The sequence below is a fragment of the uncultured Nocardioides sp. genome (genome assembly GCF_947488025.1).
Classification (GTDB): domain Bacteria; phylum Actinomycetota; class Actinomycetes; order Propionibacteriales; family Nocardioidaceae; genus Nocardioides.
This window is the reverse complement of record NZ_CANKYS010000013.1, coordinates 1-112,665: the sequence shown is the minus strand read 5'-3', so window position 1 is coordinate 112,665 and position 112,665 is coordinate 1. Positions and strand designations below refer to the sequence as shown.

At 72.8% G+C, this 112,665-nt stretch carries 102 protein-coding genes and 4 pseudogenes; 56 read left to right on the top strand and 50 right to left on the bottom strand.

Features of this window, described 5'->3' with window-relative positions; all coding sequences use genetic code 11:
- The 3 genes and pseudogenes from Q1B24_RS18715 to Q1B24_RS18705 all read left to right on the top strand — a co-directional run.
- Positions 1-414 (top strand): MarR family winged helix-turn-helix transcriptional regulator (locus Q1B24_RS18715; RefSeq protein ID WP_366916550.1); only part of this gene is annotated, 414 nt, incomplete at its 5' end.
- Positions 415-434: 20 nt separating this feature from the next.
- A complete protein-coding gene (locus Q1B24_RS18710) occupies positions 435-1,553 on the top strand; it encodes a LuxR C-terminal-related transcriptional regulator (protein WP_366916549.1) in 1,119 nt (372 codons plus the stop codon).
- A gap of 46 nt (positions 1,554-1,599) precedes the next feature.
- A pseudogene (locus Q1B24_RS18705) lies at positions 1,600-2,503 on the top strand (IS5 family transposase).
- Positions 2,504-2,629: 126 nt separating this feature from the next.
- On the opposite strand, the gene Q1B24_RS18700 reads toward Q1B24_RS18705, so the two are convergent.
- Positions 2,630-4,372 (bottom strand): glycosyltransferase family 2 protein, encoded by a 1,743-nt coding sequence (locus Q1B24_RS18700; protein ID WP_299931529.1) that lies wholly within the window; start codon positions 4,370-4,372, stop codon positions 2,630-2,632.
- A gap of 164 nt (positions 4,373-4,536) precedes the next feature.
- On the opposite strand from Q1B24_RS18700, the gene Q1B24_RS18695 reads away from it, so the two are divergent.
- The 3 genes from Q1B24_RS18695 to Q1B24_RS18685 all read left to right on the top strand — a co-directional run bounded on the left by Q1B24_RS18695 (position 4,537) and on the right by Q1B24_RS18685 (position 7,045).
- On the top strand, positions 4,537-5,904 hold the full coding sequence (locus tag Q1B24_RS18695; RefSeq protein ID WP_299931528.1) for a potassium transporter TrkG: 1,368 nt from the start codon (positions 4,537-4,539) through the stop codon (positions 5,902-5,904).
- Positions 5,905-5,920: 16 nt separating this feature from the next.
- Complete coding sequence (locus Q1B24_RS18690) at positions 5,921-6,607, top strand: TrkA family potassium uptake protein (RefSeq protein ID WP_299931527.1); 687 nt, start codon at positions 5,921-5,923, stop codon at positions 6,605-6,607.
- A gap of 180 nt (positions 6,608-6,787) precedes the next feature.
- Complete coding sequence (locus Q1B24_RS18685; protein WP_299931526.1) at positions 6,788-7,045, top strand: GlsB/YeaQ/YmgE family stress response membrane protein; 258 nt, start codon at positions 6,788-6,790, stop codon at positions 7,043-7,045.
- A gap of 5 nt (positions 7,046-7,050) precedes the next feature.
- Here the strand turns inward: Q1B24_RS18685 and Q1B24_RS18680 are convergent, their stop codons facing one another.
- A complete protein-coding gene (locus Q1B24_RS18680; RefSeq protein ID WP_299931525.1) occupies positions 7,051-7,593 on the bottom strand; it encodes a hypothetical protein in 543 nt (180 codons plus the stop codon).
- 248 nt (positions 7,594-7,841) lie between these two features.
- On the opposite strand from Q1B24_RS18680, the gene Q1B24_RS18675 reads away from it, so the two are divergent.
- On the top strand, positions 7,842-8,732 hold the full coding sequence (locus tag Q1B24_RS18675) for a PAS domain-containing protein (RefSeq protein ID WP_299931524.1): 891 nt from the start codon (positions 7,842-7,844) through the stop codon (positions 8,730-8,732).
- On the opposite strand, the gene Q1B24_RS18670 is transcribed toward Q1B24_RS18675, so the two are convergent.
- Entirely contained in the window at positions 8,722-10,002 is a 1,281-nt protein-coding gene (locus tag Q1B24_RS18670) for a wax ester/triacylglycerol synthase domain-containing protein (RefSeq protein WP_299931523.1), read from the bottom strand. The two genes, Q1B24_RS18675 and Q1B24_RS18670, sit on opposite strands and share 11 nt — an antisense overlap.
- Before the next feature lie 123 nt (positions 10,003-10,125).
- On the opposite strand from Q1B24_RS18670, the gene Q1B24_RS18665 reads away from it, so the two are divergent.
- Positions 10,126-11,424: a wax ester/triacylglycerol synthase family O-acyltransferase gene (locus Q1B24_RS18665; protein ID WP_299931522.1), complete on the top strand. Its 1,299-nt coding sequence runs from the start codon at positions 10,126-10,128 to the stop codon at positions 11,422-11,424.
- A 277-nt stretch (positions 11,425-11,701) separates the two neighbouring features.
- On the opposite strand, the gene Q1B24_RS18660 is transcribed toward Q1B24_RS18665, so the two are convergent.
- From Q1B24_RS18660 to Q1B24_RS18650, 3 genes are all read right to left on the bottom strand, one after another.
- Positions 11,702-13,552: a histidine kinase N-terminal 7TM domain-containing protein gene (locus tag Q1B24_RS18660; protein WP_299931521.1), complete on the bottom strand. Its 1,851-nt coding sequence runs from the start codon at positions 13,550-13,552 to the stop codon at positions 11,702-11,704.
- A 118-nt stretch (positions 13,553-13,670) separates the two neighbouring features.
- The gene (locus Q1B24_RS18655) at positions 13,671-14,171 is read right to left on the bottom strand and encodes a hypothetical protein (protein WP_299931520.1); all 501 of its coding nucleotides are present in this window, start codon (positions 14,169-14,171) and stop codon (positions 13,671-13,673) included.
- Between the two features lie 103 nt (positions 14,172-14,274).
- On the bottom strand, positions 14,275-16,314 hold the full coding sequence (locus Q1B24_RS18650) for an MFS transporter (protein WP_299931519.1): 2,040 nt from the start codon (positions 16,312-16,314) through the stop codon (positions 14,275-14,277).
- On the opposite strand from Q1B24_RS18650, the gene Q1B24_RS18645 reads away from it, so the two are divergent.
- On the top strand, positions 16,315-18,993 hold the full coding sequence (locus Q1B24_RS18645; RefSeq protein WP_299931518.1) for a GNAT family N-acetyltransferase: 2,679 nt from the start codon (positions 16,315-16,317) through the stop codon (positions 18,991-18,993).
- Between the two features lie 99 nt (positions 18,994-19,092).
- Positions 19,093-19,701, top strand: a complete 609-nt coding sequence (locus Q1B24_RS18640; RefSeq protein ID WP_299931517.1) for a hypothetical protein — start codon at positions 19,093-19,095, stop codon at positions 19,699-19,701.
- Here Q1B24_RS18640 and Q1B24_RS18635 read toward each other — a convergent pair.
- The gene (locus Q1B24_RS18635) at positions 19,691-20,674 is read right to left on the bottom strand and encodes a YihY/virulence factor BrkB family protein (protein WP_299931516.1); all 984 of its coding nucleotides are present in this window, start codon (positions 20,672-20,674) and stop codon (positions 19,691-19,693) included. The genes Q1B24_RS18640 and Q1B24_RS18635 overlap by 11 nt on opposite strands.
- A gap of 227 nt (positions 20,675-20,901) precedes the next feature.
- On the opposite strand from Q1B24_RS18635, the gene Q1B24_RS18630 reads away from it, so the two are divergent.
- Entirely contained in the window at positions 20,902-21,297 is a 396-nt protein-coding gene (locus Q1B24_RS18630; RefSeq protein ID WP_299931515.1) for an SHOCT domain-containing protein, read from the top strand.
- 137 nt (positions 21,298-21,434) lie between these two features.
- On the top strand, positions 21,435-21,710 hold the full coding sequence (locus Q1B24_RS18625) for an HU family DNA-binding protein (RefSeq protein ID WP_299931514.1): 276 nt from the start codon (positions 21,435-21,437) through the stop codon (positions 21,708-21,710).
- Positions 21,711-21,828: 118 nt separating this feature from the next.
- On the opposite strand, the gene Q1B24_RS18620 is transcribed toward Q1B24_RS18625, so the two are convergent.
- On the bottom strand, positions 21,829-23,028 hold the full coding sequence (locus Q1B24_RS18620; RefSeq protein WP_299931513.1) for an acetate kinase: 1,200 nt from the start codon (positions 23,026-23,028) through the stop codon (positions 21,829-21,831).
- On the bottom strand, positions 23,025-25,100 hold the full coding sequence (pta, locus tag Q1B24_RS18615; protein WP_299931512.1) for a phosphate acetyltransferase: 2,076 nt from the start codon (positions 25,098-25,100) through the stop codon (positions 23,025-23,027). Before pta ends, Q1B24_RS18620 begins: the two co-directional genes overlap by 4 nt.
- A gap of 175 nt (positions 25,101-25,275) precedes the next feature.
- Here pta and Q1B24_RS18610 point away from each other — a divergent pair, with 175 nt between their 5' ends.
- Positions 25,276-26,109 carry a SigB/SigF/SigG family RNA polymerase sigma factor gene (locus Q1B24_RS18610; protein WP_299931511.1) on the top strand — a complete coding sequence of 278 codons (834 nt, stop codon included), beginning with the start codon at positions 25,276-25,278 and terminating at the stop codon, positions 26,107-26,109.
- A gap of 34 nt (positions 26,110-26,143) precedes the next feature.
- Here Q1B24_RS18610 and Q1B24_RS18605 read toward each other — a convergent pair whose 3' ends face one another.
- From Q1B24_RS18605 to Q1B24_RS18580, 6 genes are all read right to left on the bottom strand, one after another.
- Positions 26,144-28,270, bottom strand: coding sequence for a glycosyl hydrolase (locus tag Q1B24_RS18605; protein ID WP_299931510.1), 2,127 nt, complete (start codon positions 28,268-28,270; stop codon positions 26,144-26,146).
- Positions 28,267-28,992 carry an HlyD family efflux transporter periplasmic adaptor subunit gene (locus Q1B24_RS18600; protein ID WP_299931509.1) on the bottom strand — a complete coding sequence of 242 codons (726 nt, stop codon included), beginning with the start codon at positions 28,990-28,992 and terminating at the stop codon, positions 28,267-28,269. Before Q1B24_RS18600 ends, Q1B24_RS18605 begins: the two co-directional genes overlap by 4 nt.
- Positions 28,989-30,638 carry a glycosyltransferase gene (locus tag Q1B24_RS18595; RefSeq protein WP_299931508.1) on the bottom strand — a complete coding sequence of 550 codons (1,650 nt, stop codon included), beginning with the start codon at positions 30,636-30,638 and terminating at the stop codon, positions 28,989-28,991. Before Q1B24_RS18595 ends, Q1B24_RS18600 begins: the two co-directional genes overlap by 4 nt.
- Positions 30,639-31,053: 415 nt before the next feature.
- A complete protein-coding gene (locus tag Q1B24_RS18590) occupies positions 31,054-34,530 on the bottom strand; it encodes an ATP-binding protein (protein WP_299931507.1) in 3,477 nt (1,158 codons plus the stop codon).
- Positions 34,531-34,532: 2 nt separating this feature from the next.
- Positions 34,533-35,315, bottom strand: a complete 783-nt coding sequence (locus Q1B24_RS18585) for a DUF4194 domain-containing protein (RefSeq protein ID WP_299931506.1) — start codon at positions 35,313-35,315, stop codon at positions 34,533-34,535.
- Complete coding sequence (locus tag Q1B24_RS18580; protein ID WP_299931505.1) at positions 35,312-36,811, bottom strand: DUF3375 domain-containing protein; 1,500 nt, start codon at positions 36,809-36,811, stop codon at positions 35,312-35,314. The genes Q1B24_RS18585 and Q1B24_RS18580 overlap by 4 nt, the downstream gene beginning before the upstream one ends.
- Positions 36,812-36,936: 125 nt before the next feature.
- On the opposite strand from Q1B24_RS18580, the gene Q1B24_RS18575 reads away from it, so the two are divergent.
- Positions 36,937-37,707 (top strand): class I SAM-dependent methyltransferase, encoded by a 771-nt coding sequence (locus Q1B24_RS18575; protein ID WP_299931504.1) that lies wholly within the window; start codon positions 36,937-36,939, stop codon positions 37,705-37,707.
- Positions 37,708-37,709: 2 nt separating this feature from the next.
- On the opposite strand, the gene Q1B24_RS18570 is transcribed toward Q1B24_RS18575, so the two are convergent.
- From Q1B24_RS18570 to Q1B24_RS18540, 7 genes are all read right to left on the bottom strand, one after another.
- Positions 37,710-39,797, bottom strand: a complete 2,088-nt coding sequence (locus Q1B24_RS18570; protein ID WP_299931503.1) for an elongation factor G-like protein EF-G2 — start codon at positions 39,795-39,797, stop codon at positions 37,710-37,712.
- A 97-nt stretch (positions 39,798-39,894) separates the two neighbouring features.
- Positions 39,895-41,427, bottom strand: a complete 1,533-nt coding sequence (locus Q1B24_RS18565) for a CocE/NonD family hydrolase (RefSeq protein WP_299931502.1) — start codon at positions 41,425-41,427, stop codon at positions 39,895-39,897.
- A 140-nt stretch (positions 41,428-41,567) separates the two neighbouring features.
- Positions 41,568-42,383: a DNA/RNA non-specific endonuclease gene (locus tag Q1B24_RS18560; protein ID WP_299931501.1), complete on the bottom strand. Its 816-nt coding sequence runs from the start codon at positions 42,381-42,383 to the stop codon at positions 41,568-41,570.
- A 44-nt stretch (positions 42,384-42,427) separates the two neighbouring features.
- Positions 42,428-43,030 carry a helix-turn-helix domain-containing protein gene (locus Q1B24_RS18555; protein ID WP_299931500.1) on the bottom strand — a complete coding sequence of 201 codons (603 nt, stop codon included), beginning with the start codon at positions 43,028-43,030 and terminating at the stop codon, positions 42,428-42,430.
- The gene (locus Q1B24_RS18550) at positions 43,017-43,214 is read right to left on the bottom strand and encodes a hypothetical protein (RefSeq protein ID WP_299931499.1); all 198 of its coding nucleotides are present in this window, start codon (positions 43,212-43,214) and stop codon (positions 43,017-43,019) included. The genes Q1B24_RS18555 and Q1B24_RS18550 overlap by 14 nt, the downstream gene beginning before the upstream one ends.
- A 104-nt stretch (positions 43,215-43,318) precedes the next feature.
- Positions 43,319-44,203 (bottom strand): LysR substrate-binding domain-containing protein, encoded by an 885-nt coding sequence (locus Q1B24_RS18545; RefSeq protein ID WP_299931498.1) that lies wholly within the window; start codon positions 44,201-44,203, stop codon positions 43,319-43,321.
- A gap of 70 nt (positions 44,204-44,273) precedes the next feature.
- Positions 44,274-44,801 (bottom strand): hypothetical protein, encoded by a 528-nt coding sequence (locus Q1B24_RS18540; RefSeq protein ID WP_299931497.1) that lies wholly within the window; start codon positions 44,799-44,801, stop codon positions 44,274-44,276.
- A 160-nt stretch (positions 44,802-44,961) separates the two neighbouring features.
- On the opposite strand from Q1B24_RS18540, the gene Q1B24_RS18535 reads away from it, so the two are divergent.
- The 12 genes and pseudogenes from Q1B24_RS18535 (at position 44,962) to Q1B24_RS18485 (ending at position 54,130) form a co-directional block, all read left to right on the top strand.
- Positions 44,962-46,179 (top strand): acetyl-CoA C-acetyltransferase, encoded by a 1,218-nt coding sequence (locus Q1B24_RS18535; protein WP_299931496.1) that lies wholly within the window; start codon positions 44,962-44,964, stop codon positions 46,177-46,179.
- Entirely contained in the window at positions 46,176-46,952 is a 777-nt protein-coding gene (gene pcaD / locus Q1B24_RS18530; RefSeq protein ID WP_299931495.1) for a 3-oxoadipate enol-lactonase, read from the top strand. Before Q1B24_RS18535 ends, pcaD begins: the two co-directional genes overlap by 4 nt.
- The gene (locus tag Q1B24_RS18525) at positions 46,949-47,731 is read left to right on the top strand and encodes a CoA transferase subunit A (protein WP_366916544.1); all 783 of its coding nucleotides are present in this window, start codon (positions 46,949-46,951) and stop codon (positions 47,729-47,731) included. Before pcaD ends, Q1B24_RS18525 begins: the two co-directional genes overlap by 4 nt.
- A 76-nt stretch (positions 47,732-47,807) precedes the next feature.
- Positions 47,808-48,449, top strand: a complete 642-nt coding sequence (locus Q1B24_RS18520) for a 3-oxoacid CoA-transferase subunit B (RefSeq protein ID WP_299931494.1) — start codon at positions 47,808-47,810, stop codon at positions 48,447-48,449.
- 136 nt (positions 48,450-48,585) lie between these two features.
- The gene (locus Q1B24_RS18515) at positions 48,586-49,761 is read left to right on the top strand and encodes an endonuclease/exonuclease/phosphatase family protein (RefSeq protein WP_299931493.1); all 1,176 of its coding nucleotides are present in this window, start codon (positions 48,586-48,588) and stop codon (positions 49,759-49,761) included.
- 194 nt (positions 49,762-49,955) lie between these two features.
- A complete protein-coding gene (locus Q1B24_RS18510; RefSeq protein WP_299931492.1) occupies positions 49,956-50,885 on the top strand; it encodes a LysR substrate-binding domain-containing protein in 930 nt (309 codons plus the stop codon).
- Positions 50,882-51,982 carry an enolase C-terminal domain-like protein gene (locus Q1B24_RS18505; protein ID WP_299931491.1) on the top strand — a complete coding sequence of 367 codons (1,101 nt, stop codon included), beginning with the start codon at positions 50,882-50,884 and terminating at the stop codon, positions 51,980-51,982. The genes Q1B24_RS18510 and Q1B24_RS18505 overlap by 4 nt, the downstream gene beginning before the upstream one ends.
- Before the next feature lie 53 nt (positions 51,983-52,035).
- Positions 52,036-52,935 carry a catechol 1,2-dioxygenase gene (catA, locus tag Q1B24_RS18500; protein ID WP_299931490.1) on the top strand — a complete coding sequence of 300 codons (900 nt, stop codon included), beginning with the start codon at positions 52,036-52,038 and terminating at the stop codon, positions 52,933-52,935.
- A gap of 6 nt (positions 52,936-52,941) precedes the next feature.
- Complete coding sequence (catC, locus tag Q1B24_RS18495; protein WP_299931489.1) at positions 52,942-53,220, top strand: muconolactone Delta-isomerase; 279 nt, start codon at positions 52,942-52,944, stop codon at positions 53,218-53,220.
- A gap of 75 nt (positions 53,221-53,295) precedes the next feature.
- A pseudogene (locus tag Q1B24_RS21885) lies at positions 53,296-53,397 on the top strand (YceI family protein); the annotation flags it as partial.
- Positions 53,398-53,480: 83 nt separating this feature from the next.
- A complete protein-coding gene (locus Q1B24_RS21880; RefSeq protein WP_366916543.1) occupies positions 53,481-53,618 on the top strand; it encodes a YceI family protein in 138 nt (45 codons plus the stop codon).
- A 221-nt stretch (positions 53,619-53,839) separates the two neighbouring features.
- Positions 53,840-54,130 carry a sigma factor-like helix-turn-helix DNA-binding protein gene (locus Q1B24_RS18485; protein WP_299931488.1) on the top strand — a complete coding sequence of 97 codons (291 nt, stop codon included), beginning with the start codon at positions 53,840-53,842 and terminating at the stop codon, positions 54,128-54,130.
- A 35-nt stretch (positions 54,131-54,165) separates the two neighbouring features.
- On the opposite strand, the gene Q1B24_RS18480 is transcribed toward Q1B24_RS18485, so the two are convergent.
- Positions 54,166-55,608: a phospholipase D-like domain-containing protein gene (locus tag Q1B24_RS18480; RefSeq protein WP_299931487.1), complete on the bottom strand. Its 1,443-nt coding sequence runs from the start codon at positions 55,606-55,608 to the stop codon at positions 54,166-54,168.
- Positions 55,609-55,786: 178 nt separating this feature from the next.
- On the opposite strand from Q1B24_RS18480, the gene Q1B24_RS18475 reads away from it, so the two are divergent.
- The 7 genes from Q1B24_RS18475 to Q1B24_RS18445 all read left to right on the top strand — a co-directional run bounded on the left by Q1B24_RS18475 (position 55,787) and on the right by Q1B24_RS18445 (position 65,186).
- Entirely contained in the window at positions 55,787-56,464 is a 678-nt protein-coding gene (locus tag Q1B24_RS18475) for a hypothetical protein (protein WP_299931486.1), read from the top strand.
- A complete protein-coding gene (locus tag Q1B24_RS18470; RefSeq protein ID WP_299931485.1) occupies positions 56,461-58,050 on the top strand; it encodes a DNA polymerase Y family protein in 1,590 nt (529 codons plus the stop codon). The genes Q1B24_RS18475 and Q1B24_RS18470 overlap by 4 nt, the downstream gene beginning before the upstream one ends.
- 18 nt (positions 58,051-58,068) lie before the next feature.
- Positions 58,069-61,464, top strand: a complete 3,396-nt coding sequence (locus Q1B24_RS18465) for an error-prone DNA polymerase (protein ID WP_299931484.1) — start codon at positions 58,069-58,071, stop codon at positions 61,462-61,464.
- Between the two features lie 44 nt (positions 61,465-61,508).
- On the top strand, positions 61,509-62,459 hold the full coding sequence (locus tag Q1B24_RS18460; protein WP_299931483.1) for a glycosyltransferase family 2 protein: 951 nt from the start codon (positions 61,509-61,511) through the stop codon (positions 62,457-62,459).
- On the top strand, positions 62,456-63,205 hold the full coding sequence (locus Q1B24_RS18455; protein ID WP_299931482.1) for a sulfotransferase: 750 nt from the start codon (positions 62,456-62,458) through the stop codon (positions 63,203-63,205). The genes Q1B24_RS18460 and Q1B24_RS18455 overlap by 4 nt, the downstream gene beginning before the upstream one ends.
- A gap of 65 nt (positions 63,206-63,270) precedes the next feature.
- On the top strand, positions 63,271-64,467 hold the full coding sequence (gene rffA / locus Q1B24_RS18450; RefSeq protein WP_299931481.1) for a dTDP-4-amino-4,6-dideoxygalactose transaminase: 1,197 nt from the start codon (positions 63,271-63,273) through the stop codon (positions 64,465-64,467).
- Positions 64,464-65,186 (top strand): bifunctional 2-polyprenyl-6-hydroxyphenol methylase/3-demethylubiquinol 3-O-methyltransferase UbiG, encoded by a 723-nt coding sequence (locus Q1B24_RS18445; protein WP_299931480.1) that lies wholly within the window; start codon positions 64,464-64,466, stop codon positions 65,184-65,186. Before rffA ends, Q1B24_RS18445 begins: the two co-directional genes overlap by 4 nt.
- Here the strand turns inward: Q1B24_RS18445 and Q1B24_RS18440 are convergent.
- Together Q1B24_RS18440 and Q1B24_RS18435 are read right to left on the bottom strand one after the other, a co-directional pair.
- Positions 65,161-66,381: a hypothetical protein gene (locus Q1B24_RS18440; protein WP_299931479.1), complete on the bottom strand. Its 1,221-nt coding sequence runs from the start codon at positions 66,379-66,381 to the stop codon at positions 65,161-65,163. The two genes, Q1B24_RS18445 and Q1B24_RS18440, sit on opposite strands and share 26 nt — an antisense overlap.
- Positions 66,378-67,943, bottom strand: coding sequence for a hypothetical protein (locus Q1B24_RS18435; RefSeq protein WP_299931478.1), 1,566 nt, complete (start codon positions 67,941-67,943; stop codon positions 66,378-66,380). Before Q1B24_RS18435 ends, Q1B24_RS18440 begins: the two co-directional genes overlap by 4 nt.
- Before the next feature lie 182 nt (positions 67,944-68,125).
- On the opposite strand from Q1B24_RS18435, the gene Q1B24_RS18430 reads away from it, so the two are divergent.
- The 3 genes from Q1B24_RS18430 to Q1B24_RS18420 are packed head-to-tail and all read left to right on the top strand — an operon-like array spanning position 68,126 to position 72,048.
- Entirely contained in the window at positions 68,126-68,416 is a 291-nt protein-coding gene (locus Q1B24_RS18430; protein WP_299931477.1) for a DUF1876 domain-containing protein, read from the top strand.
- A gap of 5 nt (positions 68,417-68,421) precedes the next feature.
- The gene (locus Q1B24_RS18425; protein WP_299931476.1) at positions 68,422-69,306 is read left to right on the top strand and encodes a universal stress protein; all 885 of its coding nucleotides are present in this window, start codon (positions 68,422-68,424) and stop codon (positions 69,304-69,306) included.
- A 45-nt stretch (positions 69,307-69,351) separates the two neighbouring features.
- Positions 69,352-72,048 carry a cation-transporting P-type ATPase gene (locus Q1B24_RS18420; protein WP_299931475.1) on the top strand — a complete coding sequence of 899 codons (2,697 nt, stop codon included), beginning with the start codon at positions 69,352-69,354 and terminating at the stop codon, positions 72,046-72,048.
- Between the two features lie 6 nt (positions 72,049-72,054).
- On the opposite strand, the gene Q1B24_RS18415 is transcribed toward Q1B24_RS18420, so the two are convergent.
- The 4 genes and pseudogenes from Q1B24_RS18415 to Q1B24_RS18400 all read right to left on the bottom strand — a co-directional run bounded on the left by Q1B24_RS18415 (position 72,055) and on the right by Q1B24_RS18400 (position 74,685).
- The gene (locus Q1B24_RS18415) at positions 72,055-72,987 is read right to left on the bottom strand and encodes a universal stress protein (protein ID WP_299931474.1); all 933 of its coding nucleotides are present in this window, start codon (positions 72,985-72,987) and stop codon (positions 72,055-72,057) included.
- A gap of 111 nt (positions 72,988-73,098) precedes the next feature.
- Positions 73,099-73,584 (bottom strand): zinc-binding dehydrogenase, encoded by a 486-nt coding sequence (locus Q1B24_RS18410; RefSeq protein WP_299931473.1) that lies wholly within the window; start codon positions 73,582-73,584, stop codon positions 73,099-73,101.
- 170 nt (positions 73,585-73,754) lie between these two features.
- A pseudogene (locus Q1B24_RS18405) lies at positions 73,755-73,982 on the bottom strand (alcohol dehydrogenase catalytic domain-containing protein); the annotation flags it as partial.
- Positions 73,983-74,106: 124 nt separating this feature from the next.
- The gene (locus Q1B24_RS18400; RefSeq protein WP_299931472.1) at positions 74,107-74,685 is read right to left on the bottom strand and encodes a hypothetical protein; all 579 of its coding nucleotides are present in this window, start codon (positions 74,683-74,685) and stop codon (positions 74,107-74,109) included.
- A 200-nt stretch (positions 74,686-74,885) separates the two neighbouring features.
- Here Q1B24_RS18400 and ppsA point away from each other — a divergent pair, with 200 nt between their 5' ends.
- Together ppsA and Q1B24_RS18390 are read left to right on the top strand one after the other, a co-directional pair.
- Positions 74,886-77,288, top strand: coding sequence for a phosphoenolpyruvate synthase (gene ppsA / locus Q1B24_RS18395; RefSeq protein ID WP_299931471.1), 2,403 nt, complete (start codon positions 74,886-74,888; stop codon positions 77,286-77,288).
- A 28-nt stretch (positions 77,289-77,316) separates the two neighbouring features.
- Positions 77,317-78,333: a class I fructose-bisphosphate aldolase gene (locus Q1B24_RS18390; RefSeq protein ID WP_299931470.1), complete on the top strand. Its 1,017-nt coding sequence runs from the start codon at positions 77,317-77,319 to the stop codon at positions 78,331-78,333.
- Positions 78,334-78,341: 8 nt separating this feature from the next.
- On the opposite strand, the gene Q1B24_RS18385 is transcribed toward Q1B24_RS18390, so the two are convergent.
- Positions 78,342-79,061: a response regulator transcription factor gene (locus Q1B24_RS18385; RefSeq protein ID WP_299931469.1), complete on the bottom strand. Its 720-nt coding sequence runs from the start codon at positions 79,059-79,061 to the stop codon at positions 78,342-78,344.
- A gap of 127 nt (positions 79,062-79,188) precedes the next feature.
- On the opposite strand from Q1B24_RS18385, the gene Q1B24_RS18380 reads away from it, so the two are divergent.
- A complete protein-coding gene (locus Q1B24_RS18380; RefSeq protein ID WP_299931468.1) occupies positions 79,189-79,443 on the top strand; it encodes a DUF1918 domain-containing protein in 255 nt (84 codons plus the stop codon).
- A 30-nt stretch (positions 79,444-79,473) separates the two neighbouring features.
- Here the strand turns inward: Q1B24_RS18380 and Q1B24_RS18375 are convergent, their stop codons facing one another.
- The 5 genes from Q1B24_RS18375 to Q1B24_RS18355 all read right to left on the bottom strand — a co-directional run bounded on the left by Q1B24_RS18375 (position 79,474) and on the right by Q1B24_RS18355 (position 85,146).
- Positions 79,474-81,951 carry a cation-transporting P-type ATPase gene (locus Q1B24_RS18375; RefSeq protein ID WP_299931467.1) on the bottom strand — a complete coding sequence of 826 codons (2,478 nt, stop codon included), beginning with the start codon at positions 81,949-81,951 and terminating at the stop codon, positions 79,474-79,476.
- A 16-nt stretch (positions 81,952-81,967) separates the two neighbouring features.
- Positions 81,968-82,282 carry a hypothetical protein gene (locus Q1B24_RS18370; RefSeq protein ID WP_299931466.1) on the bottom strand — a complete coding sequence of 105 codons (315 nt, stop codon included), beginning with the start codon at positions 82,280-82,282 and terminating at the stop codon, positions 81,968-81,970.
- A 2-nt stretch (positions 82,283-82,284) separates the two neighbouring features.
- Complete coding sequence (locus Q1B24_RS18365) at positions 82,285-82,419, bottom strand: hypothetical protein (RefSeq protein WP_299931465.1); 135 nt, start codon at positions 82,417-82,419, stop codon at positions 82,285-82,287.
- A 244-nt stretch (positions 82,420-82,663) separates the two neighbouring features.
- Entirely contained in the window at positions 82,664-83,338 is a 675-nt protein-coding gene (locus tag Q1B24_RS18360; protein ID WP_299931464.1) for a response regulator transcription factor, read from the bottom strand.
- An 80-nt stretch (positions 83,339-83,418) separates the two neighbouring features.
- A complete protein-coding gene (locus tag Q1B24_RS18355) occupies positions 83,419-85,146 on the bottom strand; it encodes a GAF domain-containing protein (protein ID WP_299931463.1) in 1,728 nt (575 codons plus the stop codon).
- Positions 85,147-85,322: 176 nt separating this feature from the next.
- On the opposite strand from Q1B24_RS18355, the gene Q1B24_RS18350 reads away from it, so the two are divergent.
- The gene (locus tag Q1B24_RS18350) at positions 85,323-86,603 is read left to right on the top strand and encodes an MFS transporter (protein WP_299931462.1); all 1,281 of its coding nucleotides are present in this window, start codon (positions 85,323-85,325) and stop codon (positions 86,601-86,603) included.
- Between the two features lie 64 nt (positions 86,604-86,667).
- Positions 86,668-86,925 (top strand): hypothetical protein, encoded by a 258-nt coding sequence (locus Q1B24_RS18345; protein WP_299931461.1) that lies wholly within the window; start codon positions 86,668-86,670, stop codon positions 86,923-86,925.
- On the opposite strand, the gene Q1B24_RS18340 is transcribed toward Q1B24_RS18345, so the two are convergent.
- The 6 genes from Q1B24_RS18340 to zwf form a co-directional block, all read right to left on the bottom strand.
- Entirely contained in the window at positions 86,926-88,212 is a 1,287-nt protein-coding gene (locus tag Q1B24_RS18340; RefSeq protein WP_299931460.1) for a glycoside hydrolase family 16 protein, read from the bottom strand. It abuts the gene before it with no gap.
- Between the two features lie 112 nt (positions 88,213-88,324).
- Positions 88,325-88,939 carry a VC0807 family protein gene (locus Q1B24_RS18335; RefSeq protein ID WP_299931459.1) on the bottom strand — a complete coding sequence of 205 codons (615 nt, stop codon included), beginning with the start codon at positions 88,937-88,939 and terminating at the stop codon, positions 88,325-88,327.
- The gene (locus tag Q1B24_RS18330) at positions 88,939-89,538 is read right to left on the bottom strand and encodes a TetR/AcrR family transcriptional regulator (RefSeq protein ID WP_299931458.1); all 600 of its coding nucleotides are present in this window, start codon (positions 89,536-89,538) and stop codon (positions 88,939-88,941) included. The genes Q1B24_RS18335 and Q1B24_RS18330 overlap by 1 nt, the downstream gene beginning before the upstream one ends.
- A gap of 44 nt (positions 89,539-89,582) precedes the next feature.
- A complete protein-coding gene (eda, locus tag Q1B24_RS18325; RefSeq protein WP_299931457.1) occupies positions 89,583-90,251 on the bottom strand; it encodes a bifunctional 4-hydroxy-2-oxoglutarate aldolase/2-dehydro-3-deoxy-phosphogluconate aldolase in 669 nt (222 codons plus the stop codon).
- A complete protein-coding gene (gene edd / locus Q1B24_RS18320) occupies positions 90,235-92,121 on the bottom strand; it encodes a phosphogluconate dehydratase (protein WP_299931456.1) in 1,887 nt (628 codons plus the stop codon). Before edd ends, eda begins: the two co-directional genes overlap by 17 nt.
- Entirely contained in the window at positions 92,118-93,596 is a 1,479-nt protein-coding gene (gene zwf / locus Q1B24_RS18315; RefSeq protein ID WP_299931455.1) for a glucose-6-phosphate dehydrogenase, read from the bottom strand. The genes edd and zwf overlap by 4 nt, the downstream gene beginning before the upstream one ends.
- Before the next feature lie 89 nt (positions 93,597-93,685).
- Between zwf and Q1B24_RS18310 the strand changes: the two genes are divergently transcribed.
- The 4 genes from Q1B24_RS18310 (at position 93,686) to Q1B24_RS18295 (ending at position 98,799) form a co-directional block, all read left to right on the top strand.
- Positions 93,686-94,924, top strand: a complete 1,239-nt coding sequence (locus tag Q1B24_RS18310; RefSeq protein ID WP_299931454.1) for an ROK family transcriptional regulator — start codon at positions 93,686-93,688, stop codon at positions 94,922-94,924.
- A gap of 34 nt (positions 94,925-94,958) precedes the next feature.
- Entirely contained in the window at positions 94,959-95,666 is a 708-nt protein-coding gene (locus tag Q1B24_RS18305; RefSeq protein ID WP_299931453.1) for an ANTAR domain-containing protein, read from the top strand.
- A gap of 68 nt (positions 95,667-95,734) precedes the next feature.
- Positions 95,735-97,300: a peptide chain release factor 3 gene (locus Q1B24_RS18300; protein WP_299931452.1), complete on the top strand. Its 1,566-nt coding sequence runs from the start codon at positions 95,735-95,737 to the stop codon at positions 97,298-97,300.
- A gap of 38 nt (positions 97,301-97,338) precedes the next feature.
- Positions 97,339-98,799: a protein adenylyltransferase SelO gene (locus Q1B24_RS18295; RefSeq protein ID WP_299931451.1), complete on the top strand. Its 1,461-nt coding sequence runs from the start codon at positions 97,339-97,341 to the stop codon at positions 98,797-98,799.
- A gap of 169 nt (positions 98,800-98,968) precedes the next feature.
- Here Q1B24_RS18295 and Q1B24_RS18290 read toward each other — a convergent pair whose 3' ends face one another.
- Both Q1B24_RS18290 and Q1B24_RS18285 read right to left on the bottom strand, forming a co-directional pair.
- Positions 98,969-100,564 carry a GAF domain-containing protein gene (locus tag Q1B24_RS18290; RefSeq protein WP_299931450.1) on the bottom strand — a complete coding sequence of 532 codons (1,596 nt, stop codon included), beginning with the start codon at positions 100,562-100,564 and terminating at the stop codon, positions 98,969-98,971.
- A gap of 16 nt (positions 100,565-100,580) precedes the next feature.
- The gene (locus Q1B24_RS18285) at positions 100,581-101,048 is read right to left on the bottom strand and encodes a response regulator (RefSeq protein ID WP_299931449.1); all 468 of its coding nucleotides are present in this window, start codon (positions 101,046-101,048) and stop codon (positions 100,581-100,583) included.
- A gap of 86 nt (positions 101,049-101,134) precedes the next feature.
- On the opposite strand from Q1B24_RS18285, the gene Q1B24_RS18280 reads away from it, so the two are divergent.
- The 3 genes from Q1B24_RS18280 to Q1B24_RS18270 all read left to right on the top strand — a co-directional run bounded on the left by Q1B24_RS18280 (position 101,135) and on the right by Q1B24_RS18270 (position 102,526).
- Positions 101,135-101,509, top strand: a complete 375-nt coding sequence (locus tag Q1B24_RS18280) for a hypothetical protein (protein ID WP_299931448.1) — start codon at positions 101,135-101,137, stop codon at positions 101,507-101,509.
- Positions 101,506-102,150 carry a response regulator transcription factor gene (locus tag Q1B24_RS18275; RefSeq protein WP_299931447.1) on the top strand — a complete coding sequence of 215 codons (645 nt, stop codon included), beginning with the start codon at positions 101,506-101,508 and terminating at the stop codon, positions 102,148-102,150. Before Q1B24_RS18280 ends, Q1B24_RS18275 begins: the two co-directional genes overlap by 4 nt.
- A 73-nt stretch (positions 102,151-102,223) precedes the next feature.
- Entirely contained in the window at positions 102,224-102,526 is a 303-nt protein-coding gene (locus tag Q1B24_RS18270) for a helix-turn-helix transcriptional regulator (RefSeq protein ID WP_299931446.1), read from the top strand.
- 10 nt (positions 102,527-102,536) lie between these two features.
- Here the strand turns inward: Q1B24_RS18270 and Q1B24_RS18265 are convergent, their stop codons facing one another.
- Both Q1B24_RS18265 and Q1B24_RS18260 read right to left on the bottom strand, forming a co-directional pair.
- Complete coding sequence (locus Q1B24_RS18265; RefSeq protein WP_366916540.1) at positions 102,537-103,154, bottom strand: ATP-dependent Clp protease proteolytic subunit; 618 nt, start codon at positions 103,152-103,154, stop codon at positions 102,537-102,539.
- Positions 103,151-103,765, bottom strand: a complete 615-nt coding sequence (locus tag Q1B24_RS18260) for an ATP-dependent Clp protease proteolytic subunit (RefSeq protein ID WP_299931445.1) — start codon at positions 103,763-103,765, stop codon at positions 103,151-103,153. The genes Q1B24_RS18265 and Q1B24_RS18260 overlap by 4 nt, the downstream gene beginning before the upstream one ends.
- A 139-nt stretch (positions 103,766-103,904) precedes the next feature.
- Here Q1B24_RS18260 and Q1B24_RS18255 point away from each other — a divergent pair, with 139 nt between their 5' ends.
- Together Q1B24_RS18255 and Q1B24_RS18250 are read left to right on the top strand one after the other, a co-directional pair.
- Positions 103,905-104,198, top strand: a complete 294-nt coding sequence (locus tag Q1B24_RS18255; protein WP_299931444.1) for a hypothetical protein — start codon at positions 103,905-103,907, stop codon at positions 104,196-104,198.
- 30 nt (positions 104,199-104,228) lie between these two features.
- On the top strand, positions 104,229-104,885 hold the full coding sequence (locus tag Q1B24_RS18250; protein ID WP_299931443.1) for a hypothetical protein: 657 nt from the start codon (positions 104,229-104,231) through the stop codon (positions 104,883-104,885).
- A 15-nt stretch (positions 104,886-104,900) separates the two neighbouring features.
- On the opposite strand, the gene Q1B24_RS18245 is transcribed toward Q1B24_RS18250, so the two are convergent.
- Positions 104,901-105,269, bottom strand: coding sequence for a DUF2256 and DUF3253 domain-containing protein (locus tag Q1B24_RS18245; RefSeq protein ID WP_299931442.1), 369 nt, complete (start codon positions 105,267-105,269; stop codon positions 104,901-104,903).
- 163 nt (positions 105,270-105,432) lie between these two features.
- Here Q1B24_RS18245 and Q1B24_RS18240 point away from each other — a divergent pair, with 163 nt between their 5' ends.
- The 6 genes from Q1B24_RS18240 to Q1B24_RS18215 all read left to right on the top strand — a co-directional run bounded on the left by Q1B24_RS18240 (position 105,433) and on the right by Q1B24_RS18215 (position 109,009).
- Positions 105,433-106,410 (top strand): zinc-binding dehydrogenase, encoded by a 978-nt coding sequence (locus Q1B24_RS18240; RefSeq protein ID WP_299931441.1) that lies wholly within the window; start codon positions 105,433-105,435, stop codon positions 106,408-106,410.
- A gap of 84 nt (positions 106,411-106,494) precedes the next feature.
- On the top strand, positions 106,495-107,148 hold the full coding sequence (locus Q1B24_RS18235) for a hypothetical protein (RefSeq protein ID WP_299931440.1): 654 nt from the start codon (positions 106,495-106,497) through the stop codon (positions 107,146-107,148).
- On the top strand, positions 107,135-107,791 hold the full coding sequence (locus Q1B24_RS18230) for a hypothetical protein (RefSeq protein WP_299931439.1): 657 nt from the start codon (positions 107,135-107,137) through the stop codon (positions 107,789-107,791). Before Q1B24_RS18235 ends, Q1B24_RS18230 begins: the two co-directional genes overlap by 14 nt.
- A gap of 81 nt (positions 107,792-107,872) precedes the next feature.
- A complete protein-coding gene (locus tag Q1B24_RS18225; RefSeq protein ID WP_299931438.1) occupies positions 107,873-108,118 on the top strand; it encodes a hypothetical protein in 246 nt (81 codons plus the stop codon).
- A gap of 90 nt (positions 108,119-108,208) precedes the next feature.
- Complete coding sequence (locus tag Q1B24_RS18220; protein ID WP_299931437.1) at positions 108,209-108,532, top strand: hypothetical protein; 324 nt, start codon at positions 108,209-108,211, stop codon at positions 108,530-108,532.
- Between the two features lie 78 nt (positions 108,533-108,610).
- Positions 108,611-109,009, top strand: a complete 399-nt coding sequence (locus Q1B24_RS18215) for a VOC family protein (RefSeq protein ID WP_299931436.1) — start codon at positions 108,611-108,613, stop codon at positions 109,007-109,009.
- A 233-nt stretch (positions 109,010-109,242) separates the two neighbouring features.
- Here the strand turns inward: Q1B24_RS18215 and Q1B24_RS18210 are convergent, their stop codons facing one another.
- The 4 genes and pseudogenes from Q1B24_RS18210 to Q1B24_RS18195 all read right to left on the bottom strand — a co-directional run.
- Positions 109,243-110,013 (bottom strand): hypothetical protein, encoded by a 771-nt coding sequence (locus Q1B24_RS18210; RefSeq protein WP_299931435.1) that lies wholly within the window; start codon positions 110,011-110,013, stop codon positions 109,243-109,245.
- 79 nt (positions 110,014-110,092) lie between these two features.
- Positions 110,093-111,265: a hypothetical protein gene (locus tag Q1B24_RS18205; protein WP_299931434.1), complete on the bottom strand. Its 1,173-nt coding sequence runs from the start codon at positions 111,263-111,265 to the stop codon at positions 110,093-110,095.
- The gene (locus Q1B24_RS18200; protein ID WP_299931433.1) at positions 111,255-111,542 is read right to left on the bottom strand and encodes a hypothetical protein; all 288 of its coding nucleotides are present in this window, start codon (positions 111,540-111,542) and stop codon (positions 111,255-111,257) included. Before Q1B24_RS18200 ends, Q1B24_RS18205 begins: the two co-directional genes overlap by 11 nt.
- A 32-nt stretch (positions 111,543-111,574) precedes the next feature.
- Positions 111,575-112,579, bottom strand: a pseudogene (locus tag Q1B24_RS18195) (IS3 family transposase); the annotation flags it as partial.
- Positions 112,580-112,665 lie beyond the last annotated feature (86 nt).

Sequence of the window (112,665 nt, the reverse complement as noted above, 5' to 3'; positions counted from 1 at the left end):
CTGAACACCGTCTCGATGCTGGGCCAGGCCTACAGCCTGTTGGGCTTCCAGATCGTCGACGGCGTCGTCGGGGCCGGTTATCCGCAGAAGCCCAAGCACTCCGCCGTCTTCGCCCAGATCTCTCCCGACGGGTCCCGGCTCACCGAGCTCGCACGTAAGGCCAACATGACCCCGCAGTCCATGGCCGAACTCGTCGACGAGCTCATCGACATGGGGTACCTCGTGCGTCGTCCCGACCCCAACGACGGCAGGGCCAAGCTCATCGTGCTCACCAAACGCGGCCGAGGCGCTGTAGCCGCCGGTCGCCAGACGATCGAAGGCCTCGAAGAACAGGTGACCGAAGTCCTCGGCGAGCGCGGACACCGCGAACTCCGACGACTCCTATCGAAGCTGCTCGACGCCACGACTGCCTGAAGCGGAGTCAACCTCCGAGAATGCGAGCTCATCGCCCGCTACGACACCACTTGACGATGTCCCGGTGCGCCGGTCGTGGCGAGGGGTGGGGCTGTGGCGGAAGCGGTGACGCATCCAGTTGTCAGTTCGGCGCTCGTGCGTCGGCTGCCGTGGCTGCGGCTGTCCTCGCGAACGCGGGCTTCGGTGTCCGTGGACGCGCTCGCCCTGGAGCACAGAACACGCCGGTATGCCGCCGCGGGTGGCGAGCGAGCTGCTGGACGGCACCGTCCGGGCGTTCCGTGGCTACGCCCTGGGACTCACCCAGCTCCTGGTTCGGTTTCGGCGGCCCGTCGGACATGCTGGCGGCGGCACGTGCCGCTACCGGTTTGGAGACCGACGGCCGGTCGGCCCAGTTCGCGATTGCGCAGGCGGCTCTGGGGCGCGCCCACTACGTCCAGGGAAAGCTGGAGCAGGCGGTCCCGCCGCTGCGGGCAGCCTCGCGGGCTGAGGGGGCGCCCGGGATGATCCGCATCGTGGCGTTGTCGTTGGAGTGCTTCGCCGAGAGCGAGCGAGGCAACACCATGCACGCACGTGAGTGCGCAGACCGGGCGATCGAGGTGCTGGACAGCCGGGGGTTGGGGGCTTCGCCGCAGGTGTCGTGGGCGTACGTCGCGTTGGCGTTGGCGCAGGCCGATGCGGGGAAGTCCGACGACGCGATGCGCACCTTGGAGCTCGGCCTGTCGACCCGCGAGCAGGGCAGCACGCAAGCGGTGTGGGGCCCCATCCATCACCTCCTGGTGAGCGCACGCATCGCTGCCCGGCTCGGTCACACCGCGCTCGCGCGGGAGCTGTTGGCGGACGTGACCGAACGGATGAGTCGCTTCTTCGACGGGATGTCGACGATGCTGGCGCGGGTCGATGAGGTCCGCAGGCTGATCAAGGACCACGACGCGGTCGACGTCGTCGGGGAACCGTTGACCGAGCGGGAGCTGGACGTGCTGCGGCTGATGCAGAGCTCACTGAGCTTGCAGGAGATCGCGGTGGAGCTGTACTTGTCCGCAAACACGGTGAAGACCCACGCGCGGGCGGTCTACCGCAAGCTCGGCGCCCACTCGAGAACCGACGCCGTGGCACTGGCCCGCCGGCGCTCACTCATCTAGGGCGTGTCTCCTAAAGGACGCGGGGTCGAGCCGTGATTGTTGACTCATGTCGCGTTCGGCAGTGCTGACTGACGCCCAGTGGGCTCGGATCGAGCCCTTGATGCCATCGTCCGAAGGGCAGCGCGGACGGCCGTTTCGCGACCACCGGCAGGTGATCGAGGGCATCGTCTACCGGCTGCGGACCGGGCTGGCGTGGCGAGATCTGCCCGAGTCGTTCGGCCCGTGGCAGACGATCTGGAAGCGCCACAAGCGGTTCAGCGCCGACGGCACCTGGGACAAAATCCACGCCCGCCTGGTCGCCGAAGCCGATGCTGCAGGCGCCGTCGACTGGAACGTCTCAGTCGACTCCACCATCAACCGCGCCCATCAGCACGCCACCACCTTGAGCCGGATCGAGGGCCCAGCCGGGCGCCGCACGGGGGGCTGAGCCGAACTACAAGGACCTGCGCACCGAGCCGCCCGATCACGCGCTCGGTCGCTCGCGTGGCGGCATGTCGACCAAGATCCACCAGCTCGTCGACGGACAGGGCCGCCCGCTGGTCATCGTGCTCACTCCCGGCCAGGCCGGCGACTCTCCGATGCTCAAGCCACTCATGTCGCACCTGGCGGTCAAGCGCCTCGGGCCAGGGCGCCCGCGCACTCGTCCGGACGCGGTGCTCGCCGACAAGGCCTACTCCTCCCGTGCGATCCGGACCGAACTGCGCTCACGAGGAATCCGAGCGGTCATCCCACAACCCTCGGACCAGATCGCCCACCGCAAGCGCCGCGGATCTGCCGGCGGACGCCCGCCCGCCTTCGACGCCACGACCTACAAGGGACGCAACGTCATCGAGCGATCCTTCAACGACCACAAGCAGTGGCGGGGCCTGGCAACCCGCTACGACAAGCTCGCCACGGTCTACAGAGGAGGCGTCGTCCTACGCGCCATCACCATCTGGCTGCGCGAATAAGGAGACACGCCCTAGCTGTGCTCCGGGTCGGGCGAGTGCACCAGAGTCCACGTGCCCGGCCGCGGCGTACGGCGTCCACTCGGCGGTTGACACCGAACCTGCCGAAGATGCCCTTGTGGTGGGTCTTCACGGTGCCTGGTGGGTATTGCCGCCACGGGCACGGGCATGCCGGGCGTCGCGGCGCAGAGGAGGAAGCAGCTGCAGGAGGCTGAGGACGACGAACACCAAGGTGTTGAACGCCACCCAGATGCTCAGGGCCCGGTACCAGTCCGTCAGGAGCAGCGAGCTCGGGAGCACGATGCCGAACGCGACGACGTACGCAGCGAGCACGGGAAGCATCGCCGCCTGCATGGCGGCGCGAGGGACGTAGTTCCACCCGGCTTTGCGGCCGGTGGCGATCTGGACGATTGAGGTGACGAAGCAGGCCTGGAGGAAGAAGGCGTAGACGAGCTCGACGACCACAGGCGCGGCCAGTGCGCGGGCCCGCCACCCGACTGCCCACACGGTGACCAGTCGTTCGAGGAGGAACACCAGGCCGATCGTCACCCAGAAGGGCGACCATCGGATGCTGTCGGCGGCCAGCAGCGTGATGACCAGGAGGAGCGCATAGGACCACAGGGCGACCACGCCGTAGCCCAGCGCGAGCTGTTGGGTCCAGTACATCGCGGTCGCGCGCGTGAACCCGTAGGCGCCGATGTTCTCCAGCGCTCCTCGGTGCCAGCGCAGACGCTGCCGCCACAGGTCACGCCAGCGGGTCATGACCTCGGTGGTGACGCGGCAGTGACGCGGGGAGGTCATCCGTGCGCCCAGGGTCTTCAGGGCGAGCGTGAGCTCATTGTCCTCGGTCAGCGCGAGCGTGTCGTACACCTTGCCCGGTGGGCCGGGGATCAGGGAGCCCCGGGCCTGGGCCACGGCGCTGAGGGCGAATCCGCGAATCACCGAGGCGGTACCTGTCAGCACGAAGACCCGGTCGAGGCGGCGGGCGACGATTCGCTGGTAGCGGCCGAACTCGTTGCGCTGGAGCTGTCCCACCAGTCCTCCGCCCTCCTCGCCGAAGAACAGCCCACCGACCGCCATCAGGTCTGCGTCGTCCTCGAGCAGGCCGAGCGCGGTCTCCAGGAAGTCCGCGGAGAGCGTCGAGTCAGCATCCATGACCATGACGACGTCCTCGGCGTCGAGCGAGGGCAGGAGCAGCGCGAGCTGCTGGTTGAGCGCGCCGGCCTTCTTCTCGGTGTTGCCGACCGTCTCCACCACCTCGGCTCCGCATGCGCGCGCCACCTCTCCCGTTGCGTCGGTGCAGTTGTCAGCGATCACGATGATCCGGTCAGCGCGCCGGGTCTGGTCGGCCAGCGAGCGCAGTGTGGCGCCGACGACAGCCTCCTCGTCGTGGGCGGGCACCAGGACGGTGCAACGCAGACGGGTACCCGGTGGCAGGTACTGACTCGGAACGGCGAAGGCCGGCCACTCCGGTGGGTGGTCCATGGCCAGGCTGCGGACGGCAACCGGTCCCAAGGTCCATCTGCGGGCCTGCTGCAGGTGCGCCGGCAGGGGCGCAGGGATGCGGCGGTCGCGGTTGAGGACCTGCATCGCCGTGGCCGTCTCGAGAGCGGTGAGGGCGGTGAAGGTCGCCGCGACCAGCGCAACGGCAGCCAGGAGCACCGCCAGCCCAGGTGATCTGAACTCCACGCTCAGGGGGAGGACAGCGGTGTCCGGGACCGTCGTCCGGCCGTCCGTCGTGGTGAGCTGCCAGGCCGCGACCGCGAGCAGCACCAGGCTGAGCATCACGAGCCCGCCCGTGACCCACCCCAGCAGCGCGGCGCGCCCCCGCAGGCTCGCACTCCGAGTCGTTCGGGCGGCCGGATCGTCCATCGCCACCCATCCTCAGCGTGGTGCACGCCTGACCGGTTGACCCGCAGCGGGTGAGTCCTGTGACGGGCGCCAGCGTCGTCGCCGAGTGGTCCGGCATCGCCCCAGAGTGGTCCGGCGCGGCGCGCAGTCGCGGCGGACCGATGCGTGTGCCCTAACCTCGTGGGGTGACGGCATCGCTCACGCGGATCCTGCGGAGGGATGACCGCCCCTGGCTGAGGCACCCTGCCCAGGTCGTCGTCGTCGCCTTCGCACTGGCAGTCCTGGTCGGCACGGCCCTGTTGATGCTCCCCCTGGCTCGCGTGGGAGAAGACGGCGCCCCGTTCATCGTCGCCCTCTTCACCTCCACGAGCGCCGTGTGTGTCACCGGGCTCGTCGTGGTGGACACCCCGTCGTACTGGTCGACCTTCGGGGAGGTGGTGATCCTCGCCCTGATCCAGGTCGGCGGGTTCGGGATCATGACGCTGGCATCCCTGCTGGGGCTGCTGGTCTTCCGCCGCCTGGGGCTGAGGTCGCGCCTGACCGCTGCTGCTGAGACCAAGGCAACGGGACTGGGCGACGTCCGGACCGTGGTGAAGGGCGTCGTCGCCATCAGCCTGCTCTTCGAGACCGTCACCGCGGTGCTCCTCACGCTGCGGTTCGCGTGGGGATACGAGGAGGAGTGGGGACGCGCGACCTACCTGGGCGTGTTCCACGCAGTCTCGGCGTTCAACAACGCCGGGTTCGCGCTGTACAGCGACAGCCTGATGGGGTTCGTGTCCGACCCGTGGATCTGCCTGCCGATCGCGTTCGCGGTGATCGCGGGCGGACTGGGATTCCCGGTGTGGCTCGAGCTCTACCGCCGCTTCCATCCCACGTGGGCATGGAGCATGCATACCAAGATGACACTCGCCGTGACAGCCGGCCTCCTGGTACTGGGCACCGTCTTCGTGACGGCCAGCGAGTGGAACAACCGCGCAACCCTCGGCGCGCTGAGCACCCCCGACCGTCTCCTCGCGGGCTTCTTCCAGGCTGTCATGCCGCGCACCGCCGGCTTCAACAGCCTCGACTACGGCCAGATGGCCGACGGCACACTGCTGGGCACCGAGATCCTCATGTTCATCGGTGGCGGGTCGGCGGGCACTGCGGGCGGCATCAAGGTGACCACGTTCGTCCTGCTGTTCTTCGTGATCTTCGCCGAGGTGCGAGGGGAGGCTGACGTCACGGCCTTCGGCCGGAGGATCGACCCGCGCGCCATCCGCCAGGCGCTCACCGTGGCGCTGCTGGCACTGGGTGCCGTGGTGGTGTCGACGCTGGTCATCCTGCAGCTGGGCGACGTGGCCACCGAGGACGCCCTCTTCGAAGTGGTGTCCGCCTTCGCCACCGTCGGACTCTCGACAGGCATCACCGCCGACCTCCCCGCAGCAGCCCACCTGGTCCTGGCGCTGCTGATGTTCGTCGGACGCCTCGGCCCCATCACTCTTGTGTCCGCGCTCGCACTGCGGGACCACTCCCGCCTGCACCGTCTCCCGGAAGGAAGGCCACTCATTGGCTAGGAACAACTCCCAAGGCGTGGTCGTCGTCGGGTTGGGCCGGTTCGGCCGCTCCCTGGCTCTCGAGCTCACCAAGGAAGGCGTCGAGGTCCTCGGAGTCGATTCCGATCCCAAGGTCGTGCGCACCCTCGCAGGGCGTCTGACCCACGTGGTCGAGGCCGACTCCACCGACCTGGACGCCATGCGCGAGCTCGGAGTCGCCGAGTTCGACCGCGCCGTCATCGGCGTCGGCACCAACCTCGAGGCGAGCATCCTCTCGGCGTCAGTGGTCCTCGAGCTCGACGTCCGCAACGTCTGGGCCAAGGCGATCAGCAAGTCACACGCCCGGATCCTCAACCAGATCGGCGTCCACCACGTCGTCCGACCCGAGCACGACATGGGCAAACGGGTGGCCCACCTCGTCACCGGCAGGATGATCGAGTACATCGAGTTCGACGACGGCTATGCCTTCGCCAAGACCAGGCCGCCCCGCGCCCTGATGGGTCGCAGCCTGGCCGGCTACGGCGTCAGGCAGGAGTACGGCATCACCATCGTCGGGGTGAAGCCCTACGGCGAGGACTTCACCTACGCCACCCCGAGCACCGTGCTCCGCGAGGGCGCCGAGATCGTCATCTCCGGCCCCAAGGACAAGGTCGAACGGTTCAGCGCACTCGGCGACGACAACGGACCCCGAACCGAGCGCCGGAAACCCGGCGCGGCCTGGTGAGCTCCCTCGAGGAACTCGCCCGAGAAGGGTGACCCCTCCGGCGACGGTCGGTCCTACGTTCGCGGGGACACGGACCGAGGAGGACACTGTGGCCGACCGACCCGACAGCCTGACCACGTGGTGCGACGACATGGAAGTCGTCGACCCCGACCGCTGCTCCAGGACCACTGGGGTCGCGCCATGTTGATCCTCGCCATCATCCTGTTCGGCATGGTGGCCGGCGCCCTGGCACAGATGGTGCTCGGCCAGTCGATGCGCGACGTGAACTGGACGATCGCGATCGTGACCGGTCTGCTCGGCTCCTTCGTCGGCGGCCTCCTCGCGAGCCTGCTCGCCGGCGACGGTCTCGAGCTGCGCCCCAGCGGCATCATCGGCTCGTTCGTCGGGGCCCTGCTGCTCACCCTCGCCTGGGGCTGGTACGACAAGCGCCGGGCCTGAAACCGCTACTGCCGGTCGGGCGGCGGCGGCTCGAGGCCGACCGCCGTGCGGAGGAGCTCCGGCCCGTCGTCGGGCAGGTCCGCCCGCAACAGGGTGACCTCCCCGCTGACGATCCGCTGCCGCACCGACGGGACGACGACCGAGAGGTCCTCGACACCGGAGAGCACCAGCAGGGCCGAGGTGCGAGGGACGAGTCGTGCGGTGACCGCGTCGAGCAACGTGGGCTCCACACCGGCTGCGGCGATCCGGTCGACCACGTCCGCAGGAAGCGGATCACCGTTGTGCGAGGCGAGGAGCGCGGTGCGGAGCAGCGCGACCAGGACCGACGGCACCCGCGCGCCCACGTCGGCCGGAGGCCACAGGCGCGTGACGCGGGGGCGGTGCGCGCCGGGTGCCCAGGACACGACGATGGCGTCGATGACCTCGAGCGCACGCGCCTCCTCCAGCCGCCGGAGCCGCACCGACCCGGCAGTGGCACCGAGCGGAGTGCCGTAGCACCACACCGTCAGGGTCGGCACGACGACCGGACCCGACGACGTGGCAGGCACCCGCAGCACTCAGTCGTCCGCGAGGGCCTCACGGATCACGCGCTCCTGCTCGTCGCTGGAGCTGGTGCAGATGCGTTCGCACAGATGGTCCCTTCGGTGGCCCGAGACGACGATCGTCATCCGACGGACGGGGCGGCGGCTCCCCCGGCACAGGTGATTCCTACCCGTGCCGCGAGCCCACCCCGGCCCTTCCGGCCGGGGACTTTCGCCCCGTGACCACCCGGGGCGACCGGGTGCACGCTGGATCGATGAAGACCGAGGCACTCACCGTGCGTCCGTCCGCCGACGAGCAGCTGAGCGCGCTCGGTCACGCCGTGATCGCCACGGACGTAGCCGGGACGGTCGTGGCGTGGAACGCGGCAGCGGAGCAGCTCTACGGCTGGCCCGCCGCGGAGGCCGTGGGGCGCAACATCACGGAGGTGACCGTGCCGGGGGTGTCGCAACAGGCGGCGGCCGAGATCATGAACGCTCTGCGCGAGGGCCGCTCGTGGTCCGGCGGGTTCACGGTCCAGCGGCGCGGGGGCCAGGTGCTGCACGCGCTGGTCACCGACAGCGGCGTGCACCGCGACGGCCAGCTGATCGGCATCGTCGGCGCCTCGCTCAACCTCGGTGACGCCGTCCGGCACCTGATGGAGCGTTCCAGCGATGCCGCCGTCCTGATCGACGAGCACCAGGTCGTCAGCTATGCCAGCCCGGCGGTCGCGAACCTCTTCGGCTGGCCGGTCGACGAGGTCGTGGGTGCACCCCTGACCGATCGCATCCACCCCGAGGACCACCAGGAGTTCGCGGAGCTGCTGGCCGCCGACCCGACCCGCGCCGAGCGGGTCGGCGAGCTGCGCATCCGGACGGACGCCTCGTGGACCTGGGTGGAGGTGGCGGTGACCGATCTCTACACCCAACCCGGGTCGCAGAGCGTGGTCTGCAACATCCGGCGCAGCGAGCGCCTGGCCCGCATCGAGGAGCGCGAACGCCTCATCGACGCGGTGCACTCCGAGGTGCTCCAGGACCTGTTCGCGGCCGAGCTCGAGCTCGACCGCGCACTGACGCGCGCGGCACCCCCGATCGCGGCGCGGATCGACGCCGCTCGCGACGCCGTCGGGCGAGCCATGGCAACCCTCCGCGAGGTCGTCAAACCGTAGCGAGGACCGACCGCCACGCCTCGGCGACCTTCGCGGCGAGGACCTCGACGTCGGGCGTGCTGGTCCCGTCCGCCGTGATGCCGAAGACCAGGTGGTCGCAATAGCTGAGCACCGCGAACCCCAGTCGTACCCGGTCGGCGATCGGCACGACCGGGAGCAGCTGCCGGACCGGTCGGCCGAGGCAGGTCAACGGGGTGCGGGGGCCGGGCACGTTGGTCGTCACGGTCGAGACCTGCTGCTGGGGCACGCGCAGCCCCCAGCGCAGGCCGAGGTCGAGGACCGGGAACGGCAGCAGGCCCGCCAGCGCCTGCAGCACCACTCCCGCCTCGGGCTCGTGCGCCCGGCGCAGGCCGGCCACGCGCTCGTGGACCTGCAGCACGCGCTCGACGGGGTCGTCGATCTCGACCGGCAGCATCGACAGCATGAGGGTCACCTGGTTGCCGGGGACGCCGGCCGTGCCGGGTGCTCGTGACGACACCGGCAGCAGGGTGCGCAGGGCGTGCGCGTCCGGCTGCCGTCCGCGCTCGAGCAGCAGCTCGCGCAGGCCACCGCTGATCGCCCCGAGCACGAGGTCGTTCACCGTCACGCCGAGCTCGCGTCGTACGACGGCGGTCTCGGCGATGTCGACCTCGGTCCACGCGTAGCGCCGGGTGCCGTCGAGCGGGCCGAGCAGGCCCTCGCGCGTCACCGGCAGCATCGCCGCACCGAGCTCGACGACCCCCCGCGCCGCAGCCACCAGGCTCCGCCCGGTGACGCCGGGCGCGGTCCCGGGCGGTGTCGGCGGCGGTTCGTCCGCGGGAGCCTCAGAGTCGAACACCACGCGGTAGAGGCCCGTGCCGGACACCCCGTCGGCCAGGGTGTGGTGCACGCGGGAGAGCAGCCCCCAGCGGCCGTCGGCGAGCCCCTCGCACAGGGTGACGTCCCAGAGTGGTCGATCGCGCTCCATCCGCTCCGCCATGGAGTCCGCGACCAGCCCGGCGACCTCCGCGCGGCCTCCCGGCGCCGGGACCCGTCGTACGACGACGTGCCGGCGCAGGTCGAGCCCGGCGGCGGCCTGCCACGAGGGAGCACGGAGCCTGAACCGGCCGGGCACCACCCGCTGCTGGTAGCGCGGCACCGTCGGCAGCCGCGAGGCGACCAGCGCGCGGAGGTCGTCGACGTGCGGCGCCGGTCCGTCGAGGACGGCCAGCGAGCCGATGACGAGGCACGCGGTCGGGTCGACGTCCTCGGCCGCGAGGAAGGCGTAGGACAACGGACTCAGGCGTTCCATCGGGACCTCCTCCTGCGGTCCAGTCTGGTGGATCCGCGCGGATGGAACCGCGGTCAAGGGTCCCGGATCGGGCGTGACCTACGGCCCTTCGTCCCCCTGCGCCGGCGCCGGGAGGATGACGCCATGACCGGTGCCCGGCACGCTGTGCGGCCCGTCGACGACGTCTGGCTGGCGATGGACCAGCCGGACAACCTCATGGTGGTCGAGGGGTTGATGGTCGTCGACGGCGAGCTCGACCGCGACACCTACGTCCGGCTGCTGCGCGAGCGCGTGCTCGACCGGTTCCCGCGGTTCCGCCAACGCGCGCGGCACGCCTGGCTGCCGTGGCCGGGGCAGTGGTGGGAGGACGACCCGTCATTCGACCTCGACCGCCACGTCCGGGAGGTGCGGCTGCCCGCACCCGGCAACGACGCCGCGCTGGAGGACCACGTGTCGTCCTGCCTCTCGCGCGCCCTCGACCGGCAGCACCCGCCGTGGGAGGTGCACCTGGTCCAGGGGTACTCCGGCGGCACCGCGATCTACACGCGGCTCCACCACGCACTGGCCGACGGCACCGCCCTGCTCCGGGTCATCCTCTCGCTGGCGGACGAGGAGCTCGCGACGGAGGCGGACGACGACCGTCCCGGGCTCCTGGAGGTCGGACGGTCGGCGCTCCGCGCCCTCCCTGGGACCGCCCGGCTGCTGCGGACCCCGATGGTCGCCCAGCACCTCCTGCTCGCACACCGTCCGGCGTCACCGCTCTCGGTGCCGCCGCGCAAGCGTGCGGTGTGGACCCCGTCGATCGACGTGGCGGACCTGCGCGAGCTGCGCCGCGCCACCGGTACGACGGTCACCGACGTCGTGATGGCCGCGCTGGCAGGTGCGCTGCGCCGGTGGCTGCTCGCCCACGGCGCCGATCCCATGGTCGACGCCCTGCCCACGATGGTGCCGGTCGACCTGCGCGGCTCGGCCGCGCTGCGCGCCGAGGACCTGGGCAACCAGTTCGCACTGGTGCTGCTCGACCTGCCGGTCGGGCTCGACAGCGCGCTCGCCCGGCTGGAGGAGACCGCGGCGCGGATGCGTGCGATCAAGGACTCACCGGAGGCGTGGTTGACCTACAGCCTGCTGGAGGGGATGGGCCTGATGCACCCGTTCCTCCGGGTCCACGCCACCAACTTCTTCGCGAGGAAGGCCACGGGCGTCACCACGAGCGTCCGGGGCCCGGACCAGCCGCTGCACCTCGCCGGACTGCCCATCACGCGCCTCTGGGCGTGGGCACCGATGTCGGCCGACCAGAGCCTGTCGACCTCGATCGTGGGCTACGCCGGCAGCATCCACGTCGGCTTCAAGGTCGACACCGTCGCCGTGCCGGACCCGGAGACCCTGGTGAGCGGCCTCCGGGAGGAGCTCGAGGAGCTCACCGCGCTCGCGCGGCAACCCTAGGGGCGTCCGGTCGGGTGTCCGGACGCTTCCGGTGCGGTCCCCCCGCGCGTCGGAGGACCCGGGGAGACAGAGGCCGCGATCACGTGCGCGACGCGGAGGGTGGTGCGCCGATGCCACCGCCGGACGCTGCTGGTGCGGGTCGGTGTCGGTGCTGGTGCGGCGGGACGAGACACGTGCGCTCCTCGGGGAGGACTCGAGCGGGAAGAACGGGTCGACCCGACGCTAGGCGGCACCGTCGGCCCACGGCAGGGCCCAACGTCCCGGCTCGGCTCGGGACCTACGGCGGGGGTCGGTGGTCGGACGCGGCGGCCTGCTCCGGGCCGGCGTACCTGACCACCAGCATCGCCAGGTCGTCGACCAGCTCCTCGCCGTGGAAGGCGCGGACCGCGTCGAGCACCGCTCCCGCCAGCCCGTCCGCGGAGAGCTCGCGGTGGGCGTGGAGCAGCTCGGCGACCCGCTCGGAGCCGAACTGGTCCCGGCCGCGCCGCGCCTCGACCAGACCGTCGGTGAAGACGCACAGCACCTCGCCGGGCGCGAGCTCGACGTCGGCGTCGTGCAGCTCGGGGTCGTCGAACAACGCGAGCGCGGTGCCGAGCGTGCCGACCTCCTCGACTCCCCCGTCCTCCCGCAGGACGAGCGGACTGTGGTGGCCGGCGAGGGAGAGCGTGATGCGCAGGGGCGCGTCGAGGACGTCGTCGGAGCGGGGCGGTCGCAGGTGCCCGTGCACGAGCGTGCAGTGGCGCTCGGACTCCGTCTGCGCCAGCAGCACGGCGTTGACCTCGCGCAGCGTCGCCGCGGGAGTGACCCCGGGCACGGCCAGGGCACGCAGCGTGTAGCGCGTCGCCGCGCTGACGGCGGCAGCCTCCGCGCCCTTGCCGCTGACGTCGCCGAGCACGAAGGCCCATGTCTCCTCGTCCAGCGGGAACACGTCGAGGAAGTCACCGCCGATCTCACCCCCGTCGCCGGCCGGGACGTAGCGGCTGGCGAGCTCGACCCCCGGGACGGCCGGCAGCACCGCAGGCACCATGCTCGCCTGCAGGGTGGCGGCGACGCGGGAGCGGTCCTCCAGCACCTGCTGGAGGCGCTGCTGGTCGCGCACCCGCTGGGTCACCTCGCGCAGCACGACGAGCTCCCCGGCGGTGCGGCCGGAGATGTCCGTGAGGGGCTGCTGGCTGACGTCGAAGGTGCGTCGCTCGCCGCTGACGGGGTCCGCGAGCACGAGCCCACCGGGACCGACCTCAGCGACCTCCGAGGTGTCCATCAGGTCGCGCACCAGCCTGCCGACCAGCTCGCCGCGGGGCCGGTTCGAGAGGGCGACGGCAGCCGGGTTGACGTCGACGACCCGCTCGAACGCGTCGAGGACGAACACGGCGTCGGCCATGCTCTCGACCACCGCGCTGCGAGCCAGCGGGGCCAGGTCGACGAGGCGCTCCTCGAACAGCCCCCACACCAGCAGCCCGCCGGTGAGGATGAACGCGAACGGCGTCAGGTCGATCCGGGTGAACCAGCCGACCTCCAGGTTGTGCAGGACGTTGGCCGCCCACGGCAGCAGCGCCGAGGCCAGCAGCACGACGGCCATCCGGCTGTAGGTCCGCGCCAGCCTCACCATGCTCGCGACGAACAGCACGGTCGCCCCGACGAGCAGCACGTTGTTGTAGGCGAAGATCGCCCAGAACGCCGGCCCCGTCTCGACGATCGGCAGCCTCTCGGTGTGGGCCGTCGGCGGGTAGGACCGCACCAGGTCGTGCGTGGCCGGGACCGCCAGCAGGGTCAGCGCGACGATCGGCGGGACGGCCAGCAGTCCCACCAGGCGACGCGTGACCCGGTCGCCCCGGCCGGTGTACTGCAGCACGAAGACCAGCCAGGCGGGCGCGAGCGCGACGATGCCGACGTACTTGAGGTCGCCCCACGTGCTCTTGAGCGCGACCTCGCCGACCGAGAGCTCCACGGCGTACGCCGTCCCCCACCACGCGACCGCGACGAGGAGAAGCGCCAGGCTCCAGCCCATCCGCGTGCCCCGGCGCCAGGCGACGTACGCCGCCAGCGCGGCGAGCACCAGCCCGGCGCCGGCCATCAGGGTCGCGAGCAGCGTCAGCACCCGGGTCCCTCCGCGTTCGTGCTCCTCCACGCGAGGTCGCGTGATGGGACCTCCACGCTAACCGGCGGGCTCATGTCTCGTCCGGCATTCCGCTCGCGCGTGCCTGCTTTGGGTGAGCCGCTCGAGGGGGCGGCGAGCAACCCCGAGGTCAGCGGGCGTCGCGGGCGGCCTGGCGGCGCGCGCCCATCGAGCGGGAGGACGCGTCCTTCTTGACTCCCCCGCTCGTGCGCACCCGGCGCACCTTGGTGCTGGGCACCTCGGCGGGACCGGAGCCCGCAGGGTCGACGGCGGGACCGGCGGACCGGTCGGCGCGGGCGTCGGCGAGCCGTTCGCGCCGCAGCTCGTCCGACGAGCGCCTCGCCGCGACAGCGACCTGCCTGCTGACCCGGGCCAGCAGCGACTCGAAGACCTCTGCCTTGTCCCGCGCCTTCTGGTTGCGGGCGTACGCGCTCCCCCGGCCGCCGGTCTGCCCGACCGTGAGCGCCGCGCCCCTGCGGTAGACCTTCAGGTGCTTGGAGCGTGCTCGTCGTACGCGCGTGTGCAGGTCCAGCAGCTCGTCCTCGGTGAGGTCGCGCAACGCTGCCGGTTCGGACTCTCGCACGAGCGACAGCTCCGGCTCGGACAGGGTGCGGAGCACGGCTTGGTTCACGACGACCTCCCGGTGGACTGTGGCTGGACCCGACCGTACGGGGCCGGCGGCCCGGCCCACATCACCCGTTGCTCGTGAGGCGCGCTCTGCTGGCTGGGCGACGTCAAGGACCGACCTCGGCGTCGGCTGGCTCGCCCGGCAGGCGACGTGGCAGGTCCTTGGTGAAGGCCAGTGAGAGCAGGGCCAGGAATCCTGCCACCAGCAGCCCGGTCTTGAGGGCCTGCAGCTGCGCGGACTCGTAGTCGTCGACGAGCGCCTCGGAGGTCGACTCGTCGAGGCCCGCCTCGAGGGCGGCGGCTCGGATCTGGTCCGAGGACACGAAGTCGATCCCTCCCCCTACCCCGACGCCGACCTGCTCGGACACCGCGCTGCTGATCTGGTCGTCCTCGGAGACGTTGTCCAGGAAGTTGGCAGTCAGGCCGGACAGGACGATCGCACCGAGGAGCGCGACGCCCAGGGAGGAGCCGAGCTGCTGACCGGTGAACTGCAGTCCGCCGGCCTCTCCCCGTCCGGAGGCATCGACCGAGGACTGGACCACGTTGCCCAGCTGCGAGGCGATGAGCCCCATCCCGACACCGAGGACCGCCATCGACAGGAGGAAGCTCGGGTTGTCCAGCTCGGGCTCGATCGTCGCCATGAGCAGGGCAGCTGCCAGCGCCGCAGTCGCCAGACCGACCCGCACGATGGAACGGATCGAGAAGCGGGCCGACAGTCGCGAGCCCACTGCGGAGGCGATGAACATCGTGATGGACACCGGCAGCATCTGGATGCCCGTCTCCAGGGCGTCGAGGCCGACCACCAGCTGCAGGTAGAGCGGGATCGTGAAGAAGATGCCCATCAGGATCAGGTTCTGGCTGAACAGACCGATCAGTCCGGCACGCAGGGGTGCGATCTTCAGCAGTGCCAGGTGCACCAGCGGGTCCCGACCGGTGCGCTCCCGCCTGTCCAGCCACTGGGTGAACCCCCAGAGCAGCAGCAGGCCGGCGCCGATGACGAACACCGTCAGCGAGAAGCCGAACGGCGCCGCCGGCGAGTCCTCCTTCGGCTTGATCCACCCCCAGACGCTGGACTGCAGCACCCCGAGGACGACCAGTCCGAGACCCGTCGCGGACAGGACCGTGCCGACGGTGTCGAGCTTCGGTGCCGGGCCGGTCCGTGCAGCGTCGGCGACCTTCGGGGTCATCACCAGGATCAGTGCCACGAGCACCACCTCGCCCGCGAAGATGATCCGCCACGAGTACTCCGTCGTGGCCCACCCGCCGAGGATGGGGCCCACCGCGATCCCTGCTCCGGCGACCCCGCCGATCACGGCGTACGCCACCTTGCGCGACGGCCCCTCGAAGTTGCCGGCGATCAGGGCCACCATCGCCGGAAGCACCAGTGCCGCGCCGATCCCTTCGAGGATCGACCATCCCAGCGTCAGCACGAGGACCGTCGGCGCCAGTGCCGTCATCGCCGACCCGCAGGCATAGATGACCAGTCCGACGACGAACGCGCGCCGCCTGCCGATGATGTCGCCGATCTTGCCGCCGGTGAGCATGAACATCGCCATCACCAGGCAGTACAGCGTGATGACGGCCTGGATCGTGGTCACGGTCGTGTCGAAGTCGTCCACGAGGGTGCTGATCGACACGTTCATCGCCGACTGGTCCAGCACCATCACGAACTGCGCCAGCGCCAGGGCGACCAGCGGCAGCCAGCTCGTCCTGGCCGCGACGTCGGTCTGTGTCGACATGACCCTCCACTCCCACCCTCGGTGCGGCGAGGGTCCCGCGCCGCCGTCGCTCTGCGCATCACCCGCCGCGGGTGTCCGTCCGGAACGCACGACGCCGGCCTCCGGGGTGGGGACGAGACGTACGACGTGGCGGCCGGGCGACCGGGCGCGCTTCGGGGTCCACGTCATCCGGCCCTTGCGGGCGTCGTAGCGCACGCCCCGGACCCGCTCGCCACCGACGAAGAGCTTCAGGTCGCGCGCGCGGACCTCGGAGTGCCGGTCGACGACCTTCGCGGAGAGCTTCGGCGTGCGGTCACGCGTCGTGATCGAGCCGTGCCGGAAGCCGGTGGTCTTGCTGAGGACGAGGACGTCGTACGTCGGCTCGGCGAGACGCTGGCACCCGGACGCCCGCTCTGGCACCTTGGGCACGTGACCGACCAGCCTCCGGAACTCGCTCCGCGGGACTGGAACGCCGAGCCCGCTGACGTGCTGCTCGCCGACGGCACGGTCGCGGTGATCCGGTCGCTGCGCGAGGACGACCGCGACGCGGTGCTCGCCCTGCACGAGTCGGTGTCGGTGGACACGCTCCGGCTGCGCTTCTTCTCCCCCAGCCGCGAGGCGGGCCGTCTCTACGTCGACCACCTCTTCGCCCGGGACAACACGTCCTCGGCGGCGCTGGTGGCGCTGGTGCGCGGTCGGGTCGCCGGGCTCGCGACCGCCGAGCTGCTCTCCCCCGACAGCGCCGAGGTGGCGTTCCTGGTCGCGGACGAGGACCGCGGCCGGGGGCTGGGCAGCCTGCTGCTCGAGCACCTCGCCGCACTGGGTCGCCGGCACGGGGTCAGCCGGTTCGTGGCCGAGGTGCTCGGCGACAACTACGGCATGCTCGGCGTCTTCCGGGCGGCCGGCTTCGCCGCCACGCGGCGCGCGGTGGCGGGCGAGGTCGACGTCGAGCTGCACACCGACGCCTCCCGCGAGGCCGTGGAGGCGGCGGACCGACGCGAGTGGCGCGCGGCCGCCCGGTCCCTCCGCCCGCTGCTCCACCCCGCGAGCGTCGCGGTCGTCGGCGTACGACGCTCGGCGGGCGGCTTCGGGCACGGCGTGCTGGAGGCGATCCGCAGCTCGCCCTACGCCGGCGCCCTGCACGTCGTGCACCCGGAGGCGGACGCCATCGACGGACTGCCGACCGTCCGCAGCCTGGCCGACCTCGACGACCCGGTCGACCTCGTCGTGGTCGCTGTCCCGGCCGACGGCGTGGCCGACGTGCTGCGCGACGCGGCCGCCAACGGGGCGGGATCCGCGCTCGTGATCTCCTCGGGCTTCTCCGGGACCGGGCGCGACGAGCGGCGCCGCGAGCTGCTCGGCCTCGCCCGGGCCCACAGCCTGCGCCTGGTGGGTCCGAACTCCCAGGGCGTCCTGGCCAACGGCGACGGGCTCGACGCGACGCTGCTCCACGACGTGCCGGAGGTGGGTGGCCTCGCGGTCGCCTCCCAGTCGGGGGGCATGGGGTTCGCCCTGCTCGACCTGGCCCGCGACGTCGGGCTGGGCGTGCAGGCCTTCGTCTCCCTCGGCGACAAGGTCGACGTGTCGAGCAACGACCTCCTCGCCGCGTGGATGGACGACGAGTCGGTCGCCGCCTGCGCGCTCTACCTCGAGTCGTTCGGCAACGCGCTGAAGTTCGCCCGGACCGCCCGCCGCTTCGCCGAGCAGAAGCCCCTGCTCGCGGTGGTGGGCGGCCGGTCGCGGGCGCGCCAGGACCCCTCGGTCTCGACCGTGGGCGTCGGCGTCGACGCCCTGCTGGACCAGTCCGGGGTGATCGCCTGCCCCACCGGAGCGGAGCTGACCGAGACCGCGCTGCTGCTCGTGGAGCAGCCGCTACCGGCCGGGCTCCGGGTGTGCATCGTCTCCAACACCGGCGGCGTGGGCGCCCTGACGACCGACCGGGCCGACGGCCAGGGGATGGTCGTCGAGCCGACGTCGTACGACCTCGGCGCCGCCCTGCGTGCGGCGGTCCCGGGCGCGGTCGACGTACGCAACCCAGTGGACCTCGGCGCCGACGTCACCCCCGACGAGCTCACGGCCGCGCTCCGCGCCGTGCTCGACGCCGGTGAGACCGACGCCGTCCTGGTGCTGCTCGTGGCCAACCGGCTCACCGACCGCGACGCGCTCTTCGCCGCGGTCGCCCGGGCGCGGCCCTCGGGCGCCGACGTGCCCCTGCTCCTGGTCACGCCGGGTGCGGCGTTCGAGGCGGCGCGCGGGCTGCCGGGCGTCACGGTCTACCGCTCGACCGACGCCGCGATCGGGGCGCTCGGCCGGGCCATGCGCTACGCCGCCTGGCGCCGCGTGCCTGCCGACCAGCCGGAGGTCGAGCTCGGCACCCGCGGCGTCCACGCCCGCACCTGGGCCCGCTCCCGGCTGACCGACCGCCACGGCGAGCCCGAGTGGCTGGCGCCCTCCGCGCACGGGGAGCTGCTCGCGCCCTACGGCATCCACCTCGTCGGCCGGCTCGCCCACGGACCCGACGAGGCGGAGACGGTCGCGGCGGAGATCGGCTACCCCGTGGCCGTGAAGGTCGCCGACCCGACGGTGCTGCACAAGTCCGACCGAGGCCTGGTCCGGATCGACCTGCGCACCGGCCGGGACGTCGCGGACGCCGTACGCCGCTTCACCGACGAGCTCGGCCGGGACCACGTCGACGTGCTCGTCCAGCCGCTCGTGCTCGGGCACCTCGCCTCGGTCGGCCTCGTGCGCGACCCGCAGCTCGGTCCGCTCGTCCGGGTCGCGAGCGGCGCGGGACCCGTCGGCAGCTGGGCCGAGGAGGTGCTGCTGCTGCCGCCCGTCGGGGCCGCCGACGCGGCGCGGGCGGTGCGTGCCCTCCGGCTGTGGCCCCAGCTGGTCGGCGACCACGGTCTCGAGGAGGTGGACCTCGCCCCGCTCGAGGCGCTGGTGATGTCGGTGGGCCGGCTGGCCGTCGACGTGCCCCACGTCGCCGACCTCACCCTCGAGCCGGTGGTCGTCAACGCGCACGGGCTCTTCTGCGTCGACGTGAAGCTCCGCCTCGCCGAGCCGCCCGAGCTCGACACCGGCATCCCGCGCAGGCTCCGGTCCTAGCCGGCTCCCGCCGAACCACCCGTCGCGGGTGGGGTCCGGCCCGGCCGCCCGGATGACGATCGAACCAGCACCCGTCGCCCGGACCGAGGAGGAGCCGACGTGCACCCTGCCGCCGGAGAAGTCGACCACACCCCGCACGCCCCACGGAGGTCAGCGCGACACCGCCTGGTCCTCACCGGGCTCCTCGCCACACTGGCGCTGGTCGTCTCGGCGTGCAGCGACGCCGACGACGGATCCGCGGACGAGCCGACCGCGGCCGAGACGTGGGCCTCCGACGTCTGCTCGACGGTCGGTGCGTGGACCACCACGGTCGAGGACGCCCGCACCACGCTCAGCACACCGCGCGACCTCAGCGTCGACGAGCTCGAGGCGACGGTCACCGAGGTCAGCGACGCCACCTCCACGCTGGTGGACGACCTGGGCGGTCTGGGCACCCCGGACACGGAGTCCGGCGACGAGGCCGAGCAGCGGATCGCGTCGCTGTCGGAGCAGCTCCAGGAGCAGGCTGCCGTCGTGGAGGACGGCTCCGGTGGCGAGCCGCAGGGGATGGAGGAGCTCCTCACCCGCGTCTCGACCGTCACCGGCGCCGTGGCCCAGATGATCTCGGACACGCAGGCAGCCGTCGCCGACCTCCGCACGCTGGACGGGGCCCAGGAGCTGGAGGACGCCTTCTCCAGCGCGGCATCCTGCGAGGACCTCAGGTCCTGACGTCCGGTCCGCTGACCTGGATCCGGGACTCGGTGGACTGGTCGCGCTCGCGCCGCAGCCAGCTGCCGAGCCATCCTCGGTCGACCGCGATCGCCCGTCCGAGGACCGCCGTGAGGAGGACGCAGAAGGACACGACGTAGAGCCAGGCCAGGTAGGTGAAGGCGACCCCGATGGTGCCGTACCTGCTGGCGCTGGCGTCGAGCGCGTGCGGCAGCCACACCGCCGAGGCCGGCCGGACGACCAACATCAGGCCGGCGAAGAGGACGGCCGCCGGCAGGAGACAACGGGGCCTGACGGCGCCCGACAGCAGGAGCCACGGGACGAACGTCACGATGACCAGGTCGCACGCGAACGCCACGATCCGTTCCCACACGTCCCCCGGCGGGACCGCGGAGGCGAACTGGCTCAGGGCTCGCACCACGAACAGCGAGAGTGCCAGCGCGACGACCACCGCCAGCCACCTCCACGCCGAGCGCAGCGTGCTGCGGGGACGCGGCAGCTCCCAGATGGCGGCGTAGGCGCGCGTCAGCGCACGGAACAGGCTGGTCGCCGATGCCAGGACGATGAGCACACCCACGACGCCGAACCCGGCGCTGGCGGACGCCTCGACAGCCTGGTCCAGCACCGACCGTGACTCCTCGGGCATGTCCACGGCGTCAGCGATCGTGTCCGCGTGCCGGCTGCCCACCCAGCTGGCCAAGAGGATCAGGATGGGGAACACCGAGGTGAAGAACTGGGCTGCGATGGTCATCGAGCGGTCGAAGATCTCGATGCGGACACAGCCCTCGGCGCTGTTGAGCGCGATCCGACCCGGCCATCTCGCGACCAGCCGCCTGACCGGCCCACGCGATCGCGCAGGCAGGCGGTCGATCGCCCGGTGCGCGAGCTCCTCCGGTGACCACGCCGCGGGGAGATCGCCCTCGGGCGACACGTCCCCGTCGGGGGCTGGACCGCGACCACCGACCTGGCTCATGGCTCGATGCCTACAGCAGGAAGGACGCCGCAACCTCACCTCACCCGGATGAGTCGCTCACGACGCGACGGCTCGTCGCGGGCTCGACAGCACTCTGGGGCCGACCCACCGGGCCGGGCGGTCCGATCCTCACTCGTTACGGGTGAGGAAGTGCCCCGAGACCTCCGCCACGCTCGCCACACCCCCGATCAATCCGCCTCGGGGGTCAGGACCGAAAGGACGAGATCATGGACTCCATCACCACGGACTTCTGGGACGTGCTCCTGTGGAGCTTCTGGTTCTTCATCTGGATCGCAGCGCTGATGGTGTGGTTCCGCTGCCTGGTCGACCTCTTCGGCGACGACTCGCTCAGCGGATGGGGAAAGGCCGGGTGGGCGATCCTCCTCATCCTCGTGCCGTGGCTCGGAGCACTGATCTACGTGATCGCCCGCGGCCGGAGCATGACCCAGCGACAGATCGCATCGGCGGAGAAGGTGAGGGCCGACCAGGAGCAGTACATCAAGCAGGTGGCGGGCTCCGGCCCGAGCCCGGCCGACCAGATCGCCCAGGGAAGGGCGCTGCTCGACGCAGGCACGATCACCCAGCCGGAGTTCGACGCCCTGAAGGCGAAGGCACTGGCCTGAGCAGCAGGCGTCCGCGGGGCGCAGTCAGCGTGACGCACGACCGCCTTCCCACCCCTTCGGGTCGGGCGGCGACGCACCGTCGTGAGCGTCGTTGTTGAATGGCCGCCGTAAGAGAATCCCGACGATCAGGAGATCACGTGAACAAGACCGAGCTGCGCGACGCCATCGCCTCGCACGCCGAGCTGAGCAACGCCCAGGCTGACAAGGCCCTCGAGGCCGTCATCGCCTCCATCACCACCGCTGTCGCAGGTGGCGACAAGGTCACCGTCCCGGGCTTCGGGACGTTCGAGTCCCGCGAGCGCTCCGCCCGCACCGGCCGCAACCCGCAGACCGGTGAGACGATGGAGATCGCTGCGAGCAAGGCTCCCGCCTTCAAGCCGGCTGCTGCGTTCAAGAACGCCGTCAACGGCTGACGCACAGCCCCACCGTCGACCGAGTGGGGAAGATCGTCCGCGACATGTCAGGACGATCTTCCCCACTGTCGGCTGCCCCACTGTTGACTGCCCCACTGTCGACTGGCGCGCGGATCGATCAGGTGGAGCCGTGCACGACCTCGAGCGCCTGGCGGGCGATCTCCCACTCCTCGTCGGTGGGGACGACGAGGACGGCGACGCCGGAGTCGTCGCTCGAGACCGCGCGGGCGCCGTTGTCGGGCGCGGCGTTGCGGGCGGGGTCGAGGACGATCCCGAGCCGGTCGAGGCCGGTGAGGGCCGCGGCCCTCAGGTCGGGGCTGTGCTGGCCGACGCCGCCCGTGAAGACCACGGCGTGCAGCTCGCCGAGCGCGGCGTAGTAGGCGCCGACGTACTTGCGCACGCGGTAGGCGTAGACGTCGAAGGCGAGCCTCGCCGCCTCGTCACCGGCCTCCATCCGCCGGGTGAGCTCGCGGAAGTCGTTGACCCCGGAGAGGCCCCGCAGGCCGGACTCGCGGTAGAGCGCGCGGTCGATCTCGTCCAGCGACCAGCCGAGTTCGCGGTGCAGGTGGCCGTGGATGGCCGGGTCGAGGTCGCCGGAGCGCGTGCCCATCACCAGCCCCTCGAGCGGGGTGAGGCCCATCGACGTGTCCACGGACCTGCCGCCCCGGACGGCGGCGGCCGATGCGCCGTTGCCGAGGTGCAGGACCACGAGGTTGGTCTCCTCCACCGGGCGGTCGAGGAGCTCGGCGGCACGGCGGGACACGAAGGCGTACGACGTCCCGTGGAAGCCGTAGCGCCGGATCCGGTGCTCCTCGCGCCAGGCCAGCGGGACGGCGTAGGTGTAGGCGTGCTCGGGCATCGTCTGGTGGAACGCGGTGTCGAAGACCGCGACCTGCGGCACCTCGGGGAAGAGGCGCCGCGCGACCCGCAGCCCCTCGAGGTTGGCGGGGTTGTGCAGTGGCGCGAGCGGGACGAGGTCCTCGACGGTGGCGAGGAGGCGGTCGTCCACGACCACCGGCTCCGCGAAGAGGTCACCGCCGTGCACGACCCGGTGGCCCACCGCCGCCAGGTCGTCCCGGTCGATCGCCGGTCCGTGCCGGTCGAAGGCGTCGAGGGCCGAGCGCAGCGCGTCCTCGAAGTCGGCGACGTGACGCTCCTCGGTGTGGTCCTCGCCGTCGACCGAGTGGGTCAGCGTGCCCGTGTCCTCGCCGATCCGCTCCACCGTGCCGGACGCCTCGGCGATGCCGGTGCCACCGTCGAGGAGGCGGTACTTCAGCGACGACGACCCCGTGTTGAGGACCAGCACCCGCTGCGTCACGACCGCTCCTGCGCCTGGATCGCGGTGATCGCCACCGTGTTGACGATGTCACGCACCAGCGCGCCTCGCGACAGGTCGTTGACCGGCTTGCGCAGGCCCTGCAGCACCGGTCCCACCGCCAGCGCGCCGGCCGAGCGCTGCACGGCCTTGTAGGTGTTGTTGCCCGTGTTGAGGTCGGGGAAGACGAAGACCGTCGCCCGCCCGGCCACGGCGGAGTCGGGCAGCTTGGTGCGCGCGACCGCGGCGTCGATCGCGGCGTCGTACTGGATCGGACCCTCCACGAGCAGGTCGGGCGCCCGCTCGCGGACCATCGCCGTCGCCTGGGTGACCTTCTCGACGTCGGTGCCGCTGCCGGAGGTGCCCGTGGAGTACGACAGCATCGCGACGCGCGGCTCGACGCCGAAGGCCGCGGCGGTGCGGGCCGACGCGACCGCGATGTCGGCGAGCTGGGTGGCCGTGGGGTCGGGGTTGACCGCGCAGTCGCCGTAGACGAGCACCTGGTCCCTCAGGCACATGAAGAACACCGAGGACACCACCGACACCTCGGGCACCGTGCGGATGACCTCCAGCGCGGGGCGGATGGTGTGGGCGGTCGTGTGCACCGCGCCCGACACCATCCCGTCGGCGAGGCCGAGCTCGACCATCATCGTGCCGAAGTAGGACACGTCGACCACGACGTCGCGGGCCGCCTCGAGGTCGATCCCCTTGTGCGCGCGGCGCTGGTGGTACTCCTGCGCGAACCGCTCACGCAGCTCCTCGTCGTAGGGGCTGAGCACGCGTGCGGCGGACACGTCGATGCCGAGGTGGGCGGCCCTGGCGCGCACGATCATCGGGTCGCCGAGCAGGGTCAGGTCGGCGACGTTGCGCCGGAGCAGGATGTCGGCAGCGCGCAGGATCCGCTCCTCCTCGCCCTCCGGCAGGACGATGTGACGGCGGTCGTCGATCGCGTCGTCGAGGACCCGGTGCTCGAACATCAGCGGCGTGACGACCGAGGTGCGGGCCACCTCGAGACCGCTCATCAGCTCGTCGCCGTCGACGTGCTCGGCGAACATCGTCAGGGCCGTCGCGATCTTGCGCGGGGAGTCCTTGTCGAGACGACCGCGGCGGTTGGTCAGCGCGGTCGAGGTGGCATGGGTGCCGAGGTCGGTGGCGACGATCGGCAGCGCCACCTCCAGGCCGTCGAGGAGCCGGTCGACCTGTTCGGGCAGGTCGAGCCCGCCGTTGAGGACGATGCCGGAGAGCTGCGGGAAGCTGGCCGACTGGTGGGCGGTGAGGACGCCGAGGACCACCTCGGGCCGGTCGCCGGGCGTGACGACGAGCGCGCCGTCGAAGAGTCGGTCGAGCACGTTGGGCAGCGTCATCGCCGCGACCACCAGGCCCGGCACCTCGCGCGCCAGCTGGCTCTCGTCGCCCCGCACGAGGTGGCCGTCGCAGGCCGCCATCAGGTCGCCCACCGACGGCGCGCTGAGGAGGGGCTGCTCGGGCAGCGCGAACGCGGGCACGCCGTCGCGGCGCAGCGCGGTCGCCGTCCGGTCGGTGGCCTCGGGGTCGACGCGGTTGGCGATGACGGCGAACAGCGCCGCGTGGTTGGCGGCCAGCTCGGCCTCCGCCATCGCCGCCGCGGTGCACAGCTGGTCGACGCCCCTCCCCTGCCCGTTGAGGACGAGCAGGACCGGCACGCCGAGGTTGGCCGCCACCCGGGCGTTGAACGCGAACTCGGCCGGGGCGCCGACGTCGGTGTAGTCGCTGCCGACGATGACCACGGCGTCGCTCTGCTCGGCGACCTGGTGGTAGCGCGCGACGATGCGGTCCATCGCGCCGTCCGGATCGGCGTGCACGTCGTCGTAGCTGACGCCCGCGCACTCGTCGTACGTCAGGGAGACGGCGTCGTGCGAGACGAGGAGGTCGAGGACGTAGTCGTGGACGTCGCCCGTCGATGCCTCGGCACGGACCACCGGCCGGAAGACCGCCACCCGTGCCACCCGGCGCGACAGCTGCTCGAGGACCCCGAGCGCGACGGCGGACTTGCCGGTGAACCCCTCGACGCCGGCCACGTAGACACTGCGAGCCATGGCCCGACCCTAGCGGCCGGGCCGACGCCAGACGCGGCACCGGGGCGCTCTGTCCATGGTCTGTCCAATGTTTCGCATTTCGGCTGTCGACGTCCTGTGCGCCCGGGCGAGGATTCTTCCGGGCCCGGATCCGGGCCGCCACCCCGATCGACCCATGGCCGGAAGGAGAAGGCCCGTGACCACCGTCGCGATGCCCCCGCACCCCTCGCACCCCCACCACGACGCGTCCCCCGTGCAGGCCGAGCGCGACGAGCGCGCGCGGCGTACCTCCTCGATCGTCGCGGAGCTGCGCCGGGTGGGACCGGGGCCGGCACGTCAGGGACTGGTGGACGAGCTGATCGCGACCAACGCCGGCGTCGCGCGCTCCATGGCAGCCCGCTACCGCAACCGGGGCATCGACCTCGACGACCTCGAGCAGGTCGCCCTCGTCGGCCTCGTCAAGGCGGCTCGTCGCTTCGACCCGTTCGCCGGGCACGACTTCATGTCCTACGCAGTGCCGACCGTGCGGGGCGAGCTGCGCCGCCACTTCCGCGACTCGGGCTGGATGATCCGTGTCCCGCGCCGCGTGCAGCAGCTGCAGGCCCGGATCCGGGCCACCCAGCACGAGCTGGAGGCCCTCCTGGGACGCTCGCCCCGCCCGTCGGAGATCGCCCTCCACCTCGGCGTCGACCGGGACGACGTCGTCGAGGCGATCGCGGCCGACGGCTGCTTCCGGCCGGCGTCGATCGACACCAGCGCCGACGACGAGCGCGGCGGGACGATCGCCGACCTGCTGGGCCTCGAGGAGCGCGGGTTCGAGTCCCTCGAGGCCAGGCTGGTGCTCGACTCGGCCGTCGGCCGCCTGACCGAGCGGGAGCGCCTGATCCTCCGGTGGCGGTTCGTCGACGAGCGCACCCAGCGCGAGATCGCCGACCTCATCGGGCTCACGCAGGCGCAGGTCTCCCGCATCCTCACCCGCGTGCTCGCCCGTCTTCGCTCCGACCTGGTCGAGCCGCTGACCGCCGCCTGACGCCCGACCCCGACCCGCCGCGAGGGCCGGCCGGTCAGCGAGCTCCGCGCAGCTGACCGGCCCGCGCGGCGAGCAGCCACGCGAGCAGCTGGCTGCGGGTGTTGCCGTCGTCGATGGCCGTGTCGGGCAGGCGCCTGCCGACCTCCAGGGCGCGTCGCGGCTCGGCGAGGGCCAGGTACATCGTCAGGTAGTCGCCGAACATCGTGTCGAAGCCGCGCGCGGACGCCTCGGCGACGCTGGCACGGACACGCTCCTCGTCGACCTTCCCCTGCGCCATCACGGCGGGCATGGGGAGCAGCTGGATGCCCAGCATCGCGGAGGGCTCGTCGCTGAACCAGGTGGCCCACTCGCGCTTGCCGCCCCAGTTGAGGGAGACGATCGAGTGGTCGTACGCCGCCGGGAGGTCTCGCGGCTCGAGCCAGTAGGCGCGGGCCGAGGCGGCCTCGAGGCTCAGCTGCCAGGTGGCCTGCCGGGCGAGCGCCTGGTTGCCGTCAGCCGCCGCCCACAGCGCCATGCCGTTCCAGGCGCTGATCGCCTCCGAGCTCGACTCCTGGTTGTTGCCGTCGGCGAAGACGGAGGCCCCCGACGCCCATGAGTGGGCGGTGTAGGGGTCGAAGCTGCGCAGGGCTGGGAGCGTGCCGTTCGTCGCCGGGGACGCGATGTCCTCCGCGAGCGCGGTCAGCGTCGGACGCCACCGGTCGAGGAGCTCGGGCTGCCCCTCGCCGAGGAGTGCCGCCGTAGCGAGGAAGTAGCCGTAGTGGAAGTGGTGGTCGTTGAACTCATCGGACCCGAACGACGCGGCGCGGCCCACGACTCCCTTCCATGCGGTGTCGTAGGCGAAGCAGCGGGTGGCGTCGACCCCGCACTCGGAGGTGCCGCCCAGCCAGGCGTCCAGCTCGGTGACCGCGCGCTCACGGATCGCGGCGGCGGCGTCGTCGGCGCCGACGTCCTCGGCGAGGCGGGTGAGCTGCGCCATCCGGTGGACGTCCTTACCGCCGAAGTAGGTGTCCTGCCGCGGCGCGCCGGCGGAGGTCTCCTTGGCCACGTCCGCGACCACCTGGTCGCGCAGCTCGGCGCGCGCGGTGCGGCCGAGCCCGTCGACGTCGGGCGTCGCGTCCGGCCGCAGTGCCGGGACGCTGGACACCAGCGACCGGGCGCGGACCAGTCGAAGGGGCCCGTAGAGCGAGTCGACACGGCCACGGGTCGTCGCACGGTCGAGACGCTGGTGCGGCATCGCCGCCAGCACGGTGCTGCGACCGCGCGGGGTCCGGTAGTCGATCCTGGTGCGGGCCTGTCCCCCGACGAGGTCGAAGCCGGTCGACGTGCCGCGGACGGGCACGGCGCCACGGGAGAGCTCGGCGAGCGTCGCGTCGTCACGAGCCGCGAAGGCCAGCAGGGTCTCCCCGCGCTCCAGAGGGACGACGTCGCCGGAGGGGTCGACCGTCCGGCGGCTGCCGTCGGAACCGGAGACCGCGAGCCCGTACGTCGTGTCGCCGGCGACCATTGCCAGCCACCGGCCACCGTCGCGACGCTCGAGCCCGGCAGGCACGGTGACGTCCTGGGCCTGCAACGCCGTGTAGCCGACGTAGGGCCAGCCCTCGGCCAGGTCGAGCTCGCCGACCGCGGTGCCGGCCAAGGTGTAGGTCGAGGTCACCGAGACCGGATCGGCGCGGGTGGCGGTGAACGCGTCAGCCGCCAGGCCGAGGCGCAGCTCCGGGACGAACGGCGCCGTGATGGTCCGCTCCGAGGCGGACACCCGGGGCAACCCGACGGCGACGCCGGTGTCGTCGGCCTGGGCAGCCAGGGGCATCGCGAAGACAGGCTGCGGCTCGGAGCCGAAGAACATCCCCGAGTACCACCGGTTGGTGGGGGGCGCGAGGCCTGCGTCGACCCGGGCCGGACCGGTCGAGCCCTCCACCCGGGGTAGCCGCGCCGCCGCGGGTGTCCAGGACGCCGGCGCCTGACGCGTCACCGGCGTCCACCCCGACGACCCCGACGACCCCGACGACCCCGCGGGCTGGAACGGGTCGAAGGTGTCCTGCCCGCTCGACGAGTCGCGGTCGCGGTCGAGCAGCGACCCCATCCCCACGGCGACGCCGGCGAGCACGGCGAGCACCGCGACAGCCGTCACCGAGGCGGTGAGCCAGCTGCGGCCCCTCATCCCGCACCCCCGGGCGTGAGCAGGCCAGTGAGGAGGGAGCGGACCGACTCGGCCAGCCCGTCCCTGCGCAGCGCCACGTCCACGTCGACCGGAGTGCCGGACGCGAACAGGCCGCGGTTGTTGAGTGCCGGCGAGACGACACGCAGCCGGGTCGCTGCGCTCGCACCGTCGGTGCGGACCCCGATGCGGTCGATCTCGGCCGGCACGGACTGCTCGTCCGGCAGCCGCACCGTGACGTCGTCCGCGCCGCGCATCAGCGCGTACTGCTTCGGCGTGAGCCGGAAGTCGGCCTGCACGTAGCTGGTGCCCTGCTCCTGCACCTGCGCCAGCGTCGAGTTGGCGGCAACGTAGGCGCCCTCGATGGGCTGGACCTCCGAGACCTTCCCGGCCGACGTCGCACGGATCACGACCTTGGTGTCGTCGCGGATGTCGTAGGGCGAGCTCTCGGGCTCGATCGCGTCCTTGGCGATCTCCCGGGCCAGCTCGGTGCTGCGGACGACGAACAGCGGGTCGCCCTTGCCGACCTGGTCGCCCACGTCGACCTTGCGGGCGACGACCGTGCCGGCGTAGGGCGTGCCGACGGTGTAGTCGTCGGTGCGCACCGTGGCGCTGACGTCGTGGACGGTGCTGATGCGCTGGTTCATGCTCAGTGCCAGCGCGGCGACGGCGCCGACGACGAGCAGCATGCCCACGAGGTACTTCAGACGGGTGAGGACGTTCATCGGGGGCCTCCAACGAGGGTCGTGGTCGGGGTGGGCGAGGAGTCGACGGGCCCGGCTGCCGTGGCGGCGTGGCGTCGGCGCCGCGCCTGGCGGGACTGCCGGCGGGCGTCGCGACGTGTCGTACGTCGCACGGCCCGGGCGGTTCGTGCCTCGCGGTAGGTGACGGTCAGGAAGATGCCGAGGACGAGGGTGTTGAGCGCGTTCCAGGCCAGGGCCACGTTGAAGGAGCCGGTGACCTCGGCCTTCCAGGCGCCGACGACCGTGGTGAGGAGAAGGAACACGAAGACCAGCACCTGCGGGAACGTGTAGGTGAACGGCGAGCGGGCGCCGCCGGCACTGCCGGTCACGTGCCACTGGCGCTCACGCCTGGTGACGGCGTTCCACATCGCCTGGATGTAGATGGGGAACGACGAGGACGCGAGCATCAGCGTCTCCCAGCGGAACGAGCCCATCGTGTAGAGCGCGACGACCACCTGCATGAAGTAGAAGCCGGCGTAGTACATCAACCAGGTGCTCGTCGGCACGCCGAGCGCCACCGGGGTGAGGTCGAAGTAGATCTGCAACGGCGGCACCGCGAGCAGCAGCGCCGGGGCGATGCCGTTGAGGTAGAACGTCGCGGTCGTGAGGTACTGGATCCGCTGGTCGGTGGTGAGGTTGCGCTTGCGGCTCAGCGGGTTGTGCCGCAGCAGGATCTCGAAGGCTCCGGTGGCCCAGCGCAGCTGCTGCTTGCTGTAGGCCTCGACCGACTCCGGGGTGTCTCCGACCGCGAGCACCGCGCCGGTGTAGATCGAGCGCCAGCCGCGCTCGTGCAGGTGGATCGAGGTCCAGATGTCCTCGGACTTCGACTCCTGGTAGATGCCGCCGATGTCGGCCACCGCGTTGCGCCGGAAGACGACGTTGGTCCCGACGCAGAACGCCGCGTTGAAGCGGTTCTTGCCGGACTGGATCAGGGAGTAGAACACCGACTGCATGTAGCCCGAGCCCCTGGACAGGACGGTGTGCAGGTTGCCGTAGGTCTGCGGGGTCTGCACGAAGGCGACCTTGTCGGTGGCGAAGTAGGGCAGCGTCTCGTGGAGGAACTGCGGCTCCGGAGCGAAGTCGGCGTCGAACACGGCGAAGAACTCACCGTCGGTGATCGAGAGGGCATGGTTGATGTTGCCGGCCTTGGCACCGTGGTTGTCGGGCCGACGGACGTACTCCGCGCCCAGCTCGTGAGCGAGGTCACGGACGTCGTCGGAGCGGCCGTCGTCGAGGACCAGCGTCCGGTGCTGCCCGCGGATCGCGAGCGCTGCGGCGACCGTGCGACGGATCACGGCGAGGTCCTCGCCGTACGTCGTGACGAAGACGTCGACGGTGGTCTGCTCCTCGTGGATCCGCATCGGCCACCGGCTCGGGGTCGCCTGGAGCCCCTGCGCGACGATCTGGCCGGGTTCGAAGAGCGCCCGCTTGGCCTGGTGGTAGGAGAAGTCACGGGGGTCGTAGCCGCTGGAGAGGATGGTCCACAGGGCCAGCAGCGCCTGCGCGATCAGCCAGGTCTCGGCGGTGACGACGAGTGCGAACGGCAGGAGGTCGCCGTGGTGCGAGGGTCGGAAGATGAAGGTGGCGTACGCGAGCACGCCGATGGTCGCCAGCAGGACCAGCATCATCAGCGAAGGCGAGCTGGACCTGGTGGCGTCACGGGTGTGGTCGGAGCTGAGCCCCTCGGTGCCCGGGTTCGGGCGGAGGAGTCGTTCGAAGTCTGCGGTCGTGATGGGTCTTTCTCCTTCGGGGGGACACTGCCCGAGCGCAGCGAAGGGTCGGCCGGGAAGCCGGGATGTCAGAGGTGTGCCGTGACGGCACGCAGGCGTCCGGCTGCGTGAGCAGACGCGTGCACGGGGGTCGCTCGACGATCACGAACGATCGTCGGCAGGGCGGTTGGAACGATCCAACACATGTTCAAAAAAGAAGCGCGAAGCATCTCTGGCCCCGCGGTACGGCGAACGGACCACTATGCGCGCCGGGCGACACCGACACAAATCGGCCGGTCCGGAGGGGTGGGCCGGACCGGCGCGGGTGACGACGTCAGACCGCGCCGGGGGCTCCGTCCAGCCGCCCGGCGTCGGTGATGGGCGTGATCCAGGACTCATGGGTGGTGCTGTTCTTGGTGATGGCGAGCAGCTCGTCCATGTGGGGCTCGAGACCGGTGACCTTGTCGAGCGGGACACCGACGATCAGCTGGAAGCCGAGCCCCCGCCACGCCTGGACCGCGCGACCGGCGAACTCGGAGTCCGCCTTCACGAACCCCTCGTCGAGGAACACCGGGGCGAACCGCGGTCGCGAGCGCATCTCGTCGCCCAGCCGGAAGCGGAGCGCCGAGCCGACGATGAAGGCGACCAGCTCCTGGCTCTCGCCGCCACTCTTCTCCCCCAGCGTCCGGTAGGTCGCGCGCAGCTCGCCGGTGGTGTGGTCGTAGCGCTCAGCGCTGATCTCCACGTGGCGGCGTACGTCGAGCAGGCGGTCGCGGTCGGTCAGCGACGTCGCCGCGTCGCCGAGCTGGCTCGGCCTCCGCAGCTGCTGCATGAACCGGCTGAGCTCGGTGAAGCGCTTCTCGAGGGCCTCCTCGTCGAGCTCGGTCGTGGAGCCGGACGACAGGGTGCGCAGGTCCTTCATGAAGATCTGCACGTGGGCAGGCGACAGCCGACGCAGGCGGATCCGGAGCCGGTCGCCCGACGCGCCGAACTCCAGGCGCCGCAGGATCGCGTTGATCGGCTCGAGCCGGTCCTCGATCTCCTCCACGGACGCGGCCATCGCTCCGACGAGCGGCACGAGGTCCTGGCCGCTCCACTCGGTGAGCCGGCGTCGCCACTCGGACCGCCGCGCAGCGAGACCCTCGCCGCGGATCTCGTCGAGGATGCGGGCGTAGTCGGGGTAGGAGTCTGCGGTGGCGCCGAGGTTGGGCGAGTCCCACTGGAGCTTGTAGAGCCGGAACACCTGCGCGAGGTCGTCGTCGACCCGTCGGACCTCTGCCTCGGCGTCGCCGACCGCGGTGCGGAGCCGCTCGGCGAGCCGCTGGGACGACTCGGCGAACCGCTCGAGGTCGTCGGGGTCGGCGGGCGACGCGGCGGCCGCGAAGTCGACCGCCAGGGCGGTCTCCTGCTCCGGGCTGAGCACGACCTTGCCGGCGTCCTCCATCGCCTGGAGCCGGTCCTTGACGACGTCCTCGGCGTCGACGAGGTCGCCGTGGGCGGCGTTGAGCTCACGCTGCCGCTGCTCCGCGGCGTAGCGGGCCCGTCGCGTCTCCTCGAGCCGCGCGGTGAGGTCGGCGATCTGCGCCTCCAGCACCTGGAGCCCGTCGTCGGACTCGAGGATCTCGGCCCGTCGGCGCTCGAGGTCGGCGATGCGGCGGTCGCTGCCGTCGACGTCGAAGTCGTCGAAGCGCGCCGCGGCCACGACGTCGTACGACGTGCGCTGCTGCTCCAGCACGCGCGACCTCCGGTCCAGCCCTGCCACCTCGGCCCCGACGCCGTCGAGCCGCTCCTCGAGGTCGGCGAGCTCCGCGTCGACCTCGGCGATCGCGTCGGCGTTGGAGAACCCGATGATGTTGCGGGTGTCGTTGCGTCCGTGGGCACCGCGACGGCCGTTGCGGGTCTGGCCGGCGAGGGTGACCCGGAAGCCCGGGCCCGCGAGCCCGTCGGCGGACTCGACGCACAGCGCGTTGCGCGACGGCTCGCCCACGTGGGCCTGCACCCACCCCGAGAAGGGCGAGTCCTGGAAGACCAGCTTGCCGGCGACCCGCTCCGGGTCTGCCGGACCGAGGTCCGGCAGGTCGAGGTCCACGCCCTCGAAGGTGAGCCGGCCGCGCAGCCGCAGGCCGTCGATCGCGGAGGCGAAGCCGTCCAGCCGGTCGAGCGGCACGAGCATCGTCCGGGCGCTCGCCCCGAGGACGGTCTCGACGGCCGTGCGCCAGCGTGCCTCGTCGGGCGCGACGTCGATGAGCTCGGCCACGAACGGCAGCTCGTCGACGCCCAGCCCGCTCGCACGCGCGACCTCGGCGCGCAGCTCGTCCATCCGGGCCGGCACCCGGCCGGCGCGGCTCTCCAGCGACGCCCGCTCACGCCGCAGCTCGGCCTGGCGCTGGCTGAGCGGGAACTGGTCGCGGAGCACGGCGTCGCGCTCGCGCCGGATCCGCTCCTGCTCGCGCTGGAAGCCGGACAACCACTGCTGGGCGTGCATCTGGAGCACGGCGAAGGACTCGCTCGAGAGCAGGGCTGCCTCGACGTCGGGCGCCTGGGCGTCGGTGGCGTCGATCAGCGGGAGGAGCCGCTCCTGCAGGACCGTGCGGCGCGCCAGCCGGTCCTCGCGGACGACCTGCTCCTGCTCCAGCGACAGCGCGAGCGACTGGAGCGTCGAACCGCCGGCCGCGCGGTGCGACTCCTTGGCTGCCTCCAGGTCGGCGAGGTAGGTGCGCTCCGCGGACGTCGCCGTGCCGAGCTCGTCGGCGGCCGATGCGCGGGCGGCGCGGTTGTCGACCACGGCGGCCTCGACGAGGCGGAGGTGGGTGCGCAGCAACCACATCCGCAGCGGGGTGTCGCCGTCCAGCGTCACGCCGTAGGAGTCGAGCTCGGCGAGCCGGCGCGTGGCCGCCACCTTGCGGTCGTGCAGGTCGACGATCGGCGCCAGGAGCTCGAGCTTCTGCTCTTCTGTGCGCATGGCCGAGTGGGCGGTGTCGAGGTCGTCGAAGTGCTCGATCGCGCGGTCCGCGGCGGCGAACGTCGAGGGCCGCTCGAGCACCATGTCCTTGTAGAGCTCGTCGACGCTGCGCACCTGGTTGCCGGCCTGGATGCGGGCGAGCAGCCGCAGCGCCTTCGCCCCGTCGCCGTTGGCGCCGATGCCGAGCCGTGCGTGCAGGACCGCCGCGAACTCGGCGTAGGTGCGGTGCACCCGGATGCTCGGGTAGAGCTTCTTCAGCGTGTTCGCGTGGAACCGCTCGGGCACGGCGACCTCGAGCGTGTCGAGCGGCAGCGCCCCGTCCTGGGTGGCCAGCTGCATCTGGACGTCGCTCGACCGGGTGGCACGCCGGGGCACGTAGTAGGTGCGGAGCACGGTGAAGCGGCCGCCCTGGTCGTTGACGTAGGTCATCGCGATCGCGCCCCAGGTGTCGGAGCCCTTGCCGCGGAGCAGCTTCTCGACCGGACGACCGGTGCGGGGGTCGTCGACCACGTCGACCGCGCCGCGCAGGTAGGACAGCAGGTTGCGCTGGCCCGCGCCGCGGGCGCGGCCGGCGACGGCGTCGTTGGAGGCACCGTTGAACTTGGTGTCCGACGGCATCATCAGCGCCGTGTAGGCGTCGAGGATGGTGCTCTTGCCGACGCCCGAGGCGCCGGAGATCATCGTCGCGTCACCGCGCAGGGGTACGACGGTGAGGCCGCCGAAGCCGCCCCAGTTGACCAGCTGCAGCAGCGCCGCGCGCCACTGCATGGTGTCGTCGGCCGGAGTGGCGACCTCGCGCCTCGCGAACAGCCCGTCGACCGCCGCCTGCTCGATCTCGTCGATCGACATGCTCATTGCTCCTCTGCGGGGTCGACGGCGCCAACCCGGTCGGCGTCCGCCTGGTCGGCATCGGCGTCGTCGCCGAACAGTCCGTCCGGCTCGTCGGGCTCGGACGGGGCCTCGCCGCTGTTGGCGGCCACCAACGCGTCCAGCAGCTCCTGGAGGAGCTCCAGCGGGATCAGGGGCTCCACGGCCTCGCTGATCTCGAAGCGCTCCTCGGACGCGGTGCCGATGAGCAGGCCCGCCTTGATGATGCTCGTGATCGCGTTGCGCGCACGCTTGTCGTCGCCCGCGACGTCGGTGGCGTGCGCCGGCCGGAAGCTCGCGACGTGGCCGACGATGTCCTCCCGGTCGACGAAGACGCGTGCATCGCCGCTCGCGACACCGGCGCGCAGCCGGTCGCGCAGGTGGACCAGCACGATCGTCTCCTCGCGCGACCACGCGGCGTCGTAGAGCAACGTCGGGAACCGGCTCCCGGTCTCGGAGGTGGCCTGCCGCTTCCACGCGACCTCGCGGGCACGGTCGACCTGCAGGTCGAGGAAGAGGTCGTTGAGCCGCGACCGGATCAGCCGCTCGTGCTCGACGAGCACGACCCAGTCGCGCGGGTGGGTGCGGGCGCTGATGAACCGCTGCTTGACCAGCGTCACCAGGGCGCGGCGCTGGGCGTGGTCCAGTCCGCCCTCGTCGCCCTCGAACAGCGAGAACGAACCCTCCTCGACGACCTCGTCAACGCCCTCGTCGAAGGCCTCGCCGTAGGCCTCGTCGACGATCTCGGGGTGGGTCTCGACGCTCATGCGCGGGTCTCCGTCTGGTGGGTGTCGGGGAGATCGGGGTCGGGGAGGGGGGTGCGGGGCACGGCGAAGGTCCGCCGGCTGCCGTCGGGCCGCACGGTCTCGAACGGCTCGGCCGACTCCTCGGCCCGCCAGTCCCGGTCGGCGGCGAGGTGCAGCAGCCCGAAGATCTCGACCGGCCGGCGCAGTGACGTCTCGAGGCCGTCGAAGAGGGCCCCGAGGGACGCGACCGGGAGCAGCGAGGACAGCGCCGCGTCGAGGCGCTCGCGCAGGGTCGACAGCCGCGGTCCGCCCTGCGCCATGAGCTCGGCGAGCGAGACCGGGGGTGCCAGGTCGGGGTCGGGCGTGCTGATGCGGTCGGGCAGCACGTCGTCGGCGGGGTCGTGGAAGCGCTCGCGCAGGTGGTCGATGCTCGTCCGCGCGGGCAGGAGCGCGACGTCGTGGACGGCGCGCGGACCGGTGGTGGCCATCCACGTCGTCATCTCGGCCTCCACCTGGCGCAGCGTCTGCTCGAGCTCGCGGTCACGCGCGACGTCGTGGGAGACGATGTACTCCTTCAGCGTCGCCGTCACGCGCGAGCGTTGGGCGAGCACCCGGTCGAGGCCGTCGCGCACCAGCCGCACGGTCCCGCGCAGCTCGGCGCGGTCGGCGTCGCTGAGGATCCGGTCGGACAGCGGGTGCTCCAGCAGGTCGGTCAGGTCCTCGCGCAGCTGCGTCACCAGGGCGTCGTCGCGCAGCAGCGCGAACGCCCCCTCGAACGCACGCCCCTCGTGCGTGGCCGTCATCAGCGCATCGGCGCGGGCGAGGTAGTCGTCGATCACCTCACCGGCCGGACGGTCCTCCGCGCGGAACGCCGCGAGGATCTCCGTCCGGATCGTGGCGAACCGCTCCTCGACCCGGGCGAAGTCGCTCGGCAGCGCGGAGATCAGCGACAGCAGCTCGGTGAACCCCTCGAGCATGTAGTCCTCGGTCGCGCCCTCCAGCTCGCCGCCGTCGACCAGCCGGTCGCGCTCGCCCCGGAGCCGGGCGATCTCCTCGTTGAGGATCGTGACGCGGGCGGTGCGGTCGGGGTTGGCCTCGGAGTTGAAGCGGCGGACGGTGCCGAGGATGGTCGCGACCCGGTGCTCGCTGAGCGTGGCCCGGTCGCGGGCGAGGTTCTTCACCAGCTCCAGCGCCTGCTGCGCATGGGACGTCAGCGCGTACACCTCGTGGCCGGCCTCGTCGAGCGAGCGCACCAGCCACTGGCCGCGCATCCAGCGCTGGCAGATCTCGCGACCCGTGCCGGTGGGTACGTCCTGCTCCCCCGCCAGCCGCATCTGGGCGACGTGCTCCTCGACCTGGGTGTGCAGCCGGGCCGTGGGGATCGGGTGGTTGGTGCGGCCGAACGCCGTGCGGAAGATCGTGATCACCACGGGCGCCTGCCGCTGGTGGAGCAGGGTCAGCGTGGGTTGGGCGAACGCCCCCTTCACGCGCGCAAGCTCGCCTGCTGTCTCGCTCACGTACCCGCTCTCCCGCTTCGTCCACCACCTGTGCCGGTGCGCAAGCATCGCAAAGGGCACCGACGGCGCTGGGGCCGCCCCTAGGATCCGCTGCGTACCAGCAGCGAGGACGAGGGAGCGACCCGATGGACGTACGCGCGCACAACCGCGACGTGTGGGACTCGTTGGGATCCAGCGGATCCCCATGGACCCGACCGGTCAGCTCCGCGGAGGTCGAGGCCTCCCGACGCGGCGAGTGGTCGATCGTCGTCACCCCGAGCGTCCCGGTGCCTCGCGACTGGTTCCCCTCACTGGAGGGCTGCCGGACCCTGTGCCTGGCGGGCGGGGGCGGCCAGCAGGGACCGATCCTCGCCGCCGCTGGCGCGGAGGTCACCGTGCTGGACTTCTCCGAGGCCCAGCTCGCCCGGGACGAGGAGGTCGCGCGCCGTGACGGACTCGAGCTCACGCTGGTCCACGCGGACATGACCGACCTGTCGCGCTTCGAGGACAACTCGTTCGACCTGGTCGTGCACCCCGTGGCCAACGTGTACATCCCCGATGTCGCTCCCGTATGGCAGGAGGTGGCGCGCGTGCTCCGTCCCGGAGGCGCCCTGATCGCCGGCTTCTTCAACCCGGTGGTCTACGTGTTCGACCAGGACCTGCTCGGCGACGGTGAGCTCGTCGTCGCGAACGCGCTGCCCTACTCCGAGCTCACCAGCATCGACGCGTCCACCCGGCAGCGGCTCCTCGACGACGGCGACCCGCTCCAGTTCAGCCACACGCTCGCCGACCAGATCGGCGGGCAGGGCCGGGCGGGCCTGCATGTCACCGACCTGCTCGAGGACCGCCGTCCGGGCCACCCGCTGGCGCCCTACCTACCGACCCACCTGGCCACCCGCGCGGTGCGGCAGGGCTGACGTCAGGGGACCGGGAGCTTGGCGGAGACCTGCTCGGGAACCCGCTCGTAGCCGACGAACGCCCGGGTGAAGGAGGCCGAGCCGTGGGCGAGGGAGCGCAGCTCGGCGGCGTAGCGGCGGAGCTCCAGCTGGGGCACGTGCGCCCGGATGACGACCATGCCGGGTTCGCCGGCCGGTTCGCTGCCCAGGACCTTGCCCCGACGTGCGGACAGGTCCCCCATGATGGTGCCGACCAGGGCGTCACTGACGCGCACCTCCACCTCGTCGACGGGCTCAAGCAGGCACGTACCGGCACGCGTCGCTGCGTCGCGCAGCGCCAGCCCGCCCGCGGTCTGGAACGCCATGTCGGAGGAGTCGACGCTGTGGGCCTTGCCGTCGGTGAGGGTCACCCGGAGGTCCACCGTCGGGTAGCCGTCGGCGACCCCCTGCGCCATCTGCGCACGGACTCCCTTCTCGACCGAGGGGATGAACTGCCGGGGTACTGCGCCTCCCACGACGCGGTCGACGAACTCGAACCCACCGCCCTGCGGTAGCGGTTCGACCTCGATGCTGCACACGGCGTACTGCCCGTGCCCTCCGCTCTGCTTCACGTGCCGGCCGTGGCCGGTGGCCGGTCGCGCGAACGTTGCCCGCAGCGGCACCCGGAGCTCGACCTCGTCGACGTCGACGCCGTAGCGGCCGGCGAGCCGGTCGAGCAGCACGTCCGCGTGGGCCTCCCCCATCGTCCACAGCACGACCTGGTGGGTCTCCTCGTGGTGCTCGACTCGAAGGGTGGGGTCCTCGGCGGCGAGCCTCTGGAGCCCCGAGCCGAGCTTGTCCTCGTCGCTCGTGGTCCGGACCTGGATGGCCACCGGCAGCTGGGGATCGGGCACCTGCCAAGGCTCCAGCACCAGCGGCGTGTCGACGGCGGACAGGGTGTCTGTGGTCTCGGCGCGGCTGAGCCGGCCGATGGCGCACAGGTCCCCCGCGACCACGGCCGCGGCGGTGCGCTGGGTCCTGCCCAGCGGCACGGAGAGCGACCCGATCCGCTCGTCCTCGTCGTGGTCCGGGTGGCTCGCGGCCGGGTCCTCTCCGCCCGCCCATCCCGACCGGTGCCCGGACACGTGGACCGTGGCGTCCGGCAGCACGGTCCCGGAGAAGACGCGGACCAGGCTGACCCGCCCGAGGTAGGGATCGGAGGTCGTCTTGACCACCTCCGCGACCAACGGGCCGGCCGGGTCGCACGCGATAGCGGGGCCAGGTCCACCCGCCGGTGTCCAGACCTTCGGCAGCGGGTGCTCGAGCGGCGAGGGGAACGCGGACACCATGAGGTCGAGGAGTTCTCGGGCCCCCGCGCCGCTGGGGGAGTCGACCGGGGCGACGGGGTGCAGCGAGCCCCGCGCGACGGCCAGCTCGAGGTCGTGGAGCAGCAGTCCGGTGTCGATCTCCTCGCCACCGACGTAGCGCTCCATCAACGTCTCGTCCTCGGACTCCTCGATGATGCCCTCGACGAGCGCCGCTCGCTGCGCCTCGTGCCCGTGGTCGCCCGTCAGCAGGTCGACGAGGCGTCCGCCCTCCCGGAGGTGGACGGGCAGGACCCGCTCGCCGAAGGCGGCGCGCGCCTGGTCCACCACGCCGTCGACGTCGGCGCGGGCGTGGTCGACCTTGGTGATGACGACCACCCGGGGCATGGCCACGTCGGCGCACTCGCGCCACAGCGCCCGTGTCGGCTCGTCGACGCCCTCGTTGGCGGCGACGACGAAGAGCGCGCAGTCCGCGGCGCGGAGACCTGCTCGCACCTCACCCACGAAGTCGACGTAGCCGGGGGTGTCCAGCAGGTTGATCTTGACGCCGTCGTGCGCGAGCGGAGCGAGCGCCAGCCCGACCGATCGCCGGTGCCGGTGCTCGACCTCCTCGAAGTCGCACACGGTCGTGCCGTCCTCCGTGCTGCCAGCCCGGTTGAGCACGCCGGCCACGACCAGCAGCCGCTCGACCAGCGTGGTCTTGCCCGCACCGGCCGCACCCACGACGACGACGTTGCGGATCGCCTCCGGCCGGGACGCGACCGGGACGCCGGCTTGGCTGGCGACAGCGCCGGATTCTCTGCTCACCGTGACGGCTCCTGCTCACTGCTCCGACGGTCCGAGAACTGTCAGCTCACTGTCGCGTGATCGGCCCCCGCGAGGCAAGGGCGGGCCCCGATCCGGGCTACAAGGAGCACGGCAGGCGGACCAGGGACAGGCCGCCCGAGCCGTGACGGACCTCGCGAGCCGACGGCACCAGGTCCGTGCCCGTCGCCGGGTCCTGGTCGGTGCCCAGGTTCCTCGCGTAGCGAGGGTGTGCACCCCCGGACACCTGCAGGCGGAGTCGGTTGCCCGACGTGAACCTGTGCGCCACGGCATCGAGTCGGAGCACGATGGTCCCGTTCGCATCCTCCGGACCAAGCCTCACGAACCCGTCGCTGATGTTGACGGACCGACCGCTCCTCCGCACCTCGCACAGGCGGACGAAGAGGTCGGCGTACGGGTTGTCGGTCTCGTGGACGACCTCGACGACCGGTTCCCCGAGCACGTCCAGGGGTTCGGTCAACGGCGGGCTGGTGAACGTCACGACGTCCGCGCGCGCCTCGAGCTCGCGGTTGTCGCGATGACCGCCGATCGCCGGGTTGATCACCCGACCACCCACCGCCGGAGTGGGACGGGCAGGGTCGTAGGTGAACGTGGTCGGGCCGGCCGTGGCCGACGGCGGCGTCCCCGCGAGCCCACCCGTGGGCCGGAGGTACAGCACGCGCTCGCTGGTGGGCGGCGGCGGCCACGTCTGCAGGCGGCGCCACTCCCGCGCTCCGGTCACGTAGATCCGGACCGGGCTCGGCCGCTTCCGATCCGGGGCTGCGGCGAGGTGCTCGGCCAGCCAGTCCAGTGCCTCCGTCATCACGACAGCCGCCCCCTTCGTGAGCGTCTGGACGTGGGTCCACGGCCCGATGGTGAGCCCGGTGTCGACACCCCGCTGCTGCAGCCGCTCGAACGCCTCGATCATCTGGGCGGGGAACCGGTCCTGCCATCCCGTCTGCAGCAGGACCGGCACGGTGACCCGGTCGAGGGCCTGGCCGAGTCGCATGTCGCGCCACAGTGGGTCCTCGCGGTCCGACGCCACGAGCCAGTCCGCGTACGGCATGCCGGTGCGCGCGAAGAGGTCCTGGGCCTTGACGAGGGGAAGCTCCTCGAACGCGGGCCGCAGGCGCCGAGCCGCCGTCACGCCGCGTGCGAGCCCTCGGACTGTGCCGGCCTCGAGGTGGCCCAAGCCGTCCATGAGGCCCGCCACCTCCTCCAAGGAGAAGGCGCCTGCCCCGTGCGTCGCCCAGTGGGCGTCGTGGGCCGAGTTGACGATCACCGCCGTCACCACCTCCGGAGGGGGGTCCGCCAGCACGGCCCAGGCCGCGTGCCCCTGGTACGAGGCTCCCCACAGCGCCAGCCGGCCACCGAACCAGGGCTGCCGACGCAGCCAGGCGACGGTGTCGGCCCCGTCGGCACGTTCCTGGCGGAACGGGTCCAACGTCCCTCCTGAGCCGGACGTCCCGCGGCAGCCCTGGTTCACGACGTGGTAGCCGTGACCGGCGAAGAAACCCGCCGTGAGCTGGGCGATCAGGCCGTCACGGCCGTACGGCGTGCGGATGAGCACCGTCCCCGGCAACCCGGCCGCCGGCGAGTACACGTCGGTCAGCAGCTCGACGCCGTCACGCATGGGGACTCGCGTGGTCCGGACAGCGTAGGGATGACGGCCGAGCGGCAGCCGGAGGACGCGGGCGGTGCCGCCCGCGATCGGGTGTCGCAACCGGGTCTCCATGGCGCTTCCCCCATGCTCACACGATGGTGCGCCTCCCGCTACCAGCCGACCTGTTCGACGTCGGTGACCAGGACCGGGCCGGCGGGAAGCACCTCTTCGGGCGCGACGGTCTCCCGCAGGCTCTCGAAGCTGAGGCCGGTGCGCTCCTCGAGGAGCTCCAGCGGCACGAGGTAGGTGTCGAAGTCGTCGAGGAAGTCGGGCGCCGCGCCCTCGAGGCCGTCGAGGTCCTGTGTCAGGACGAACGCCTTGGCGCGCACACGTCCGTCGAGGCGGTAGACGACGACCTTCCAGTGCTCGACCGGCAGCTGGACGCCCCGGTAGGGCGGGTCGTCGGGCGCGAGGACCGGACCGGCGAAGAGCGTCAGCCGCCGCTCCTCGAGCCCGTCGAGCGCCAGTACGGCGTTCTCGAGCAGGCCCCACACGCCGCCGCGGCCGGACTGGTTGAAGTCCTGGTGCTGCGGCGTGATGTTGGTGAAGAAGAACGACGCGGAGTTGGCCAACCTCGCCTCGTCGAGCGTGCCCCAGAGCAGGTCGGAGCGGCGCGCGACATGGCCGCGGTCGAGGTCGTTGGCGGCGTACACCTCCTCTCCGGTCTGCGCCTCGGCCGGGATGCGGGGGTCGAGGCGGAAGCGCTCGCCCGAGCGGCTGATGCTGTCGCTGGGGAAGAGGCGCAGACCGTCGACGTTCCAGGCCACCCACCACGCCAGCCGGCGCTCGGGGTGCATGCGGACCGTGAAGTGCGCGTAGTCGAGCGGCGTCGCGAGGGCCGGGTCGTCGTCCGGCCCGGGCGCGGGCGCCTGCGGCGGCGCGATGTCGGTGTCGAGGAAGCGGGGGTCGTACCCGACGTCGGCCATGACGACAGTGTCCCGCTCTACCGGCACCCGCGTCGAGGTCCGAGCTAGACGGACGCCATGAGCACCCAGAGGAGCTCGATGGTCCGGTCGAGCCAGTCCGGCGCCACCTCGCCGTGGTGGACGAGCTCACCCAGGTACGCGCCCACCATGAGGCTCACGACCCCCTCCGCGTCGAGGCGGCTGCGCAGCAGTCCGGCGTCGACGTCGTCACGGATCCGCCGGACAAGGACGTCGACGTAGGGCTCCAGCGCCGCGCGGAACAGTCCGGTGAACTCCGGGTCGGTGTCACCGACGATGGCGGCGAGTCCACCTCGACCCAGGACGACACCCATCTGGTGCCACGCCTGCTCGAGCGCGGCACGGATCTTGTCGCGGACCTCCCCGTCCTCGGGGACGTCCGGCAGCCCGATGGCCGCGGAGAGGACGGCCGTCAGCAGCTCGCCGCGGTTCGCGTGGCGGCGGTAGATGGAGGTCTTCGCGACCCCGGAGGTCGCGGCGACCCGGTCCACGGTGACCGCTCCCGGCCCGCCGTCCCGGAGCAGCTCCAGCACAGCGGCGTGCAGGCGCTGGTCCACCGAGGCCTCGCGCGGGCGGCCGGACCCCGGGGACTCCGGGGACTCCGGGGACTCCGGGTCAGTGGTCGGCATGCCCACGCTGCCTCGTCGGGCCGAAGCTCCCGGGCCCCTCGAAGACGGAGCGTGGCGGCGGCGCGGACGACTTCTCCGGGTCGGAGCGCCACTTGTCGAGGAAGTAGATCCAGGTGACGGCGCCCATCGAGAGCCCGCCCGCCAGTGATGCGGCGACGATGAACACGACCACTTCGACACTCACTCCGGTCACCTCTTCCCGGGCCGGCCTACCGACCCCTGGGGGATATCGATACGTTCATCGTAGCGATATAGGACAAGCGGCCGGGCCACTCGCACCCCTCGACGTCAGCCGTCCGCAACAGCCGACAGCGCAGCGAGCGCCCGGGCGAGCACGGGGTTGTCGTCGTCGGCACGGCGCGCAGCCACGAGGTCGATGCCCGGGGCACCCACCAGCGCGACGTAGACGACACCGGGAACCGCGAGCGCCGCGGTCGGCTCGGGCACCACGGCGATGCCGAGCCCAGCGGCCACGAAGGTCACCAGGGTCGAGGTCTCGGCGACCTGGTGGACGACCCGAGCCTCGCGCCCGGCCGCGTCGAACAGCTCCTGCACGAGTGCGTTCATCGCCGACCGGCCGCCTCCGGCGTGGACGACGAGGTCCTCCCCCGCCAGGTCCGCGACCCGCAACCGCCGCCTGCCGGCGAAGCGGTGGCCCTGCGGCATCGCCACGAGCAGACGGTCGTGCCGCACCGCGGTCACGGTCAGGCCGTTCTGGTCGGGCAGCCTCCTCAGCAGCGCGAGGTCGAGCGAGCCGTCGCGCAGCCGCTCGACCTGCTCGGGCGAGAGCATCTCACCGCGGAAGCCGAAGTCGACGGCAGGAAGCTCCTCTCGCAGCCGACGCGCGAGAGCCGGGAGGAGCGAGTACGTCGCCGAGCCGACGCATCCGACGACGAGGCGGCCCGACCGGCCGGACGCGACCCGCTCCGCCTCCTCCCCTGCGGCGTCCACCGCCGCGAGGATGTCGCGCGCCCGGACGAGGTACGCCGTGCCGGCGGCGGTGAGGTCGACACGTCGGGTGGTGCGCGTGAGGAGCGTGACGCCGAGCTCGGCCTCGAGCTGGCGGATCGCCTGCGAGAGCGGCGGTTGCGCCATGTGCAGCAGCCCAGCGGCTCGGCCGAAGTGACGCTGCTCGGCGACGGCGACGAAGTACCGGAGGTGGCGCAGTTCCATCCACTGATACTGGCAGGGTTCCAGTGCGGCGCACTGGCACCCCGCTGGGTCTCACCGGATGCAGAAGGGACTACCGCGCCACCCAGGGCGTGAACATCCGTCGCTCCGGCGCCCAGTCCACCGACCCCGTGGTCTCGTCCTCGAACTTCACCGCCACGCGGACCCTCTTCGGGTCGCCGATGCACTTCCGCGGGATGCGGATCGACGCGGGCTTGCCGTCGAACATGTCGGCGTGCGCGCTCATGCCCGGGCACTGCACCGTCCGCACCGGGCGCTGACCGAACGACCGCACGACCGCGAGTCCGCTCGAGAAGTCGGAGTTGGCACGGAACGACACGTGGAACGTCGGCCGAGGGCCACGCCCCGTGTCGATCCAGAAGCCGTAGACCTGCCCCGCGTCCAGCGGGACGGCCGACCGGACGCTCACCTTCACCGCGTTCCGGTGCACGACACGTACGTGCGAGATGTCCACGGACGTCGCGTCACCGACCGGGTCGTCGAACCCCCTCGCCCCCGCCTGGGCCGTCCCCGGCACCACCAGCGCCGCGGCGACCACGCAGGCCGACAGTGCGCGAGCACTCCATCGTGGTGCGTCCATGCGATCCCCCTCCCCCGGGACCCCATCGTCCCGCCGGCCGCCCGCCGGTCGCAAGGGTCGAAAGTACGTGCACACCACGGTGTCCTTTAGGACGCCACTCGTCTCAGTGACACCGAAACAGATACTTCACTGTATCGAACGTCACTACTAGGTTCGATCCATGCCCGACATCGTCATCTGTGAACCCGTGCGCACCCCGGTGGGCCGCCAGGGCGGCGCGTTCGCCTCGCTGTCCGCCGTCGACCTGGCGTCCACCACCCTGACCGAGCTCGTCCGCAGGACGGGCCTGCAGGAGGGTGACGTCGACGACGTCATCCTGGGCAACTGCTACCCCAGCGGCGAGAACCCTGCCATCGGACGCATCGCCGCCCTCGACGCGGGCCTGGGCACCGGCGTGCCCGGCCTCCAGCTCGACCGTCGCTGCGGCTCCGGTCTGCAGGCTGTCCTGTACGCCGCCGCCCAGATCGCCAGCGGCGGCGGGACGCTCATCGTGGCCGGTGGCGCTGAGTCGATGTCCAACGTCGAGCACTACGCCCTCGGCCTGCGCACCGGCGTCAAGGGCGGCTCCGTCGAGCTGATGGACCGCCTGGTCCGGGCCCGCGAGACGGCCGGCGGCAAGGACCACCCGGTCCCCGGCGGCATGCTCGAGACCGCGGAGAACCTCCGCCGGGAGTACGACATCTCGCGCGAGGAGCAGGACGAGCTCTCGCTCCGATCCCAGCAGCGCGCCGGGGCCGCGTACGAGGCCGGACGGTTCGCCGACGAGCTCGTGCCGGTCACCGTCCCGGGCCGCCGCGGCACGCCGGACGTCGTCGTCGACCGCGACGAGCACCCGCGTCCCGAGACCACCCTCGAGCAGCTCGCCGCGCTGCGGCCGGTGCGCCAGAAGGTCGACGCCGCCTCCACCGTCACCGCCGGCAACGCCAGCGGCCAGAACGACGGAGCAGCGATGTGCGTCGTGACCACCCGTGAGGAGGCCGAGCGCCGCGGCCTGCGACCGCTGCTCGCGCTGAGGTCGTGGGCCGTGGCCGGCGTCGGGCCCGAGGTGATGGGCATCGGACCGGTCCCCGCGACCGCTGCCGCCCTCGAGCGGGCCGGGCTCACCCTCGACGAGATCGACCTGATCGAGCTCAACGAGGCCTTCGCCGCGCAGGTGCTGGCCTGCCTGCGCGAGTGGAAGGTCGACCCGACCGACGAGCGGCTCAACCCCAACGGCTCGGGAATCTCGCTGGGCCACCCGGTCGGCGCCACCGGCGCCCGCATCCTGGCGACGATGGCCCACGAGATGCAGCGCCGCGAGTCGCGCTACGGCCTCGAGACCATGTGCATCGGCGGCGGCCAGGGCCTTGCCGCGATCTTCGAGCGGGTCACCTCATGAGCTCCGTCGAGGTCCACCACGTCGTCACCGGGCCCGAGGACGCGCCCGTCGTCGTCCTGTCCAACTCGCTCGGCTCGACGACGTCCATGTGGGACGCCCAGGCCGACGAGCTGGCCGAGCACTTCCGTGTCGTGCGCTACGACACCCGCGGCCACGGCGCCTCCCCCGTGCCGGAGGGCCCCTACGACATCGACGACCTCGCCGACGACGTCGTGGCGCTGCTCGACCGCCTCGGGGTCGAGAGGGCCCATTTCGTCGGTCTCTCGCTGGGTGGGATGACCGGCATGCGCCTCGCTGCCCGCAACCCAGAGCGCGTCGACCGCCTCGTGGTGCTGTGCACCGGCGCCCGTCTCGAGCCGTCGAGCGCGTGGCACGACCGGGCTGCGACCGTGCGCGCGAACGGGAGCACCGCGGTGGCCGAGGCCGCCGTCGCGCGGTGGTACACCCCGGGGTTCCTGACGAAGAACCCCGACGTCAAGACCGCGTGCGAGGGCATCGTGGCGGCGACCCCGGCCGAGGGCTACGCCTCGTGCTGCGAGGTCATCGCCGAGATGGACCTGCGCGACGACCTCGCCGGCATCAGCGCCCCCACGCTCGCGATCGCCGGGGCCGACGACCCGGCAACTCCTCCCCCGCACCTCGAGGCGATCGCTGACGGCGTCCAGGACGGGCGCCTGCTCGTCGTGCCCGACTCGGCCCACCTCGCCAACGCCGAGCAGCCGCAGACCATCACCCCGGCGATCATCGCGCACCTGAAGGGCGGAGCGGCATGAGCAGCATCGACAAGGTCGTCCCGAGCGCCGAGGAGGCGGTCGCCGACATCGCGCCCGGCTCGAGCCTGGCCGTCGGCGGCTTCGGCCTCGTCGGCATCCCGTGGACGCTGATCGGCGCCCTCCTCGACCAGGGCGCCGACGACCTCACGGTCGTCTCCAACAACTGCGGCGTCGACGGCGCCGGCCTCGGCCTGTTGCTCGAGGCCCGCCGGATCACCCGGGTCATCGCGTCGTACGTCGGTGAGAACAAGGAGTTCGGCCGGCAGTACCTCGCCGGCGAGCTCACCGTCGAGCTCACCCCGCAGGGCACTCTCGCGGAGCGGCTGCGTGCCGGTGGCGCCGGCATCGGTGCGTTCTTCACCCCGACCGGCGTGGGCACGATGGTCTCCGAGGGCGGGCTCCCCTGGCGCTACCACCCGGACGGCACCGTGGCGCTGGCCTCCGAGCCGAAGGAGGTACGCACCTTCCACGGCGTCGACATGGTGCTCGAGGAGTCGATCGTCACCGACGTCGCGCTCGTCCGGGCGGCCAGGGTGGACCGCGCCGGCAACTGCGTCTTCCACGCCTCGGCCCGCAACTTCAACATCCCGGCCGCGATGGCCGGGCGACTGACGATCGTCGAGGCCGAGAAGGTCGTCGAGATCGGCGCCATCGCGCCCGACGACGTCCACCTGCCCGGGGTGTTCGTCCAGCGCGTCGTCGAGCTGACGCCGACGCAGGCGCACGAGAAGCACATCGAGAAGCTGACCACCCGACCCCGAGAGGCGGCGCCGGCATGAGCGAGCGCAGCGAGCGAATCAATCGACACAGTGCGACTCGTGCCTCATGGCCGCACGGAGCGAAGCGAGTACGGGCATGAGCTGGACACGCGACGAGATGGCCGCACGCGCGGCGCTGGAGCTGCACCCCGGCGAGTACGTCAACCTCGGCATCGGCCTGCCGACCATGATCCCCGCGCACTTGCCGGCCGACTCGACGGTCACGCTGCACGCGGAGAACGGCATCCTCGGCGTCGGCCCGCACCCCTACGAGGACGAGGTCGACCCCGACCTGATCAACGCCGGCAAGCAGACGGTCACCGTCCTGCCGGGCGCGTCGTTCTTCGACTCCTCGCTCAGCTTCGCGATGATCCGAGGCAGCCACATCGACACCGCCGTCCTCGGCGGGATGCAGGTCTCCATGGCCGGCGACCTCGCCAACTGGATGGTGCCCGGGTTCATGGTCAAGGGCATGGGCGGCGCGATGGACCTTGTCAGCGGCGCCCGCCGGGTGATCGTGCTGATGGAGCACGTGTCGCGCAGCGGCAGCCACAAGCTGGTCGCCGCGTGCGACCTCCCTCTCACCGGACGGCAGCTCGTGGACCGCGTCATCACCGACCTTGGCGTCCTCGACGTGGCCGGCGACGGCTTCGAGCTCGTCGAGCTGGCGCCCGGCGTCACGGCCGAGGAGCTCGCCGAGCGGACCGGCGCGCCGGTCCGGGTCCCGGTCGGGGTGTGACATGACGTCCCGGGCAGCCGTCGAGCCGGAGGAGTACCTGGCCACCCGGGTCCGCCTCTCGGGGTCCCCCGACCGCTGACGGCAATGCCCCGATTTGGGGCTTGCCCCGCCGCGAGCGGGGTGCGACGGTCCGAAGATGACCAGAGCCCCCCGCCACCGCGTCCGCCGCCGGGTCCTCACCGGCCTCCTCGCCACGGCGCTCGCGCTGGGCACCGCACTGGTGCCCAGCGCGAGCGTCCATGCCGGCCCTCCGGGCGCCGGGCAGGGCACGCCGGCCCGCACCGCCACGGTGATGACGCGCAACCTCTACCTCGGCGCCGAGCTGACGCCCATCCTGCTCGCCCTCGCCAGCGGCAACAACGCCGCCGTCGTCGGAGCGGCGACGCAGACGTGGGCCGCTGTCCAGGCGACGCGACCCGAGGAGCGGATGGGGGCGATCGCCGACGAGATCGTGGCGGCCGACCCCGATGCCGTGGGACTGCAGGAGGTCACCACCTGGACGACGTTCGCCTACAACCCCCTCGACCGCACGACGAGCAACCCGACCGTCGCCTACGACTTCCTCGACCTGCTGCTCGACGCCCTCGAGGAGCGCGGCGCCGACTACAGCGAGGTCGCCGGGGCGACCGCCCGCAACTTCTCGTCGCCGCCGATCCCCTACCTCGCGAGCCCGACCGCCACGTTCCCCACGCGGGCGGTGAGCCTCGCCGACCGCGACGTGATCATCGTCCGGGACGACGTCGCCGCGACCAACGCGCGCACCGGCACCTTCGAGAACATCATCAGCTTCCCCTACGACGGCGACCTGCTGCCCGTGGCGCGCGGCTGGGGCTCGGCCGACCTGAGGGTGGGCAAGTCGACGTTCCGCTTCGTCAACTCCCACCTCGAGGCCTTCGGCGTCCCCGGGATCGACGGCGAGCAGGTCCGTGTCGCCCAGGTCGGCGAGCTGCTCGCCGCCCAGGCCGCGCTCGCGACGGAGCTCGGCAGCCTGCCGATGGTCTACGTCGGTGACTACAACTCGGACGCGCCGGACGCGCCGGCGTACACCCGCCTCCTGGCGGGCGTCGGAGCCGATGCGTGGCCGCGGACCCACCCGGGCGACCCGGGCTTCACTTGCTGCCTCGGCGCGACCCTCACCGACCCGGACAACCCGCTCACCTCGCGGATCGACCTGGTCCTGCACAGCCGGGACGTCAAGGCCGCGCGCGCCCACATCATTGGCGACGACCCGGCCGACATGACCGCGTCGGGCCTGTGGCCCTCGGACCACGCCGGCGTGGCCGCACGCCTGGTGGTGCCCGCCCGCCGCTGACCACGTCCATCACGCATCGAGGCCCCCTCCCGCGGGAGGGGGCCTCGCTGCGCACGAAGGCAGCGCCCCTCGAACCACAAGACCCGCATTGATCGATGCCACCGATCAATCAGCCCCAGATGCGACCTTGTGCTCGATCAATCACCCGACTTACCGTCGAGGCACGTGATCACCACCACACGAGAGGGTCCGTGATGGAGCTGCGACACCTGCGCTACTTCGCCGAAGTGGCCGACACCCGCCACTTCGGTCGGGCGGCCGAGCGTCTCCACATGGCGCAGCCCGCGCTCTCGCAGTCGATCCGCCAGCTCGAGGCCGAGCTCGGGACCCCCCTCTTCGCCCGGACCACCCGCCAGGTGCGGCTCACGCCGGCCGGCGAGTTCTTCCAGCTGGAGGTGGCCCGCATCCTCGAGTCGGTCGAGGCCGCCACCCGGGGCGTACGACGCATCGCGGCCGGCCGGCAGGGACTCGTCCGGATCGCCTTCACCGGCAGTGCCGCCCACACCGAGCTCCCCCGCATGGCGCGCACCGTCAAGCGCGCGCTGCCCGGCATGGGCCTGGAGATCCACGCCGACCTCCTCACCCCCGCCCAGGTCGACGGGCTCCACGACGGCACCCTCGACCTCGGCGTCCTCCGACCGCCGATGGCCGGTGACGGGCTGGCCTCGCGCACCCTGTCGACCGAGCCTCTGGTGCTGGCGGTCGCCGAGGACCACGCCCTGGCCCAGCAGCCGAGCATCGCGATGGGCGACCTGCGCACGGAGCGGTTCGTCCTCTTCTCCGGCCCGGACTCTGCCGTCAACGACGCGATCCTGCGTGGCGCCAGAGAGGTCGACTTCGTCCCGATCCGCGAGCACGAGGCGGCCGGGATCTCGGTCCTGCTCCCGCTGGTCGCCGCCGACCTCGGTGTCGCCCTGGTGCCCGCCTCCGTGCGCGCCGCGCCCCTCGCGGGAGTCGTCTTCCGAGAGGTCACCGACGCCCCCACCGTCGACCTCGCACTCGTCTGGCGCGCCGACGAGACGAACCCGGCCGTGCTCGCCGTCCTCGACGCCCTCGCCGACGACGGCACCGACCACCCCGGCTCCCCCGCCACCACCCCCGAGCCCGACGAGGTCGTCCGATGAAGATCACCCTGGTGGAGGCGATCCCGTTCGCCATCCCCTACCGCAAGCCCCTCAGGTTCGCGAGCGGCGAGGTGCACGTCGCCGAGCACGTGCTCGTCCGCGTGACCACCGACGACGGCGTCGTCGGCGTCGCCGAGGCGCCTCCGCGGCCGTTCACCTACGGCGAGACGCAGGCCGGCATCGTCGCGGTCATCGACACCATCTTCGCCGGACAGGTAGTCGGTCTCGACCTGATGGAGCGCGAGCAGATCCACACCCGGCTCTCGCGCACGATCGGCAACCCCACCGCGAAGTCGGCGCTCGACATGGCGATCTGGGACGCGCTCGGCCAGTCGCTCGGCTACAGCGTCACCGAGCTGCTCGGCGGCTACACCGACCGGATGCACGTCTCCCACATGCTCGGCTTCGACGAGCCGTCGGCGATGCTCGCCGAGGCCGAGCGGATGCGTGACACCTACGGCATCACCACCTTCAAGGTGAAGGTCGGCCGCCGCCCCTACCGCCTCGACACGGCCGTCGTACGCGCCCTGCGCGAGGGTCTGGGCGACGACGTCGAGCTGTACGTCGATGGCAACCGCGGCTGGTCGGCCTCGGAGTCCGCGCGGGCGATGCACGAGATGGCCGACCTCGGGCTGACGTTCGCCGAGGAGCTGTGCCCGGCCGACGACGTGCTCGGTCGCCGCTGGCTGGTGCAGCAGCTCGACGTGCCGTTCATCGCCGACGAGTCGGTCGTGACGCCGGCGGAGGTGACCCGAGAGATCCTCGGCGGATCGGCCACCGCAGCCAGCATCAAGACCGCGCGCACCGGCTTCACCGCCAGCCGCCGGGTCCACCACCTCGCCGAGGGCCTCGGCATCGAGCTCGTCATGGGCAACCAGATCGACGGCCAGCTCGGCTCGCTGTGCTCCCTCGCGTTCGGCTCGGCCTTCGAGCTCACCTCGCGCCGCGCGGGCGAGCTGTCCAACTTCCTCGACATGACCGACGACCTGCTCGCCGACCCGCTCGAGATCCGCGGCGGCCAGCTCGTCGCCCGGTCCGGGCCCGGGCTCGGCGCGGTCATCGACCCCGACAAGCTCGCGCGCTACCGCCAGGACTGACGCGCAACCAGCACCACACTCGCACCTCCCCATCCCGAGCAAGGAGCCCCACCATGAGCACCACCCTGAACGAGAACGAGAACGAGACCGAGACCGAGACCGAGACCGAGAAGGCCTCCGCCGCCGCCTCCGGCGCCAGCGCGACCGAGCGCTTCCACGCCGACAAGTCGCCGTACGCCGCGGTGAAGGACGTCCCCGCCGAGCGCGTCGACACCCTGGCCCGCGAGGTGCTCGAGGCGATCTACACGACGGTGCGCACGCACAAGGTCACCTACGACGAATTCAATGCTCTCAAGGCGTGGCTGATCGGCGTGGGCGAGGACGGTGAGTGGCCGCTCTTCCTCGACGTCTGGCTCGAGCACGTCGTCGAGGACGTCGCGACCGAGCACCGCGAGGGCAACAAGGGCTCGATCGAAGGGCCCTACTACGTCCCGGACGCCCCCGAACGGGGCGCGACGGGCACCATCCCCATGCGCGACGACGAGGGCGGCACCCCGCTCGTGTGGAGCGGTCAGGTCACCTCGTGCGACGGGTCCGCCCTCGGCGGGGCCAAGGTCGAGCTCTGGCACGCCGACGACGACGGCTTCTACTCGCAGTTCGCCCCCGGCATCCCCGAGTGGAACCTGCGCGGCAGCTTCACCACCGACGCCGACGGGTACTTCGAGATCACCACGGTGCAGCCCGCGCCGTACCAGATCCCCACCGACGGCTCGTGCGGCAAGCTCATCGCCGCGGCCGGCTGGCACGCCTGGCGTCCCGCCCACCTGCACGTCAAGGTCTCCGCACCCGGCCACGAGCTCCTCACGGCCCAGCTCTACTTCCCCGGCGACGAGCACAACGACGACGACATCGCGTCGGCCGTGAAGCCCGAGCTGATCCTCGACCCGCAGCAGCAGGCCGACGGCTCCGCGAAGGTCACCTACGGCTTCGTCCTCGACCCCGTGAAGGGCTGAGCGCCGGTGCTCTACCACGTGCGCATGGACGTCCGGATCCCGCTCGACATGGACCCGGAGGTCAAGGCCGACCTGGTCGCGCGGGAGAAGGCGTACGCCGAGGAGGTGCAGCGCTCGGGCCGCTGGCCGCACCTGTGGCGGATCGTGGGCGAGTACGCCAACGTCTCGATCTTCGACGTCGAGTCGAACGACGCGCTCCACGACCTGCTGTCCGGTCTTCCGCTCTTCCCCTACATGGACATCTCGGTCACACCGCTGGCGAAGCACCCCTCGTCGATCGCCTGACACGTCGCGACGGCCCGGCCTCCCTCCCTGGAGGCCGGGCCGTCGGCGTGAGGCGCGGATCACACAGACGGCCACCTGGTCTCCGCCGACTTCTTCGACGTCGAGAACCACGACGCGATCGCCTTCGCGTCGACCTCCGTCGAGCGTGACGGCGCCGAGTGGACCGTCACCGGCGACCTGACCATCAAGGGCACCACCCGGTCGGTCACCATCCCCTTCGAGGAGACCGGCACCGCGATCGACCCGTTCGGCAACACCCGGTGGGCTTCGAGGGCGCGACCACCATCAACCGCAAGGACTGGGACCTGTCCTGGAACGCCGCGCTCGAGACCGGTGGCGTCCTGGTCTCGGAGAAGATCAAGCTCGAGCTCGACATCTCCGCGATCAAGAACGCCTGATCACCTCGCGGAGCGCCAGCACCTCCAGCGCGTACGGACCCGGGACCAGCGGTTCCCCGGGTCCGTTCGGGCGCTGAGGGGTCGGCGCGGGACTCCGGCGTGTCCAAGGTTTGTCCATGGTTTTCGCTTTTCGGCTGTCGAGCAGCCCGGCGACACGTCAGAGTCGTCCCACGACCCGTGCGCGGGCCGGGCCACACGACCGACCGCCGGGAGGAGATCTGATGACCACGAGCATCGCGGAGCTGTCCGAAGCGCCGGACCGCGCCCTGACGATCGCGGACCTGGTGGGGTGGGTCGACCGCGGACCGCAGTCCGTGGAGGCCCGGCTCGTGCTGGGCGCCGCCGCGAGCGGGCTCCCCGAGCGCGCGCGGCGTGCCCTGGGGTGGCGCCTGGTGGACGAGCAGACCCAGCAGCAGGTCGCCGACCTCGTCGGCCTCCCCCACTCACAGGTGGGCCGCATCCTCAGGCGCGTCGTCGCCCACCCCCGCTCCGGCCCGGTCCCTGCAGCCTGAGACCAGGGCCATGGCCGGGGGCGTGAGGCGGACGGTCAGTCGGCCTCCCAGTAGGGGCCCGGCAGGTAGCGGTCCGGCTCCACCGTCGTGACGGGACGTCGCACGGTCCGCCAGACGGTGCGCACGGTGCCGTCCGGCTGCCGCACGGTGCGACGCACGCGGAAGTTGGCGTACGTCGTCGTGTAGGCGTTGCGGGTGTTGCGGGTGTTGTTCCACTGGTAGTCGAAGTTCCTGAGGTACTTCTTCGCCACCACGGCGCCCCGCACGGTGAACCAGACCTCGTCGTTGGCCGTGCTCAGGCTCGACCAGTTGACCGACCCGGTCAGCACCATCGACGAGTCCGGCACGCCGTTGTAGGTGCCCTGGACGACCAGGTACTTCTGGTGGCTGTAGTAGTCGAGGATGAGGTCGTCGACGCCGTCGTTGTTGAGGTCGAAGTTGTCCTCGGTGTTGTAGTCCATGCCGGTCGACCGGAGGGGGATCCTGCCCCGCTTGGTCGGGGCGGCAATGACGCCCTTCGTGTGGTAGCCGATGAGCCCGTAGGTGACCCGCACGTCGCAGCCCTGCACCCACTTCTGCCGGATGGCCTCGGCGAGGTAGTCGCCGCGAGCCCCGCGCATGGTGTGCATCGACAGGGCCAGGCGGGTGCGCTTCACCGTGCCGGTCACCGGGTCGGGCGTCAGGCACTGGACCCGGTCGAGCAGCTGCACCACGAGGTCGTCCTTCGGCCTCGAGACCCTCGGGAACGCGACGGCCGTGTGCTTGTCGACGGAGTCGTCGCACGCCACGCCGTTGGCCGGGGTGCCGCAGAATCCGATCGGCTCCTGGCGGGTGTCGTAGTCCTTGCGCATGTCGTTGAACAGCCCGACGAACTGGCGGAACAGCTCGTGGTCTCCGTCGGTGTAGTAGAGGTCGTTCCACTGGTGGATGGCGGCGTTGCGCGTCATGTTGGCCGAGCCGACGGCGATGACGTCCTCGGACTTTCCGGCCTCGCTGAAGAGGTAGAACTTCGTGTGCAGGTTGTTGAACTCGTTGGCCGCCCCCCGGCAGCTCTGCTTGCACTTGTAGACGAAGCTGTCGCGCCGCGGGTTCTTGCCGACCTCGTCGCGCAGCATCTTCACCGCACGGTTCTCCCAGTGGTCGTTGAGCAGCATCTGCACCCGGACGCCCCGCCGGTGCGCCGCGACGAGCGCACTGGAGACGGGGACACGGTCGAGGGAGTAGATGGCGATCCGGATGGTCGACCCCTTGGGGGTGTTCCTGATCGTGTCGATCACCCGTCGCTCGATCGTGAAGTGCCCCTTCGCGCGGTGGGGGTCGTTGAAGAAGGGCCCGCTCGGCGCCTCCCACTTCTTCGGCTTGGGCTTGCTCGCCGCGGGCGCGTCGGCGCCCGACACGGCCTGCCCGGGGCCGACCAGCCCGAACGAGGCCACGAGCACCAGGCAGAGACTCCCCACGAGCCTCGAGATCTTCGACACGACCCCACCCTTCTGTCGAACGCGTCCGGTCAGCATAAGCAGGGTCGCACGGTTCCGGTCCGCGCGCCGGGCCGCGTCTCGCCACCACCTCGACCGCGTGGTCTGATGGCCCACCCCAAGGGCAGTGTCGGGCCCGGGCCCGCTTGACCCGTTCGAACATCTGTTCGATCATGGACCCATGTCGTCCGCTCGCTCCGTCGCCGCGCTCGACCCGGGTCGTTCCGTGGTCGACCAGCTGCGCGAGCGGGTTGCGGCGATGGAGCGCAGACCCGCCGGGGAGCCCGTCGCCACGCTGCCCGGACTGGCAGGCCTGGTCCCGCTCCACGCAGGGTCGACCTACGCCGTCGACTCGGCCGCGCTCGCGCTGGCCCTCGCCGCGGGGGCCTCGCAGGCCGGGGAGTGGATCGGCTTCGCGGGCTGCGCCGACTTCGGGGCCGAGGCCGCCTCGGAGCTCGGCATCGAGCTGTCCCGCACGGTGCTGGTGCCCGACCCCGGCGAGCACTGGCTGGAGGTGACCGCCGCACTGGTCGACGTGCTGCGCGTGGTGGTGCTGCGGCCACCGGCCTCCGTCGACGAGCGAACGGCGGGGATCCTCGACTCCCGGCTCCGCACCCGGTCCTCGGTGCTCGTCGTCCACGGCCACTGGCCACGGGTGACCGCCCGGCTCAGCGTCGAGGAGTCTGTCTGGACCGGCCCGAGCTCCGGGGCCGGCGAGCTGCAGGAGCGGCGAGCCCGCATCGCCGTGCACCGGGGCGCCCGGCCGCCCGAGCGTGCCGACCTGGCGTGGCCGGGGGTGCGCCTCGAGCCGCGCCTCGAGCAGCAGTCCCCGGGCATCAGCGAGATCCGCCGGGCATGAGGGTCATGGTCGTGTGGTGCCCCGACTGGTCGGTGGTGGCCGCGCTCGAGGAGGCCGACCGGTCGCTCCGCTCCCCCGCCGCCGTGCTGTCGGCCAACGTCGTGGAGGTCTGCAACGGGCCGGCCCGCGCGGAGGGCGTACGCCGCGGGCAGCGCCGTCGCGACGCCCAGGCCCGGTGCCCCGAGCTGCTGCTGCTCCCGGCCAACCCCGACCGCGACGCCCGCGCCTTCGAGCCGGTCCTCGCCGTGGTCGAGGACCTGCGCCCCGGGGTGGCCGCCCTGCGCCCGGGGCTGCTGGCCGTCCGCGCCCCCGGCAGCTGGTACGGCAGCGAGACCGCTGCTGCGGCGACGGCCTGCCAGGCGTTGGTCGAGACCGGCGTGTGGGACGTGAGGGTCGGCATCGCCGACGACCTCTTCACCGCCGAGCAGGCCGCCCGCACCGCGGAGGTCCAGTCGTGGACGGTCGTCCCGGACGGCGGCTCACCGTCGTTCCTGCGCGGCCTGCCCGTGCACGTGCTGCAGGACGACGGCGCGCGCGGGCGAGAGCTCGTCGGGCTGCTGCAGCGGCTCGGCCTCCGCACGCTGGGTGACCTGGCCGACCTGCCCGGTGACGCGGTCGAGCACCGGCTCGGTTCCTACGGCGCCACCGTCCGGCGACGGGCCCGGGGCGAGGACCCCACGTTGTTCGCGGCCCGCACCCCGCCGCCGGAGCTCGACGCGGAGGTGGCCTTCGAGCCGCCGCTGGACTCCGTCGAGGCGATCACCTTCAGCGTCCGCACCACCGCCGAGCGCTTCGTCTCCCAGCTCACCCACCACCAGCTGGTCGCGACGGGCGTGCGCGTCGAGGCCGAGGCCGACGGAGCCGTGTGCTCCTCACGCGCGTGGCTGCACCCACGCCACTTCTCGGCCCGTGACCTCGTCGACCGCGTGCACTGGCAGCTGCAGTCGGCCGGGTCCACGAGCGGCGCCGGCAGCTCGCTGCGCGCCCGCAGGCACGCAGGCGTCGTGCGCGCGCCGATCGACCGGGTCAGGTTCGTGCCCGAGCTGGTCGAGCCCGCCGCCGCCCACGGGGAGGCGCTCTGGGGGTCCGCCTCCGACGACCTCGTCGAACGCGGCGTGGCCCGGGTGCAGGGCATGGTCGGCTTCGACGCCGTACGCCGTCCGGTGCTGCAGGGCGGTCGCAGCCCGTCGGCGCGGCAGGCGCTGGTGCCGTGGGGCGAGCGCGCGGTCGACCTCCGCCCGGTGGACCGTCCCTGGCCAGGACGGGTGCCCGGGCCGGCGCCGGTCCGCGTCTTCGCCACTCCCCCGGCAGCCGAGGTCGTCGACGACGCAGGCCGCGAGGTGTGCGTCACCGACCGTGGTGTCGTCAGCGGCGAGCCGCGCCGCTTCCGGGTGACGGGCCGCGACGGGACGGGCCTGCCGTGGCAGCCGGTGACGGCGTGGGCCGGTCCGTGGCCCACCGACGAGGGCTGGTGGTCGGGCGGAGCCGGTCCGACCGCCCGCTTCCAGGTGGTCGGTGCCGACGGCCGGGCCTGGCTGCTGGTGCGGGCCCCGGACGGGTGGGTCCTGGAGGCCGGCTATGACTAGCGGGCGAGGGGTGCGCTGATGGGCTGGAACAACCCCGCCATGCGGTGGAAGGAGCTCGAGCGCCGCCTCAGCGGCCTGCCGGGTGCCGACGACGCCCCGGTGTCGCGACGCAAGCGCGCCTCCCCCGAGGCGCGGACGATCGAGCGGCCAGCCGCCGTCACTCCCTATGCCGAGCTGCACTGCCACAGCCACTTCAGCTTCCTCGACGGCGCGTCCTCACCGGCCGAGCTGGTCGAGGAGGCGGTGCGGCTCGGCCTGCACGCGCTCGCGATCACCGACCACGACGGCTTCTACGGCGCCCCCCTGCTGGCCGAGGCGGCCGCGGCCTACGACCTGCCCACCGTCTTCGGCGCCGAGCTGTCGCTCGGGCTCACCGGTCCGCAGAACGGCGTGCCCGACCCCGACGGCAGCCACCTGCTGGTGCTGGCCCGCGGCGTGGAGGGCTACCACCGGCTCGCCTCGGCGATGACCGACGCCCACCTGCGCGGGGACGAGAAGGGCCGGCCGGTCTACGACCTCGACGAGCTGGCCGAGCAGGGGCGCGGCCACTGGGTGGTGCTCACCGGCTGCCGCAAGGGCGCCGTGCGCCAGGCGCTCGCGACGGGCGGCGAGGCGGCCGCGGCCGAGGCCCTCGACCGGCTGACGTCGCTCTTCGGCCTCGACCACGTGCTCGTCGAGCTGTCCCCGCGCCCCGGCGCGGACACCACCAACGCCTCGCTCGCTGGCCTGGCCGCCGTCCACGGGCTCGACGTCGTCGCCGCGGGCAACGTCCACCACGCGACCCCCCGCCAGCACCGGCTGGCCTCGGCGATGGCCGCCGTGCGGGCCCGGCGCAGCCTGGCCGACCTCGACGGCTGGCTCGACCTGTCGGGCTCGGCCCACCTGCGCAGCGGCGCGGAGACGGCCGCTGCGCTCACGTCGTACGACGGTGCGGTCGCGCGCAGCGTCACGCTGGCCGACGAGCTGGCCTTCGACCTGCGCAAGGCCTCGCCCGCGCTGCCCAAGCGCCAGATCCCCGAGGGCCACACCGCCGACTCGTGGCTGCGGGTGCTGGCGGAGCGCGGCTTCGCGGAGAGGTACGCCGGCGTCCCCCACGAGGCCGCGGCCCGCGAGCGGCTCGAGCACGAGCTGCGGGTCATCGCCGAGAAGGACTTCGCCGGCTACTTCGTCATCGTCCACGACATCGTCGCCTTCGCCCGCGGACGCAGGATCCTCTGCCAGGGCCGCGGGTCCGCGGCGAGCTCGGCGGTCTGCTACGCCCTCGGCATCACCGCCGTCGACGCGGTCTTCTACAAGCTGCCCTTCGAGCGGTTCATCTCCGCGCACCGCGACGAGGAGCCCGACATCGACGTCGACTTCGACTCCGACCGCCGCGAGGAGGTCATCCAGTGGGTCTACGACACCTACGGCCGGCGCAACGCCGCGCAGGTGGCCAACGTCATCGCCTACCGGCCGCGGATGGCGGTGCGCGACGCCGCCAAGGCCCTCGGCTTCTCCCCCGGGCAGCAGGACGCCTGGTCCAAGCAGATCGACGGTTGGAAGTCAGTCGTGGCCGGCGACCAGGGCGACCCCGACGCCCACGACGTGCCCGCCCCGGTGGTCGCGCTGGCCGAGGAGCTGATGGGCGCGCCGCGCCACCTCGGCATCCACTCCGGCGGGATGGTGCTCACCGAGCGGCCGATCGGGGAGGTCTGCCCCATCGAGCGGGCGCGGATGGACCGGCGCACCGTGCTGCAGTGGGACAAGGACGCCTGCGAGTCGATGGGGCTGGTCAAGTTCGACCTGCTCGGCCTGGGCATGCTCGGCGCCCTCGACCACATGATGCGCCTGGTCGCCGACCACCTGGGCGAGGAGTGGGACCTGGCCACGATGCCCAAGGAGGAGCCGGCGGTCTACGACATGCTGTGCCGCGCCGACTCCATCGGCGTCTTCCAGGTGGAGAGCCGGGCCCAGATCGGCACGCTCCCGCGGCTGCGTCCGCGCGAGTTCTACGACCTCGCCATCGAGATCGCCCTGATCCGTCCCGGCCCGATCCAGGGCGGCGCGGTCCACCCCTACGTCCGCCGCGCGACCGGCCAGGAGGAGGTGACCTACGACCACCCGGAGCTGGTGCCGGTCCTCGAGCGCACCAAGGGAGTGCCGCTGTTCCAGGAGCAGCTGATGGCGATGGCGGTCACCCTCGGCGACTGCAGCCGCGACGACGCCGACCTGCTGCGCCGCGCGATGGGCTCCAAGCGCGGCGTGGAGCGCATCGAGTCGGTCAAGCAGAAGCTCTACGAGGGCATGGCCCGCCGTGGCATCACCGGCGACCTCGCCGACTCGATCTACGTCAAGATCCTGTCCTTCGCCAACTTCGGCTTCGCCGAGTCGCACGCCCTGTCCTTCGCGCTGCTGGTCTACGCCTCGTCGTGGTTCAAGCTCCACTACCCCGCGGCCTTCCTCGCCGGGCTGCTGCGCAACCAGCCGATGGGCTTCTACTCGCCGCAGTCGCTGGTCCACGACGCCCGCCGCCACGACGTCGACGTACGCCGCCCCGACGTGACCCGGTCCGCGGCGCAGGCCGACCTCGAGCCGCTGGTCACCGGTCCGGTCGCGCCGACCGGGCCCGACGGGTGCTGCCGACCGAGGTTCGAGCGCGTCGAGTGGGTGCCCGGCACCCCCGACCCGGTGCCCGCCCACCGGCGCGACGGCGCGCTCGCCGTACGCCTCGGGCTCGACTCGGTGCGCGGCATCGGTCTCGACGTGGCGCGCCGCATCGTGGCCGCCCGCGACGAGGCCGCGTTCACCGGCATCACCGACCTCTCCCGCCGCGCGGGCCTGACGTCCGCGCAGCTCGAGGCGCTCGCCACCGCGGGCGCCTTCGACGCGTGGGGGCTGCAGCGTCGTGAGGCCCTCTGGGCGGCGGGCTTCGCCGAGGGGGCCGAGCACCTGCCCGGCATCACCCCCGCCCCGGCGGCGCCGACGCTCCCGGGGATGAGCGAGCCGGAGCTCACCCTCGCCGACCTCTGGGCCACCGGCGTCTCCCCCGAGCGCCACCCGGTCGAGCACCTGCGCGCCGAGCTGCGCCGCGCGGGCGTCCGCTCCGTCGCCGAGCTGGCCGACGCGGAGTCCGGCCGCCGCGTCCACGTCGGCGGGCTGGTGACCCACCGCCAGCGACCGGGCACCGCCATGGGCGTGACCTTCCTCAACCTCGAGGACGAGACCGGGATGCTCAACGTCGTGTGCTCGATCGGGGTGATGAAGGCCCACCGGCAGGCGGCCCGCAACAAGGTGGCGGTGGTCGTGCGCGGACGGCTCGAGCGCAACGAGGGCGTCACCAACCTCGTCGCCGACCGGGTCGAGGGCATCGACGTCGTCGTCCCGGGCGCCGGGGCGGTCCTCCAGGCCCGGGCGTCCTCGCGCGACTTCCGCTGACCGCGCCAGCACCCGCCCCTGACCGGGGACCCTATGCTCGCTGCGTGGCCACCCACCCGTTGCGCGCCTCCGACCACTCCTACTCGGTCGTGATCCCCGTCTACAACAGCCAGGACGTGGTGGGGCGCACCATCGACGCGGTCCTCGAGGTGTTCGAGGCGGCCGGCCTGCGCCACCAGGTCGTGCTCGTCAACGACGGCAGCCGGGACAAGAGCTGGGACGTCATCAGCGCCCGCGCCGCGCAGTCGCCGCACGTCGTCGCGCTCGACCTGCTCCGCAACTACGGCCAGCACCACGCCAACCTCGCGGGCATGCGCGAGGCGACCGGTGACTACGTGATCACCCTCGACGACGACCTGCAGAACCCGCCCGACCAGGTGCTGCTGCTGATCGAGAAGGCCATGGAGGGCCACGACGTCGTCTTCGGCCGCTTCGAGCGCAAGCAGGCGCGGGGCCACCGACGCCTGGGCAGCAAGGCGATCAGCATGATCAACCGACGGGTCTTCGACCAGCCGCCCGGTCTGGCCGTGTCCAACTTCCGCATCCTGCGGCGCGACGTGGTCGAGCGGATCTGCGCGTCGCGCACGGCCCACCCCTACATCACGGGGCAGGCGCTGATGTTCTCCAGCGACCCGGCCGACGTGCTGGTGCGCCACGACCCGCGCCCGGTCGGCACCAGCAACTACGGCCTGCGGCGCATCGCCTCGCTCGTGCTGACCATCCTGTTCAGCTACTCCGTCTTCCCGCTGCGGCTCGCCGCCGGCGTCGGGTTCGCGGTCGCCGGTGGCAGCTTCCTGCTCGGCCTCTTCTACCTCGTCCGCGCGGTGTTCGTGGACTCCGCCGTGCCCGGCTGGACGACGATCGCGGTGCTGCTCGCGCTGATGAACGGCTTCGTCATCATGCTGCTGTCGATGCTGGGCGAGTACGTCGTCCGCACGCTCAACGCGGTCAGCGCCGTCACGACCTACCACGTGGCGCGACGGGTGTCCTCGTGAGCGGCTGCGACCACCGGCACCTCCTCGTCGTGGGTGCACAGCGGTGCGGCACGACGTACCTGAGCCGTGCCCTCGACGCGCACCCCGACGTCACGATGGCCCGGCCGTCCCCTCCCGAGCCGAAGGTCTTCTGCGACGCGGAGCTCACCGCCCGGGGCATCGCGTCCTACCACCGCACGTGGTTCGCGCACGCCCACGACGAGCGGCTGCTCGGCGACAAGAGCACCAGCTACCTCGAGGACCCGCACGCCCCGGGGCGGGCCGCGGAGATGCTCGGCGAGCCGGAGGTGGTGGTGCTGCTGCGCCATCCCGTGCTCCGCGCGGTGTCCCACTGGCGGTTCAGCACCGCCAACGGCTTCGAGGACCGCGACCTCGAGGACGCCCTGCTCGCCGACCTGCACGACGACCAGGCGTGGGACCCGCGGCGCTCGTCGGTCTCACCGGTCGCCTACCTCCGTCGCGGTCGCTACGCCGAGCAGATCGCCCCGTGGGCCGCCGCGTTCCCTGCGACCACGCACGTGCTGTTCCTGGAGGAGCTGCTGGCCGACCCGGCGGTGCTGAGGGGGCTCGTCGCGGACCTCGGGCTCGACCCGGACCGGACGCCGACACCCGACGCCGGGCAGGTCAACGCGAGCACCGGCGACGCGCCCGCACTCGACGTAGGAGTGGCGAGCACGCTCGCGGGGTACTTCCAGGAGAGCAACGCCCGCCTGGCCGACCAGCTGGGGCGGCCGCTGCCGTGGTGACCTGCAGCGACACGAACGACACGGACGACTCGGGACGACCCGAACGACAGAGGGAGGTGCCCGTCGTGGCACACGCACAGGAGCTCGAGGACGGTCCCATCGGGGAGCTGCCCGACATCGCGTTCAACGTCCCCTCGGTGGAGGGGCGCGAGCTCGACCACGTCCAGGAGGCCGTGCGGAGCGGGCACCTGTCCTCGGGCGGCGACTTCGCGCGCCGCGCCGCGGAGGTCCTCGCGGCCGACACCGGCTCGGCCGAGGTGCTCATGACCACGTCGTGCACGTCCGCCCTCGAGCTGTCGGCCATGCTCATGGACCTCCAGGAGGGTGACACGGTGATCGTGCCGTCGTTCACCTTCACCAGCACCGGGCTCGCCTTCGCCCGTCAGGGCGCCGGCCTGGTGTTCTGCGACATCGAACCCGACACGCTCGGCCTCGACCCGGCCCACCTGGCCACGCTCCTCGACGAGAGCGTGCGCGCCGTCGTGATCGTGCACTACGCCGGTGTCGCCTGCGACGTCCAGGGCATCCGCGAGGTCCTGGCTGCGTGGCCGGAGGTGCGCCTCGTCGAGGACAACGCGCACGGCCTCTTCGGCACCTGGCGCGGAGAACCGCTGGGGAGCCTGGGCCGCTACGCCACCCTGAGCTTCCACGAGACCAAGAACTTCGTCTGCGGCGAGGGCGGTGCGCTCCTGCTCAACGACCCCGAGGACGTCGACCGCGCCCGCGTGCTCTACGACAAGGGCACCAACCGCCACGCCTTCATGCTCGGCCAGGTCGACAAGTACACCTGGAAGGACACCGGCTCCTCGTTCGGCCTCTCCGACGTGCTCGCCGCCTACCTCCTCGGCCAGCTCGAGCAGCGGGAGGCTGTGCAGGCCAAGCGGCAGCGCGTCAGCGAGCGCTACGCCGCCGCCCTGTCGCCGTACGCCGACGAGCTGGGCTTCGAGGTGATGCGGGTGCCGCAGGACCGGGGCGCCGCGCACCACATGTTCTACGTCCTGCTGTCCCACCGCGACCGGCGCAACGACGTGCTGGAGCTGATGCGCAAGGCGGGCGTGCAGGCCACCTTCCACTACCAGCCGCTCCACGCCTCCGACGCCGGGCGCTCCTTCGCCGCACGGCCCACGGACTGCCCGGTCTCGCAGGACGTCAGCGAGCGGCTGCTGCGCCTGCCGTTCCACAACAACCTGTCCGACCCGGACCTCGACCGGGTGGTGGCCTCCTTCCTCGAGGCGAGCACCGCGACCCTCCCGGACCGGTGAGCGTCGCACAGCCCGGCTCGTCGTCGCTGCGTCACGAGGGCTACTGGTGGCACCGGGCCCGCACCGACCTGCTCGCCTCCGTGATGGCGCCGCACCTCGCTTCCCCTGCGCGCACGCTCGACGTCGGCAGCGCGGACGCGCCCAGCGTGGGCTGGATGCGCGGCGCCCGGCAGCACGTGGCCCTCGACCTCTTCCCCGACGGCCTGGAGCCCGGCGAGGGTGTCGTGGGGTCGGCGACCGAGCTGCCGTTCGGTGACGCGACCTTCGACGTCGTGTCGGCGTTCGACGTCGTCGAGCACTGCGCCGACGACGAGCGCGCGGTCGCCGAGCTGGGCCGGGTGCTGGTGCCGGGCGGGCGGATGCTCCTCTCGGTGCCGGCCTACCAGTGGGCGTGGTCGGACCACGACGTCCAGGCGGGCCACCACCGGCGCTACACGCGGTCCGGGATCGTCGCGCTCGTCGAGGGCGCGGGGATGCAGGTGCTGCGGTCGACGTACGCCTTCGGTGGCGTGTTCCCGCTGTTCGCCGCCGAGCGGCTCCGACGCAGGGTCCGTCCGGCGGCCACCGGCGACTCGCGCCTGCCGGAGGTCTCGCCGCGGGTCGATCGCGCGCTCATGGGCGTGTGCCGGGCCGAGGCGCGCCTGCTGCGCCGACGCGACCTGCCGTTCGGCTCGTCGGTGTTCGTCGCAGCCCTCAGGCCGCCGTCCGACGCGACCTGAGCACGGTCGAGGCCGCCAGCGCGATGAGTACCGTCGCACCGGCCTCGCTGGCGACGAAGGCGAAGGCGACCCGTTCGACGGGGAGCAGCGAGCTCGTCGCCACCAGCACGACCGCGCCGACGAGGACGGCGAGCGCCCAGGCGCCGGCCACCCGGGCCGGACGGTCCAGCGCGAGGGCGCCCACCATCAGGACGACGTTGACCAGGGCCAGAGCACAGCCCGTCGCGATCACCGCGGCGTCGCCGTGACCGATGTCCACGGTGCCGCCGAAGACCGCCTGCACGAGGGCAGGACCCGCGAGTCCCCCGATGGCGGCGCCGAGCGACACGACCGCCGCCCCCACCACTGCGAGGCGTCCTGCGAGCTGACGGAGCGCCGGCAGGTCGCCCGCCACGACGAGCCCGGTGACGTGGTGGGTGACCTGCGGCAGCGTCCCCAGCACCACCATGTACGGCGCGCGGAACAGCGCCAGCGTCGCGAACATCGCCGTGATCTCGGCCGGCGACCCGCCGAGGAGCGCCAGCACCACCGCTCCCCCGGTCAGCACCCCCTGGGCGAGCAGCTGCCCGGTCGCGGCACCGCCCAGGAACGCCAGGGAAGCGGCCCGGTCCGGCCCCGCTCCGCTGAACCGCCAGGCACCCGGCCACAGCGCGACGAGGGAGCCGGCGACCAGGCACAGGCCGTGGGCAACCGGGTCGTGCACCTGTGCCAGCAGCAGCACGGCCACGAGGACGCACCGCAGGGCGTTCTCCGCGACCAGGCTCCACGCCACCGCGGCCATCCGGCCGCGCCCCGCCAGCGAGCCCCGGAGCACGCCGACGGCGGCCGAGCCGAGGACCACGAGCACGACCAGCAGGGGGAACCACGCGTCGTCGCGGTGGAACAGGCGGTCGCGGAACACCCAGGCGAGCCCGCCGGTGGCGACGGCTGCCGCGACCACCACCCCCCCGACCCGACCGGCGGAGCCGCGGACGTCACCCTCGCGTCCGGCCGTGAGGCACCGGGTGATCCAGTGCTGCAGCGGGAAGGTGAACGCCGCGCCCGCGAGCGCCCAGACGGTCCAGAGCACCGACACCGGCGCCGCGGCGACCGCGCCCAGGCCGCGCGTGACGAGCGCGAACAGCACGTAGGCCAGGACGCCGCTCACCACCGAGCCGGCAGCGAGCTGGAGCGGGGCGCGGCGCTCCGAGGTCATGGCGCCGGCGGTTCGGCGTGCCGGTCGTCGGCGTCGTAGCCCGCCGCCCTCCGCAGGTCGGCGATGGTGTCCTCGCCCAGCGACGCGCGGGCGTACCACTCCCACAGCGGCGCGCTCCCGACGTACACGTAGTCGGGCTGGATCGACGCCCGCCACCGGAGCGAGACCGTCTCCCCGACCGCCACCAGGTCGGGGCCGTCCGCGACCAGGTCGCGCTTGAATCCGTCGAGGCCGCCCGGCCACGTGTCGTCCATGTAGTCCTGCAGCCCGCTGCGGAACATCTGGTAGCGCGTGGGGTTGGTGCGCCCGGTCAGCACCAGCGGCTGCGGCGCCTCGATCGAGGTGATGGTGGCGTCCGGGGGAAGCGTCGCGAGGACGGCATCGGTGGCCTCGCGCTGGTCCTCGAGGGAGGTGTCGCGGGTCGAGACCGAGTAGGCCAGGGCGATCACCACGGCGCCTCCGGCGAGCACCGCGGCCACCCCGTGGCGTGGTCCGCGAGCGAGCCCGTGGGTGGCGACCGCGAAGGTCGCGCCCAGTCCGAGGGCCGCGAACGGGAGCACGGGGAAGAGGTCGGCCCAGGCGTCGTACTCCTGCAGGATCCAGGCCAGTCCGGCGACGAGCCCGGCGGTCATGGCGGGCAGCACCGTCAGGCCCGGCTCGGCGGCCCGGGCCCGGCGCGACACGGCGGCCAGCGAGACCAGGACGAGCAGCACGGTCCCGCCGAGGAGCAGCCACACCGTCACGCCGTAGGCGAGCTGCAGGTCCTCCCACACCAGCTCGCGTCCGGAGTCGAGCGGGTTGGGGACCGTGTAGCGCCGGTTGATGCCGTAGAAGCCGTCCCACGACGCGCGCAACGATCCGGCCAGGGCGAACCAGGCGCCGAGCACCGCCACCGGGACCAGCCCTCCGGCGGCGACCCGGAGCAGGGCCTGCAGCCGCTGGCCGTGCGCGAGCAGGAGCGCGCCGACCACCACGGCGGTGAAGGTGCTGAAGAACGCCGTCTGCAGGCACAGCGTGGCGAGGCTGGTCAGGACGCCCGCGGTGAACCAGCGCCGGTGCGTCACCGCCCAGAGCGCTCCCAGCACGAACAGCGTCATCGGCGTCTTCTCGCGCGGCCCGTTGGAGGCGTACTGGATGAAGCCGTGGAAGGCGAGCATCGCGCCCGCGGTGACCAGGCCGGCGCCCCGGGAGCGGAACAGGTCGCGCCCGAGCAGGTAGGCGACGCAGACGGCGGCGACGGCCATGAGCATGAACAGCACGCGCATGGTGACCAGGTCGTCCAGGCCGCCCACGCGGGCGACGAGCGCTCCCACCCCCGGCAGCACGTGCGCGAGCGGACCGGCACGGTTGAGGACCCCGAGGTAGGGCGGGACGCCGTCCGCCACCTGCTGACCGGCGTAGCTGTAGATGCCGAGGTCGCGCGTGAGGATCCCCTGGAAGCCGTGCAGCACGTAGACGACCAGGGACACCGCCGCCACCACCGGCAGCAGGGGGTCGATCGCGCGCAGCCGGGAGATCCCACCGGGCCGGACGCCGTCGGACCGGTCGGGACGAGGGGGCACGCGGACACCCTACGGAGTCCGCTCACCGTCAGGCCGGGTCGACCCGCGCCCGGGACCAACGGCCCTGCCCACCGGGTCGTCCGACCGCTGCCCGATCCCGCCCTGGACCGCAGCATGGAGGAGGTGGACCGGCCCGAGGCACGGGCTGCGACACCGCCCGACGATCCCTCGAGGAGGAACCCATGCACACGAGGACGTGGCACGTGACCATCAACCTGTCCGAGCACGACGGCCTCACCCGCGCGGAGGCGATCCTGCGCACCGATTCCGGTCCGGAGCTCCGCCACGAGGCCGTGGCAAGGCTGCACCCCGGGGATCGGGACGTCCCGGAGATCGGTGACGAGCTCGCCGCGTGCCGAGCCCTGTCCGGTCTGGCGCACGACCTGCTCGACGCGGCGGTCGCCGACGTCGAGGAGAACGACCCAGCCAGCGGGACCCCCAGCATCGCGGCGGACTCGCCGACCCCGGCCTGAGCGCCATGACGGGCCCCCTGGACCTCGACGACCTCCGGGGCAGCGTCGTCGTCGCCGTCGACGGTTCCGAGCACGCCCAACGGGCCCTCCGGTGGGCCGCGGACGAGGCCGCCTTCGAGCGCCGCAGCCTCGCGGTCGTGGCCGTCGGCGACGCGGCAGGCGCTGCGATGGCCGACGCCGTCGCCGCTGTGACGCGGTTGCACCCCGAGCTGCCGGTCACCTGCCACGTCGCCCGGGGCGACCCCCGCCAGGTGCTCATCGACGCGTCGGAGCTCGCCTTCGTGCTGGTGCTCGGGTCGCGCGGGCGTGGCCCGGTCAGGAGCATGCTGCTCGGCTCGGTCAGCGCCGCGGTGAGCCGACAGGCGGCCTGCCCGGTGGTCGTCTGCCGCCCGGCCGAACCGGGGACGAGGCGTGGCGGTGTGGTCGTCGGGGCGGACGGCTCGCCCGAGTCGCTGCCCGTCATCGAGTTCGCCTACCGCCACGCCTTCCTGCGCGGCGCACCCCTCACCGTGCTGCACAGCTTCTTCGACGCGGCGGCCGCGGTGGCGCAGTACCACGAGGCGCGTGGCGAGCCCGCCGAGATGCCGGCACTCGACGACCTGCGTGCCGAGCTGGGCGCGTCGGTGGCCGGGTTGGAGAAGGACTACCCCGGCGTGCCCGTGACCCTGACGCTGCGGCACGGGCTGGTCGACCAGGCCCTCGCCCCTCGGCACGCGCCGTGGGACCTCGTCGTCGTCGGCCGGCACCCGATGCGCTCCCTCGGGAGGCTGCTCACCGGCTCGATCGCGACCGCGGTGCTGGAGCGGGCGACGTGCCCGGTGGCCGTGGTCCCGGAGAGCCTCGCCCGCCGCGACCCGTCGGAGGAGGACGAAGGTCCTGCCAGCCGGTGACCGGCGCACCTGTCACCCACCCTGCTGGCGCGGTGGAGTGGACCCGTGACGGCACCCGACCCCGAGGAGGCCCTCGACCGGTTGTTGCGGGACCTGCGCAGCAGCCGCGGTGGGCTGACCGACCGGGAGGCGGCACGTCGCCTGGTCAGCGTCGGCCCGAACGTGCTGGCCGCCCGGCGTGGCCCCGGATGGCCGAAGGAGCTCGGACGGCAGCTGGTCCATCCCCTGGCGCTGCTGCTCTGGTTGGCGGCGGTGTTCGCGCACCTCGCCGGCACCACACCGCTCGCCATCGCCATCGTGGCCGTCATCTGGGTGAACGCGCTGTTCGCCTTCGTGCAGGAGCGCCACGCCGAGCGGGCCGTCGAGGCGCTGACGGCGTACCTCCCGCCGCAGGCCCGGGTGCTGCGAGAGGGCCACCCCCGCTCGCTCGACGCCACCGAGGTCGTCCCCGGTGACGTCGTGCTGGTCGCGGAGGGTGAGCGCGTCCCCGCCGACGTCCGCCTCCTCTCCGGTGTCGTGGAGATGGACGTGTCCGCCCTGACCGGTGAGTCGCTGCCGGTGCTGCGCTCGGCCCTGCCCGGCCCCACCAGTGACCCGCTGCTGCAGGCCAGGGACCTGCTGTTCAGCGGGACGGTCTGCACCGGCGGGGAGTGCACGGCCGTGGTGCACGCGACCGGGATGCGCACCGAGCTGGGTCGGATCGCGGCCCTCTCGCAGCGGGTGGAGATCGAGCCGAGCCCGCTGGAGCTCCAGGTCTCCCACGTCGCGCGGTTGATCGCCGTCGTCGCGGTGGGCACCGGCCTGGCCTTCGTGCCGCTGGGGACCCTGGGGGCGGGGCTGTCGCTCGCGGACACGATGAGCTTCGCGATCGGCCTGCTCGTCGCCAACGTGCCGGAGGGGCTGCTGCCCACCATCACGCTCGCGCTCGCCGTCGGCGTACGCCTGCTCGCCGGGCAGGGAGCGTTGGTCAAGCGCATCTCCGCGGTGGAGACCCTCGGCTCGACCCAGGTCATCTGCACCGACAAGACGGGCACGCTGACGATGAACCGGATGAGGGTGGTCTCCGTCTGGGCGGACGGACACACCCTCGACGTCGACGACGAGACCGGTCACGAGGTGGCACCGTCGTCGGCGTTCGGTCAGCTGGCCCTCGCCGGCGCCGCGTGCAACAACGCGGCGCTCGAGGGCGAGGGCGAGGGTGAGGGCGAGGTCGGCGACCCCACCGAGCTGGCCCTCCTGCACCTGGCCGGACGACTCGGCGTCCCGGTGCCCGACGGCCACGACGGGCGCCTCGCGCAGTTCCACTTCGACCCGGCGTTGCGCCGCATGACCACGGTCGACCGCGACCGGGACCGGGTGCTCGCCAGCACCAAGGGCGCCCCGGAGGACGTGCTCCCCCGGTGTCACCGCATCGCCACGGAGGACGGCGGCGACCGGACCCTCGACACCGCCGGGCGCGCCGGCATCGAGCGGGTGGTGGGCGCCTGGGCCGACCGCGGCCTGCGGGTGCTCGCGCTCGCGGGCCGCCCCCTGGACCCGGCCTCGTGGTCATCGATGCCGCGCGAGGAGGTGGAGCAGGACCTCACGCTGCTCGGCATCGTGGGCATGGTCGACCCACCCCGTTCCGAGGTGTCGGCGGCGGTCGCGCGGTGCCACTCCGCGGGCATCCGGCTGCTGATGGTCACGGGGGACCATGCCCGGACGGCGCGCCGGATCGCCGAGCAGGTCGGCATCGGACGCGACGGTCTCACGGTCGTCAACGGCCCCGAGCTCGATGCGATGCCGGAGTCGCGTCTCGACGCCCTGCTGGCAGGCACCGACGAGCTGGTCTTCGCCCGGAGCTCGCCCGAGGCCAAGATGCGCATCGCCCATGCGCTGCAGGACCAGGGGCAGGTGGTCGCCATGACCGGCGACGGCGTCAACGACGCACCGGCGCTGCGCCGCGCCGACATCGGCGTCGCGATGGGCCGGTCCGGCACCGACGTCGCGCGGGAGGCGGCCACCATGGTGCTCACCGACGACAACTTCGCCACCATCGTCACGGCCGTGCGGGCCGGACGCCAGGTCTACGACAACGTGCGGAAGTTCATCGTCTACATCTTCGCCCACGCCACCCCGGAGGTCGTGCCGTTCCTGCTCTACGCGCTGTCCGGCGGGCAGGTCCCCCTCCCCCTCACCGTCATGCAGATCCTGGCCATCGACCTCGGCACCGAGACGCTGCCCGCCCTCGCGCTCGGTCGCGAGCCCCCGGAGCCCGACCTGATGGACCGCCCGCCTCGACAGCGGGGAGCGCGGGTGATCGACCGCGCGATGCTGGTCCGTTCCTGGGGCGTCCTGGGCGGGGTCTCGGCCGTGCTGGTGACCGGGCTCTTCCTGGCCACCCTCCTGGCCGGCGGATGGACCCTCGGCGACCCGGTGGAGTCGGGCCCGCTGCACGAGGTCTGGCGCCAGGCCACGACGATGACGTTCCTGGCCATCGTCAGCTGCCAGGTCGGCACCGCGGTCGCGGCGCGGACCGAGCGGGCGTCCCTGCGGCAGGTCGGGCTGACCAGCAACCGTCTCCTGCTCTGGGGAATCGCCTTCGAGATCCTCTTCGCTGCCGCGGTGGTCACCGTCCCGGTCCTGCAGGACCTGTTCGGCACCTCGCCTCCGGAGCGGTGGCTGCTGCTCTGCCTGCTCCCCCTGCCGTTCGTGGTGTGGGGCGCCGACGAGCTGTGGCGCTGGCGCAGGCGTCGGCGGTGAACCGCCTCAGGACTGCAGGGACACGTCGTCGGCGTCCAGGCCGAGCCCCGCGTCGGCGTCCCGGGGAGACCGGACCGGAACGACCATGACGGCGCTCCGGGCCTCGCGCAGCACGGTCCGCGCGGTCGAACCCAGGTGCGCGCCCCCGCGCCAGTGCGAGGCGTGCCGTCCCACGACGACCAGGGACGCGGTCCGGGACTCGCCGACGAGCACCTCGGTCGGCCACTGGTGGCGCACCTCGACGGCGACCGGGACCGACGGGTGGGCCCGACGGAGCTCGCGCATCGCGGACTCGAGGGCCCGGACCTGCTCGGCGTGCCACTCCGGCGCCACCCGGGCGGTGATGATGTCGTCGTAGGCGGGGTCGAGCCGCCAGGCATGGATCACGCGCAGCGCGGCGCCGGTCGAGGCGGCCCACTCGAACCCCGCGAGCACCGCCTCGAGCGGCGCCGCGCCTTCGTGCACGCCCACGACGACCTCGCCGGGCTCGTCGGTCGGCTGCCAGCCCATCGGCACCGAGACCACCGGACACCGGCCGTGGGCCGCGGTGCCGGCGACGGTGGAGCCGACGAACAGCCGGCCGAGCCAGTGCGGGTCGCGGTGCTGCACGACCACCAGCCGGGCGGTGGCACTCTGCCCGGCCAGGACGTGGGAGGCGGTGCCGGCGACCGCCGCCGTGCGGACGGGCACCGCTCCGCCGGTCAGCTCCTCGAGCTCCTCCCGGACCTCCTTCACCAGCCACTCGGCGACGTCGGCGGCCTCGGCGTAGGTCATGAGCACGCTCGGCGGTGGCGGCGGCAGGGCGGTGCCGTACGCGTGCACGAGGACGACCTCGGTCCCCTCGCGTGTGGCGAGGTCCGCGGCGAAGCGCAGCGCCGCGGTCTCGCGTCCCGGTCCGGTGACGCCGACGACCACGGCGCCCTCCGTGCTCGTGTCCATCGTGGTCTCCTCACTCCTGTCCCGTGGCCTCGCGTCGGGTCATCACCGCCACCATCGCTGGCGCGCGGCCATCCGGGACAGGGCCGGAGGTCCCGGGACGCCGGGCCGCGCTCAGCCCACCCGGACCACGGCCGCGCCCGTGACCCGCCCGGACGCGAGGTCCTCGAGGGCCCGGTCGGTGTGTGCCAGGTCGTACGTCGTCACGCGCGGCCGCACGCCGCGCGGCTCGGCGAGGGCCAGCAGCTCGTGGGCGTCCTCGCGCGTGTTGGCCGTGACGCTGGTCAGGGTGCGCTCACGGAACAGGTGCGCCTGGTAGTCGAGGGGCGGTACGTCGGTGAGGTGGATGCAGGCGACGGCGAGGGTGCCGCCCTGGTCCAGGGCCCGGAGCGCCACGGGCACCAGGTCGCCGACGGGCGCGAAGAGGACCGCCCCCTCCAGCGGCACGGGCGGCGCGTCCGTGACGTCGCCGGCCCAGTCCGCGCCGAGGTCGAGCGCCAGCGCACGCGCCGCCGGCTCGCGGCTGAACGCGTGCACGTGCAGCCCCTCGGCGAGGGCGAGCTGCGCGGTGAGGTGCGCGCTGGCACCGAAGCCGTACAACCCGACGTGGCCGCCGAGCCCGACGTGCGCGCGCGCCTCAGGGCCCGGTAGCCGATGATCCCCGAGCAGAGCAGCGGCGCGACCTCGACGTCGTCCATCCCGTCGGGGAGCCGGTACGCGAAGTCGGCCGGCACGACGGCGTACTCGGCGAACCCGCCGTCCGCGTCCCAGCCGGTGTACTGCGAGGACCGGCACAGGTTCTCCCGTCCCGTGCGACACCAGCGGCAGGACTGACAGGTCCCGCGCAACCAGGCGATCCCGACCCGCTCGCCGTCGTCCCACCCGGTGACCGCCGCGCCACGACCCACGACCACGCCGACGACCTCGTGACCCGGCACCCGTCCGGGCGCGCGGGCCGCGAGCTCGAGGTCGGCCAGGTGGAGGTCCGTGCGGCACACCCCGCACGCCGTGACGCGCACCAGCAGCTCGTCGGGAGCCGGTCGCGGCTCCGGCAGGACGGCACGCTCCACCCGCCCCACGCCTCCGGGCCTGCCGCTGACCACCCATGCGTCCACGTCGACCTCAGCGACCGGGTGGCCACGACCGGGCGCGACGCCGTTCCGGCACCGCCGTCAGCAGCCAGGCGTCGAAGCGGACGGGGTCGCGGAGCTGCAGCTCGTCGAGGAGCCGGCGCCGCTCCTCCACCAGCACGAGGCGTCGCGGGACGGACGTGGTGGGGCGCAGCACCTCGGCCGTGGTCCACTCCCAGCGCCGGTGCAGGTCGCGCAGGCTCAGCGCCTCGGGGGGGCCGATGGCGCGTCGGGAGGACCAGCCGACGAACCCGGTGCGGGCGAGCATGACCGCGGGTGGTGACAGCGCGAGCAGGCCCAGCCCGAGAGCGACGCCGGTGTTCCCCCACGCCACGGCCAGCGCGTCCGTGGCGACCGCCCCCACCGCGCCCCAGAGCAGCCCGCGCCGGACCCAGGGCCAGCGGTCCTCGCGCTCCTCGACGAGGGCGAAGGCCAGGGCCGCCCCGAACAGCCCCATCCCCACACCGAGGAGCGTCATCCGCACCAGACCGCCGGCGGCGATGTCGAGGACGCACGCGGACCCGACGGCCACCCCCGCGGCTCCCGTCCACACGATGCGATAGGTCCTCACGGCGGCCTCCTCGCGTCGGTGTGGGGTCGATGTCGGGTCGATGTCGGGTCGATGTCGGGTCGATGTGACCTGCCACCACCGTCGCGCCGCCACGCGACCGCGCACAGGGCCGAGCGACCACGACGCCCGGGCCCGAAGGTCCCGGAACGCCGGGACCCGCGACCGTGTCGGCGCGGCCGCCGAGGGGGAAGGCTCGAGCCATGGGCTCCTCTCCGCTCGTCCTCGACTTCTCCGACGTCACCCTCGACGACCTCCCCCTCGTCGGCGGGAAGAACGCCTCCCTCGGTGAGCTGCACCGGCACCTGGCCTCCGCAGGCGTGCGCGTCCCCGGCGGGTTCGCCGTCACCGCCGCGGCGTACCGGCACGTCCTCGACCGGGCCGGCGCCTGGGCGCGCCTCGAGGCGGCACTCGACGGGCTCGACGTCGACGACGTGGCCGACCTCGAGGCCCGGTCCGCGCGGGCGCGCCAGGTGGTCCTGGACGCCGGCATCCCGGACGACCTCCGGGAGGCGGTCGAGCCCGCGCTGGGACGGCTGCTCGAGCGGTACGGATCCGAGCTGAGGCTGGCGGTCCGGAGCAGCGCGACGGCCGAGGACCTGCCCGAGGCAAGCTTTGCCGGGCAGCACGCCAGCTACCTCGACGTGGGCCGTGACGACCTCTACGTCGCGATGAGCCGGTGCTTCGCGAGCCTCTTCACCGCCCGGGCCGTGCACTACCGGCGCCGGCACGGCTACGACGACCTGTCGGTCGGTCTCTCGGTCGGGGTGATGAAGATGGTGCGGTCCGACATCGCGAGCTCCGGCGTGGTCTTCACCGTGGACACGGAGACCGGCCACCCCGACGTCGTCCTGCTCACCGGCTCCTGGGGCCTGGGCGAGAACGTCGTGCAGGGGGCCGTGGACCCCGACGAGTTCCACGTCCACAAGCCCACCTACCGCGCCGGTCACCGCACCGTCCTGCACCGGCGGCTGGGCGGCAAGGCGGTGCGGATGGTGACGGGGGCGTCCGGTCCCGAGAACGTCCCGACGCCGGAGGAGGACCGTGCCCGCTACTGCCTCGAGGACGCCGAGGTGCTCGACCTGGCGGGGGCCGCCATCGCCATCGAGGAGCACTACGGCCGCCCGATGGACATCGAGTGGGCCAAGGACGGCGTCGACGGCCGCACGTACGTCGTGCAGGCACGTCCGGTGACCGTCGCGGCGCGCGCTGCGACCGTCCTCGAGCGGCACGTGGTCCAGGAGCACGGACGGGTCCTCGTCACGGGACGCGCGGTCGGCGAGCGCGTCGCGACCGGCCGGGTGCGGGTGGTGCGGGACTCCCGCGACCTCGCTGCCTTCGAGGCCGGCGACGTCCTCGTCGCCGAGACCACGACCCCCGACTGGGAGCCGGTGCTCGCCTCCGCGTCGGCCGTCGTGACGGAGCAGGGCGGTCGCACCTGCCACGCCGCCATCGTCGCCCGCGAGCTGGGCCTGCCCGCCGTGGTGGGAACCGGCGACGCCACCACGACGCTCGTGGACGGCACCGAGGTCAGCGTCTCCTGCGCCGAGGGAGAGACCGGGCGGGTGTACGCCGGTCGCGCCACCGTGCACGTCGACCGCGTCGACCTCTCCGACCTCCCCCGGCCGCGCACCCGCATCATGGTCAACCTGGGGAACCCCGCGCTGGCCCTGCGCACGTCGATGCTGCCGTGCGACGGGGTGGGACTGGCCAGGACCGAGTTCGTCATCAGCGAGGTGGTCAAGGCGCACCCGCTCGCCCTGCTGCACCCCGACCGGGTGGCCGACGAGGACGAGCGCGCGGCCCTGGCGGCGCTGGTGGGCGGCTCCGGCGACGGCGCCGCCTGGTTCGTCGACCGCCTGTCCGAGGGCGTCGGGATGATCGCGGCGGCGTTCTTCCCACGCCCCGTCGTCGTACGGATGTCCGACTTCAAGACCAACGAGTACGCCGGCCTGCTCGGCGGGTCCGGCTTCGAGCCGCACGAGGCCAACCCGATGCTGGGCTTCCGCGGCGCGTCCCGCTACGCCCACCCCGCCTACGAGGAGGGCTTCGCCCTGGAGTGCCGCGCGATGCGGCGCGTCCGCGACGACATGGGGCTCACCAACGTCGTGCTCATGCTTCCCTTCGTACGCCGCCTCGCGGAGGCGGACCTCGTGCTGGAGCGCATGGCCGACCTCGGGCTGGTGCGCGGCCGGGACGGTCTCGAGGTGTTCGCGATGTGCGAGATACCCAACAACGTCGTGCTCGTCGACGACTTCGCCCGTCGCTTCGACGGCCTCTCGATCGGCTCGAACGACCTCACCCAGCTCACGCTCGGCGTGGATCGCGACAGCGACCTGGTCGCCTTCGACTACGACGAGCGCGACCCGGGCGTGATGGCCATGATCCGGCTGGCGGTCGAGGGGTGCCGCCGCAACGGGATCCACTCCGGGCTGTGCGGGCAGGCGCCGTCGGACTACCCGGCGTTCGCCGAGTTCCTGGTCGAGGCCGGCATCGACTCGATGAGCCTCAACCCCGACAGCGTGCTCGCCACCACGCGCGTCGTGCTGGCGGCCGAGCAACGCGTCGCGGCGGCCGCCGGCGACGGGGCCCCGCTGCGGGCCTGATCGGACCGAGTCCGACGAGGAGAACGACATGTCGCTGCAGGCAACCGCGAAGGCCCTGGTCGAACCGGGCAAGGGCATCCTCGCCGCCGACGAGAGCCATCCCACGATGGAGAAGCGGCTGGCGCGCGTCGGTCTCACGTCCTCCGAGCGGGTCCGGAGGGACTACCGCGAGGTGCTGATGACCGCGCCCGGGCTGTCCGAGCACGTCAGCGGCGTCATCCTCTTCGACGAGACCATCCGCCAGAGCCGCAGCTCGGGGCGGCCGTTCGCCCAGGGCCTGCTGCGGGCGGGGATCATCCCGGGGATCAAGGTCGACGCCGGCACCACCCCGCTCCCCCGGTTCCCCGCCGAGGTCGTCACCCAGGGGCTCGACGGACTGTCCGCGCGGCTGACGGAGTACGCCGCCCTGGGTGCGCGCTTCGCCAAGTGGCGCGCCGTCATCCGCATCGGCGACGGCAGACCCACAGCCGGCTGCGTCGAGGCCAACGCGCACGCCCTCGCCCGCTACGCCGCCGCGGCCCAGGAGTGCGGCCTGGTGCCGGTCGTCGAGCCGGAGGTGCTGATGGACGGCAGCCACAGCCTCGACCGGTGCTCGCTCGTCACCAGCGCCGTGCTGCACGCCGTCCACGACCACCTCGTGCGCCAGCGCGTCGACCTGACCGGCATCCTCATCAAGCCCAACATGGTGCTGCCCGGGACGGAGTCCGGCCAGGACGTGGGCGACGACGAGATCGCCGCGGCGACCGTCCGGGTGCTGCGCGACACCGTCCCCGCCTCGGTGCCGGGCCTGGTGTTCCTCTCCGGGGGTCAGACGCCGGTGGAGGCCACCGCCCGCCTGGACGCCCTCAACCGGACGGGTGCACAGCCCTGGGAGCTCAGCTTCTCCTTCGGCCGGGCCCTGCAGGCCCCTGTCCTCGAGGCGTGGGCGGCGCACCCCGAGGACCGCGCATCAGCGCAGGCCGCGCTGCTGCACCGGGCGCGGATGAACGGCGCGGCCCGGCGGGGGCGCTGGTCGCGCAGCCTGGAACCGTCGACGGCCGGGTGACCCGTCCCTCACCGGTGCGGCCGCTCCGGCCGCTCCGGCCGCTCCGGCCGCCCGTCCCTCGTGGTCGGACGACGAGCCGCCATCACCGCCGCCTGGGTCCGGCTCTCGACGCCCAGCTTGGCCAGGAGCGTCGAGACGTAGTTCTTGACCGTCTTCTCGGCCACGCCCAGGCTCTCCGCGATCTGACGGTTCGTCATCCCCTTGGCGACGAGCCCGAGGACCTGCTCCTCCTTGGGCGTCAGGTGCTGGGTGAGCGGATCCCGCTCGGTGCCGTGCCGCAGCCGGTGCAGCACCCGGTCCGTCACGGCCGGGTCCAGCATCGACTGACCCGCCGCCACCCGTTTCACGGCCGTGACCAGGTCGCCGCCGCTGATCTGCTTCAGGACGTAACCCGAGGCGCCGGCCATGATGGCGGCGAACAACGCGTCGTCGTCGTCGTACGACGTCAGGACGAGCACCTCGATGCGCGGGTCGGCCGACCGGACCTGACGGCACACCTCGATGCCCGAGCCGTCGGGCAGGCGACCGTCGACGATGGCGACACGGGGGCGCAGGGCGGTGATGCGGGCGGCGCCCTCGGCGGCGGTTCCGCTCTCGCCGACCACCTCGATGCCGGGCTCGGACTCCAGGAGGGTCCGGACCCCTCGCCGGACGAGCTCGTGGTCGTCCAGCAGGAACACCCTGATGGGCTCCTCCGCCGCCTGGACCCGAGCCGGTCCGTCATCCATACGACGACGGTAACGCCACTCGGGCCGAATGGCTCCGGACCAACATCCCTTTTCACCCGGGTCGAACGGCACTGGCTGGGCGCCCCGGCTCTGCGGAAGGTTGGTGGCTGGACCAGGAGGTAGAAAAATGAGCACCAGCACCACTGCGCGGGGTGGGGACGGCTCCCTGCACGCATCCACCGGCGACCGTCTCGTCGTCCGCAGCCTGCACGGGCCCGTCCGGGACGCCGAGATCCTCGAGGTGCGGCACCCCGACGGCACCCCGCCCTACGTGGTCCGGTGGTCCGACACCGGGCACGAGGCACTCGTCTACCCCGGGGCGGACGCCTTCGTGGAGCACTTCACCGGCCCGGCGGGGCCGACGACCGCTCCGCAGGACTGACACCCGTACCTGCTCGCCCCGGGCGACTGCTCACCCCGGGCGGCTGCGCACCCAGAGCCGGAGCAGCACTCCGGGAACAGCGGCGACCGCCACCGCGGCGACGGCGACGTCCAGCGGCAGCGGCTCGGTGTGGAGGAGCGCCTGGAGAGGCGCCAGCCACACCGCCGCGGCCATCAGGAGCGCTGCGCCCGCCACTGACACCTCGAGGCCTCGCTCGGCGACGCCGGTGCCCGGTCGCGACGCGCGGAGCGCCAGGGCGACCCCGAGCTGACCGGCTCCGAGCGCGAGGAAGACCGCGGTGCGGCGCAGGTCGGTCGAGCCCTCCGTCAGCGCTCCTGCCGCCAGGGCGACGATCGTCAGCGCGGCGGTCACGACGACGAGCCGGACGAGGGCGGGCCGGGTGAAGACCGCCTCCGACGGCGGCCGGGGCGGCTGGTCCATCTGCCGAGGATCGAGCGGTTCGGACCCGAAGGCCACCCCGACCATCCCGTGCGTGAGCAGGTTGATCCACAGGATCTGGCCGGGCAGCAGCGGGACGGCCAGCCCGACGAGGCTCCCGGCCACCATCACCGCCACCTCGGCGAGGCCGCCCGACACGGCGTACAGCAGGAACGCGCGGATGTTGGCGAAGATCCGCCGACCCTCCTCCACCGCAGCCACCACCGAGGCCAGCTCGTCGTCGGCGAGCACCAGGTCGGCCGCCTCCTTCGCGACGCCGGTCCCGGTCAGGCCGGCTGCGACACCGATGTCCGCGCGACGCAGGGCGGGCGCGTCGTTCACGCCGTCGCCGAGCATCGCGACGACCTCCCCCGCCTCCTGCAGCCACTGCACGACGTGCACCTTCTGCTCCGGGACCACCCGTGCCACCACCGTCAGCTCGCGCCGGCGCTCCGGTGGCACCTCGGCGAGCGCGTCGCCCTCGACCGGCGTGTCGCCCGGCTGCGCGATGCCCACGGACCGCGCCACGGCACCGGCGGTCCCCGCGTGGTCACCCGTCACCAGGACCAGCCGGATCCCGGCCCGCTGCAGGGTGCGGACCACCCCGACCGCCGAGGACCGGGGAGGGTCGCCGATGCCCACCAGCCCGGCCAGGTGCCACTCGACGCCGTCCGCCGAGTCGGCCACCGCGATGACGCGGAGCCCGCTGCCGGCCATCTCCTCGACGGCGGGCCGTGCGGCACCTGTCTCCGCCGCGCTCGCGGTGACCAGCGCGAGGACCGCCTCCGGAGCCCCCTTGGACACCGAGAGGTGACCCGCCTCGGGGCTCAGGTGGTGGGTCGTCATGCGCCGGGCCGCGTGGTCGAAGGGCACCTCACCCGTGCGGGGCCAGGCGACCCGGGTGCCGTCGACGTCGAGGTCCGCGAGCGACGCGAGCTCCAGGACGGCATGGTCGAGCGGGTCGCCCGCCACCCGCGACGTGCCCGCCGCGCCGACGCCCGACGTGGCGTCGTTGCACAGCACGACGTCTCGCAGCAGCCGCTCGAGCGCGTCGTCGGGAGGAGCGCGCGAGGTGTCCGCGGCGCGGATCCCGTCGGCGCCGGCGTCGAGCCGGACCCCGGCGACCCACAGGGCCTGGCCGCGCATGCGGCCCTCGGTGATCGTGCCGGTCTTGTCGGTCGCCACGACGGTCACCGAGCCCAGGGTCTCGACCGCCGGCAGCGCGCGCACGATGACGTGGCGTCGTGCCATGCGGTGGGCCCCGACCGCCAGCGCGATCGTCACCACGGCCGGCAGCGACTCGGGCAGTGCCGCCACGGTCAGGCTCAGCCCCACCAGCAGCATCTCGCCCCACGGGCGCCCCTGGGCGAGCCCGAGCACGACCACGACCGCCGTGAGCGTGACGACAAGCACCGCCAGGCCGCGGCTCAGGCCGGTCAGGCGCCGCTGGAGCGGCGTCTGTCGGGTACCGCCGTCCTGCAGCATCGCGGCGATCCGGCCCAGGCTGCTGCTCGCTCCGGTGCGGGTGACCTCGACGACGGCGCGACCGTGGGTGGTCCGCCCCCCGGCCGGGAGCTCGTCACCGGGGCCGTGGAGGACCGGGAGCGACTCCCCCGTCACCGGGGACTCGTCCACCTCGAGGTCGTGCGCCTGCAGGACGACCGCGTCGGCCGGTACCAGGTCACCGGCGGTGAGGGTCACGTGGTCACCCGGGACGACCTCACCGGCCGGCACCGTCACGAGGGCGTCGTCGCGGCGGACGACGGCGGTGGGCGCCGCCATCTGCTCGAGCTCGTCCATCACCCGGTCGGCCCGGTGCTGCTGGTGGACCCCGACCGTCGTGTTGAAGACCACCACCGCGAGGATGATCGCCGTGCTCGGCCAGTCGCGCAGCACGGCGCCGAGGAGCGCGGCGAGCTGCAGCAGCACGATCATCGGGTCGCGCAGCTGGTCGGCGACCCGGAGCGCGGTGCTGCGGCGGGCGCGCGCAGGTGGGACGTTGGGACCGACCGTGCGGAGGCGACGAGCCGCCTCCGCCGAGCTCAGGGCCGTCGAGGCCCGCGCGTCCATCGTCGGTGGCGGGCGGTCACCGCGCCCTGCGCGGTCGCGGCACGGCGAGGACGCCCACGCCCGCCCACATGCGCAGGTAGGGGCGCCCGGCCGCAGCCGGACGCTGGGCGAGCAGCTCCCGGGTCCTCCGCTCGGCCTCCGCCACGACCTCGGAGGACGAGAAGCCGTCGAGGAGCGTCGTCCGCACCGCCCGCGAGAAGGTCCGCATGACCGACCCCGCGGGCACGTCGCACCGGTCGGCGAGGAGGCGGTCGGCCGCGGCCCTCAGCTCCCTGTTGGTCAGACGGGTGTCCACCGTCATGTCGGCCACCCCCTCATGGACGCTCGGCATGACTACTCCTCCCCCTTCGCGGGCACGGCGGCGCGTGCGATCGGGTCGCCGGGGCTCACGCGGGAGCCGGACTGTTCCACGTCCGGCGCGGTCGCCGCGCCCCTGTCACCGGCGACCACCTCCTGCTGGCGCTCCATGCGTCCCTTCCTTCTCTCATCCAGTGGCCCCACACCGCCGGGTGCCCCGACCGGCCCTCGTGCCATCAGCAGCACGGCGTACGGCTGCAGAGGGCCGGTGGAGCGGGGCACCCGGTCCCCCGGTGTGACTCCATATCAGTGCACTTCCGTGGAGGGCACAACGGACCAATGACCCACCACGTCCGGGACCTCCACCCGGGACGATGGCCGCCGTGCTGCCCGGGTCCACAGGCCCGGGCGGGCGTCACACGGTGCGCCGGGTGGCGAACACCGCGGCCTGCGTCCGGCTGGTCAGGCCCAGCTTGGCGAGCATGGACGAGACGTAGTTCTTCACCGTCTTCTCCGACAGGCTCATGTGCTCGGCCACCTCCCGGTTGGTCAGGCCCTCGACCACCAGCTCGAGGATGCGCTTCTCCTGCGGGCTGAGCTCGCGGAGGTGCGGGTCCTCGGGCGGCCCGTTCCGGATCCGGTCGAGCACGTGGGCGGTGACCGACGGGTCGAGCAGGGACTGGCCGGCCGCCACGCGTCGGATCCCGTCGACGAGGTCGGTGCCCTGCACCTGCTTGAGCAGGTAGCCCGACGCTCCCGCCATGATGGCCGCGAACAGGGCGTCGTCGTCGTCGTACGACGTCAGGACGAGGCCCTTGATGGTCGGGTCCACCGAGCGCACCTGGCGGCACACGTCGATGCCCGAGCCGTCGGGCAACCGTCCGTCGAGAACGGCGACATCGGGACGAAGGGCCGGGATGCGTCGCACGGCCTCCTCGGCCGAGGCGGAGTCGCCGACGACCTCGATGTCGCCGGCGCGGGAGAGGATCTCCCTGAGCCCCCGGCGGACGATCTCGTGGTCGTCGACCAGGTAGACCCTGATCGGTCGAGGCGCCTCGACGGCTCCGGCCCCGGCGGCCTCGTCGCTCATCCCGACATCGTCGCGGGGGCGCGACCACGAGGGGAACTGCCCGTAGGTCCAGTCGTCAGGGACCTAGGACCCGGGACCCGTCACCCGAGCGGGACGCTCCAGGTGACGGTCGTGCCGGTCCCGGCGCCCGACTCCACCACCAGCTCACCCCCGTGGCCGGCCGCCCGCTCGCGCAGGTTGCGCAGCCCGCTCTCCCGGACGTCTCGCGGCATGCCGCACCCGTCGTCGGCGACCACCACCTCGAGCGTGTCGCGGGCGACCGACACCCGGACCTCCACCGACGACGCCTGGGCGTGCCGGCTGACGTTGGTGAGTGCCTCGCTCACCACGGCGAGCAGGTCGGGGGCGACCGCGTCGGTCACGGTCGTGCGGACCGGTCCCGCGAAGCGCAGCCTGGGCTGCAGCTTCATCGTCGCGGCCGCTCGCGCGACCAGTCTCTCGATCTCGCTCTGCAGGTCGGTCGAGGAGTCGAGCTTCCCGAGGGCGAAGATCGTGCGCCGGATGTCCTTGATCGTGTCGTCGATGTCGACGATGGCCTCGCGCAGGCGCTGCGCCGGCTCCTCGGCCGGCACCATCTGCACGGTGCTCTGCAGCCCCAGGCCCACGCCGAAGAGCCGCTGGATGACGAGGTCGTGCAGGTCCCGTCCGATGCGGTCGCGGTCCTCCAGCAACGACATCCGCGTCCTGTCCTCCCGGCTCCGGGCGACCTGGAGGGCGAGCGCCGCCTGTTCGGCGAAGCTGGTGGGCAGGGCCGGGTCGAGACGCCGGAACGCGTCGATCCGGCCGGGTGTCCAGGCCAGCGAGAGGACGCCCTCCACCCCCGAGCCGGAGCGCAGCGGCAGGACCATCGCCGGGCCGAGCCGGGGCCAGCCGTCGACGGACGAGGGGTCCACCGCGCGCGGATCGGTGGCGAGGTCGTCGACCGAGAGGGGGGCACCGGTGCGCACCACGAGGCTCGCGAGCGACTTCTCCATCGGCAGCGCGTTCATCGTCTCGCGGTCGGCCGCGACCCCGGCCACGACCTCGAGGTGGAGGTCATGGGGGTCCGAGCCGCTGACCACCCAGGCCACGTCGGCACCCGAGACCGTCCGGGCCCGGTCGGCCACCGCCTGGAGCGCACGGTCGGTGGGGGTCTCCTCGGCCAGCAGGGAGATGATCTCGGCGGTGGCGCTGAGCCAGGCCTGGCGTCGCTCCGCCTCCTCGTAGAGCTTGGCGTTCTCGATCGCCACGCTCGCGGCGGCGGCCAGCGCCACCGCGACGGACTCGTCGATCTCGCTGAAGTCCTGACCGCCGCCCTTCTCGGTGAGGTAGAGGTAGCCGAACACCTGATCCCGCGTCCGCACGGGCACGCCGAGGAACGACGTCATCTCGGGGTGGTGCTCCGGGAACCCGTACGACGCCGGGTGGGCGGCGACGTCCTCGAGCCGGAGCGGCCGGGGCTCCTCGATCAGCAGGCCCAGGAGGCCGTGCCCGGTCGGCAGGTCGCCGATCTGCTCCACCACCTCGGTGTCCATCCCGTGGTGGATGAAGGTGCGCAGCTGGCGCTCGGGGCCGTCGGTCAGGACGCCCAGCGCGGCGTACCTCGCGCCGACGAGGCTGCTCGCGGACCGGACGATGCGGGTGAGCACCCCGTCGAGCGAGAGCTCCGACGTGATGGCGACCACCGCGTCGAGGAGGTGCTGCAGCTTCGACTTCTCGTCGACCACCTCCCGGACACGCGCCAGGACCTCGCGGAGCAGGCGGTCGAAGCCGACCTCCGCCAGCACGCGGTCATGCGGCTCGTCGCCGCTCGCGTCGCTGTCGTGCATGACCCTCCGCCCGTTCTGGCCTGCGACGCCAGCCTATTGCCCGGGCCGACGCCGGCGGAACCCCGCGGCAATTCCGTACGGCGCCGCCGGCGCTCCTAGACTGGGCGGCGCAGAGGGTTCAACGCGTCCTTGGAGGTGGGTTCGGCGCGTCGTACCGACGCACCCGAAGGACCCTCGTGACGCCCCTCGCCTCCTATCGACGACTCCTGTCGATCGCCGGTCCCGCCTACGTCCTCGTGGCGTTCGTGGGCCGCCTCCCACTGGCCATGAGCCAGCTCGGCACCCTCCTGCTCGTCTCCACCGCGACCGGCAGCTACGGCCTCGGCGGCCTCAGCGCCGGCGCCCTCGCGGTGGCCAACGCCGTGGGTGCGCCGGTCGCGGGCTCGCTCGCCGACCGCGTCGGCCAGCGGCCCGTCGTCCTCGTCCAGTCGCTGCTCGGCGCCACCGGCCTGACCGCGCTCGTCGCGGTCGTCGGCGGCGGGGCCACCGACGTGCTCGTCGTGCTCACCGCGGCCGCCACCGGGCTCGTGCTCCCGCAGGTGGGACCGCTGGCCCGGGTGCGGTGGCGCCCGCTCACCCGCGCGACCGGGACGCACCAGCGCCGGCTCGTGGACGCCGCGTTCTCCTACGAGGGAGCGGCCGACGAGGCGTCGTTCGCGATCGGACCCGCGCTGGTGGGTCTCTCGGTCGCTGCCTTCTCCCCCTCCGGCGCCCTGCTGCTCGCCGCGGCGCTGCTCGCCGTCTTCGGCTCGGCCTTCGCGCTCGACCCCTCCGCACGCCTGGCCCACGACGCCGAGCGGCCGGTCGGGACGGGCCGTCTCCTCGGTGCCGCGTTCGTGGTCCTCGTCGGCGCGCAGGTCTGCATCGGCATGCTCTTCGGCGCCACCCAGACCGGCGCCACCGTGCTCGCCACCGACGCAGGTACGCCGGGCGTGGCCGGACTGGTGCACGCCACCCTGGGCGTCGGCAGCGCGCTCGCCGGCCTGGCGACGGCGTACGTCCCCGAGCGGGTGGGCCACGAACGCCGTGCCCTGGTCGCCGCGTGGGCGCTCCTCGTGCTCTCCCTCCCGCTGCTGGTCGTCGGCTCCCTGGCCGGCACCGCCGCGACCGTGCTCTTCCTCGGCGTGGCCGTGGCGCCCTACATGATCGCCGTGTTCTCCCTCGCCGAGCGCGTGGTGCCGCCGGCGCGCGTCGGCGCGGCGATGACGACGCTCGCCAGCGCGACCGGCCTCGGCTACGCCCTCGGCTCCAGCGTCGCCGGCCGTCTTGCCGACGAGTCGGGCGCGACGGCGGCCTTCGCCGTCACCGTCGGTGCGACGGTGCTCGCGGTCGCGCTCATGTCCACCCAGCAGCGGCGGCTCCGCACGGCGTCGGCCGTCGAGGCCGGCCCTCCTCCGAGCCCCACGCGGGCGCCGGAAGACCCGCGCGTGGCGACGCCGACGGGCGCCAGCCGGTAGGTTGAGGGGCGTCCACGACGCTGCGGCACCGCGCCGCAGCCCTGCTGGACTGGTCAGGTGCCCCATGCTGGAAGTAGGACCGGAGTTCGATCCCGGGCGTCACCAGCGGCTGTCGTCGCTGCTCCAGGACGTCCTGACGGCGCGCCGGGTCCTCGAACGAGCGCGGCACGACAAGCGGCTCGCCGAGCAGCAGCAGCTCCGCAAGGAGCTGCTCGACGCCCTCGAGGCCTACGCCGCCGCCCTCGCGCTGGCGGGCGCCCCGCTGCCGCCGCGGCTGCGCGCGGAGATCGACCTCTACCGGGGCCTGGGCGGTCGCGGCTGATCACCCGCCGGCGGGCTCGCCACCGGTCTCCCAGACCCGCACCCAGTCGACGTACATGTGCTGCGGCAGCCGCTTCTCCTTGATCTTCGGGATCTCGTAGTTGGCCGAGATGAGGCTCAGGATCGGGAACTGCGGGACGTCGGAGATCTTGCCGCGCATGCGCCCGGTCTCCTTGCCGTCGATGCGGAAGACCAGCATGCGCGGCGTCCACTCCACCGAGAAGACGTGGTAGTTCTTCGACCAGCCGTCACGCCGACCGGCGAGGAACGACCGGGAGTTCTTGATCCAGCCGCCCGAGGCGATCCGGCGCTTGCCCTCGTAGCGGTGCATGAAGGAGGCCAGCCCGCCCTGCGGGTGGCGGTCGCCGAAGTACTCCACGACGTCGATCTCGCTGCCGAGCGCTCCGGCGTGCATCCCGGTGGCCGGCTGCAGCCAGAACGCGCCGTGCTGCCCGCGCAACCGGTGGAACTTCACCCGGGCGGCGGCGACGCCGTAGCGGAAGGCGAAGGCGTGCTGGGTGCCGATGTGGCCGTTGAGGCGGTAGCCGAACCGCCCGGCGCGGGCGTCGCGCCCCTCGATGCGGCACCGGGTCGTGGCGTCCGGGTCCTTGATGACGCTGAGCCTCACGGCTCCGCCGCCCACGCTGGTCGCCCTCGGGTCACCCTTGGCGCACGAGCGCCTGCTGCCGTGGGCGTACTCCCGGCCGCGGTGGTTCCAGACCGGGTCGAGCTGCGAGCCGTCGAACTCGTCGGTCCAGGTCGCGCGGAGCCAGCGGGCGGTGCTGACCGGCGTGCTCTTCACCGGACTCATCGAGGCCGCCGCCATCGCCTTGACCCGGTAGCGCAGGGCAGCGCCGTCGACCGACGCCGCGGCGGCGAACTGCGCCCGGCCGCGGCGGTCCTGCCGCTTCGTGGCGACGGCGCGCCACGTCTCGCCCTCCTGGACCTGGAGCTGGACCCGGCGACCTGGCCGGATCGGCCGGAGCGTGGCGACGACCGCGGCCCGGGCGGCCGCGGGGCTGGCCACGGCGCCGCCCGGCTGGACCACCTGCGGCAGCGCCTCGAGCCGGATCCGCTGGCGACCGGTGGAGCGCACCGAGACGCTGGCGGGCGCGTCGTCTGCGACTGCCTGGTCCGTGGCGACCTGGTCCGCGGCGACCTGGTCCGCGGCGGAGCCGGGGGGCGACCAGGCGAGCAGGGAGGCGGGGAGCAGCAAGGCGGTCGCGGCGACTGCCAGGAGACTGGCAGGAGGGCGGGCGGGCAGGCGGGCAGGACGTCGCACGGACATGGGTGACCTTCGTGGTGTCGAGCGCGACGGATGGCGGCAGGAGCGTCGGTCGCGGGCGGTGGTGCTGGTGCCACTGAGACGCAGCGGAGGTCCAGATGGTTGTCGGGTGGGTCTACTGCGCGGTGGGCTGGCGACGTCCCCAGGCCTTGCCGGCCTGGACGACGCCGACCAGCATGACGACGAGCAGGGCGGAGGACGCCACCGGGACGAGGTCGAGGGGCAGCGTGTAGCTCATCACGACCCGGGCTGCGGCGTCGACCACGAAGGCCAGCCCGAAGCCCCACGTCATGGCCCGCATGGCGTTTCGGAACGCCTCGCTGGTCTCCCACGACCGGTGCCACTCCTCAGCCGCCGGCTCGGCCATGAAGCCGGCGGTCGCCGTGAAGACGAGGGGTCGTGGGCCCCGCAGGGACAGCAGGATCCAGCATCCCGCGACGCCCGTCAGGTAGCTCTCGCGGGCCATCAGCAGCCGTGGGTCGGCGGTCGTGAGCCCGACTGCGGTCCCGGTCGCGATGAGCGCGAGGGTGAAGAGGCTCGCGCGTGCCACGGGTCGGCGGAGGACGAGGCTCGCACCCAGGCGGACCATCGGCACCGCCGCTCCGGCGACGAGGGCCGTCCACACCGACACCCCCGTCGCGCGCAGCACGTAGTAGGTCGCCAGCGGCAGCACGAGGTCGAGCAGGAGGAACCCGGTGAACGCGGCCGGGCCGCTCCTGGTCGCCTTCATCAGGGTTCCTCGGTCCGCAGGGCCAGGCGCACCAGGGTGGCCAGGTGCCGGGCATGGGCCCGAGGATCCGCCGCGGGGTCGACGGCGGCACGTGCCGCAGCGGCGTCGATCGAGGCGCGGATCGTCACGGCGAGCACCCCGGCGTCCACGACCCCGGCGAGCTCGCCCGACGCCTGTCCTCGCTCGATCAGCTCCTGCAGGTGGGTGACGAGCGGATCCTCGCCTCGGCCGTCCCCCGGCCGCACGTTCGACGCGACCTCCATGACCGCACGCACGTGCCGGGGGTTCTCGGCGACGAAGGCGAGGTTGCTGGTGATGTAGGCCTCGAGCTCGCTCATGACCGAGTCGCCGGCGCCCGCTCGCGCGATCTGCTCACCGGCGTCGCGGTAGAGCGAGACGACCACCTCGCCGAGGAGGTCCTCCTTGCTGGGGAAGTGGTAGGTCACCACGCCCTTGCTGACCCCGGCGCGGCGGGCCACCTCGGCGACCGACGTCCGGGCGTAGCCCAGCTCGACCAGGGCGTCGATGGCACACCCGACCAGCTGGGCCCGGCGAGCCGTGCCGCCGGCAGACGTCTTGGTGACATCGGTAGTACGCACGTACGAATGTTAGGACGTACGTCCGAATCCGCGCAAGCGCCGGGTCAGGCCCCGAGGGCAGCAGCCTCCCGCGCGAGGGCGACGACGCGGTCCCAGTCCCCGGCGGCGAGCGCGTCGGCCGGCGTCAGCCACGACCCGCCCACGCAGCCCACGTTGGGCAGGGAGAGGTAGGACGGCGCGCTGGCGGCGGTGATGCCACCGGTCGGGCAGAACCGGGCCGCCGGCAGCGGTGAGGCCAGCGACTTCAGGTACGCCGCCCCGCCGGAGGCCTCGGCTGGGAAGAACTTCATCTCCGAGAAGCCCGCCTCGAGCACCGCCATGGCCTCGGAGACGGTGGCGGTGCCGGGGAGGAACGGCACCCCGGAGCCGGCCAGCTCCCGGAGCAGCCCAGGCGTGGTGCCGGGCGAGACGAGGAACTGCGCCCCGGCCTCCACGGCCCGCGAGACGAGCTCGGGCGAGGTGATGGTGCCGGCGCCGACGAGGATGTCGGGCACCTCGGCGGCGATGGCCGCGATGGCGTCGAGGGCGACCGGGGTGCGCAGGGTCAGCTCGATGACCGGCAGGCCACCGGCGACGAGCGCCCGGGCGACGGGCACGGCGTGGTCGAGGTCCTCGAGCACGACCACCGGCACGACGGGCACCAGTGACAGGAGCGAGCCGCTGCTGTCGCGGAGCAGGTCGGGAGCGGGCTGGACGTCAGACGGGCTGGACAACGGGGGCCTCCTCGGTGGGGGCGGGCAGGGGACGGATGACGCTGGCGCCGGTCTCGGCGGTGCCGACGATGGCCCGGAAGCCGGAGAACAGCTCCCGTCCGGTGCCGGCCCACTCGACGTCGTGGGGGGCCCGGCCGGTGGTCTCGCGGCGCTCGAACTCGGCGTCGGGGAGCTCCACCTCGAGCACCCCGGCGTCGGCGTCGACCGTGACCAGGTCGCCGTCGCGGACCCGTGCCAGCGGCCCGCCGAGGGCGGCCTCCGGGGTGACGTGGATGGCGGCCGGGACCTTGCCGGAGGCGCCGGACATCCGGCCGTCGGTGACGATCGCGACCCGCTGGCCGCGGTCCTGCAGCACGCCGAGGGCAGGCATCAGCTTGTGCAGCTCGGGCATGCCGTTGGCCGCCGGGCCCTGGTAGCGCACGACGGCGACGAGGTCGCGGCCGTCGAGGCGGCCCTCGCTGAAGGCGGCGAGGAAGTCGGCCTGGTCGTCGAAGACCATCGCGGGCGCCGTGACGACCCGGTGCTCGGGCTTCACCGCCGAGGTCTTGACCACGGCACGACCGAGCCGGCCGTCCAGCATCCGCAGGCCGCCGTCCGGGGCGAACGGGTCGTCGGCGCCGCGCAGCACGTCGGTGTCGAGGGACGACTTGGGCCCTTCCTCCCACACCACCCCGGCCCGGTCGCCCTCGCCGTCGAGCCGGGCCTCGCGGGTGTGTCGCCACAGGCCGCGACCCGACACGGTGAGCACGTCGTCGTGGAGGTAGCCGTGCTTGAGCAGCGTGTGCACCAGGAACGGCGTCCCGCCCGCGGCGACGAAGTGGTTGATGTCGGCCGAGCCGTTGGGGTAGATCCGGGTCAGCAGCGGCACGGCCGCCGAGAGGTCGGACAGGTCGTCCCAGGCGAGGGTGATGCCCGCGGCCGCGGCGATCGCGACCAGGTGCATCGTGTGGTTGGTCGACCCGCCGGTCGCCAGCAGCGCGACGCAGGCGTTGACGATCGCCTTCTCGTCGACCATGTGCCCGACCGGGGTGGGCTCGCCGCCTGCGTGGGTGATCGCGACGGCACGCGCACCGGCAGCGCGGTCGAGCGCCGCTCGCAGCGGGGTCTCGGGGTTGGCGAACGTCGCGTCGGGCAGGTGCAGGCCCATCACCTCCATCAGCATCTGGTTGCTGTTGGCGGTGCCGTAGAAGGTGCACGTGCCCTTCGAGTGGTACGACGCCGACTCGGCCTCGAGCAGCTCCTCGCGCCCGACCTTGCCCTCGGCGTAGAGCTGGCGCACGCGCGCCTTCTCGCCGTTGGGCAGCCCCGACGTCATCGGCCCGGCCGGCACGAAGACCGTGGGCAGGTGCCCGAAGGACAGCGCGCCGATGAGCAGCCCCGGCACGATCTTGTCGCAGACGCCGAGCATCATCGCCGCGTCGAACATGTCGTGGGAGAGCGCGACCGCCGTCGACATCGCGATGAGGTCGCGGCTGAAGAGCGAGAGCTCCATGCCCGCGCGGCCCTGGGTGATGCCGTCGCACATGGCCGGCACTCCCCCGGCGAACTGCGCGAGACCGCCGGCGCGGACGATCGACTTCTTCAGCACCTCGGGCACGTCGCGGAAGGGCTGGTGGGCCGAGAGCATGTCGTTGTAGGACGAGACGATCGCGACGTTGGGCTTGCGGCCCGACTTCAGGCCCGACTTCACGGGCTCGTCGGCGGCGGCGAAGCCGTGGGCGAGGTTGGCGCACGCGAGCTTGCCGCGGGCGGGGCCCGTGACGATCGCTGCGTCGGTGCGGGCGAGGTACGCCGCGCGGGTGGCCGCGCTGCGGCGGACGATGCGGTCGGTGACCTCGGCCACCACCGGGTGGACGGTCTGCTTGCTCATTCTGTCTCCTGCCAGGATCGGCCGTCGCGCTCGAGGAGCGTGACGGCGGCAACGGGACCGTGCGTGCCGGCGGGGTACTTCCGCGGGCGGTGCGAGGGCTGGGACCAGCGCTCGAGGATGGGAGCGACCCACGTCCAGGCCGCCTCGACCTCGTCGCGGCGCATGAAGAGGGTGGTGTTGCCTCGCACGACGTCCATGAGCAGCCGCTCGTAGGCGTCGGGCGAGCGGCCGCCGAAGGCGGCGGCGTAGCTGAGGTCGAGCGACACCGGGCGCAGCCGGATGCCGCCGGGGCCGGGCTCCTTGGCCGTCATGTGCAGCCGCATGCCCTCGTCGGGCTGCACGCGGATGTGCAGCCGGTTGGGCTCGGTCGGCCCCTCGCTGTGCGGGAACATCGCGTGCGGCGGCTCCTTGAAGACCACGACGATCTCCGAGACCCGCTCGGGCATCCGCTTGCCGGTGCGCAGGTAGAACGGCACGCCGGCCCAGCGCCAGTTCTGCACCTCGGTGCGCATCGCGACGAAGGTCTCGGTGCCGCTGGCGTGGCCCACCTCGTCGGCGTACGACGCCGCGGGGCGGCCCTCGCACAGCCCGGCGGCGTACTGCCCGGCCACCGTGTCGCGGTCGATGAGCTCGGGGGTCATCGGCCGCAGCGCCTGCAGCACCTTGAGCTTCTCGTCGCGCACGGTCTCGCGGTCGACGTAGGTCGGCGGCTCCATCGCCACCAGGCACAGCAGCTGGAGCAGGTGGTTCTGCACCATGTCGCGCAGCGCGCCGGAGCGGTCGTAGTAGGAGCCGCGGTCGCCCACCCCGATCGACTCGGACACGGTGATCTGCACGTGGTCGACCCACCGGCTGTTCCACAGCGGCTCGAGGAAGGTGTTGGCGAAGCGCGTGACGAGCAGGTTCTGCACGCTCTCCTTGCCGAGGTAGTGGTCGATGCGGAAGATGCTCGACTCCTCGAAGACCCGTCCGACCGCGGCGTTGACCTGCTGGGCGGTCGCGAGGTCGGTGCCCATCGGCTTCTCGAGCACGACGCGCGAGCGCTCGGTCACCAGCCCCGCCTCGTCGAGGTGCTCGCAGATGGTGCCGAAGAGCCCGGGGGCGACCGCCAGGTAGAAGACCCGGATGACGTCGTCGGACGCGGCGCCGTCCTTGAGGCGGTCGTGCAGCTGGTGCCAGGCCGCCACGTCGGCGACGTCGAGCCGCACGTGGTGCAGCCGACCGAGCAGCCGCTCGACGACCGCGGCATCGAGGTCCTCGGCGACGACGTGCTCCCGGAGGGCACCGGCCACGAGGGCGCGATAGCCGTCGTCGTCCACCTCCGCCCGGGAGACGCCGATGACCCGGAAGCCGTCGGGGAGCTGCCCGTCGCGGTCGCGCAGGTAGAGGGCCGGCAGCAGCTTGCGCAGCGCGAGGTCGCCGGTGCCGCCGAAGACGGTGAAGTCGCAGGCGTCGACGGGGGTGATCGAGTCCATGACACAGCACCGTACGGATGCTTCCGTCTGGATGCAACGGAACTTACGTCTTTTCAAGACATATTTGCTGGTGCCACAATCGCCCCACCATGACCCAGACCTCCTCGACCCCGCCGCCGGTCCTGCCCGCGGCGACCGCCGGCGAGGTGCTGGCCCTCATCCGGTCCGGCCAGGCCGCGACGCGCGGCGCCCTCGGCCGCGCGACCGGGCTGTCACGCACCGCCGTCAACGCACGCCTGTCCGCCCTCACCGACGCCGGGCTCGTGCTCGAGGGTGAGGAGGAGTCGGCGACCGGAGGACGCCCGGCCACGACGCTGGTCCTCAACGGTGCGGCCGGGCTGGTCCTCGGGGTCGCCGTCGGCCGCAGCCGTTCGCAGCTCTCGATCAGCTCGCTCGACGGCACGGAGCTCGCGTCGGTGAGCCTCGACCAGGAGACCGGCCCCGGTCCCGACGTCCTGATGCCGCTGGTGGTCAGCCACCTGGATCGGATGCTGGGTGAGCTCGGCCGGAGCGGTGACGACGTACGCGGTGTGGGCATGTCGCTGGCCGGCACCGTCGACCCCGCCCGGGCGATGAGCGTCGACTCCCCCGCGCTGTCCGGCTGGGACGGCGTGCCCCTGGCGCCCTACCTCCGCGACGTCACCGCCGCGCCCCTCACCCTCGACAACGACATGCGGGTCATGGCGCTCTCGCAGATGCCGACCGCGCGGGCCGACGTCGCGCCGACCGTGCAGGAGCACGACGAGGCGCTCGTGCTCAAGGCGTCGACCGGCGTCGGCCTGGCGATCGTCGCCGACGGGCGACTCGTCCGCGGACACCGCAACGCCGCCGGGCAGCTCGGCCACGTCAAGGTCCCGGCCGCCGCCGGGCTCCGCTGCCGTTGCGGCGAGTCCGGGTGCCTGGAGACCGTGGCGAGCGGGTGGGCGCTGGTCGAGCAGCTGCGCGGCGACGGCGTTGACCTGCACCACGTGCGCGACCTGGCGGCCGCGGCCGGGCAGGGCAACGGGCGGGCGCGCGCCGTCGTGCGCGAGTCCGGGCGCCACATCGGCGAGGCGCTCGCCGCGACCGTGACCGTGCTCAACCCGCGCACCGTCGTCGTCGGTGGCGACATGGCCGCGGCCTTCGACACCTTCTCCGCCGGCCTCCGCGAGGGCGTGTTCAGTGCCACCACGGCGCTCGCCGGTCGCGACCTGCAGGTCGTCCCGGCGGCGTACGGGGACCGCGCCGGGCTGGTCGGCTGCGTCCGCCTCGCCCTCGACTCGGTGCTCTCCCCGCGCGCCGTCGATGCCGCGCTGGCACGCCAGGCGGCCCGGACGGGCGCGGTCTAGGCATACGTCGCCCGCGAGTGGGTACCACCCGGCTGTGGAACCCATTGCGGAGACTCTCGAGGCCCTCGGCGAGCTGGACACCTACATCGACGGCGGCCCGGACGACGACCTGGCGCAGCGGTTGACCGCGACCGCCGACCACGCCAGGGACATCGCACCCGGGTTGGTCGGCGTGAGCATCGCCTCGCGCGAGCTCGACCTCACCTTCACGCTGGTGGCCACGGACCAGGAGGTCGCCACCCTGGACGCCGTCCAGTACCTCGCGAGCGGTCCGTGCGTCGACGCGATCGAGATGGGACACGGCATCGCCTCGTCGGCCGGTGGCCTGCTCAGCGAGTCCCGCTGGCAGGACTTCGCACGCGCGAGCGCCGCGGCGGGCGTCCACAGCACGCTCACGTTCCCGGTGGTGGTCGACGGCGACGTGATCGCGACCGTCAACCTCTACGGCGACGCCGCCGACACCTTCGTCGACCGGCACGCGCGGCTCGCGGCAGCCTTCGGCGCGTGGGCCCCGGGCGCCGTCACCAACGCCGACCTCACGTTCTCCACCCGCGGCCTGGCCGAGCAGGCTCCCGCCCAGCTCCAGGAGCGCGCGTGGCTCGACTCCGCGACGGGCATCGTCGCGGCACAGCGCGGCATCACCGTGACCGAGGCGCGCGCCCACCTCGAGGACGCTGCGCGGCGGGCGGACATCCCCGTCGTCCGGCTCGCCCGCGTCGTGCTGGGCCTGCACGACAGGTGATCCGGGTCGTGCGCCACTGCGTGGTCGGCGAAGCACGGCTCGGGCGCCCCGCCCGGTAGATTCAAGCGGTGCCCGACACCCGCCCCCGCCGTACCTTCGCCGTCATCAGCCACCCGGACGCCGGCAAGTCCACCCTCACCGAGGCCCTCGCCCTGCACGCGCGGGTCATCACCGAGGCCGGCGCGGTGCACGGCAAGGGCGACCGGCGGGCCACCGTGTCGGACTGGATGGCGATGGAGAAGGCCCGCGGCATCTCGATCACGTCGGCGGCGCTGCAGTTCGTCTACCGCGACCACGTCATCAACCTCGTCGACACCCCGGGCCACAGCGACTTCTCCGAGGACACCTACCGCGTGCTCTCCGCCGTCGACTCCGCCGTGATGCTCGTCGACGCCGGAAAGGGGCTGGAGCCGCAGACGCTCAAGCTCTTCAAGGTGTGCGCGCTGCGCGGCATCCCGGTCCTGACGGTCATCAACAAGTGGGACCGGCCCGGGTTGTCGGCGCTCGAGCTGATGGACCTGATCCAGGAGAAGATCAAGCTCCGGCCCACTCCCCTCACCTGGCCGGTGGGCGAGGCCGGCGACTTCCGCGGCGTGCTGGACCGGCGTACGGGCGAGTTCGTGAAGTACACCCGCACCGCCGGCGGCGCGACCCGCGCGCCCGAGCGGCGGATGGGCGCGGACGAGGTCGAGGACGACGACTCCTTCCAGTGGGAGGCGGCGTTCGAGGAGCACGAGCTGCTCTCCCTCGACGAGGCCGACCACGACCAGGAGCGCTTCCTGGCCGGCGAGACGACGCCGGTGATGTTCGCCTCCGCCCTGCAGAACTTCGGCGTCGCGCAGCTGCTCGACCTGCTGCTCGACATCGCCCCGGACCCCAGCGCGACCGAGGGCGTCGACGGCTCGGTGCGGGAGACGTCCGACGACTTCAGCGCGTTCGTCTTCAAGGTGCAGTCGGGGATGAACAACGCCCACCGCGACCGGCTCGCCTACGCCCGGGTCGTGTCGGGGACCTTCGAGCGCGGCATGGTCGTCACCCACGCCGGCAGCGGCCGCCCCTTCGCCACGAAGTTCGCGCAGTCGGTCTTCGGTCGTGACACCGCGGCCGTCGAGAGCGCCGAGCCCGGCGATATCATCGGCTTCGTCAACGCGCAGGCCCTGCGGGTCGGCGACACCGTCTACGTCGGTGACCCCATCGAGTACCCGCCGGTCCCGAGCTTCGCGCCGGAGCACTTCGTCACCGCCAGCGCCGGCGACATCTCCCGCTACAAGCAGTTCCGCCGCGGCATCGAGCAGCTCGACCAGGAGGGCGTGGTGCAGGTGCTGCGCTCCGACCTGCGCGGCGACCAGAACCCGGTCCTCGCCGCCGTCGGCCCGATGCAGTTCGAGGTCGTCGAGGACCGCATGACCAACGAGTTCAACGCGCCCATCCGCTTCTCGCGGCTGGACTACCAGGTCGCCCGGCGCACCGACGCCGACGGGGCAGCCGCGCTCGCCGGCAAGCGCGGTGTCGAGGTGCTCGAGCGCAGCGACGGCACCCGCCTGGCCCTCTTCGTCGACCAGTGGCGCGCCCAGGTCACCGCGCGCGACAACCCCGACATCATGCTCGAGGCGCTCCCGGCCGGCGGTGGCTGAGCGGCCGGCGTCCCCGCCCGCCGCGTATCGTCGAGGGAGTGACCTCGGCACCCACCCCGACCCTCGTCCTCGGCGGCCGCTTCGCGCGCGAGCTCCCTGAGCTCGCCCTGCCGTGGCAGGCCGTCGACACGCCGGACCCTCGGGTGCTCGTGCTCAACGAGCCCCTGGCCACCGAGCTCGGCCTCGACCCCGACTGGCTGCGCGGCGACGGGGTCGGGCTGCTCACCGGCACCCGCGTCCCCGACGGAGCGACGCCGGTCGCCCAGGCCTACGCCGGCCACCAGTTCGGCGGCTACTCACCGCGGCTCGGAGACGGTCGCGCCCTGCTGCTCGGCGAGCTCGTCGACGACTCCGGCCGGCTGCGCGACCTCCACCTCAAGGGCTCGGGCCGTACGCCGTTCTCCCGAGGCGGCGACGGCCTCGCCGCCGTCGGCCCGATGCTCCGCGAGTACGTCGTCTCCGAGGCGATGCACGCCCTCGGCATCCCCACCACCCGCAGCCTCGCCGTCGTCGCGACCGGGCGGCCGGTGCAGCGCGAGACGGTGCTGCCGGGCGCCGTGCTCGCGCGCGTCGCGAGCAGCCACCTGCGCGTCGGCACCTTCCAGTACGCCCGCGCCACCGACGACCTCGACCTGCTCCGTCGCCTGGCCGACCACGCGATCGCCCGCCACCACCCGGCCGCCGCCGACGCGCCGCACCCCCACCTGGCGCTGTTCGAGGCCGTCGTCGCCGCCCAAGCCTCGCTGGTCGCGCAGTGGATGCTCGTCGGCTTCGTCCACGGCGTGATGAACACCGACAACATGACCATCTCGGGCGAGACGATCGACTACGGCCCGTGCGCCTTCATGGACGCCTTCGACCCCGCGACGGTCTACAGCTCGATCGACACCGGTGGTCGCTACGCCTACGGCAACCAGCCCGTGGTCGCCGAGTGGAACCTGGCCCGCTTCGCCGAGGCCATCCTGCCGCTCCTCGCCGAGGACCAGGACGCGGCCGTGGCGATCGCGGTGGAGTCGCTCGGCGCCTTCCGCGGCCACTACTCCGCCGCCTGGTCGGCCGGCATGCGCACCAAGCTCGGCCTGCCCGAGGGACTCCACGACGAGGTCGCGTCGGCCGTCGTCACCGACCTCGTCGCGCTGGTGCAGGCCGACCACGTCGACCACACGTCGTTCTTCCGCAGCCTCGGTGCTGCCGCGCGCGGCGACGCCGAGCCCGCGCGGGGGATGTTCCTCGACCTGCCCGCCTTCGACGCGTGGACCGCCCGCTGGCTCGCGCTCGGCCCCGACGCCGACGTCATGGACCGCGCCAACCCGGTCTACGTCCCCCGCAACCACCTCGTCGAGGAGGCGCTGGCCGCCGCGACCGACGGTGACCTCGCGCCGCTCGACCAGCTCCTCGACGCGGTCTCGGCGCCGTACGACGAGCGGGCGGGGCTGGAGCGCCATGCCGAGCCCGCTCCCGACTCGTTCGCGGGCTACCAGACCTTCTGCGGCACCTGACCGCGCAGACCCGGGCAGGTCTAGTGCCTGTGCACCAGGCAAGTCCGGCCACTCGACGCATCTGCCGGGCGCGCCCGGCACGCAGACTTGGTGCAGTCGGCCCTCGAACCAACCCCCGTGGCTCGGGCTGACGAACGACCCCCGGCCCGACGCGCGATGTCCCCCGTCATCAGTCCCGTCGGGCCGGGGCCCCACCCACCGGCGCGAGCACCGGGGTCCGCGGCAGCCAGATCGACACGCGGGTCCCCGAGCCGGGCTCGGACTCGACGCGGCAGGTGCCTCCCACGACCGCGGCGCGGTCCTGCATCGTGCGCAGGCCCCGGTGGCCGGGCAGCGGCTCGCGCGCGGCCGGGGCCAGTCCGACCCCGTCGTCCGCGACCTCGATCCCGACGCCGTCGGGTCCGGGACGCAGCGTGATCACGACCCGGTCGGCCCGCGCGTGACGGCGGACGTTGAGCAGCGCCTCCTGGACGATGCGGAAGGCCTGCACGCACGACTCCTCCACCAGCTCCACCCGCGCGCCGGCCGGCTCGACCACCAGGGTCCACGCGACCTCGCCGTCGAGAGCGCGGTCCGCGGCGTCGCGCGCGAGCTCGACGAAGTCGATCCCCGTGGCGACGGGCTCGAGGTCGAAGAGCAAGTCGCGCAGGCTGGTCGTCGCACCCGAGACCATCTCCTGCAGCTGCGCGACGGCCGGTTCCAGGTCCGGGGCGGTCTCACGGACCCGCTGCATCAGCAGGCCCAGGCGGAGGTCGACGGCCGCCATCGTCTGCACGGAGTCGTCGTGCACGTCGGCGGCGATCCTCGCCCGCTCCTCCTCCTGGGCGACCACGAGCCGGCGCAGCAGGTCGGCGCGCTGCGCCGCCACCCGCTGGTACTGGTCGCGGGTGGCGAGGCCGTCGAGCGCGAACGAGACCGTGTCGGCGAGGCTGTCGAGGAGGCGTCGCATCTCCTCGCCGAACGCGTCGGCGCTCCCGGACCACAGCGTCAGCACGGCCGTCGTACGACCGGCGCGGCGCAGCGGCATCGACGCCGATGCCGCGATCCCGTGCTCACGGGCCATCGTGCGCCAGGGCGTCGTGGCGTCGTCGCGGTGGAAGTCGGTGGCGAAGTAGGGGCGGCCGGTCCGCAGGCACCGGGCGGTGGGCCCGTTGCCCCTCGGGTGCTCGGGGTCGGTGGTGATCGCGAGTGCGTCGATGTAGGCGTCGAGCCGGCCGGCCCGGCCCTCGGTCACGACCGTCTGGCCGGGTCCCGGACGGCACACCCAGGCTCCGAGGTACTCCCCCTCCTCCACGGCGGCACGGCACGCCGCGTCGTAGACCTCGTGCTCGGAGGTCGCGCGGGCGACCGCCTCGGTGATCCGCACCAGGGTCAGGTAGGCGCGGCTGGTGGTCCGCTGCCGGCGCTCGGCCTCCTCGCGCGGACCGAGGTCGCTCGCGGTGAGCACGAGGAGGCCACCGTGCTCGGTCGCGAAGCGCGTCAGCCGGGCGAGCACGCTCAACGGCCTGCCGTCCGCGGTCGGGACCACGACCCGTCCGATCGGCTGCCCCTCGAGGTCCGGCAGTGCGTGCACGAAGTCGGCCAGCCCCGCCAGCGAGGTGTCGAGGGGCGCGCCCACCAGCGCCTCCGTGGGGTGGCCGAACAGGTCGGTGGCCCGCGCGTTGGCGTAGACCACGCGCAGCGACTCGTCGACGGCCACCACGGCGCTAGGCGTGGCGTCGAGGACCCGGAAGACGACGTCGCTGCTCAGCCCCCCGTGTGCCACCTCGCCACCGTACGCCTCAGGTCCCCGGCGCGGATCGTCCCTCCGCCAGGCGCAGCGCCTCCTCGGCCCCCGGCACGTCGAGCACCCGGTCGCCGGCCACGACCCGCGCGAGCGCGTCGGGCAGCGTGGCACCCAGCCGTCCCTTCGCGAGGTAGCCGCGGGCCCCGCCGGCGACCATCGCCGCGACCGTCCTGAGGCCGGTCTGCGCCGAGACCGCGACGACGACCGGCGGGTGCGCCGAGGTGACCAGGGCCCGGGCCAGCTCGGCGCCGCCCTCCGGCATCCGCACGTCGAGCAGCACGAGCGCGGGCCGCAGGTCGCGGCAGAGGCGTCGTACCTCGGCTCCGGTGGCGGCGACGCCCACGACGAGGTAGCGGTCGTCGACGGTCAGCAGGTCGACGAGGGCCTCGCTGAAGACCGCGTCGTCGTCGGCCACGAGGACCGACAGCGGCGCGGCCGGTCCGCCGGTTCGACCTGGGCTCACCGCCCCATGGTCGCCGACGGCGGTGCGGTGCGGCCCAGCCATGCGTGTGGGAGGCTCTAGTACATATCTACCAGGCGGGGGGCGCGGTGGAGCAGGAGATGGTCGGGGCGCACGACGGGCTCGAGGAGATGTACGCCCGCACGTGGCGCTTCAGCGTGGGCGCGCTGCCCGAGCGCGACGCGATCGACATGATGGTCGACGTGCTGCTGCCCGAGGTGGCCTCGCTGCCCGGGTTCTGCGGGGCGACGCTCCTCGTGGACCGCAGCACCTCCGAGCTCAACGCGACGGTCTACTGGGCGACGCTGGCCGACCTGCACGCGAGCCGCTCGCGCGAGACCAACGCCGCCACGGGGGCGCTCGTGCTGGTGTCCGGCGACGAGATGGTCGCTGCGGTGCACGACGTCGTGTTCCACGTGCCGGCGCCGGCCGTGACCAACCGCGACGTGGGGCAGGACCGGTGAGCGCCGCACCCATCAGGGTGCTCATCGCCGACGACCACGACGTGCTCGCCACCAGCCTGGCGACCGTGCTCGGCCAGGAGGACGACATGGTCAGCGTCGGGGTGGCCGGCACCCTGGCGCAGACGCGCACGATGGTGGTCTCCACCGCACCCGACGTCCTGCTCCTCGACCACCGGATGCCCGACGGCGACGGTGTCGCGGCGATCCCCGAGCTGCTGCGGCTGCGCCCCGCCCTGCGCATCGCCGTCCTGACCGCCAGCCCGGGCGACCACCTGCTGGTGCAGGCCATCGAGGCCGGCGCCTGCGGGTTCGTGTCCAAGACGCGCAGCCTGGCCGAGGTCGCGGCAACCGTGCGCGCCGCCGCGTCCGGGGAGTCGGTGATCTCCCCGGAGCTGCTGGCCCGGCTGCTCCCCCGGCTGCAGGGCGGTGGCGGACCGCAGCGGCAGCTGACCGAGCGCGAGCGCGAGGTGCTCGACCTCGTCGCCGAGGGGCTCAGCAACGCCGCCATCGCCGAGCGGCTCGTCGTCAGCGTCCACACCGTGCGCAACCACATCGCCAACCTCTCCGCCAAGCTGGGCGCCCACTCCAAGCTCGAGGCCCTCGCCATCGCCGTACGACAGGGGCTCCTGCCCGGGCGCTGAGCCGGCTCCCGGGTCGTTCTGCCGTGAGCGGAATCGCTCGGCCGCGCGCCGGCGCCGGGTCTAGGTTCGACCCATGGGAGAGATCCTGCGGTTCCCCGGTCCCGATCGCCCCGCCGCGCCGGCGCCCGAGCCCGAGCCCCTGTGGCGCGAGCTCGTCGGCCGCGAGCTGCACCGCGAGCGCCACCACCGTGGCGAGCGGCTCGTCGACGTGGCGCAGCGGGCGGGGGTCTCCGTGCAGTACCTCTCCGAGGTCGAGCGCGGCCTCAAGGACCCCTCGTCGGAGATGCTGCACGCCATCGCCGGGGCGCTCGACCTGAGCGTGCGGCGGCTCGCGGTGCGCGCCGGCCGACCGGACGCCCTCGCCCTCGCCGCCTGACCCGGGTCGGTCAGACCAGCGCCGGTCCCTGCTCGCGCAGGACCGTGTCGACGAGCCCGTAGTCCACGGCCGCCTCGCCGGGCAGGACGAGCGTGCGGTCGGTGTCCTGCCGGATCTGCTCCGGCGTACGTCCCGTGTGCTGGGCGAGCACCTCCTCGAGCAGCAGCCGCACCCGCGCCACCTCGTCGGCCTCGAGGATCAGGTCGGGGATGGTGCCGCGGCCCTGGGTCGCGGGCTGGTGCAGCACGACGCGTCCGTGCGGCAGGATCGCGCGCCGGCCCGGCGCTCCCCCGGCCAGCAGGACCGCCGCGGTCCACGCGGCCTGCCCCACGCACACGGTCTCGACCGGAGGCTTGACGAACTGCATCGCGTCGTAGACCGCCAGCATCGCGGTGATCGAGCCGCCGGGTGAGTTGAGGTAGAGGCTGATCGGGAGCTCGAGGTTCTCCGAGGCCAGGTGCAGCATCTGGGCGATGACCGCGTTGGCGACGCCGTCGTCGATCTCGGTGCCGAGGTAGACGATCCGCTCGGAGAGCAGGCGGGAGTAGAGGTCGAGGGTGCGCTCGCCACGCGGCGTCTGCTGGACGACGTACGGGATGGTGTAGCTGCTCATCTCGTAGGCGCTCATCGCGCACCTGCCAGCCCGACGGGGCGCTGGTGCGCCGGAGTGACGTGGTCGACCGAGCTGATCAGCTGGTCGACGAAGCCGTACGCCAGTGCGTCCTCGGCACTGAACCACCGGTCGCGTCGCGAGTCGCGCTCGACGGTCTCGCGGTCCTGGCCGGTGTGCTGGGCGATGAGTCCGAGGACGGTGTCGCGGGTGTGGCGGAGGTCGTCGGCCTGGATCTCGATGTCGACCGCGGTCCCGCCGATGCCTGCGGAGCCCTGGTGGAGGAGGACCCGGGAGTGCGGGAGGGCGTACCTCTTGCCGGGCGTGCCCGCCGACAGCAGGAACTGGCCGGCGCTCGCGGCCATGCCCATGGCGAGGGTGCTCACGTCGTTGGGGATCAGCCGCATGACGTCGTGGATGGCGAGCATCGACGACACCGACCCTCCCGGGGAGTTGATCCAGAGGCTGATGTCGGCGCGCGGGTCCTCGGCGGAGAGCAGTAGCAGCTGGTGCATGAGCCGGTTGCCGTTGCGCTCGCCGAGCTCCTCTCCCAGGACGACGATGCGTTGGTGCATCAGCCGCCGGACGAGCTCGTCCTCGATGCGTTCGGAGGTGGTGTGGGTGGTCATGCCGCCAGCGTGACGCGGCCACGAGCCTGGTCACAGGGTGTTCTGCTGCTGGTGGATCCGCTGGGAGCGGAGCAATGTCTCGACGCCGTGGCCGGGTTGGTCCGGGGGTCGGTCTGGCGGGTGCGTCTAGCGTGGCCGGGTGACCGACGACGAGATCCGTCGAGCCGCCGACGCGGCGATGCTGCCGATCGTCACGTCGCTGGCGCCCGCGGGCGTCATTGGTGCGCACTGGCTGCCTGATCGCGCCGGCGATCCCGTGGTGTGGATCCGGGTGCAGGACGAGGCGTGCCGCGTCGCCGTGGAGTCCTACAGCTGGGTGCTCCCCCAGGTGCAGGTCCTCCTCTCCCGGTTGGGGCTGCCGCCGGAGAAGGTGCAGGCGCTGCGCCTCGAGGTGACGTCAGCGGAGGCCGAGGACCACCTCTTCGGCGACTGACGTCGTCTGCTGCAATACGTCCATGCACCCATGCTCTCCCCACCGCGGCTCCTGCTGATGGCGTTGGTCGACCACCGCGCGGGGCTCCTCGTCACCGCGGCCCCCGGCACCGGCAGCACCGCCCTCGGCGAGGCCCTGGTCGCGCAGCGGGGAGCGACCGAGGCCGTCGGGCGGGACCGGGCCCGGGAGGTCGGCGTCGACGCGAAGCACGCGACCGTGCGCCAGCTCGTCGAGGCGGGGGTGGTGGACGCCGGTCACGGCATGCGCATCGTGACGACGACCCGCAACCCCTTCGACTTCTACGTCGCGGAGCACACCCGCACCCGGACGCGGTGGGTCCACGAGCTGCGCCGTCCCGACTCCTGGGTCCACCGGGTGCCGGGTGCCGTCGACCGGATCGTCGACGCCGTGACCCTGGACTTCGACGACTGGCTCGCGCAGGCCATCGGCGATCCCGTGCGGCCACGGCGGATCAACCGCGGCCACGTCACCGAGGCTGACGTCGTGCTGCGCATGGAGCGCCTCGAGTCCGACGTGCGCGAGCTGCTCGACCTCGAGCTGGCCGTGCCGCCCACCAACGTCACCGATCGCGAGCGCGCCTACTGGCGCTCCTACTCGGTCGGGAGCCGCCGCCTCGTCGAGACGGCCCACGCCGAGGACCTCGAGCGCTTCGGCTACGCGTTCTGACCCGCCGTCCGGCGCTCAGCGGCGCCGGATCCGGATCGGCCCCTTCGCGGTCGACGGGTCGACGACGTGGCCGCCCTGGGTGATCTCCACCTCGCCGCGGTCCACCAGCCGTCGGGCGGCGCGCCGGGCCGGCTCCATCAGCTCGCGCCACGAGTCGTCGTCGCCGACCGCCCGCGCGGCGTCGGAGGGACAGATCGTCGACGTACGGGCCCGCTGGGCGAGCAGGTCGAGGATGGTGTCCTCCAACCTGCGGTCGACGTCCGACACGCCCCGCTTGCGGCACGCGGTCGAGCAGTAGCGCACCTGGTCCCAGTCGCGCTCCCACTTCTTGCGCCACTCGATGGTGCGACCGCACGCCTGGCAGGTCTTCGGCTCCGGAGGCATGCGGCCCAGTGTGCCGCGCACCGCCAGCGCGGCCTCCTCACATCGGCCACCTCACGTCGGCCTGTGACGTCGCCCTCAGGAGCACGGTGCGCGGCATAGGCGGACCGGGTCGTCGGTTGTGCCGGGCGTACGTCCCCACGAAGTCACAGCGAAAGGCAGTCCCATGCGCGCACTCGTCCAGCCCAGGTTCGGCGACCCGGCCGAGGTCCTCTCGGTCCAGGAGGTGCCGGACCCGGAGCCCGGCCCGGGCCAGGCGCTCGTGCGGGTGCTGCTCTCCCCGATCCACAACCACGACCTCTGGACCGCCCGCGGCAGCTACGGCTTCAAGCCCGAGATGCCGGCCCGTGCCGGCACCGAGGCGGTCGGTGTGGTCGAGGCGCTCGGTGAGGGCGTCGAGGGCCTCGAGGTCGGCCAGCGGGTCGCCACGGGCGGCAGCTTCGGCGCCTGGGCCGAGCTGATCGTCGCTCCCGCCGCTGGGCTGGTCCCGGTGCCGGACACGATGAGCGACGAGGCCGCCTCCCAGCTCGTGTCGATGCCGTTCAGCGCCATCGCGCTGCTCGACTTCCTCGAGGTGTCCGAGGGCGACTGGATCGTGCAGAACGCCGCCAACGGCGCCGTCGGTCGCCTCGTGGCCCAGCTGGCCGAGGCCCGCGGCGTCCACGTCCTCGGGCTCGTCCGTCGCGCCGACGGCGTCGCCGAGCTGCGCGAGCAAGGCATCGAGCGCGTCGTGGCGACCGACGACGACGGCTGGCGTGACCGCGTGCGCGAGATCGTGGGCGACGCCCCGATCGTCGCCGGCGTCGACTCCGTCGGCGGGTCCTCCGCCGGGGACGTCGTCTCGCTGCTCGCCGAGGACGGTGTGCTCGTGGTGTTCGGCGCCATGGCCTCGCCCACGATGGAGATCGGGTCGGGCGACGTGATCTTCAAGCAGGTCGTCATCAAGGGCTTCTGGGGCAGCAAGGTCTTCGCCGCGATGTCGCGCGAGAAGCGCGGCGCGCTGATGGGCGAGCTGGTCACCGGCCTCGGCTCCGGCGCGCTGACGCTCCCGGTCGAGAAGGTCTACTCCCTCGACGAGATCGCCGACGCCGCGCGCGCCAACGACGAGCCCGGTCGTCGCGGGAAGATCCTGCTGCGCCCGTGACGCTCCGACGCTGATGCCGGGCACCGACGGTCGCGGCCCCTAGGCTGGGACCGCCGGTCGACGGCACCTACCGAGGGGGAACCGATGCGTCGAGCTCTGGGCGGGTCGCTCGCAGCCGCTGCGCTGCTGATGACGGCCTGCGGGACCGACGCCTCCCCCACCTCGGCGAGCGACACGTCCACGTCCACGTCGACTCCCGAGCCCTCGGAGGCGCCCGCCGCGGCCCCGTCCGAGTCCTCCTCGCCGGCCCCCTCCGAGTCCCCGTCCACCGGGTCGGATGATCCGTCGCCGTCCGCGCCGGAGGGACCGCCGTTCCCGGAGTCGACCAAACCGCAGACGGCTGAGCCGTCGGGCGACTGGGACCTGCAGCTGGTCGACGTACGTGTCGGCGAGCACGAGGGATTCGACCGCGTCGTGCTGGAGCTCAGCGGCACCGCGACCCCCGGCTGGGGCGTGTCGTGGGGCGACGAGGCCGTCGCCGAGGGCAGCGGCGAGGTGGTGCCGGTCGCGGGTGACCACGTGCTCACGATCAGTGCCTCGGGCACCGCGATGCCCGAGCCCGGGTCCTACGAGGTGCCACAGACCCTCGGACCCGCCGGCGACATCGCCGCGGTCCACGTCAACGGCTGGTTCGAGGGCTACACCCAGGTGTTCGCCGGCCTCGAGGGTGACGTACGACCGTTCCGGGTCTTCACCCTCACCGACCCGCCGCGCCTCGTCGTCGATGTCGCGGACTGACGGGCTCCTCCTCCCGGCCGCTCTCCCGGCCGCTCTCGCGGCCGCTCTCGTGGTCCTCCTCGTGGCCCTCGCCGGGTGCTCGACGGACCCGCCGGAACGCACGGTCGTCACGCGGAGCTCCACCTCCGACGCGTCCGGTGACGTCCTGGTCGGCGGCCACAGCACGGACCCGGAAGCCGTCGCCCCAGCGCCCCGCAACGCGATCACCGACATCGTTCGCACGACGGTCGACCACGGCGCGGACGAGGTCACCGTCACGGCCGAGTTCCGCGACCTGCGCCGACGCCAGTACCTCGACCTGACGGCCGACGTCACGACGGACCGCACCGGGTCGCGCCTGCCGACCCAGGCGACTGCCCTCGCCTACCGCGGCGAGACCAGCGTCGACGTCTACGACGCTGGCGGGTCGCGCTGCGCCGGGGCCGCGGTCGACGTCGACTTCGACACGAACAGGCTGACCATGACCCTGCCCCGCAGCTGTCTCGGCGATCCGCAGTGGATCGAGGCCGAGGTGGACGCAGCGACCATGCGCTACGACGCCGCGCCCGACGACCCGCTCGGTGACGCCGTGTGGGAGGACCACGCCTACGGAACCGGGCGCGCCGGCTGGGACGCCACCGTCCCCCGGCTCCACCACCCCTAGCCATCCGGGAGTCTGGTCAGGAGGCGCCGGCGGCGTCGGTTACGGTGTCGCGAGCCGTACGGTCGCCGATAGCCTGCTCGCGTGAAGTCCCTGCGTGTCGCCGCGTCGCGTCTGATGACGATCGGGGTGATCAGCAATGGGTGGTACGCGATCCTGACCGGCCTGGCGCTGCTCCTCTTGGCCTACCTGCTCGGCCGCGTCCCGTGGGACGTCGACCCCGCAGCGACTCTCGTGTCGATTGCGTTCCTGGGCATCGGTCTGTGGCAACTCACGCGGGGCGTTCGCGCCGAGTTCCCGCGAGCGCACAAGTCCACTGACGAGGCATGAGCGGATGACACGCCCCCTACGCACCCGCTGATGGTGCGCGGACATGCCGATGTGCGGGTGGACGACAGCACCGCGTGAGACGGTACCGCCGTGCCGAGGGACGAACGCGAAGCGATCACGCAGCCGGAACCGCTCAGTGGCGAGCGACGTGAGTCGCCCATCGCAGTGCGTGTGATGGGGGTGGCCACCCTTGTGCTGTGTGCGCTCACTCTCTACTTCGGTGCCGTCGCGGTGTATCTCGATGAAACCGCGTCGAGCGCGATTGACCGTGCGCTGACCAGCGCGGTGAGAATTGCGCTGGGCGCCTGCGCCATCTCGGGACTTGTGAGTGCCGTCTTCCTTCTCAACTGGAGGGACCAGGCAACCATGCGAGCGCAGCAGGCTGCCCGGGACACCCGCCAGACCGGTGAATGAAGCGCCCCATCTGCGGCGATCGGCGCGCGGATCTGCCGATGTGCGGATGTGTCGCCTCCAGCCAGTACGGTCGGCGGCATGCGAACCGCCCTCCACCACGTCGAGTTGTGGACCGCTCATCTTGAGACAGCAGAGGAGGGGTGGCACTGGCTTCTCACAACGCTCGGCTGGCGCACTGGAGACACGTGGGAACAGGGCCGCACGTGGGTGCATCCAGATGGCACGTACATCGTGCTGGAACAGTCGCCCGACGTGAAGCAGGGCGCACATGACCGCTTGCGTGCTGGCCTCAACCACCTCGCCGTCAACTGTCCGGACGCGGATGCGGGTGCGCTGGACCGCATGCGAGAGGAGGCGAGCGCGCACGGTTGGCGCGAACTCTTTGCAGACCGATACCCGAACGCCGGTGGGCCTTCACATCGCGCTCTGTTCTTGGAGAACACGCAAGGGTTTGAGGTCGAGATCGTCGCGTCGTGATCGTCTCATTGCATCGCACTCGGTGGCGGGACCTCTAGCGCCTCGCGGCCCGTTCCGTCGGACTGCCGTGAGCGCTTCGAGGCTTTGTCTCAGCGGACCGTCGCTCAATCCGGCTAGTCCGGTCGGCGAGCCTCGGCAGGCTCGCCCACCGGACGTCCGGATCTGCCGCGTTGAGGGCGGCTACGCTCGCCCGGATCTGCCGCGATCCGCTCGTCGACGCGGTTGCCTCGGTGTCAGTCCGGCGGCAGGCTGTCCGGGGTTCCGAGAGTGCGGCGTGCGGCGGGGTCGGTGATGGCCTTGGCGATGACGTAGGACGCGAGCGTGGTGCCGCCTGCCAGGTGGCGGGTGTCGACGGTGAGGGTGGTGCCGTCGCGGCTGACGGGTCGCCAGGCTCGTCCGGGTGGGCCGGTCCGGACGACGAACCGTTGCCCGTTGGCGCGCAGCACGATGGGCATGGGCTGTTGCGGGACGACGCCGGTGACGGTCTCCCATGGCGCCTCGACGGTGGCGCCGCGGTCAGCGTGGACCAGTCGCGTGGGAGTCAGCCACAGCCCGCCGGCGAGACGGGCTCCGAGGTGTACGGCGCTGCTCCAACCGAGCCAGGCTGCGCCGGCGGCGAGCACGCAGGCCCACACCCAGCTGTGCTCGAGTGCGGCGAAGATCGCACCCAGTGCTGTGACGGCGGCGAGTCCAGCTAGTGTCCACGATGACGCGAGGGTCGGTCCTGACGCTCGGGGCAGGTGAAGTGCGTCCTCGTCGCCATACGGCTCGATGCGCGGCTGGGGCGGGTCGTGGCTTACGCGGGCCTCGGCCACCTCCCGGGCCAGCGCGCCTGCGGCGCTGACGACCAGGACGAGGCCGCCGCAGAGCAAGCCGCGGCCCAGTTCGGTGTGGACGCCGAGCAGCCCCATGCCGGCCAACGGCAGGCCGATGGCGAGCAGGACTACGACCCCCACCCAGGTGAGGACCCGTGAGCCCGTGGGGCGGATGCCTGTCGTCGTCACTGCAGCACCCTCTCACTCGTCGTACGCGCCGAGGAGCGGCCCCGCTTGAGCAGCAGCGCGTTCGTCATGGTCCTGGTCCTCAATCGAACAGTCCGCCGATGCCGTCGACGATCGCTCCGCCCACGTCGGCGATCGCCTCGCCGGCGTCGACCACTGCGTCGGCACCTGCGAGCACGGCGTCGCCGACGTCACCGCCGTTCTCCCAGAGTTCGTCGATCATGCCGGAGGTGAAGACACCGACTCCGGCACCGACGACGGTGCCGACGACGGTGCCGACGGGTCCGCCGATGGCGGTGCCGACCAGGGCCCCGGTGCCGACGGAGGCTGCGAACCCGCCCAGGTTGGACGTGGCTGCCTGTCCGAAGCTCTCGTTGTTCGGGCCGTTCATGTCGTAGACGATGCCCCCGATGGCGAGGGCGCCTCCCAGGGCGACCGGGGCGAAGCGGCCGATGTTGGCCAGCCGCGAGGCACGGGCGAGGTCGTCGGCGGACTCACCCGCCGTCGATCCCCAGTGGACGAGGTCGTCGTAGAACTGGGCCGCGTTGGGCACCCGGGTCGAGCTGCGCAGGCGGTCGAGGTAGTCGGCGGAGAGGTCGGCGAAGTAGCGCGCATTGCCGCGTAGGCTGCTCGCGTGCACGTCCATCAGCGCGCCGCCCAACCCTCCGGCGATGTCGGAGAGCTGGAAGGTCCAGCCGGGTCCGTCCATCGCACGGTTCTCCGCCGATACCCGTTCCCAGGCGCGTTCGATGTCTGACCACACCTCCGCTGCCCGGGTGGTCAGGTCGTTGTAGGCGCGGATCTTGTCCTGGTGGGCGTTGTACGCCGTGACGTCGCCGTTGTGGGCCTGCACCTCGCCCGGGGTGGCGTCCACGGGTGGATCGCCCGGGCGGGTCGGGCCGGCGCCGGGTGAGTCGATGACGAAGCCCGACACGGTCAGTCCCGCCGCGCGGGCATCCGCGCGGATCGACTCCATCCGCTGCTGGCAGCCCTCGAGCGATCCGGCGTAGTCGAGGAACGTGGTGCGCAGGCTGTCCGCTGCGCGTCGTACGTCCTCCGACGCACGGACTGCTCGACCCATTGCCCCCTCGAACGCGGCCCCGGTCGCGCCACGCCAGTCCCCGCCGGCTTCGGTGCGAGCGTCGGCGAACGCATCCATCCCGTCGCCGATCGCGGGGCGCAACGTCGCGCCCACCCAGTCCGCACTGGCTCGGATCGAGGCCGGTGAGCCGGTGATCTCGGTGTCAATCGACACGAAGGCCCCCGGCGAAGGCATCCGACACGGCCGCGTCACTCGTCCAGAAGTCGGCCTCGGCGTCGGTGACCTGGGCGCTGACCACCGTCAGGCCTTCGGACAGGGCGGCAGCATTGCCGACGATCTTCGACAGCATCGCTGTCAGCAGCGGCGTCATGTCGCCGCCGTCGAGCCCGTGCGGCGCCGAGTCGGCGGTCGCCTCGATCTCGCCGGCTGCCGTGTCGAGGAAGCCCCGAATGGAGCTCAGAGTGGCGGGAGGGACTCGGAGCTCGCTCATGGCGCTGAAGCGCCCCAGGTTCTCCGCCGCTCCTATACGGGTTGCGGCTCTCGGTTGAGAGTCGCGTAGTGGGCTTGCTCGAACTCCACTGGGGTCATCATCCCAAGCGTGCTGTGCAGGCGCCGGTTGTTGTACCAGTCGACCCAGCCGGCGGTGGCGTACTCGACGTCACCGATGCTCCGGTAGGGCCCGGCGTGGAAGACCGTGGTGCGGATGCATTCGGTCTTGTAGAGCCCGATCACGCACTCCATCAGCGCGTTGTCATACGCGTCGGCAACCGAGCCGATCGAGGGCCGGATGCCCTCGTCGGCGAGGTGGTCGGTGAAGGTGATGGAGGTGTACTGCGAGCCGGCGTCGGCGTGGCCGATCAGCTCGCCGGGCACGACCGGATGGCCTTCGCGCCCGCGCTGCCACAGCGCCATCCGCAGCGGCACGTCGACGAGCTCGACGGCCTTGGTGGGTGCCACGTTCCAGGCGACGATCTTCTGGGCGAAGACGTCGAGGATGAACGCGGTGTAGACGAACCCGGTCCAGGTGCGGACGTAGGTGAAGTCCATGACCCAGGTCCGGTTCGGGGCCTCAGCGGTGAAGTCGCGGTCGAGCAGGTCGCCGGCGCGTTTGCCGTCCTTGGCCGGGATCGTGGTCCGGATCCCCTTCGAGCGTCGGATCCCTTGCAGGCCCAGCGATCTCATCGCCCGGTCCACGCTCCCGGGCGACGCAGCAGGGCTGGTGCGTCGCACCAGCGCGGTCATCTTCCGCCGGCCGTAGAGGCCCTCCGGGGTCATCCGGCGCACCCCTTCGTGGTCGACCTTCCACGCCAGATCGCGGACCTGGTTGGTGACGGTGGCGTCGCTGATCGACCGGGCAGCGACCGGGCGATTGGCCCGCGTCCAGTCGCGGTAGGTCCGCGCGGCGACCTGGCAGCCCTGCTCGCGCAGGACCCGACAGATCGACTCGACCGCGTGGCCCTCGACCCGCAGTTCGTCGACGAACGCGACGATCAGCGATTGCGGGGGTCGAGCTCCCTCGCGAAGAAAATTGAGGCACGGAGGCTGTCGCACGAATCGGCTCGTGCTTGGCGTGGCGTAGCAGCGCTGCGGGGTTGAGTCGAAATATTTGGGCG

Coding starts and splice junctions, on each gene's coding strand:
- Q1B24_RS18335 (WP_299931459.1), bottom strand. CDS start 88,939: ATGAAGGCGACCAGGAGCGGCCCGGCCGCGTTCACCGGGTTCCTCCTG.
- Q1B24_RS18565 (WP_299931502.1), bottom strand. CDS start 41,427: ATGCGTGACGGCGTCGAGCTGCTGACCGACGTGTACTCGCCGGCGGCC.
- Q1B24_RS18380 (WP_299931468.1), top strand. CDS start 79,189: ATGAGCACCAGCACCACTGCGCGGGGTGGGGACGGCTCCCTGCACGCA.
- Q1B24_RS18485 (WP_299931488.1), top strand. CDS start 53,840: ATGACCACGAGCATCGCGGAGCTGTCCGAAGCGCCGGACCGCGCCCTG.
- Q1B24_RS18635 (WP_299931516.1), bottom strand. CDS start 20,674: ATGAGCCAGGTCGGTGGTCGCGGTCCAGCCCCCGACGGGGACGTGTCG.
- zwf (WP_299931455.1), bottom strand. CDS start 93,596: ATGGACTCGATCACCCCCGTCGACGCCTGCGACTTCACCGTCTTCGGC.
- Q1B24_RS18215 (WP_299931436.1), top strand. CDS start 108,611: ATGCGAACCGCCCTCCACCACGTCGAGTTGTGGACCGCTCATCTTGAG.
- Q1B24_RS18535 (WP_299931496.1), top strand. CDS start 44,962: ATGCCCGACATCGTCATCTGTGAACCCGTGCGCACCCCGGTGGGCCGC.
- Q1B24_RS18470 (WP_299931485.1), top strand. CDS start 56,461: ATGAGGGTCATGGTCGTGTGGTGCCCCGACTGGTCGGTGGTGGCCGCG.
- Q1B24_RS18510 (WP_299931492.1), top strand. CDS start 49,956: ATGGAGCTGCGACACCTGCGCTACTTCGCCGAAGTGGCCGACACCCGC.
- Q1B24_RS18630 (WP_299931515.1), top strand. CDS start 20,902: ATGGACTCCATCACCACGGACTTCTGGGACGTGCTCCTGTGGAGCTTC.
- Q1B24_RS18505 (WP_299931491.1), top strand. CDS start 50,882: ATGAAGATCACCCTGGTGGAGGCGATCCCGTTCGCCATCCCCTACCGC.
- Q1B24_RS18370 (WP_299931466.1), bottom strand. CDS start 82,282: ATGCCGAGCGTCCATGAGGGGGTGGCCGACATGACGGTGGACACCCGT.
- Q1B24_RS18415 (WP_299931474.1), bottom strand. CDS start 72,987: ATGGACACGAGCACGGAGGGCGCCGTGGTCGTCGGCGTCACCGGACCG.
- Q1B24_RS18475 (WP_299931486.1), top strand. CDS start 55,787: ATGTCGTCCGCTCGCTCCGTCGCCGCGCTCGACCCGGGTCGTTCCGTG.
- Q1B24_RS18235 (WP_299931440.1), top strand. CDS start 106,495: ATGCGTCGAGCTCTGGGCGGGTCGCTCGCAGCCGCTGCGCTGCTGATG.
- Q1B24_RS18685 (WP_299931526.1), top strand. CDS start 6,788: ATGTTGATCCTCGCCATCATCCTGTTCGGCATGGTGGCCGGCGCCCTG.
- Q1B24_RS18340 (WP_299931460.1), bottom strand. CDS start 88,212: ATGTCCGTGCGACGTCCTGCCCGCCTGCCCGCCCGCCCTCCTGCCAGT.
- Q1B24_RS18365 (WP_299931465.1), bottom strand. CDS start 82,419: ATGGAGCGCCAGCAGGAGGTGGTCGCCGGTGACAGGGGCGCGGCGACC.
- ppsA (WP_299931471.1), top strand. CDS start 74,886: ATGGGCTCCTCTCCGCTCGTCCTCGACTTCTCCGACGTCACCCTCGAC.
- Q1B24_RS18600 (WP_299931509.1), bottom strand. CDS start 28,992: ATGAACGTCCTCACCCGTCTGAAGTACCTCGTGGGCATGCTGCTCGTC.
- Q1B24_RS18230 (WP_299931439.1), top strand. CDS start 107,135: ATGTCGCGGACTGACGGGCTCCTCCTCCCGGCCGCTCTCCCGGCCGCT.
- Q1B24_RS18265 (WP_366916540.1), bottom strand. CDS start 103,154: ATGAGCGCCTACGAGATGAGCAGCTACACCATCCCGTACGTCGTCCAG.
- Q1B24_RS18540 (WP_299931497.1), bottom strand. CDS start 44,801: ATGGACGCACCACGATGGAGTGCTCGCGCACTGTCGGCCTGCGTGGTC.
- Q1B24_RS18390 (WP_299931470.1), top strand. CDS start 77,317: ATGTCGCTGCAGGCAACCGCGAAGGCCCTGGTCGAACCGGGCAAGGGC.
- Q1B24_RS18605 (WP_299931510.1), bottom strand. CDS start 28,270: ATGAGGGGCCGCAGCTGGCTCACCGCCTCGGTGACGGCTGTCGCGGTG.
- Q1B24_RS18590 (WP_299931507.1), bottom strand. CDS start 34,530: ATGTCGATCGACGAGATCGAGCAGGCGGCGGTCGACGGGCTGTTCGCG.
- Q1B24_RS18465 (WP_299931484.1), top strand. CDS start 58,069: ATGGGCTGGAACAACCCCGCCATGCGGTGGAAGGAGCTCGAGCGCCGC.
- Q1B24_RS18200 (WP_299931433.1), bottom strand. CDS start 111,542: ATGAGCGAGCTCCGAGTCCCTCCCGCCACTCTGAGCTCCATTCGGGGC.
- pcaD (WP_299931495.1), top strand. CDS start 46,176: ATGAGCTCCGTCGAGGTCCACCACGTCGTCACCGGGCCCGAGGACGCG.
- Q1B24_RS18240 (WP_299931441.1), top strand. CDS start 105,433: ATGCGCGCACTCGTCCAGCCCAGGTTCGGCGACCCGGCCGAGGTCCTC.
- Q1B24_RS18310 (WP_299931454.1), top strand. CDS start 93,686: ATGACCCAGACCTCCTCGACCCCGCCGCCGGTCCTGCCCGCGGCGACC.
- Q1B24_RS18515 (WP_299931493.1), top strand. CDS start 48,586: ATGACCAGAGCCCCCCGCCACCGCGTCCGCCGCCGGGTCCTCACCGGC.
- Q1B24_RS18575 (WP_299931504.1), top strand. CDS start 36,937: ATGGACGTACGCGCGCACAACCGCGACGTGTGGGACTCGTTGGGATCC.
- Q1B24_RS18700 (WP_299931529.1), bottom strand. CDS start 4,372: ATGGACGATCCGGCCGCCCGAACGACTCGGAGTGCGAGCCTGCGGGGG.
- Q1B24_RS18250 (WP_299931443.1), top strand. CDS start 104,229: ATGCTCTCCCCACCGCGGCTCCTGCTGATGGCGTTGGTCGACCACCGC.
- Q1B24_RS18345 (WP_299931461.1), top strand. CDS start 86,668: ATGCTGGAAGTAGGACCGGAGTTCGATCCCGGGCGTCACCAGCGGCTG.
- Q1B24_RS18440 (WP_299931479.1), bottom strand. CDS start 66,381: ATGACCTCGGAGCGCCGCGCCCCGCTCCAGCTCGCTGCCGGCTCGGTG.
- Q1B24_RS18585 (WP_299931506.1), bottom strand. CDS start 35,315: ATGAGCGTCGAGACCCACCCCGAGATCGTCGACGAGGCCTACGGCGAG.
- Q1B24_RS18360 (WP_299931464.1), bottom strand. CDS start 83,338: ATGAGCGACGAGGCCGCCGGGGCCGGAGCCGTCGAGGCGCCTCGACCG.
- Q1B24_RS18665 (WP_299931522.1), top strand. CDS start 10,126: ATGACCGGTGCCCGGCACGCTGTGCGGCCCGTCGACGACGTCTGGCTG.
- pta (WP_299931512.1), bottom strand. CDS start 25,100: ATGGCTCGCAGTGTCTACGTGGCCGGCGTCGAGGGGTTCACCGGCAAG.
- Q1B24_RS18545 (WP_299931498.1), bottom strand. CDS start 44,203: ATGGAACTGCGCCACCTCCGGTACTTCGTCGCCGTCGCCGAGCAGCGT.
- Q1B24_RS18245 (WP_299931442.1), bottom strand. CDS start 105,269: ATGCCTCCGGAGCCGAAGACCTGCCAGGCGTGCGGTCGCACCATCGAG.
- Q1B24_RS18430 (WP_299931477.1), top strand. CDS start 68,126: ATGCACACGAGGACGTGGCACGTGACCATCAACCTGTCCGAGCACGAC.
- Q1B24_RS18595 (WP_299931508.1), bottom strand. CDS start 30,638: ATGATGCTGGTCCTGCTGGCGACCATCGGCGTGCTCGCGTACGCCACC.
- Q1B24_RS18710 (WP_366916549.1), top strand. CDS start 435: ATGCGAGCTCATCGCCCGCTACGACACCACTTGACGATGTCCCGGTGC.
- Q1B24_RS18270 (WP_299931446.1), top strand. CDS start 102,224: ATGGGAGAGATCCTGCGGTTCCCCGGTCCCGATCGCCCCGCCGCGCCG.
- Q1B24_RS18355 (WP_299931463.1), bottom strand. CDS start 85,146: ATGCACGACAGCGACGCGAGCGGCGACGAGCCGCATGACCGCGTGCTG.
- Q1B24_RS18425 (WP_299931476.1), top strand. CDS start 68,422: ATGACGGGCCCCCTGGACCTCGACGACCTCCGGGGCAGCGTCGTCGTC.
- Q1B24_RS18260 (WP_299931445.1), bottom strand. CDS start 103,765: ATGACCACCCACACCACCTCCGAACGCATCGAGGACGAGCTCGTCCGG.
- Q1B24_RS18385 (WP_299931469.1), bottom strand. CDS start 79,061: ATGGATGACGGACCGGCTCGGGTCCAGGCGGCGGAGGAGCCCATCAGG.
- Q1B24_RS18375 (WP_299931467.1), bottom strand. CDS start 81,951: ATGGACGCGCGGGCCTCGACGGCCCTGAGCTCGGCGGAGGCGGCTCGT.
- Q1B24_RS18555 (WP_299931500.1), bottom strand. CDS start 43,030: ATGCCGACCACTGACCCGGAGTCCCCGGAGTCCCCGGAGTCCCCGGGG.
- Q1B24_RS18675 (WP_299931524.1), top strand. CDS start 7,842: ATGAAGACCGAGGCACTCACCGTGCGTCCGTCCGCCGACGAGCAGCTG.
- Q1B24_RS18520 (WP_299931494.1), top strand. CDS start 47,808: ATGAGCTGGACACGCGACGAGATGGCCGCACGCGCGGCGCTGGAGCTG.
- Q1B24_RS18525 (WP_366916544.1), top strand. CDS start 46,949: ATGAGCAGCATCGACAAGGTCGTCCCGAGCGCCGAGGAGGCGGTCGCC.
- Q1B24_RS18670 (WP_299931523.1), bottom strand. CDS start 10,002: ATGGAACGCCTGAGTCCGTTGTCCTACGCCTTCCTCGCGGCCGAGGAC.
- catA (WP_299931490.1), top strand. CDS start 52,036: ATGAGCACCACCCTGAACGAGAACGAGAACGAGACCGAGACCGAGACC.
- Q1B24_RS18560 (WP_299931501.1), bottom strand. CDS start 42,383: ATGGCCGACGTCGGGTACGACCCCCGCTTCCTCGACACCGACATCGCG.
- edd (WP_299931456.1), bottom strand. CDS start 92,121: ATGAGCAAGCAGACCGTCCACCCGGTGGTGGCCGAGGTCACCGACCGC.